At 66.9% G+C, this 112,263-nt stretch carries 103 protein-coding genes, 3 tRNA genes and 1 pseudogene (1 of these 107 only partly in view); 54 read left to right on the top strand and 53 right to left on the bottom strand.

Features of this window, described 5'->3' with window-relative positions:
• From N7I30_RS10330 to N7I30_RS10320, 3 genes are all read left to right on the top strand, one after another.
• On the top strand, window positions 1–853 hold the 3' portion of the coding sequence (locus tag N7I30_RS10330) for an O-succinylhomoserine sulfhydrylase (RefSeq protein ID WP_498638627.1). It extends 344 nt beyond the left edge of the window; the window shows 853 of its 1,197 coding nt (coding positions 345–1,197); the start codon falls outside the window, past its left edge; it ends in the stop codon at window positions 851–853.
• Window positions 854–966: 113 nt separating this feature from the next.
• Complete coding sequence (locus N7I30_RS10325; RefSeq protein WP_230785654.1) at window positions 967–1,236, top strand: type II toxin-antitoxin system Phd/YefM family antitoxin; 270 nt, start codon at window positions 967–969, stop codon at window positions 1,234–1,236.
• Window positions 1,233–1,499 carry a Txe/YoeB family addiction module toxin gene (locus N7I30_RS10320; protein ID WP_277025139.1) on the top strand — a complete coding sequence of 89 codons (267 nt, stop codon included), beginning with the start codon at window positions 1,233–1,235 and terminating at the stop codon, window positions 1,497–1,499. The genes N7I30_RS10325 and N7I30_RS10320 overlap by 4 nt, the downstream gene beginning before the upstream one ends.
• Before the next feature lie 30 nt (window positions 1,500–1,529).
• Here N7I30_RS10320 and N7I30_RS10315 read toward each other — a convergent pair whose 3' ends face one another.
• Window positions 1,530–2,135, bottom strand: a complete 606-nt coding sequence (locus N7I30_RS10315) for a CDP-alcohol phosphatidyltransferase family protein (RefSeq protein ID WP_498638623.1) — start codon at window positions 2,133–2,135, stop codon at window positions 1,530–1,532.
• A 94-nt stretch (window positions 2,136–2,229) separates the two neighbouring features.
• On the opposite strand from N7I30_RS10315, the gene apaG reads away from it, so the two are divergent.
• Entirely contained in the window at window positions 2,230–2,622 is a 393-nt protein-coding gene (apaG, locus tag N7I30_RS10310; RefSeq protein ID WP_498638620.1) for a Co2+/Mg2+ efflux facilitator ApaG/CorD, read from the top strand.
• Between the two features lie 73 nt (window positions 2,623–2,695).
• Here apaG and N7I30_RS10305 read toward each other — a convergent pair whose 3' ends face one another.
• The 3 genes from N7I30_RS10305 to N7I30_RS10295 are packed head-to-tail and all read right to left on the bottom strand — an operon-like array spanning window position 2,696 to window position 5,893.
• The gene (locus tag N7I30_RS10305) at window positions 2,696–3,724 is read right to left on the bottom strand and encodes an Hsp33 family molecular chaperone (protein ID WP_230785650.1); all 1,029 of its coding nucleotides are present in this window, start codon (window positions 3,722–3,724) and stop codon (window positions 2,696–2,698) included.
• Window positions 3,717–4,670 (bottom strand): ornithine carbamoyltransferase, encoded by a 954-nt coding sequence (argF, locus tag N7I30_RS10300; protein ID WP_491389963.1) that lies wholly within the window; start codon window positions 4,668–4,670, stop codon window positions 3,717–3,719. The genes N7I30_RS10305 and argF overlap by 8 nt, the downstream gene beginning before the upstream one ends.
• Window positions 4,671–4,678: 8 nt before the next feature.
• Window positions 4,679–5,893, bottom strand: a complete 1,215-nt coding sequence (locus N7I30_RS10295; protein WP_498638618.1) for an aspartate aminotransferase family protein — start codon at window positions 5,891–5,893, stop codon at window positions 4,679–4,681.
• A gap of 449 nt (window positions 5,894–6,342) precedes the next feature.
• Here N7I30_RS10295 and N7I30_RS10290 point away from each other — a divergent pair, with 449 nt between their 5' ends.
• Window positions 6,343–6,906, top strand: a complete 564-nt coding sequence (locus N7I30_RS10290; protein ID WP_024348873.1) for a GcrA family cell cycle regulator — start codon at window positions 6,343–6,345, stop codon at window positions 6,904–6,906.
• 105 nt (window positions 6,907–7,011) lie between these two features.
• On the opposite strand, the gene phoB is transcribed toward N7I30_RS10290, so the two are convergent.
• From phoB to pstC, 5 genes are read right to left on the bottom strand one after another with little or no spacing between them, the layout of a single operon-like run.
• Window positions 7,012–7,755: a phosphate regulon transcriptional regulator PhoB gene (gene phoB / locus N7I30_RS10285; RefSeq protein WP_024348874.1), complete on the bottom strand. Its 744-nt coding sequence runs from the start codon at window positions 7,753–7,755 to the stop codon at window positions 7,012–7,014.
• 5 nt (window positions 7,756–7,760) lie between these two features.
• The gene (gene phoU / locus N7I30_RS10280) at window positions 7,761–8,507 is read right to left on the bottom strand and encodes a phosphate signaling complex protein PhoU (protein WP_188077650.1); all 747 of its coding nucleotides are present in this window, start codon (window positions 8,505–8,507) and stop codon (window positions 7,761–7,763) included.
• Between the two features lie 19 nt (window positions 8,508–8,526).
• Complete coding sequence (gene pstB / locus N7I30_RS10275) at window positions 8,527–9,336, bottom strand: phosphate ABC transporter ATP-binding protein PstB (RefSeq protein WP_498639079.1); 810 nt, start codon at window positions 9,334–9,336, stop codon at window positions 8,527–8,529.
• Window positions 9,337–9,359: 23 nt separating this feature from the next.
• Complete coding sequence (pstA, locus tag N7I30_RS10270) at window positions 9,360–10,679, bottom strand: phosphate ABC transporter permease PstA (RefSeq protein ID WP_498638614.1); 1,320 nt, start codon at window positions 10,677–10,679, stop codon at window positions 9,360–9,362.
• On the bottom strand, window positions 10,676–12,166 hold the full coding sequence (gene pstC / locus N7I30_RS10265; RefSeq protein WP_498638612.1) for a phosphate ABC transporter permease subunit PstC: 1,491 nt from the start codon (window positions 12,164–12,166) through the stop codon (window positions 10,676–10,678). Before pstC ends, pstA begins: the two co-directional genes overlap by 4 nt.
• A gap of 2 nt (window positions 12,167–12,168) precedes the next feature.
• On the opposite strand from pstC, the gene N7I30_RS10260 reads away from it, so the two are divergent.
• Window positions 12,169–12,297 (top strand): hypothetical protein, encoded by a 129-nt coding sequence (locus tag N7I30_RS10260; protein ID WP_276324886.1) that lies wholly within the window; start codon window positions 12,169–12,171, stop codon window positions 12,295–12,297.
• 52 nt (window positions 12,298–12,349) lie between these two features.
• On the opposite strand, the gene N7I30_RS10255 is transcribed toward N7I30_RS10260, so the two are convergent.
• The 3 genes from N7I30_RS10255 to N7I30_RS10245 form a co-directional block, all read right to left on the bottom strand.
• Entirely contained in the window at window positions 12,350–13,360 is a 1,011-nt protein-coding gene (locus tag N7I30_RS10255; RefSeq protein ID WP_498639078.1) for a PstS family phosphate ABC transporter substrate-binding protein, read from the bottom strand.
• A gap of 192 nt (window positions 13,361–13,552) precedes the next feature.
• Window positions 13,553–14,860, bottom strand: a complete 1,308-nt coding sequence (locus tag N7I30_RS10250; RefSeq protein WP_498638610.1) for an ATP-binding protein — start codon at window positions 14,858–14,860, stop codon at window positions 13,553–13,555.
• 132 nt (window positions 14,861–14,992) lie between these two features.
• Window positions 14,993–16,219, bottom strand: coding sequence for a hypothetical protein (locus N7I30_RS10245; RefSeq protein ID WP_498638608.1), 1,227 nt, complete (start codon window positions 16,217–16,219; stop codon window positions 14,993–14,995).
• A 250-nt stretch (window positions 16,220–16,469) separates the two neighbouring features.
• On the opposite strand from N7I30_RS10245, the gene N7I30_RS10240 reads away from it, so the two are divergent.
• Window positions 16,470–17,261: an SDR family NAD(P)-dependent oxidoreductase gene (locus N7I30_RS10240; RefSeq protein WP_498638606.1), complete on the top strand. Its 792-nt coding sequence runs from the start codon at window positions 16,470–16,472 to the stop codon at window positions 17,259–17,261.
• Window positions 17,262–17,387: 126 nt separating this feature from the next.
• On the opposite strand, the gene N7I30_RS10235 is transcribed toward N7I30_RS10240, so the two are convergent.
• Window positions 17,388–18,089, bottom strand: a complete 702-nt coding sequence (locus N7I30_RS10235) for a DUF1013 domain-containing protein (RefSeq protein ID WP_187390217.1) — start codon at window positions 18,087–18,089, stop codon at window positions 17,388–17,390.
• Between the two features lie 158 nt (window positions 18,090–18,247).
• A complete protein-coding gene (locus N7I30_RS10230; RefSeq protein ID WP_498638604.1) occupies window positions 18,248–19,255 on the bottom strand; it encodes an NAD(P)H-quinone oxidoreductase in 1,008 nt (335 codons plus the stop codon).
• 388 nt (window positions 19,256–19,643) lie between these two features.
• Between N7I30_RS10230 and rcdA the strand changes: the two genes are divergently transcribed.
• From rcdA to N7I30_RS10195, 7 genes are all read left to right on the top strand, one after another.
• Window positions 19,644–20,195 (top strand): protease adaptor protein RcdA, encoded by a 552-nt coding sequence (gene rcdA, locus N7I30_RS10225; protein WP_228240260.1) that lies wholly within the window; start codon window positions 19,644–19,646, stop codon window positions 20,193–20,195.
• 159 nt (window positions 20,196–20,354) lie between these two features.
• A complete protein-coding gene (locus N7I30_RS10220; RefSeq protein ID WP_498638600.1) occupies window positions 20,355–21,362 on the top strand; it encodes a zinc-dependent alcohol dehydrogenase family protein in 1,008 nt (335 codons plus the stop codon).
• A 429-nt stretch (window positions 21,363–21,791) separates the two neighbouring features.
• Complete coding sequence (locus N7I30_RS10215) at window positions 21,792–22,952, top strand: TRAP transporter substrate-binding protein (protein WP_024348887.1); 1,161 nt, start codon at window positions 21,792–21,794, stop codon at window positions 22,950–22,952.
• 74 nt (window positions 22,953–23,026) lie between these two features.
• A complete protein-coding gene (locus tag N7I30_RS10210) occupies window positions 23,027–23,611 on the top strand; it encodes a TRAP transporter small permease subunit (RefSeq protein ID WP_024348888.1) in 585 nt (194 codons plus the stop codon).
• The gene (locus N7I30_RS10205) at window positions 23,608–25,026 is read left to right on the top strand and encodes a TRAP transporter large permease (RefSeq protein ID WP_024348889.1); all 1,419 of its coding nucleotides are present in this window, start codon (window positions 23,608–23,610) and stop codon (window positions 25,024–25,026) included. Before N7I30_RS10210 ends, N7I30_RS10205 begins: the two co-directional genes overlap by 4 nt.
• Complete coding sequence (locus N7I30_RS10200) at window positions 25,016–26,350, top strand: amidase (RefSeq protein WP_498638597.1); 1,335 nt, start codon at window positions 25,016–25,018, stop codon at window positions 26,348–26,350. The genes N7I30_RS10205 and N7I30_RS10200 overlap by 11 nt, the downstream gene beginning before the upstream one ends.
• A 1-nt stretch (window position 26,351) precedes the next feature.
• Window positions 26,352–26,519: a hypothetical protein gene (locus N7I30_RS10195; RefSeq protein ID WP_169513613.1), complete on the top strand. Its 168-nt coding sequence runs from the start codon at window positions 26,352–26,354 to the stop codon at window positions 26,517–26,519.
• A gap of 128 nt (window positions 26,520–26,647) precedes the next feature.
• On the opposite strand, the gene rpmE is transcribed toward N7I30_RS10195, so the two are convergent.
• Entirely contained in the window at window positions 26,648–26,869 is a 222-nt protein-coding gene (gene rpmE, locus N7I30_RS10190) for a 50S ribosomal protein L31 (RefSeq protein ID WP_024348891.1), read from the bottom strand.
• Window positions 26,870–27,099: 230 nt separating this feature from the next.
• Here rpmE and N7I30_RS10185 point away from each other — a divergent pair, with 230 nt between their 5' ends.
• A complete protein-coding gene (locus N7I30_RS10185) occupies window positions 27,100–28,905 on the top strand; it encodes an ABC transporter transmembrane domain-containing protein (RefSeq protein WP_498639076.1) in 1,806 nt (601 codons plus the stop codon).
• 98 nt (window positions 28,906–29,003) lie between these two features.
• On the opposite strand, the gene N7I30_RS10180 is transcribed toward N7I30_RS10185, so the two are convergent.
• The 8 genes from N7I30_RS10180 to N7I30_RS10145 all read right to left on the bottom strand — a co-directional run bounded on the left by N7I30_RS10180 (window position 29,004) and on the right by N7I30_RS10145 (window position 36,467).
• Window positions 29,004–29,339, bottom strand: a complete 336-nt coding sequence (locus N7I30_RS10180; protein WP_498638594.1) for a c-type cytochrome — start codon at window positions 29,337–29,339, stop codon at window positions 29,004–29,006.
• A gap of 71 nt (window positions 29,340–29,410) precedes the next feature.
• Window positions 29,411–30,667, bottom strand: coding sequence for a PQQ-dependent sugar dehydrogenase (locus N7I30_RS10175; protein ID WP_277022101.1), 1,257 nt, complete (start codon window positions 30,665–30,667; stop codon window positions 29,411–29,413).
• A gap of 170 nt (window positions 30,668–30,837) precedes the next feature.
• Window positions 30,838–31,866, bottom strand: a complete 1,029-nt coding sequence (locus tag N7I30_RS10170) for a peptidoglycan -binding protein (RefSeq protein WP_491373544.1) — start codon at window positions 31,864–31,866, stop codon at window positions 30,838–30,840.
• Between the two features lie 2 nt (window positions 31,867–31,868).
• Entirely contained in the window at window positions 31,869–32,918 is a 1,050-nt protein-coding gene (locus N7I30_RS10165; RefSeq protein WP_498638591.1) for a flagellar motor protein MotA, read from the bottom strand.
• Window positions 32,919–33,091: 173 nt separating this feature from the next.
• On the bottom strand, window positions 33,092–33,913 hold the full coding sequence (locus N7I30_RS10160) for an inositol monophosphatase family protein (RefSeq protein WP_024348897.1): 822 nt from the start codon (window positions 33,911–33,913) through the stop codon (window positions 33,092–33,094).
• Window positions 33,914–33,983: 70 nt separating this feature from the next.
• Entirely contained in the window at window positions 33,984–34,547 is a 564-nt protein-coding gene (gene efp / locus N7I30_RS10155) for an elongation factor P (RefSeq protein ID WP_009208693.1), read from the bottom strand.
• 205 nt (window positions 34,548–34,752) lie between these two features.
• On the bottom strand, window positions 34,753–35,817 hold the full coding sequence (locus tag N7I30_RS10150) for a tetratricopeptide repeat protein (RefSeq protein ID WP_498638588.1): 1,065 nt from the start codon (window positions 35,815–35,817) through the stop codon (window positions 34,753–34,755).
• Window positions 35,814–36,467 (bottom strand): thiamine phosphate synthase, encoded by a 654-nt coding sequence (locus N7I30_RS10145; RefSeq protein ID WP_498638586.1) that lies wholly within the window; start codon window positions 36,465–36,467, stop codon window positions 35,814–35,816. Before N7I30_RS10145 ends, N7I30_RS10150 begins: the two co-directional genes overlap by 4 nt.
• Window positions 36,468–36,703: 236 nt before the next feature.
• On the opposite strand from N7I30_RS10145, the gene N7I30_RS10140 reads away from it, so the two are divergent.
• Window positions 36,704–37,462, top strand: coding sequence for a sulfite exporter TauE/SafE family protein (locus N7I30_RS10140; RefSeq protein WP_024348900.1), 759 nt, complete (start codon window positions 36,704–36,706; stop codon window positions 37,460–37,462).
• Window positions 37,463–37,555: 93 nt separating this feature from the next.
• Window positions 37,556–39,187 (top strand): acyl-CoA synthetase, encoded by a 1,632-nt coding sequence (locus N7I30_RS10135; RefSeq protein ID WP_498638583.1) that lies wholly within the window; start codon window positions 37,556–37,558, stop codon window positions 39,185–39,187.
• 87 nt (window positions 39,188–39,274) lie between these two features.
• On the opposite strand, the gene N7I30_RS10130 is transcribed toward N7I30_RS10135, so the two are convergent.
• Window positions 39,275–39,451: a YdcH family protein gene (locus tag N7I30_RS10130; RefSeq protein ID WP_035694417.1), complete on the bottom strand. Its 177-nt coding sequence runs from the start codon at window positions 39,449–39,451 to the stop codon at window positions 39,275–39,277.
• A gap of 208 nt (window positions 39,452–39,659) precedes the next feature.
• Between N7I30_RS10130 and N7I30_RS10125 the strand changes: the two genes are divergently transcribed.
• The 5 genes from N7I30_RS10125 (at window position 39,660) to N7I30_RS10105 (ending at window position 42,605) form a co-directional block, all read left to right on the top strand.
• Window positions 39,660–39,863 carry a YdcH family protein gene (locus N7I30_RS10125; RefSeq protein ID WP_024348902.1) on the top strand — a complete coding sequence of 68 codons (204 nt, stop codon included), beginning with the start codon at window positions 39,660–39,662 and terminating at the stop codon, window positions 39,861–39,863.
• Window positions 39,860–40,363, top strand: a complete 504-nt coding sequence (gene purE, locus N7I30_RS10120; protein WP_498638581.1) for a 5-(carboxyamino)imidazole ribonucleotide mutase — start codon at window positions 39,860–39,862, stop codon at window positions 40,361–40,363. The genes N7I30_RS10125 and purE overlap by 4 nt, the downstream gene beginning before the upstream one ends.
• Before the next feature lie 41 nt (window positions 40,364–40,404).
• A complete protein-coding gene (locus tag N7I30_RS10115) occupies window positions 40,405–41,460 on the top strand; it encodes a 5-(carboxyamino)imidazole ribonucleotide synthase (RefSeq protein WP_498639074.1) in 1,056 nt (351 codons plus the stop codon).
• A 174-nt stretch (window positions 41,461–41,634) separates the two neighbouring features.
• The gene (ykgO, locus tag N7I30_RS10110) at window positions 41,635–41,760 is read left to right on the top strand and encodes a type B 50S ribosomal protein L36 (protein ID WP_024348905.1); all 126 of its coding nucleotides are present in this window, start codon (window positions 41,635–41,637) and stop codon (window positions 41,758–41,760) included.
• An 89-nt stretch (window positions 41,761–41,849) separates the two neighbouring features.
• A complete protein-coding gene (locus tag N7I30_RS10105) occupies window positions 41,850–42,605 on the top strand; it encodes a hypothetical protein (RefSeq protein ID WP_498638578.1) in 756 nt (251 codons plus the stop codon).
• Between the two features lie 41 nt (window positions 42,606–42,646).
• Here N7I30_RS10105 and pyk read toward each other — a convergent pair whose 3' ends face one another.
• Window positions 42,647–44,083 carry a pyruvate kinase gene (pyk, locus tag N7I30_RS10100; RefSeq protein ID WP_024348907.1) on the bottom strand — a complete coding sequence of 479 codons (1,437 nt, stop codon included), beginning with the start codon at window positions 44,081–44,083 and terminating at the stop codon, window positions 42,647–42,649.
• Window positions 44,080–44,499 (bottom strand): DUF1036 domain-containing protein, encoded by a 420-nt coding sequence (locus tag N7I30_RS10095; RefSeq protein ID WP_029702587.1) that lies wholly within the window; start codon window positions 44,497–44,499, stop codon window positions 44,080–44,082. Before N7I30_RS10095 ends, pyk begins: the two co-directional genes overlap by 4 nt.
• Window positions 44,500–44,794: 295 nt before the next feature.
• Here N7I30_RS10095 and N7I30_RS10090 point away from each other — a divergent pair, with 295 nt between their 5' ends.
• Together N7I30_RS10090 and N7I30_RS10085 are read left to right on the top strand one after the other, a co-directional pair.
• Window positions 44,795–45,100 (top strand): DUF1244 domain-containing protein, encoded by a 306-nt coding sequence (locus N7I30_RS10090; RefSeq protein WP_188077630.1) that lies wholly within the window; start codon window positions 44,795–44,797, stop codon window positions 45,098–45,100.
• A 132-nt stretch (window positions 45,101–45,232) separates the two neighbouring features.
• Window positions 45,233–45,496 carry a DUF2312 domain-containing protein gene (locus N7I30_RS10085; RefSeq protein WP_024348909.1) on the top strand — a complete coding sequence of 88 codons (264 nt, stop codon included), beginning with the start codon at window positions 45,233–45,235 and terminating at the stop codon, window positions 45,494–45,496.
• A gap of 179 nt (window positions 45,497–45,675) precedes the next feature.
• On the opposite strand, the gene N7I30_RS10080 is transcribed toward N7I30_RS10085, so the two are convergent.
• Together N7I30_RS10080 and N7I30_RS10075 are read right to left on the bottom strand one after the other, a co-directional pair.
• Entirely contained in the window at window positions 45,676–46,107 is a 432-nt protein-coding gene (locus N7I30_RS10080) for a Ros/MucR family transcriptional regulator (RefSeq protein ID WP_024348910.1), read from the bottom strand.
• Between the two features lie 740 nt (window positions 46,108–46,847).
• Window positions 46,848–48,536, bottom strand: coding sequence for a peptidoglycan L,D-endopeptidase MepK (locus N7I30_RS10075; protein ID WP_498638575.1), 1,689 nt, complete (start codon window positions 48,534–48,536; stop codon window positions 46,848–46,850).
• Window positions 48,537–48,601: 65 nt separating this feature from the next.
• Here N7I30_RS10075 and N7I30_RS10070 point away from each other — a divergent pair, with 65 nt between their 5' ends.
• On the top strand, window positions 48,602–48,787 hold the full coding sequence (locus tag N7I30_RS10070; RefSeq protein WP_498638573.1) for a hypothetical protein: 186 nt from the start codon (window positions 48,602–48,604) through the stop codon (window positions 48,785–48,787).
• Here the strand turns inward: N7I30_RS10070 and N7I30_RS10065 are convergent, their stop codons facing one another.
• The gene (locus N7I30_RS10065) at window positions 48,788–50,266 is read right to left on the bottom strand and encodes a sigma-54-dependent transcriptional regulator (RefSeq protein WP_498638571.1); all 1,479 of its coding nucleotides are present in this window, start codon (window positions 50,264–50,266) and stop codon (window positions 48,788–48,790) included.
• Between the two features lie 179 nt (window positions 50,267–50,445).
• Here N7I30_RS10065 and N7I30_RS10060 point away from each other — a divergent pair, with 179 nt between their 5' ends.
• Complete coding sequence (locus tag N7I30_RS10060) at window positions 50,446–52,272, top strand: M3 family oligoendopeptidase (RefSeq protein WP_498638569.1); 1,827 nt, start codon at window positions 50,446–50,448, stop codon at window positions 52,270–52,272.
• 43 nt (window positions 52,273–52,315) lie between these two features.
• Here the strand turns inward: N7I30_RS10060 and N7I30_RS10055 are convergent, their stop codons facing one another.
• Entirely contained in the window at window positions 52,316–52,591 is a 276-nt protein-coding gene (locus N7I30_RS10055) for a helix-turn-helix domain-containing protein (RefSeq protein ID WP_498638567.1), read from the bottom strand.
• Between the two features lie 275 nt (window positions 52,592–52,866).
• Here N7I30_RS10055 and N7I30_RS10050 point away from each other — a divergent pair, with 275 nt between their 5' ends.
• Window positions 52,867–53,364, top strand: coding sequence for a DUF2269 family protein (locus N7I30_RS10050; RefSeq protein WP_498638565.1), 498 nt, complete (start codon window positions 52,867–52,869; stop codon window positions 53,362–53,364).
• A gap of 23 nt (window positions 53,365–53,387) precedes the next feature.
• Window positions 53,388–54,698 carry an SDR family oxidoreductase gene (locus N7I30_RS10045; protein WP_498638563.1) on the top strand — a complete coding sequence of 437 codons (1,311 nt, stop codon included), beginning with the start codon at window positions 53,388–53,390 and terminating at the stop codon, window positions 54,696–54,698.
• A gap of 131 nt (window positions 54,699–54,829) precedes the next feature.
• Here N7I30_RS10045 and N7I30_RS10040 read toward each other — a convergent pair whose 3' ends face one another.
• Complete coding sequence (locus N7I30_RS10040) at window positions 54,830–55,819, bottom strand: small ribosomal subunit Rsm22 family protein (RefSeq protein WP_498638561.1); 990 nt, start codon at window positions 55,817–55,819, stop codon at window positions 54,830–54,832.
• A 201-nt stretch (window positions 55,820–56,020) separates the two neighbouring features.
• Here N7I30_RS10040 and N7I30_RS10035 point away from each other — a divergent pair, with 201 nt between their 5' ends.
• From N7I30_RS10035 to hemH, 4 genes are all read left to right on the top strand, one after another.
• The gene (locus tag N7I30_RS10035; protein ID WP_498638559.1) at window positions 56,021–57,466 is read left to right on the top strand and encodes a homospermidine synthase; all 1,446 of its coding nucleotides are present in this window, start codon (window positions 56,021–56,023) and stop codon (window positions 57,464–57,466) included.
• A 462-nt stretch (window positions 57,467–57,928) separates the two neighbouring features.
• Window positions 57,929–58,375, top strand: coding sequence for a nuclear transport factor 2 family protein (locus N7I30_RS10030; RefSeq protein WP_024348918.1), 447 nt, complete (start codon window positions 57,929–57,931; stop codon window positions 58,373–58,375).
• Between the two features lie 165 nt (window positions 58,376–58,540).
• On the top strand, window positions 58,541–58,912 hold the full coding sequence (locus N7I30_RS10025) for an Omp10 family outer membrane lipoprotein (RefSeq protein WP_024348919.1): 372 nt from the start codon (window positions 58,541–58,543) through the stop codon (window positions 58,910–58,912).
• A 157-nt stretch (window positions 58,913–59,069) separates the two neighbouring features.
• Window positions 59,070–60,131 carry a ferrochelatase gene (gene hemH, locus N7I30_RS10020; RefSeq protein ID WP_024348920.1) on the top strand — a complete coding sequence of 354 codons (1,062 nt, stop codon included), beginning with the start codon at window positions 59,070–59,072 and terminating at the stop codon, window positions 60,129–60,131.
• A 110-nt stretch (window positions 60,132–60,241) separates the two neighbouring features.
• Here the strand turns inward: hemH and N7I30_RS10015 are convergent, their stop codons facing one another.
• Entirely contained in the window at window positions 60,242–60,640 is a 399-nt protein-coding gene (locus tag N7I30_RS10015; protein WP_498638555.1) for a response regulator, read from the bottom strand.
• Between the two features lie 324 nt (window positions 60,641–60,964).
• Here N7I30_RS10015 and N7I30_RS10010 point away from each other — a divergent pair, with 324 nt between their 5' ends.
• Together N7I30_RS10010 and N7I30_RS10005 are read left to right on the top strand one after the other, a co-directional pair.
• The gene (locus N7I30_RS10010; RefSeq protein ID WP_498639073.1) at window positions 60,965–61,972 is read left to right on the top strand and encodes an SPFH domain-containing protein; all 1,008 of its coding nucleotides are present in this window, start codon (window positions 60,965–60,967) and stop codon (window positions 61,970–61,972) included.
• Window positions 61,973–61,977: 5 nt separating this feature from the next.
• Window positions 61,978–62,424 carry an NfeD family protein gene (locus N7I30_RS10005; protein ID WP_498638553.1) on the top strand — a complete coding sequence of 149 codons (447 nt, stop codon included), beginning with the start codon at window positions 61,978–61,980 and terminating at the stop codon, window positions 62,422–62,424.
• Window positions 62,425–62,439: 15 nt separating this feature from the next.
• Here N7I30_RS10005 and N7I30_RS10000 read toward each other — a convergent pair whose 3' ends face one another.
• Complete coding sequence (locus tag N7I30_RS10000; RefSeq protein ID WP_228240277.1) at window positions 62,440–63,423, bottom strand: KpsF/GutQ family sugar-phosphate isomerase; 984 nt, start codon at window positions 63,421–63,423, stop codon at window positions 62,440–62,442.
• A gap of 214 nt (window positions 63,424–63,637) precedes the next feature.
• Between N7I30_RS10000 and N7I30_RS09995 the strand changes: the two genes are divergently transcribed.
• A complete protein-coding gene (locus N7I30_RS09995) occupies window positions 63,638–65,455 on the top strand; it encodes an outer membrane beta-barrel protein (protein ID WP_498638551.1) in 1,818 nt (605 codons plus the stop codon).
• 167 nt (window positions 65,456–65,622) lie between these two features.
• On the opposite strand, the gene N7I30_RS09990 is transcribed toward N7I30_RS09995, so the two are convergent.
• Both N7I30_RS09990 and galU read right to left on the bottom strand, forming a co-directional pair.
• Window positions 65,623–65,913, bottom strand: coding sequence for a hypothetical protein (locus tag N7I30_RS09990; protein WP_498638549.1), 291 nt, complete (start codon window positions 65,911–65,913; stop codon window positions 65,623–65,625).
• Between the two features lie 256 nt (window positions 65,914–66,169).
• On the bottom strand, window positions 66,170–67,075 hold the full coding sequence (gene galU / locus N7I30_RS09985) for a UTP--glucose-1-phosphate uridylyltransferase GalU (RefSeq protein ID WP_498638547.1): 906 nt from the start codon (window positions 67,073–67,075) through the stop codon (window positions 66,170–66,172).
• A 240-nt stretch (window positions 67,076–67,315) separates the two neighbouring features.
• Here galU and N7I30_RS09980 point away from each other — a divergent pair, with 240 nt between their 5' ends.
• Both N7I30_RS09980 and N7I30_RS09975 read left to right on the top strand, forming a co-directional pair.
• A complete protein-coding gene (locus tag N7I30_RS09980; protein WP_024348928.1) occupies window positions 67,316–68,545 on the top strand; it encodes a lytic murein transglycosylase in 1,230 nt (409 codons plus the stop codon).
• Between the two features lie 37 nt (window positions 68,546–68,582).
• The gene (locus tag N7I30_RS09975; protein WP_498638545.1) at window positions 68,583–69,974 is read left to right on the top strand and encodes an SGNH/GDSL hydrolase family protein; all 1,392 of its coding nucleotides are present in this window, start codon (window positions 68,583–68,585) and stop codon (window positions 69,972–69,974) included.
• An 879-nt stretch (window positions 69,975–70,853) separates the two neighbouring features.
• Here the strand turns inward: N7I30_RS09975 and N7I30_RS09970 are convergent.
• Together N7I30_RS09970 and gltB are read right to left on the bottom strand one after the other, a co-directional pair.
• Window positions 70,854–72,308, bottom strand: a complete 1,455-nt coding sequence (locus N7I30_RS09970; protein WP_498638543.1) for a glutamate synthase subunit beta — start codon at window positions 72,306–72,308, stop codon at window positions 70,854–70,856.
• 117 nt (window positions 72,309–72,425) lie between these two features.
• Window positions 72,426–77,051 (bottom strand): annotated as a pseudogene (gene gltB, locus N7I30_RS09965) (glutamate synthase large subunit); the annotation flags it as partial.
• A gap of 609 nt (window positions 77,052–77,660) precedes the next feature.
• On the opposite strand from gltB, the gene N7I30_RS09960 reads away from it, so the two are divergent.
• From N7I30_RS09960 to N7I30_RS09950, 3 genes are all read left to right on the top strand, one after another.
• Window positions 77,661–78,710 (top strand): threonine aldolase family protein, encoded by a 1,050-nt coding sequence (locus N7I30_RS09960; protein WP_498638541.1) that lies wholly within the window; start codon window positions 77,661–77,663, stop codon window positions 78,708–78,710.
• Between the two features lie 366 nt (window positions 78,711–79,076).
• Window positions 79,077–79,301, top strand: a complete 225-nt coding sequence (locus N7I30_RS09955; protein WP_024348933.1) for a ribosome modulation factor — start codon at window positions 79,077–79,079, stop codon at window positions 79,299–79,301.
• A 324-nt stretch (window positions 79,302–79,625) separates the two neighbouring features.
• The gene (locus N7I30_RS09950; RefSeq protein ID WP_498638539.1) at window positions 79,626–82,106 is read left to right on the top strand and encodes a toll/interleukin-1 receptor domain-containing protein; all 2,481 of its coding nucleotides are present in this window, start codon (window positions 79,626–79,628) and stop codon (window positions 82,104–82,106) included.
• Window positions 82,107–82,400: 294 nt separating this feature from the next.
• Here N7I30_RS09950 and N7I30_RS09945 read toward each other — a convergent pair whose 3' ends face one another.
• Window positions 82,401–82,868: an Hsp20 family protein gene (locus N7I30_RS09945; protein ID WP_187390252.1), complete on the bottom strand. Its 468-nt coding sequence runs from the start codon at window positions 82,866–82,868 to the stop codon at window positions 82,401–82,403.
• On the opposite strand from N7I30_RS09945, the gene N7I30_RS09940 reads away from it, so the two are divergent.
• Entirely contained in the window at window positions 82,867–83,352 is a 486-nt protein-coding gene (locus N7I30_RS09940; RefSeq protein ID WP_498638536.1) for a hypothetical protein, read from the top strand. The two genes, N7I30_RS09945 and N7I30_RS09940, sit on opposite strands and share 2 nt — an antisense overlap.
• Before the next feature lie 133 nt (window positions 83,353–83,485).
• Entirely contained in the window at window positions 83,486–84,460 is a 975-nt protein-coding gene (locus N7I30_RS09935; protein ID WP_498638534.1) for an alpha/beta fold hydrolase, read from the top strand.
• A 66-nt stretch (window positions 84,461–84,526) separates the two neighbouring features.
• Here the strand turns inward: N7I30_RS09935 and hisN are convergent, their stop codons facing one another.
• Together hisN and N7I30_RS09925 are read right to left on the bottom strand one after the other, a co-directional pair.
• Window positions 84,527–85,297: a histidinol-phosphatase gene (gene hisN / locus N7I30_RS09930; RefSeq protein ID WP_024348936.1), complete on the bottom strand. Its 771-nt coding sequence runs from the start codon at window positions 85,295–85,297 to the stop codon at window positions 84,527–84,529.
• Between the two features lie 329 nt (window positions 85,298–85,626).
• Complete coding sequence (locus N7I30_RS09925) at window positions 85,627–86,511, bottom strand: N-formylglutamate amidohydrolase (RefSeq protein WP_498638532.1); 885 nt, start codon at window positions 86,509–86,511, stop codon at window positions 85,627–85,629.
• 171 nt (window positions 86,512–86,682) lie between these two features.
• Here N7I30_RS09925 and cpdR point away from each other — a divergent pair, with 171 nt between their 5' ends.
• Both cpdR and N7I30_RS09915 read left to right on the top strand, forming a co-directional pair.
• Window positions 86,683–87,048 carry a cell cycle two-component system response regulator CpdR gene (gene cpdR, locus N7I30_RS09920; protein ID WP_009208652.1) on the top strand — a complete coding sequence of 122 codons (366 nt, stop codon included), beginning with the start codon at window positions 86,683–86,685 and terminating at the stop codon, window positions 87,046–87,048.
• 318 nt (window positions 87,049–87,366) lie between these two features.
• A tRNA-Val gene (locus N7I30_RS09915) sits at window positions 87,367–87,441 on the top strand.
• Window positions 87,442–87,788: 347 nt separating this feature from the next.
• On the opposite strand, the gene N7I30_RS09910 is transcribed toward N7I30_RS09915, so the two are convergent.
• Entirely contained in the window at window positions 87,789–87,950 is a 162-nt protein-coding gene (locus tag N7I30_RS09910; RefSeq protein WP_498638529.1) for a hypothetical protein, read from the bottom strand.
• Window positions 87,951–88,321: 371 nt separating this feature from the next.
• Between N7I30_RS09910 and N7I30_RS09905 the strand changes: the two genes are divergently transcribed.
• The gene (locus N7I30_RS09905; RefSeq protein ID WP_154653357.1) at window positions 88,322–88,462 is read left to right on the top strand and encodes a hypothetical protein; all 141 of its coding nucleotides are present in this window, start codon (window positions 88,322–88,324) and stop codon (window positions 88,460–88,462) included.
• 327 nt (window positions 88,463–88,789) lie between these two features.
• On the opposite strand, the gene N7I30_RS09900 is transcribed toward N7I30_RS09905, so the two are convergent.
• From N7I30_RS09900 to N7I30_RS09890, 3 genes are all read right to left on the bottom strand, one after another.
• Window positions 88,790–89,818: a LacI family DNA-binding transcriptional regulator gene (locus N7I30_RS09900; protein WP_498638527.1), complete on the bottom strand. Its 1,029-nt coding sequence runs from the start codon at window positions 89,816–89,818 to the stop codon at window positions 88,790–88,792.
• Between the two features lie 91 nt (window positions 89,819–89,909).
• On the bottom strand, window positions 89,910–91,079 hold the full coding sequence (locus N7I30_RS09895; protein WP_498638525.1) for a Gfo/Idh/MocA family protein: 1,170 nt from the start codon (window positions 91,077–91,079) through the stop codon (window positions 89,910–89,912).
• Window positions 91,080–91,093: 14 nt separating this feature from the next.
• Entirely contained in the window at window positions 91,094–92,152 is a 1,059-nt protein-coding gene (locus N7I30_RS09890) for a sugar phosphate isomerase/epimerase family protein (protein WP_498638523.1), read from the bottom strand.
• Between the two features lie 277 nt (window positions 92,153–92,429).
• On the opposite strand from N7I30_RS09890, the gene N7I30_RS09885 reads away from it, so the two are divergent.
• Window positions 92,430–93,851: a mannose-1-phosphate guanylyltransferase/mannose-6-phosphate isomerase gene (locus N7I30_RS09885; RefSeq protein WP_498638521.1), complete on the top strand. Its 1,422-nt coding sequence runs from the start codon at window positions 92,430–92,432 to the stop codon at window positions 93,849–93,851.
• Window positions 93,852–93,995: 144 nt separating this feature from the next.
• Here N7I30_RS09885 and N7I30_RS09880 read toward each other — a convergent pair whose 3' ends face one another.
• Window positions 93,996–95,426, bottom strand: coding sequence for a phosphomannomutase (locus tag N7I30_RS09880; RefSeq protein ID WP_498638519.1), 1,431 nt, complete (start codon window positions 95,424–95,426; stop codon window positions 93,996–93,998).
• 229 nt (window positions 95,427–95,655) lie between these two features.
• Here N7I30_RS09880 and N7I30_RS09875 point away from each other — a divergent pair, with 229 nt between their 5' ends.
• Complete coding sequence (locus N7I30_RS09875; RefSeq protein WP_498638517.1) at window positions 95,656–96,819, top strand: glycosyltransferase; 1,164 nt, start codon at window positions 95,656–95,658, stop codon at window positions 96,817–96,819.
• A 12-nt stretch (window positions 96,820–96,831) separates the two neighbouring features.
• Here N7I30_RS09875 and N7I30_RS09870 read toward each other — a convergent pair.
• Window positions 96,832–96,906: transfer RNA gene (locus tag N7I30_RS09870), tRNA-Thr, on the bottom strand.
• A gap of 327 nt (window positions 96,907–97,233) precedes the next feature.
• On the opposite strand from N7I30_RS09870, the gene N7I30_RS09865 reads away from it, so the two are divergent.
• A tRNA-Phe gene (locus N7I30_RS09865) sits at window positions 97,234–97,309 on the top strand.
• Window positions 97,310–97,426: 117 nt separating this feature from the next.
• Here the strand turns inward: N7I30_RS09865 and N7I30_RS09860 are convergent.
• The 5 genes from N7I30_RS09860 to N7I30_RS09840 form a co-directional block, all read right to left on the bottom strand.
• Window positions 97,427–99,325, bottom strand: coding sequence for a putative bifunctional diguanylate cyclase/phosphodiesterase (locus tag N7I30_RS09860; RefSeq protein ID WP_498638515.1), 1,899 nt, complete (start codon window positions 99,323–99,325; stop codon window positions 97,427–97,429).
• A 6-nt stretch (window positions 99,326–99,331) separates the two neighbouring features.
• On the bottom strand, window positions 99,332–100,156 hold the full coding sequence (locus N7I30_RS09855) for a PstS family phosphate ABC transporter substrate-binding protein (RefSeq protein ID WP_498638514.1): 825 nt from the start codon (window positions 100,154–100,156) through the stop codon (window positions 99,332–99,334).
• A gap of 360 nt (window positions 100,157–100,516) precedes the next feature.
• Window positions 100,517–101,725: a 3-oxoadipyl-CoA thiolase gene (pcaF, locus tag N7I30_RS09850; RefSeq protein ID WP_498638512.1), complete on the bottom strand. Its 1,209-nt coding sequence runs from the start codon at window positions 101,723–101,725 to the stop codon at window positions 100,517–100,519.
• A gap of 128 nt (window positions 101,726–101,853) precedes the next feature.
• Complete coding sequence (locus N7I30_RS09845; RefSeq protein ID WP_024348947.1) at window positions 101,854–102,885, bottom strand: sodium:calcium antiporter; 1,032 nt, start codon at window positions 102,883–102,885, stop codon at window positions 101,854–101,856.
• 79 nt (window positions 102,886–102,964) lie between these two features.
• Complete coding sequence (locus N7I30_RS09840; RefSeq protein ID WP_498638510.1) at window positions 102,965–104,044, bottom strand: endonuclease/exonuclease/phosphatase family protein; 1,080 nt, start codon at window positions 104,042–104,044, stop codon at window positions 102,965–102,967.
• Window positions 104,045–104,402: 358 nt separating this feature from the next.
• On the opposite strand from N7I30_RS09840, the gene N7I30_RS09835 reads away from it, so the two are divergent.
• The gene (locus tag N7I30_RS09835; protein ID WP_498638508.1) at window positions 104,403–105,422 is read left to right on the top strand and encodes a PRC-barrel domain-containing protein; all 1,020 of its coding nucleotides are present in this window, start codon (window positions 104,403–104,405) and stop codon (window positions 105,420–105,422) included.
• Between the two features lie 187 nt (window positions 105,423–105,609).
• Here the strand turns inward: N7I30_RS09835 and N7I30_RS09830 are convergent, their stop codons facing one another.
• Both N7I30_RS09830 and N7I30_RS09825 read right to left on the bottom strand, forming a co-directional pair.
• Window positions 105,610–106,581: a CHAD domain-containing protein gene (locus tag N7I30_RS09830; RefSeq protein ID WP_498638506.1), complete on the bottom strand. Its 972-nt coding sequence runs from the start codon at window positions 106,579–106,581 to the stop codon at window positions 105,610–105,612.
• A gap of 100 nt (window positions 106,582–106,681) precedes the next feature.
• Entirely contained in the window at window positions 106,682–107,158 is a 477-nt protein-coding gene (locus N7I30_RS09825; protein WP_498638504.1) for a CYTH domain-containing protein, read from the bottom strand.
• 179 nt (window positions 107,159–107,337) lie between these two features.
• On the opposite strand from N7I30_RS09825, the gene N7I30_RS09820 reads away from it, so the two are divergent.
• From N7I30_RS09820 to N7I30_RS09800, 5 genes are all read left to right on the top strand, one after another.
• Window positions 107,338–107,847: a hypothetical protein gene (locus N7I30_RS09820; protein WP_498638502.1), complete on the top strand. Its 510-nt coding sequence runs from the start codon at window positions 107,338–107,340 to the stop codon at window positions 107,845–107,847.
• Window positions 107,848–107,999: 152 nt separating this feature from the next.
• Entirely contained in the window at window positions 108,000–109,811 is a 1,812-nt protein-coding gene (gene lepA, locus N7I30_RS09815; RefSeq protein ID WP_024348953.1) for a translation elongation factor 4, read from the top strand.
• A gap of 567 nt (window positions 109,812–110,378) precedes the next feature.
• A complete protein-coding gene (locus N7I30_RS09810; RefSeq protein ID WP_498638499.1) occupies window positions 110,379–110,708 on the top strand; it encodes a GIY-YIG nuclease family protein in 330 nt (109 codons plus the stop codon).
• 105 nt (window positions 110,709–110,813) lie between these two features.
• The gene (locus tag N7I30_RS09805; RefSeq protein WP_498639070.1) at window positions 110,814–111,044 is read left to right on the top strand and encodes a hypothetical protein; all 231 of its coding nucleotides are present in this window, start codon (window positions 110,814–110,816) and stop codon (window positions 111,042–111,044) included.
• A gap of 369 nt (window positions 111,045–111,413) precedes the next feature.
• Window positions 111,414–112,190: a hypothetical protein gene (locus N7I30_RS09800; protein WP_498638498.1), complete on the top strand. Its 777-nt coding sequence runs from the start codon at window positions 111,414–111,416 to the stop codon at window positions 112,188–112,190.
• Window positions 112,191–112,263: the final 73 nt, after the last annotated feature.

Here is a 112,263-nt window from a genome sequence, read left to right as displayed (position 1 = left end):
GTTCGGCTCCTGCCGCTACGTGGTCGAGACGGTGCTCGAGCGCTGCGGCGTCGCCTGCACCCTCGTCGACGGCCGCGATCTCGACGCCTGGCGCGCCGCCGTGCGGCCGGAGACCAAGGTCTTCTTCATGGAGACGCCGACCAATCCGACGCTGGAGGTGATCGACATCACCGCGGTCGCCGAGATCGCCCATGCGGCCGGCGCCACCCTTGTCGTCGACAACGTCTTCGCCACGCCGATGCTGCAGCGGCCGCTGGAGCTCGGCGCCGACGTCGTCGTCTATTCGGCCACCAAGCACATCGATGGCCAGGGCCGGTGCCTCGGCGGTATCATCCTGTCCTCCGCCGCATGGATCGACGAGAACCTCCACAACTACTTCCGCCACACCGGCCCGTCGCTGTCGCCCTTCAATGCCTGGACGCTGCTCAAGGGCCTGGAGACGCTGCCGCTGCGCGTCGCCCAGCAGACCCGCTCGGCGGCCCGCATCGCCGACACGCTGGCCGAGCACGGCAAGGTCAACAAGGTGATCTATCCGGGCCGCGCCGACCATCCGGACGCGGCGATCATCGCCCGCCAGATGACCGGCGGCTCCACCCTCCTCGCCTTCGAGGTGGCCGGCGGCAAGGAAGCGGCCTTCCGCTTCTCCAACGCCTTGGAGATCATCCTGATCTCCAACAATCTCGGCGACGCCAAGAGCCTGATCACCCATCCGGCGACCACCACCCACAAGAACCTGACGCCGGAAGCGCGCACCGAACTCGGCATCAGCGACGGCCTCCTTCGCCTCTCCATCGGCCTTGAAGACGTCGACGACCTGCTCGAGGACATCGAAAGCGCCCTGGCGGCGGTCTGAGCTCTCTTCCGGGATCACGCCTCGGACTCCGCGCCGATCATTGACATCGGACGGGTGTGTACGCATTTATGTACATATCCGTCCGATCTACTTGTGACGGCAGGAGACTTGTCATGGTGGACGTTGGCTTCACCCAGTTCCGCGCCAATCTTGCCGGCCATTTCGACGAGGTCATCCGCTCGCGAGCACCCTTGCTCGTGACGCGGCAGGGCAGTGAATCCGCCGTGCTGATCTCGGCAAGCGAATGGGAAGGCGTGCAGGAGACGCTCCACCTTCTCAGCAGCCGCAACAATGCCGAGAAGCTGTTCGGGGCGGTCGCCGAACTCGATGCCGGTCGCGGTGTCGACAACGACCCGACAATCGACGCCGAAGACGCAGGATGAAGCTCCTGTGGGCCGAACAGGCCTGGAGCGACTATCTGCATTTCCAGACGAGCGACGCGAAGATCCGGGACCGGATCAACGATCTCATCAAGGAAGCGAAGCGGACGCCATTTCAGGGGATCGGCAAGCCCGAGCCGCTCAAGGGCGACCTGAAGGGATGGTGGTCACGCCGCATCACCGGCGATCACCGCCTCGTCTACCGTGTCGCCGGCAAGGATGACGACCAGCGCCTCGAGATCGCGGCGTGTCGCTATCACTACTGAAGCCGCACGGGTGGTGCAGTCAGGCAGCCCTTATCCGAACGCCTGAAAACTCATCCGCACGCGCCAGGCAAAGGTCCAGGCCGTCATCGCCGCGAAGATATAGGCGATCACCGCGAAATGCTGCGGCAGCAGGCAGAACAGCACGAAGACCGCCAGCGTTTCCGACGCCTCCGCCAGCCCGGTGGTGAAATAGAGCGACTTGGTGCCGCGCTGCACGGTCCGGATGCCGCGCTTTTCGGCCATCACCGCATAGGCGAGGAAGCTCGCGCCATTGGCGTAGAAGCTCATCAGGAGGATCGCCGCGGCCAGCGCGTTGGCGCCCGGATCGAGGATCGCGAAGGCCAGCGGGATCGATCCGTAGAAGAGAAAATCGAAGACGATGTCGAGATAGCCGCCGAAATCGGTCGGCCGTGTCTGGCGCGCCACCGCCCCGTCCAGCCCGTCGGCGAGCCGCGACAAGAGGATCAGCACGAGGCCGGTGATCAGCGCGCCGAAGGCGATCGCGGCGGCGGCCGCCAGTCCCAACACGAGGCCGGCGACCGTCACGGTGTTGGCGCCGATCTTCAGCCGCGCCAGCCCGCCCGCCAGCCAGTCGATCGGCGGGTCGATCTGCCGTTTCAGAACACCGTCGAGCAAGGCTTTCTCCGTCCATGCGGCGACCCGCCGTTGACCCGAACCGGCCGCGCCGCGATAACGGAAGCGACGCGACACGCCATTCGGGTATGGGGCCATGTACAGGGCGACGACGCACGGCATCACGGTCACGGTGACACCGACCTATCTGGAAGACCAGTCGATGCCGGACGACGGACGCTGGATCTGGGCATATACGGTCGAGATCGAGAACGGCAGCCGGCAAACGACCCGGCTGCGATCACGATATTGGCACATCACCGACGCCAATGGTCACGTCGAGGAAGTCAGCGGCCCCGGCGTCGTCGGCGAGGAACCGCGGCTCGCGCCCGGCGACAGCTTCACCTACACCTCCGGCTGCCCGCTGGGCACGCCGTCCGGCTTCATGCGCGGCCATTACCGCATGGAGCAGGAGGACGGCACGCTGTTCCAGGTGGAGATCCCGGCCTTCTCGCTCGACGTGCCGGCCCGCCAGCGGGTGCTGAACTAGCCGCGCGAACCCGCCGGCCGCCGTCAGCGCCCCGTCCCCGCGCCCGAACCGGTCGCGCGCGAAAAGTGTGGGATCAGCTCTCGCCGTCGGGGCTCTTGTCGCTTTCGGCGTCCGTGAATTCCGACGGATCGAAGCTGTAGGACTCGCCGCAGAACTCGCAGGTCACCGCGATCTCGCCGTCCTCGACGCTCTCGGTGATCTCCTCGGCGGAGAAGTTCGACAACACGCCCTTGATCCGCTCGCGATTGCACGAGCAGTCGTCGGCGACCGGATTGGGCGGGAACACCCGCACGCCCCGCTCGTGGAACAGGCGGAAGAGCAGCCGCTCGACGCCGACATCGGGATCGGCAAGCTCCGACGCCTCGACCGTGTCGACCAGCGCCCGCACCTCGACCCAGGAATCGTCCGGCTCGAAATCGCCCAGCTCGTCCTCGACGCCCTCCGGCGCGTCGCCGCCCGGCAGGTCCGGCATGCGCATGCGCTCCGGCGATTCCGGCAGGAACTGTGCCACCAGGCCGCCGGCGCGCCAGCTTTCCACGAAGCCGTTCTCGCCGCGCTTGACGATCCGCGCCACCGCCAGCTTCACCGCGGTCGGGATCTGCTCGGACTGGCGGAAATACGCCTCGGCGACCTCCTCCATGGACGAGCCGGCCAGTTCCACGATGCCCTGGTAGCGCTGGGTGTATTCGCCCTGGTCGACGGTCAGCGCCATGATGCCGTTGCCCAGCAGCGCCTCGGACGAGGTCGCGCCGACGCTGACGGCGGCCGCCAGCTTGTCGGCGTCGAAGCGGGCATAGCCGCGCACGCTCGACGGCGTGGTGAAGTCGACGACCAGCAGGTCCACCGGACCGTCGGTCTGGGTCTGGGCAATGAACTTGCCGTCGAATTTCAGCGACGTGCCGAGCAGCACCGTCAGGACGACCATCTCCGCCAAAAGCCGTGCCACCGGTTCGGGGTAGTCGTGCCGGCCGAGGATCTGGTCGAGCATGGGGCCGAGCTGCACCGCCCGGCCACGGGCGTCGAGGCCCTCGACCGCGAACGGCACGACGGCATCGTCGCCGGCGAAGTTGAACTCGCCGAGCGCCTTCTGCGGATCAGCCACGGCTCTGCCCCGCGGATGTCTCGGTGCCGAGTGCGTCGAAGCACCAGGCCAGGATGGACTTTTGCGCGTGCAGACGGTTCTCGGCCTCGTCGAAGACCACCGATTGCGGGCCGTCCATGACGGCGTCGGTCACTTCCTCGCCGCGATGGGCAGGGAGACAATGCATGAAGAGTGCCTCGGGCTTGGCATGCGCCATCAGGCGTTCGTTGACCTGATAGGGCATGAAGACATTGTGGCCGCGTGCCTGTTCCTCGCGGCCCATGGACACCCAGGTGTCGGTGACGACGCAGTCGGCGCCGGTCACCGCTTCCACCGGGTCTTCCGTAATTAGGATCGAGGCGCCGTCTTTGCGAGCCCGTTCGACGAAGCGCATGTCCGGCCCCGACCCCGCCGGCGTGGCGATGGTCAGGTTGAAGGCGAAGCGCGCCGAGGCCTCGACGAAGGACGACAGCACGTTGTTGCCGTCGCCGGTCCAGGCGAAGGTCTTGCCGCGCACCGGGCCGCGCTTTTCCTCGAAGGTCAAAAGATCGGTCATGATCTGGCACGGATGGGTGTCGTCGGTCAGGCCGTTGATCACCGGCACCGTGGCGTATTCCGCCATTTCCGTCAGCCGGTCATGGGTGGTGGTGCGGATCATGATCGCGTCGACATAGCGCGACAGCACCCGCGCCGTGTCGGCGATGGTCTCCGAGCGGCCGAGCTGCATCTCGGTGCCCGACAGGAACAGCGTCTCGCCGCCCAGCTGCCGCATGCCGACGTCGAAGGACACCCGCGTGCGCGTCGACGGCTTGTCGAAGATCATCGCCAGCACCTTGCCGGCCAAAGGCTTCGGGCCGTCGCGGCCGAGCGCCTTGCGCCTGGCGGCGTCGTCGATGATGTCGTGCAGGTCGCGGCTCGGGACGGCGGAGATGTCGAGAAAGTGCTTGGGGCCGTTTGCCATCGTCATCATCTGCCTCACGCGCTCTTGCGCCGGTTGCCGGCCGACATGGCCGCCACCGCCGTCTCGATCCGATCCATCGCCTGCCGGACCTCGTCCGCGGTGACGTTGAGCGGCGGCAGCAGGCGCACGACATTGTCGCCCGCCGGCACCGCCAGAAGTCCTTCCTCGCGCATCTGCGCCACGAGTTCGCCGTTCGGCACCTTGGCCTTCAGCCCGATCAGCAGCCCCTCGCCGCGCACCGCCTCGATCACGTCGGGATAGCGGTCCGAGAGCGAGGCCAGCGACTGCTTGAGCTGCAGCGACATGTCGTGGACATGGTCGAGGAAGCCGTCGTCCAGCACCACGTCGAGCACCGCATTGCCGATAGCCATCGCCAGCGGACTGCCGCCATAGGTGGTGCCGTGCGAGCCCGGCGTCATGCCGCTGGCCGCCCGCTCCGTCGCCAGGCAGACGCCGAGCGGGAAGCCGCCGCCGATGCCCTTGGCCGAGGCGAGGATGTCCGGCGCGGCGCCCGAATGCTGGTAGGCGAAGAACTTGCCGGTCCGCCCGACGCCGGTCTGCACCTCGTCATAGATCAGGAGGATGCCGAGATTGTCGCACATCTCGCGCAGGCCCGTCAGGCACATGGCCGGCACGCTGCGAATGCCCCCCTCGCCCTGGATCGGCTCGATCAGGATCGCCGCGACGTCCGGCTGGGCCGCCGCCTCGCGCAGCGCGTCATGGTCGCCGAAGGGCAGCTGGTCGAAGCCCTCGACCTTCGGGCCGTAGCCCTCGAGATATTTCTTCTGCCCGCCAGCCGCGATGGTCGCCAGCGTGCGCCCGTGGAAGGCGCCCTCGAAGGTCAGGATGCGATAGCGCTCCGGCGCGCCGTTGACGTAGTGATAGCGCCGCGCGGTCTTGATCGCGCATTCCACCGCCTCGGCGCCCGAATTGGCGAAGAAGGCGCGGTCGGCGAAGGTCGCCGCCGTCAGCCGTTCGGCCATCCGCGTCTGGTCCGGGATCTCGTAGAGATTGGAGACGTGCCACAGCTTCTCGGCCTGCGCCTTCATCGTCTCGACGAGATGCGGATGGGCATGGCCGAGGCAGTTCACCGCGATGCCGCCGCCAAAGTCCATGAAACGTCGGCCGTCGCGCGTCTCCAGCCAGACGCCGCTGCCGCGCTCGAAGGCGAGCGGCGCGCGTGCATAGGTCTCGAAGAGCGGCGAGGAATGGTCCGTCGTGTCAGCCATGGCCTTTGACTTTGCTGGATCGTGAGGGTCGGATCCGGTTGTTGTTGCGGGATCGGTCCGGCGCGCGAACCGCTGGGGCGGGATGCTTGAAACGCCAAAGCCTGCCGATGGGGCAGGCTTTCCAGCGTTTTCCGAGACTTCGGAGCTTCCGCTATACCATGGCGAGCCGACGCGGTGTCAATCGAACCGCATTTTCGCCCTGCTTGTCCGTCATAGGCTTGACGAACGTCACGGGCGGCAACAAAGGCTGGGGAAAAGCCCCAAACGATTCCCCTGCGTCCCCGACGAGCCTTGTCAGCGAGTCCGCGGCTGGGCTATCTTGCCGTCAAGATACTAGATTTCGTGCGGCGGACCTAGTTCCTCAATATATCTTGTGCGTTCTGGCGCGGTCAGCCGTCGCGCTTGTGGAGGGATTCCAGCCGTCGCGACTATGCCGAAAGGAGCTTGCCATGGGCTGGACTGACGAACGCGTGGAGCTGCTCAAGCAGCTCTGGACCGAAGGCCTGAGCGCCAGCCAGATCGCCGACCGCCTGGGCGGCGTCAGCCGCAATGCCGTGATCGGCAAGGTGCACCGCCTGAAACTCGAATCGCGGGCCCGCCAGCCGAATGTCGCGCAGCCGGTCGCCGTCGAGCGCCCTGCCCCGCGCCGCACGGCCGAGGTCGAGACCGTCGAGATGGTGGTGCCGGCCCGTCTGGTCGCCGCCTCGCAGCAGCAGGCCCCGAGCCGCTCCATGCCGCGCACCATGGGCGCCACCGCGCTGAAGATGGAGCCGGAGGAAGAGCTTGAGGTGATGGATCAGCCGCAGGAGCGCGAGAGCGCCGAAGTGGTGCCGATCGCCCGCAAGCTCAGCCTCGTCGAGCTGACCGAGACCACCTGCAAATGGCCGGTCGGCGACCCGATGAAGCCGGACTTCCATTTCTGCGGCAACAACGCCCGCGATGCCTCGCCCTATTGCGCCTATCACGCCAAGCTGGCCTTCCAGCCCTTCTCGGATCGCCGCCGCGCCCGCTAGGCGCCACAGACCGTACCAAACGCAAACACCCCGCGTGGCCAGGCCGCGCGGGGTGTATGCGTTTCAGGCTCGTGAAGCAGCCGCCCGGCGCCGGGCGGAGACCCGTCAGGCGCCGGCGCTCAGCCGCGTGCGGGCCGGCGCGGCCGGGGACCTGGCGGCGCTGAACTGCTCGTCCAGCGCATAGCCGGCGCCACGGACGGTGCGGATCGGGTCGCGCTCACGGCCGCGATTGATCGCCTTGCGCAGCCGGCCGACATGCACGTCCACCGTGCGCTCGTCGACATAGATGTCGCGGCCCCAGACGCCGTCGAGCAGCTGCTCGCGGGAGAACACCCGGCCCGGCGACTGCATGAAGAATTCCATCAGCTTGAACTCGGTCGGTCCGAGCTTGAGCTCGCGTCCGGCGCGCCGAACCCGATGGGTCTCGCGGTCGAGATCGATGTCGCCGGCGACGAGTTGGCTGGAGATCTTCTCGGGCTTGGAGCGGCGCAGCATGGCCCGCACCCGGGCGATCAGCTCCGGCGTCGAGAACGGCTTGACGACATAGTCGTCCGCGCCGACCGAAAGGCCGCGCACCCGCTCGCTCTCCTCGCCGCGTGCCGTCAGCATCAGGATCGGCAAGCGTTCGGTCTCCTCGCGCTGGCGCAGCCGCCGGCACAGCTCGACGCCCGACAGGCCCGGCAGCATCCAGTCGAGGATCAGGAGGTCGGGCACCTCCTCCTTCAGCCGGATGTCGGCCTCGTCGCCGCGGTCGATGACGTCGACGACGTAGCCCTCGGCCTCGAGATTGTACCGCAGGAGAATGCCGAGGGCTTCCTCGTCCTCGACGACGACGATCCGTGCGCTCATCGCTGTCAGCCCTCGTCAGCCTGGCTCGGCGGGTCGTTCGGCACCGGCTGGGTCATCGTCGCCGTGTTGTCGCCCTTCGGCCGCTCGTTTTCGAGCTGCTTGCCGGTCTGGATATAATAGACCGTTTCGGCGATGTTGGTGGCGTGATCGCCGATCCGCTCGATGTTCTTGGCCGAGAACAGGAGATGCGTGCAGGAGGTGATGTTGCGCGGATCCTCCATCATGTAGGTCAGGAGTTCGCGGAAGATCGATGTGTACATCGCATCGATCTGCTCGTCGTTCTCGCGCATGGCGAGCGCGCGCTCGTAGTCCCGCTCGCCATAGGCGTCGAGCACTTCCTTGAGCTGCTCCAGCGCCATTTCCGACAGATGCTCGATGCCGCGCACCAGCTGCACCGGATGGGCGTGGTCGTGGACCGCGATCACCCGCTTGGCGATGTTCTTGGCCAGGTCGCCGATCCGCTCCAGGTCGTTGGAAATGCGGATGGCGCCGACGATCTCGCGCAGGTCGACGGCCATCGGCTGGCGCTTGGCGATGGTCATGATCGCCCGCTCGTCGAGCGCCCGCTGGGCATCGTCCAGCAGCAGGTCGTCGGCGACCACCGACTGGGCCAGCCCCCAGTCGCTGCGCATCAGCGCGGCGACCGACTGCTCGACCATCCGCTCGGCCATCCCGCCCATTTCCGAGATCCGGCGGACGATCAGCTTCAGCTCGTCTTCGTAGGACGTGACTGTATGTTCGGTCATGGGCATGACGCTTCCTTGCCTTCGTTCAGCCGAAGCGGCCGGTGATGTAGTCCTGGGTGCGCTTGTCGTCCGGGTTGGAGAACATCTTCTCCGTCGGGCCGACCTCCACCAGATAGCCGAGATGGAACATCGCCGTGCGCTGCGAGACGCGCGCCGCCTGCTGCATCGAATGGGTGACGATGACGATGGTGTAGTTCTGCTTCAGCTCGTCGATGAGTTCCTCGACCTTGGCGGTCGCGATCGGATCGAGCGCCGAACAGGGCTCGTCCATCAGGATCACCTCGGGCGACACCGCGATGGCGCGGGCGATGCACAGGCGCTGCTGCTGGCCGCCCGACAGGCCGGTGCCCGGCTCCGCGAGCCGGTCCTTGACCTCTTCGTAGAGGCCGGCCTTGCGCAGGCTAGTGACGACGATCTCCTCGAGCTCGGCCTTGGTCGAGGCGAGACCGTGGATCTTCGGACCGTAGGCGACATTGTCGAAGATCGACTTCGGAAACGGGTTGGGCTTCTGGAAGACCATGCCGACCCGCGCCCGCAACTCGACCACGTCGATCGCCGGATCGTAGACGTCCTCGCCGTCCAGCGTGATCTTGCCGCCCACCTTGGCGATGTCGATCGTGTCGTTCATCCGGTTCAGGCAGCGCAGGAAGGTCGACTTGCCGCAGCCCGACGGTCCGATGAGCGCCGTCACCTGGTTCTCCTCGACATCGAGATCGATGTCGTAGAGCGCCTGCTTGGGACCGTAATGGACGGTCACCTTCTCGGATCGCATCTTGATCGGACGTCTGGGTTGCACGACAGGCCCTTTCGCTAACGTCACCTGGATATTTTCCATCATGGAGGTCTCCTGTCGCATGTCTACCAGCGCCTCTCAAAGCGGCGTCGCAGAAGGATCGCCGTGATGTTCATGACCGCCAGGAACGCCAGGAGGATCATGATTGCCCCCGACGTCCGTTCGACGAAGGCGCGCTCGGCCTCGTTGGCCCACATGAAGATCTGCACCGGCAGCGCCGTGGACGCGTCCATCGGCGAGGACGGATAGTCCGCCACGAAGGCGACCATGCCGATCAGCAGCAGCGGCGCCGTCTCGCCCAGCGCCTGGGCCAGCCCGATGATCGTGCCCGTGAGGATGCCCGGCATGGCCAGCGGCAGGACGTGCTGGAACACCATCTGCATCTTCGAAGCGCCGAGCCCCAGCGCCGCCGAGCGGATCGACGGCGGCACCGCCTTCAGCGCAGCGCGCGTCGCGATAATGATCGTCGGCAGGGTCATCAGCGTCAGCACCAGGCCGCCGACCAGCGCCGCCGAACGCGGCAGGCCGAACCAGTTGATGAACACCGCCAGGCCCAGAAGGCCGAACACGATCGAGGGCACCGCCGCCAGATTGTTGATGTTCACCTCGATCAGGTCGGTGAAGCGGTTCTTCGGCGCGAACTCTTCCAGATAGATCGAGGCCGCCACGCCGATCGGCAACGCCAGCACGAGCACGATGCCCATCATGTAGAGCGAGCCGACGATTGCCACGCCAACGCCGGCCGTCTCGGCCCGGCTCGACGCACCGAAGGTGAACAGGCCCCAGTTGAAGCGCTTCTCGATCGCGCCGCTCTCCTGCAACCTATCGATCCAGCCGAGCTGCCGGTCGCTGATCGGACGGCGTCCCTCCGCCACGGTGAGATCGTACTGGCCCTTCAGCGCGCTATCGAGTTCCGAGCCGGCATAGAGCCAGATGTCCTGCGTCGTGCCGATGATCGACGGATCGTTCAGCACCATGTCGCGCAGCTGCACCCGGACGCCCGAGGAGATCAGCTTGCCGACCTCCTTGACCGCGGCCCGGTCCTCGGCGTCGACGCCCAGCATCTGCACCAGCCCGTCGCGGGCCAGCGTCGGATAATTGGCCATCATCAGCTTGGTCGGATTGTCGAGCGCGTCCTGACGGCTGCCGATCACCTCCTCGGAGAAGGTCACGGGCACCTGGATCTCGGTCTGCCAGAAGGCGGTGTAGCCCTTCGACACGACGCTCCACAGCAGCGCGACCAGGAAGAACAGGCCGATGGCGATGGCCACGATGCCATAGATCTTGAAGCGGCGTTCGGCACGGTAGCGGCGCTTGATGCCGATGTCGCGGCGTCCGGGCGCGGCGGCGCCGTCGCGCACGCCGTTGGCTGTCGCGTCGGTCATTCGTACTGCTCCCGGTACTTGCGGACGATGTAGAGGGCAAAGATGTTGAGGCACAGGGTGATGACGAACAGCGTCATGCCCAGAGCGAAGGCGACCAGCGTCTGCGGCGAGGTGAATTCCAGATCGCCGGTCAGCTGGTTGACGATCTTGACGGTGACGGTGGTCATCGCCTCGAACGGATCGAGCGTGAGATTGGCGGCAACGCCCGCCGCCAGCACCACGATCATCGTCTCGCCGATGGCCCGCGAGGCGGTCAGGAGCAGCGCCGAGACAATGCCCGGCAGCGCGGCGGGCATGATCACCCGCTTGACCGTCTCCGAGCGGGTCGCGCCGAGGCCGAGCGAGCCGTCACGCAGGCTGCGCGGCACCGAGGTGATGATGTCGTCCGACAGCGAGGAGACGAAGGGGATGAGCATGATGCCCATCACCAGGCCGGCCGTCAGCACGCTCTGGGCCTGGATGAAGCTCGTATACTCGCCGGTCACCAGCCCCGCCAGCTGGCCGGACAGGTCGCGCAGGAACGGGCCCACCGTGACGAGGGCGAAGAAGCCGTAGACGATGGTAGGGATGCCGGCCAGCACCTCCAGCAGCGGCTTGACCACCGAGCGTGTCGTGCGGGTGGCGTATTCGGCCATGTAGATCGCGGCATAAAGGCCGATCGGCACCGCCACTGCCATCGCCACGCCGGCGATGTAGAGCGTGCCGGCCAGAAGCGGAATCAGGCCGAACTGGCCTTCCGCCCCGCCGGACCCTGCCGCCGCGAAGCGCGGCTCCCAGACCGTGCCGAAGAAGAAATTCGCCGGCGACACCCGCGAGAAGAAGTCGATCGTCTCGAACAGCATCGAGAAGACGATGCCGGCGGTGGTGAGGATGGCGATGGAGGAGCAGATGATCAGGCCGTTGCGGACCACCGCCTCGACCCCGTTGCGGGCCCGCAGGCGCACCGCGATCGAGCAGTAGGCCCAGGCGGCGCCGGCCAGTGCCAGCACCAGCACGACGACCGTCATCGCCGTATGGCTGATCGTCTCCAGGCGATTGCGCTGAATCGCCAGCGGGATCATGAAGTCGGCGCTCGACGAGGCGACCGGCATGCCGCGCGCTTCCAGAAGCGGCTTCAGCGTCGCGATCTGCGAGCTTGCCGAAATCGTCGCGCGCTCGTCATCGGGCAGAAGACGCAGGCCGGCGCCGATGGATTCGACCATGCCGTAGGCCAGATCCTCGGTCAGTCCCGTCTCGGCCAGCACGCCCTCGGGAAACTCGCTGCGGATCTCCGTCGCGATCAGAACGGGCGCGGCGAGCAGCCAGGCGGCGAGGACGAACAGCGACGGCACCAGCGTCCAGGAAAGAGCGTAGGAGCCGTGATAGACCGGGCGCGAATGGAGCTTGCGTCCCGCCTCCGCGGCCAGCGACTTCGACCGCCGGTATCCGAGATAGAAGGCGGCTGCGCCGATCAGCAGCAGGATCAGGACGAGGGTGGAGGTCGGCATGCATGTCTCCCGCCAGTGACGGCTGCGCCGCCGATGAGGTCGGCGTCGAGGTGAAGGCTGCGAAGCGCGGCGCGAACCGGGCGGTCTCGTCGGTGGCCGTCTCGGACCGGATGAAGCCGCCGGTGCCGTAGAGGACCGGCGGCTTCGATGCTGTCATGCGCCGCGGCGCACGGGGCGGCGGTATCAGCCTTCGACGCTCATCGTGTCGCCGGCTTCGAACGTCGAGCGCTGCTCCTCGCGCTCGGCCTCCGGCGCCGGAACCAGGCCGTACTCGACCAGCGGGCTGTCCGGGCCGGTCATCTGGTCGGACAGGAAGAACTGCACGTACTCGCTGAGGCCCGGCACGACGCCGATATGAGCCTTCTTGACGTAGAAGTAGAGCGGCCGGGAGACCGGGTACTCGCCCGAGGCGATGGCGTCGGCGGACGGCACGATGTCGTTGATCGTGGCGACCTTCAGCTTGTCCTGGTTCTGCTCGTAGAAGGCGAGACCGAACACGCCGATGGCCTGCTTGTCGGCGTCGATGCGCGACAGGGTCTCGGTGTAGTCGCCCGAGATCTCGGAGACGGTGTTGTCGTTGCGGATCTGGAGGCACTGGTCCTCGGCCGCATCCTCGTCCATGCCGGACGCGGTGAAGGCCTCGATGGCGCCGGAGGCTTCGCAGCCGGCCGCCAGGACCTTCTCCTCGAAGACTTCACGGGTGCCGTGGTTCGACGCCGGGATGAAGGCGGTGATCTTCTGGTCCGGCAGCGAGGCGTCGATCTCCGACCAGTTGCCGTACGGGTTGTCGACGACCTTGCCGTCCTGGACGATTTTGGCGGCCATCGCCTTGAAGACCGCTTCCGGGGTCAGGGCGAAGTCAGGGCCGGCGGCGTCCGAGGCGAAGACGATGCCGTCATAGCCGAACTTGACCTCCTGCACGTCCGTCACGCCGGCGTCGGCGCAGGCCTTAAGCTCGGCGGGGCGGATCGCCCGCGAGGCGTTGGCGATGTCGATGGTGTCGGGGCCGACGCCCTGGCAGAACTGCTTCAGGCCGGCCGAGGAACCGCCGGACTCGACGATCGGGGTCGGGAAATCGGGGAAGACCTCGCCGAAATTCTCGGCGACGATCTGGGCGTAGGGAAGAACCGTGGAGGAACCGGCGACCTGGACCTGTTCGTTCGACTGGGCAGCGGCCTGGCCGGTCAGTGCCATGGCGGTACCGAGCGCGAGGCTGGCGATGAACTTGTTGTTCACGGGTGCGTCTCCTTGAGGAGTTTGTTTCGAACCGAGCACTGTTGGGCCGCCCTGTCTGGCGGCTGCTGCTCGCCGACACGTCTAGCGGCGCTGGAAGAAGTCTATATGACAGTCGGATTGCACCTTTATGACAGTCCAAGCCGCTGTTTCTTATAGCGCTTTCTCCGTAGTGTCAGAATCGGGCCGCGGCAGCGGTAACCTGGCCGTGAACACGGAGCCTTTTCCGATGGTCGATTCCACCAGGAGTCGCCCGCGATGGCGCAAGAGGATGTTGCGGGTGATCGACAGGCCGAGGCCGGTGCCCCGCTTGGCCCGCGAGCGGCCGGGATCGACGCGGTAGAAGCGTTCGGTCAGCCGCGGCACGTGCTCGGCCGGAATGCCGGGCCCGAAATCGCGCACCGCCGCGTCGACGAAACTGCCGCCGGCCTCGACCGTCCGGGTCAGTCTGATCTCCACGCGCTTGCCGGTCTCGCCGTATTTGCAGGCGTTCTCCACCAGGTTGGAGAAGACCTGCATCAGCTCGTCCTCGTCGCCGGGGATCGCCACCGGCTCCTCGGGCAGGTCCAGCGCCAGTTCGACGTCCAGCTGCTCGGCCAGCGGCTCCAGCTGGCTCTCCACCTTGCGCAGGATCGCCCCGAGATCGACACGGGTCGAGATCGGCACATGCCGCTTCATCTCGATCCGCGACAGCGACAGGAGGTCGTCGATCAGCCGCGACATGCGGGTCGCCTGCTCGCGCATGATGCCGAGGAATTTCTCGCGCGCCGCCGGGTCGTCCTTAGCCGGCCCCAGCAGCGTCTCGATGAAGCCCGACAGCGAGGCCAGCGGCGTGCGCAATTCGTGGCTGGCATTGGCGACGAAATCGGTCCGCATGCGTTCGATGCGCAGCTCGGCGGTCCGGTCGCTGAACCTTATCAGGAAGAAATGCGGCCGCTCGCCCTGATAGGGCGGGATCGGCAGGATCTCGATCTGCCAGACCCGCTCGACCGGACGCCGCTCCTCGATCGTCACCCTGCCCGGCTGGTTGTCGCGCAGCACCGCCTCGACCGCCGCCAGGAATTCCGGCGAGCGGAAGCGCAGCGACAGCGCGTCGCCCAGCGCCATGTTGCCGAAGCCGACCAGCGAGGCGGGATTGCGGTAGCGCAGCAGCATCTGGCGGTCGATGATGAAGCTCGGCTGCTGCAGCGCCTCCACCACCGCCTTGACGCCGCGGCTCGGCCAGGTCGTGTCGGCGCGTTCGCTGGCCGCCACCGCCTGCCGGCGCCGGTCGACCCGCTGCGGCACGTAGAGCACCGCCAGAAGAAACAGGAAGACGGCCACGCATCCGGGGGCGGCCTCGGGCACGAACCAGCCCAGCCCGCCGAGCCCGATCAGCGCCGCGAGCGCCACGGACCGGGCCCGCACGCCGGAGCGGCCGGCGGGCACGATCTCCGGCTCGCCGGGCTCGGGCGGGCTCAAGCGGACACCTGTGGGGCGGGAATCGGACGGCGGCAGGACGAATGCGACATCCGTCCTTCCTAGCGCAGAATTGTCGAAGATCGATGACGCCGGTTGGCGCCCGGCGCGGTTCGCGAGCCGGCGGCGCCGGTGCTAGTCGATGGCCTGGACACGGAAACCATAGACGTTCAGGTCGCCCGCCCCGGTTCCGATCTGCGGATCGATGACCAGCTGCGCGGCACCCATGGCGCCTTCCGGCACGGCCATGTCGAAGACGAAGGTCTCCTCCGCGGCGCTCACCTGGAAGCGCTGGCGCCCGCAGACCGTTTCGCCGGCGAACAGGCAGCTCACGCTGAACTCGCGACCCTGGTCGTCCGGCGATCCGACGGCGAGTTCGCCGCGGGCCCGGCTGCCGGCGATCTGCTCGACGATCCCGGCGCCGATGACCAGGCTGACCTCCGACCCGTCGCCATCGGCCGGCGCGGCGATCTGCACGGCCATCCGGCCGCCCGATCCCGCCACGCCACTGGCGCGTGCGCCGCCCTCGGCCGCGATCTTCTCCAGATCGGTGCCGGCGAAGACGTCGATCCAGTTGTCCGGCGAGGGTCCGCCGGTCAGCGCCGGGTCCTCGCCGGCCGACTGGATCGTCTCGGCGATGGTCGGCCCATCCTCGCTGGCGACCGGTGCCGGCGCGGTGGAGAACAGCGGCAGCACGACCCAGACCGCCGCGGCGATCAGCAGCAGCAACAGGACGACGATGACCGCGCCGACCAGCTTGTTGCTGGCCTCGCTGAACGGACGGCCGCGCTTCGGCTTGTGGTCGGGCGACCAGCGGTCGCGCACCGGCTTGGTGGATGTCGCGGCGCCCGGCTTGGCGGTCGCGGCTTTCGCATCGCCCTTGGCCGCGGGCATCTTGGCGGACGGCGTCTTCGCGGGCGGCGTCTTTGCGGCGGGCGTCGGTGACATGGGCGTCGCCTCGGCGGTGCGCGTCGCACCAGCCGCCGGCGCAGCGGTGTCAGGCGTATCTGCTGCCTGCGTCTCGTCGGCGGTGGCCGGCATCGCCTCCGGCGTCTCCGCCGGGATCGGCGGCGTCGCGGGCGCGGCGACGTCCGGCTCGACTGATGCCGTCGCGTCGCCGTCCTCGGACACGGCATCGTCCCCATAGCCGCCCGGCGCCGGATATTCCGCCTCGATCGCCTCGATCGCGCTGATCAGCGCCTGGCGCTTGCGATCGGCTTCCGCCTCGTCGCTCTGCTGCGCCGACTGCACGCGGAGAATGGCGCGCTCGGCCGCTTCGTAGACCACGAGGCGAAAATCCGGATCGGCGGCATTCCCCTTCTGCAGCGCGCGTCTGACGCTCTGTTCGATCGCGCTGGCCAAGGACGGTCACTCCACTTGCAAAGAGCCCCTCGGCGCCTTGCGCGCGATGGGAAGAGACAGGGCGACACTAATCGGCGCCCCTGCGGCGTTCAATCCCGTGCCCTGCCGGCAGCATAAGCATCGCCGTCTGGACCGAGGCTGACGCGGCGGCCGGCGAACCGGTCCGGCGCCCCTGCCCTTGCCCGCCCATTCTGGTATGGAGAGCGCGTTGCCGCGTTCGGCGCGGCTGAGATGTCAAAGGAGAAGCGCCATGTCACTCGAAGGCAAGGTCGCGATCGTCACCGGTGGCGCCAAGGGGATCGGTCAGGCCATCGCCCGCCGCTTCCTAGAGGACGGCGCCCGGGTGATCATCGCCGATGTCGACGAGCGGGCCGGCCTCGCTGCCGCGGCCGAACTGAAGGAACTGGGCGAGATCCGCTCGGTGGTCTGCAACGTCGCCGACCGGCTGCATGTCCACAATCTCGTGGCGACCGCCCTCGACGATTTCGGCGACGTGGACATCCTCGTCAACAATGCCGGCATCGTCCACAAGGCCGACTTCCTCGACCTGGAAGAGGAAGCCTTCGACAAGGTGCTGAACGTCAATCTGAAGGGCGCCTTCCTGTGCGGCCAGGCGGTGGCGCGGCATCTGGTGCAGAAGGTCAAGGATGGCGGCGAGCCGGGATCGATCGTCAACATGTCGTCGGTCAACGCCGTCTTCGCCCTGCCTGACCAGGTCGGCTATTCGGTCTCCAAGGGCGGCATGAACCAGCTCACCAAGGTGATGGCCCAGTCGCTGGCGCCCTACGGCATCCGCGTCAACGCCATCGGACCGGGCTCGATCATGACCGACATGCTGCGCTCGGTCGTCGCCGACAAGGACGCCACGGCGCGCATCCTGTCGCGCACCCCGATGGGCCGCATCGGCGAGCCGTCGGAGATCGCCGCGCTGGCGGCCTTCCTCGCCTCCGCCGAGGCCAGCTACGTCACCGGTCAGACGCTCTATGCCGATGGCGGCCGCCTCGGCCTCAACTACACCGTCGCGACGCCCGAGCCCGACTGATTGCTCCGCGGCAGGCCGCCCCGGCCGCCGTCCCGCATCGAAGGACATTCCCACAAACGAAAGCGGCGCCGGATCACTCCGGCGCCGCTTTGGCATGTCCCGGGGCCGTTGCGGCCGCGGGCGATCTCAGTTCTGGTTGCCGTCGTCTTCGTCGGTGTCCGTGCTCTGCATCGAGGAGAGCTTGGCGAACACCGCCGCCGCGTCGAGCTCGCCCTCTTCGCGGTCTTCGCGCGAACGGTCCCAGTTCTGTGTCTGCGAGGCCGACAGCAGGCGCTCTTCCTCGGCGATCTCCTCGGGGCGGACGATGCCGCGCGAGGCCTTCTCGACTTCCAGGTCGAGATTGATCTGCGTGCACAGGCCCAGCGTCACCGGGTCCATCGGCTGCAGATTGGCCGAGTTCCAGTGGCTGCGGTCGCGGATCTGCTGGATCGTGTTCTTGGTCGTGCCGACCAGGTTCGAGATCTGCGAATCCTTCAGCTCCGGATGGTTGCGCACCAGCCAGAGAATCGCGTTCGGGCGGTCCTGGCGCTTCGACACCGGCGTGTAGCGCGGCGCCTTGCGCTTGGCCTCGGGCACCCGCACCTTCGGCGCGGCGAGCTTCAGCTTGCGGTTCGGATCCTTCTCCGCCGCCTCGATCTCATCGCGCGACAGCTGGCCGGTCATGATCGGGTCGAGACCCTTGATGCCCTGGGCCGATTCGCCGTCGGCGATCGCCTTCACCTCGAGATGGTGCAGCGTGCAGAAATCCGCGATCTGTTCGAAGGACAGCGAAGTGTTGTCGACCAGCCAGACGGCGGTCGCTTTTGGCATCAATAATTGCTGTGCCACGATACAATCCTCCTAAGTGCCTGCCCCGGAAGGGCCGGCCGTGGATACTCACCACATGTACGGGAATTCGGGCGCCCTTATAGGCCGTTAGCCATATTGGTGCAAGGAAATCGCCGGATTTCCCGTGCGGCGACCCGGCAGGGGCCGCCGCTACGCGCTCAGCTCTCCAGATGGCGCGTCGTCAGGATGATCTTGCCGATGTGATCCTCGTCCATGTGGCGATGCGCGTCGGCGGCCTTCTCCAGCGGATAGACCTCGTCGATCAGCGGCTTCACCGTGCCCGCTTCCAGCAGCGGCACCACCTGATCGGTCAGTTCGGACGCGATCACCGCCTTGAAGCTGACCGGCCGGTTGCGCAGGGTCGAGCCGGTGAAGGTCAGCCGCTTGCGCATCAGCGGCGTCAGGTCGATCTGCGCCTTCGGCCCCTTCAGGAAGGCGATCTGCACGATCCGCCCGTCCTCGGCGGCCAGCTGCAGGTTGCGCGGCGTGTACTCGCCGCCGACCATGTCGAGGATCACGTCGACGCCCTTGCCGTCGGTCTTCTCGCGCAGCGCCTCGACGAAATCCTGCGTGCGGTAGTTGATGCAGGCCTCGGCGCCGAGGGATTCGGCCGCCCGGCACTTGTCGTCGCTGCCCGCCGTCGCGAACACCCGCGCCCCGAAATGCTTCGCCAGCTGGATCGCCGTCGTACCGATGCCCGACGTGCCGCCATGGACGAGGAAGCTCTCGCCCGCCGTCAGCTTGGCCCGCTGGAAGACGTTGTGCCAGACGGTGAAATAGGTTTCCGGCACGCCGGCCGCCTCGATCATCGACAGCGACTCCGGCACCGGGATCGCGTTCACTTCGGCGACGGTCGCGTATTCGGCATAGCCGCCACCCGGCACCAGCGCCATCACCCGGTCGCCGACGGCAAAGCGGCTGGCGCCCTCGCCCAGCGCCACGACGATGCCGGCGATCTCCAGGCCCGGCCAGTCCGGCGCGTCGGCCGGAGCCGGATACATCCCCTGGCGCTGCATCACGTCCGGGCGGTTCACCCCGGCCGCGGCCACCGCCACCAGCACCTCGCCGGCGGCCGGCTTCGGCACCGGCCGCGTGCCGGGCTTCAGCACCTCGGGTCCGCCGAATCCGTCGAGAAGGGCTGCCTGCATGTCCTGGGGTATCGTCATGGTCTGCGTGATCTCCGTGTTGGCCGTCGTCACGAAACGTAGAGAAATTCCTACGAAAGCGAACCACCGTTAAGCCCTGAGTAAGGTTTCCGGGGTTTAACTGAGATCAGTCCAGATTGAAGGAACGCCGGATTGATGGATAGACGGAGCGGTTTCCGCCCCGTTTGACGCCTCCCTGTTGAAAACTCCTGAAGGGCCGCTCACGCGGCCCCTTTTTTTGACAGACCGGCGGAACCGTCCCGCCCCTGCCGCGCTTGCTTAACAGCAATTAACCTTGTCCGGCGCCCTCGCTTGCAAAGCCTTGGTAACGGACGCACCCTGTTCTCGTTCGACGATCGCGCCCTGTTCGCGGTCCGACCGATTCTGGCAGTGCGAAAAGGTGTCCGCGATGGGGAGTGAATTCGGCTCGATGACGATCCAATCCAACGGCACATCGGACGGCGACCGCACGATCCGGCTCGCCGAGCATCTGGCCTTCTCGCGCTCCTTCCAGCCGCTGTTCAACCAGGGCATGGCCCTGGTCGACGAGACGGCGATCTATCTCGACGGCGCCGGCCGGGTCGAGGCGAAGGCGCTGTCCAAACACGGCACCACGCTCTACGCCGCCGAATCCATGCGCCTGACCACCCGGCTGATGCAGGTCGCTTCCTGGCTGCTGCTCCAGCGCGCCGCCAATCAGGGCGACATGTCGCGCGCCCAGGTCGAGGCCGAGAAGGTCAAGGTCCGTCTCGAAGGCCTCGGCAGCGCCAAGGATTCGCCGAATTACGGCGAACTGCCGGAAGCCTTCCGCGATCTCGTCGAACGCGCCCTCATGCTGGAGCGCCGCATCGCCATGTTGGATCGCGAGATCTATGGCGAGAACGCCGCCGAGCCGGAGCACGCCGCGCGCAATCCGGTCGGCGAACAGATCGACCTTCTGAAGACCGCCTTCCACGGCTGATTGGCGCCGCGGTCGGCAAACGCCGATCGCCTCATCCTGCGGGTTCATCGCCCGCCCGTGAGCGACGCAGGCGACGGTGTGTTCGCCGCCAAGCCGCAACCGCCCTCCGCCTCCTTGCGTTCGCTCCCCACCCTTCCAGCGAACCCAGGAGACGACGCGATGCGCGTGATCCAGCTCAGCAAGCCCGGCGGCCTCGACCAGTTACAGCTCGTCGAGCGCGACGCACCGGGCGCGCCCGGCCCCGGTGAAATCCGCGTCCGGATTCGCGCCAGCTCCCTCAATTTCCACGATTATGGCGTCGTCAGTGGCCGTATGCCGACCGAGGACGGTCGCATCCCCATGTCCGACGGCGCCGGCACCGTCGAGGCCGTCGGCGACGGCGTCGGCGAGTTCAGCGTCGGCGACCATGTCGTCTCGACCTTCTTCCCGCTCTGGCTCGACGGCGAACCGCCGGTGGCCGACTTCAGGACAACGCCCGGCGACGGCGTCGACGGCTATGCCCGCGAGGAGGTCGTGCGTCCCGCCACCTGGTTCACCCATGCGCCCAAGGGTTTCAGCCACGCCGAAGCCGCCACCCTGACCACCGCCGGCCTCACTGCCTGGCGCGCCCTCGTCGTCGATGGCGGCATCAAGGCCGGCGACACCGTGCTGGTGCTGGGCACCGGCGGCGTCTCGATCTTCGCCCTGCAATTCGCCCGGCTGATGGGCGCCCGCGTCATCGCCACCTCCTCCTCCGACGACAAGCTGCAGCGGCTGCGGGAGATGGGCGCCGACCACACCATCAACTACAAACGCGACGAAAACTGGGGACAGACCGTCCTCGACCTGACCGACGGCCGCGGCGTCGACCACGTCATCGAGGTCGGCGGCCCGGGCACATTGCCGCAGTCGATCACCGCCTGTCGCATCGGCGGCCACATCGCCCTCATCGGCGTCCTCACCGGGCGCGCCGGCGAGGTGCCGACCGCCGCCCTGATGGCCAAGCACCAGCGCCTGCAGGGTCTCATCGTCGGCAGCCGACGGCACCAGATGGACATGGTCCGCGCCATCGAAGCCATCGGCCTGAAGCCGATCATCGACCGCAGTTTCGCGCTGGAAGGCATCGCCGACGCCTTCCGCCACGAGGAATCGGGGGCGCATTTCGGCAAGATCTGCCTGGAATTCTAGGCGCCGAGCACCACCGCCGGGCGGCGCGTTTTGCACCGCCCGGCGCGTTAGACTTTGGTCTCATCTTGCGACCCGGCGCGGCCGGTGCAGCGTTTCCCGCCATCGTGATCGCAGCCCGCAACGGCGCGCGCAGGCCCCGCCGGACCCGCGCCCCGGCGCGCCCGGACCTGCCTCTTCCGTAAACGTAAATCGCACGCAAGCCCTTGCAAACCATCGGCTTGTGACTGCTCCACCTGCTGCAGCGCCGTTGCGCCTTGCCGCCACCCCGCGATCGGCGAGCCCCGCCCGGTGCGCGGCCCTCCTCACATGAGCGGCTGCTCAAGGCGGCTGGCTTCCGCCTTGATTGACGTGGAGTTTTTAATCGGCAATCTTGCACGCGCTGGGAGGCAACAGGTCATTCCGAGTGAATTCATAAGGGAGGAGTAGATAATGCTGCGCCGCAATAACAACGTTGAGAGCCTGTCCAAGTCGAATGACGGCGTTTCTCGCCGCAAGTTCCTGAGGGGTGGCGTCGTTGCTGCGGGAGCGGCTGCCGGCACTCTCGCTGCGCCGGCCGTGCTGGCCCAGTCGCCGCTGGTCGTGAAGATGCAGACGTCCTGGCCGGCCTCGGACATCTGGATGGATTTCGCCCGGCAATATGTCGAGCGCGTCGAGACCATGTCCGGCGGCCGCCTCAAGATCGATCTCCTGCCGGCCGGCGCCGTCGTCGCCGCCTTCCAGGTGATGGACGCGGTCAATGACGGCGTCATCGATGCCGCCCATTCGGTGTCGGCCTACTGGTACGGCAAGAACAAGGCCGCCTCGCTGTTCGGCACCGGCCCGGTCTTCGGCGGCAACCCGACCACCATGCTGTCGTGGTTCTACCAGGGCGGCGGCAGCGAGCTCTACAAGGAGCTGACCCAGGACGTCATGGGCCTGAACGTCATCGGCATGATGGGTTTCCCGATGCCGGCACAGCCCTTCGGCTGGTTCAAGGAGCCGGTCAACTCGGTCGCCGACATCGAGGGCTTCAAGTACCGCACCGTCGGTCTGGCCGCCGATCTGATGCAGTCCATGGGCATGAGCGTCGCCCAGCTTCCGGGCGGTGAAATCGTCCCGGCGATGGAGCGCGGCGTCATCGACGCCTTCGAGTTCAACAACCCCTCCTCCGACCGTCGCTTCGGTGCGCAGGACGTGGCCAAGAACTACTATCTCGGCTCCTACCACCAGGCGAGCGAGGCCTTCGAGTTCCTGTTCAACAAGGACTTCATGGAGGATCTCGACGACGACCTGCGGGCCATCATGGAATACAGCGTCGAGGCGGCCTCCACGGCCAACACGGCGCTCGCCCTCAACGAATATTCCAAGGACCTGCAGGAACTGCAGGACGTCGACGGGGTGACGGTCCGCCAGACCCCGCCGGAGATCCTGGAAGCCCAGCTGGAAGCCTGGAAGCAGCTGATCGTCGGGCTCGAGGAAGACACCTTCTTCAAGAAGATCCTCGACAGCCAGCGCGAATGGGTCGAGCGCGTCTCCTATTACGAGCTGCTCAACTCGCCGGATTACCGGCTGGCCTACAACTTCTTCTTCCCGGGCAAGCTGCCGAGCTGACGCCGGCTGCGTCGAAGAACGGAATGTCCGGCGGCTGATACCGCCGGACATTTCTGTACGAGGATCGGGAGTCCATGATCGCATTCATTCGTTTTGCCGACGCCCTGTCGGCAGCTTTCGGCAAGGCCTTTGCCTGGCTGATCATTCTCATGACGTTCGGGACGAGCTACGAGGTCTTCGTGCGATACGTCCTCGGATCGCCGACCCCCTGGGCCCTCGACGTCTCCTTCATCATGTACGGCACGCTCTTCATGATGGGCGGTGCCTATACGTTGTCGCGCAGCGGTCATGTCCGCGGCGACTTCCTCTACCGGATGTGGAAGCCCCGCACCCAGGCCATGGTCGACCTGGTGCTCTACGTCTTCTTCTTCTTTCCCGGCGTCACGGCGCTGATCCTGGCCGGCTGGAAATACGCCGCGCGCTCCTGGCGCTACGGCGAGGTCAGCGTCAACAGCCCGGCCGGCATTCCGATCTACCAGTTCAAGACCGTCATCGTCGCCGCCGGCATCCTCCTCTTCATCCAGGGCATTGCCGAGATGATGCGCTGCATCCAGTGCATCCGTGGCGGTGAATGGATCCGGCCCGAGGAAGACGTTCAGGAAACCGAGGACACCGTCCTCAACAAGGCGACCGCGGCCGAGAGAGATGCCCATCCATGAGTGACCCGCAACTCGCCCTGTTGATGCTGGGGCTGTTTATCTTCCTCGTCTTCCTCGGCTTTCCGATCGCCTTCACCCTCATGGCGATGGGTATCGGCTTCGGCTACTACGCCTATTTCGACCCCAACCGCATGTGGCGCAGCTACAATCGGCTCGACGAGCTGGCCTCGAGCTGGGACAGTTTCACGCTCTGGATAGACGGGTTCTTCAGCAACACGGTCTTCGACCTGTTCATCAACCAGACCTATACGGTGATGGCGAACGAGGTGCTGACGGCTGTCCCGCTGTTCCTGTTCATGGGCTACATCGTCGAACGCGCCAACATCGTCGACCGCCTGTTCACCACGCTCAACATCGCGTCCAAGAACATGCCGGGCTCGATGGGCGTCGCGGCGCTGATCACCTGCGCCCTCTTCGCCACCGCCACCGGCATCGTCGGCGCCGTCGTCACGCTGATGGGCCTGCTCGCCCTGCCGGCGATGCTGAACGCGCGTTACGACAAGTCCTTCGCCTCGGGCATCATCTGCGCCGGCGGCACGCTCGGCATCCTGATCCCGCCTTCGATCATGCTGATCGTCTATGCGGCGGCCTCCGGCGTCTCCATCGTGCGGCTCTATGCCGGCGCGCTGCTGCCGGGCCTGATCCTCGTCGGCCTCTACCTCGTCTACATCATTGGCCGGTCCGTCCTGCAGCCGAGCGCCGCCCCGCGCCCGACCAAGGACGAGGTGCCGGACGTGCCGTTCCTGCGGCTGACCTTCATGATCCTGACGTCGTTCCTGCCGCTGGCCTTCCTGATCCTCGCCGTTCTCGGCTCGATCCTGTTCGGCCTCGCCACGCCGACCGAGGCGGCGGCGATCGGTGCCCTCGGCGGCATCCTGCTGGCCGTCGGCTACCGGGCCCTCACCTTCCAGCGGCTGCGCGAATCCGTCTATCTGACGGTCCGCACCACGGCGATGGTCTGCTGGCTCTTCGTCGGCTCCTACATCTTCTCCTCGGTCTTCTCCTATCTCGGCGGCGAGCAGGTGATCTCCGAGTTCGTCCGTGGCCTCGACCTGACGCCGCTGCAGTTCCTGCTCTTAGCCCAGCTGATCATCTTCCTGCTCGGCTGGCCGCTGGAATGGTCGGAGATCATCATCATCTTCGTGCCGATCTTCCTGCCGCTCCTGGAAATGTTCGGCATCGATCCGCTGTTCTTCGGCATCCTGGTCGCCCTGAACCTGCAGACCTCGTTCCTGACGCCGCCCATGGCCATGTCGGCCTATTACCTGAAGGGCATCGCGCCGCCGGACGTGAAGCTGACCGACATCTTCAAGGGCGTCCTGCCCTTCCTGATGATGGTGTTCCTGGCGATGGCGGTCGTCTATCTCGTCCCGCAGTCGGTCTACTACCTCCCGGAAGTCTTCTATGGCCGCTAGGAGTTCGTTGATCGACCTGCCGCCGCTCGACCTACGCGAGCGGCTGGCAGGGGGCGCAGCGCGCGCGGGGGAGGTCGCCGACGCCGCCGCCGCCCGGGTGGAGAGCGATCCGGCGGCGGCCGCCGCCTTCGCCTGGTTCGATGCCGATTTCGCCCGTCGCCAGGGCGTCCATCTCGACACCCAGCGGGGGCGCCTGCGCTCCATCGGCGCGCTGCACGGCCTGCCGGTCGCCGTCGACGACATGATCGACGCCGCGCGCATGCCGGCCATCGCCGGCTTCGCCCCCTTTGCCGGCCGGGTGCCGGAAGCCGATTCCGCCATCGTCGAGCGCCTGCGCTCGGCCGGTGCGCTGATCGCCGGCAAGACGGCAGTGCGCGAACTCGGCATCGGCCCCGCTGTCACGTCGACCGACACAGATGCGCCGGCCACCGGCATCGATGGCTGCGTCACGGCGGTCGCCCGCGGCGCCGCCTCGCTCGGCGTCGGCATGGCCGGCGACGGCGCGCTCATCCGCTCCGCCTCGGCCAGCGGCATCACCGGCTATACCCCGACCTTCGGCGCCATCCCGCGCCGCGGCGTCCGCGACGTGGCCCCCAGCCTCGACGCCCCGGGCGTCTGCGCCCGCAGCATCTCCGGCGTCGCGCTCCTGGCCGAATGCCTGTTCGGCAACGATCTGGCCGATCCCTCGACCGAGGCGACGCCGCATCCGCAGCTCCTTGCCCAGGCAGGCATGACGCCGCCCGTCGTGCCGACGCTGGCGATCGTGCGCACGCCCTGGTGGGACCGCGCCGATCCACTCACCCAGGAAGGCATCGGCGAAGTCGCGAGCGAGCTCGGCGAACGCTGCTTCGACGCCGATCTGCCGGAGATCTTCGCCGATGGGCTGATCCATGCCGAGCGGGTCCGGCTGGCCGAGGCCGCCAAGAACCTCTACGGCACGCGCCAGCGCTATCCCGGCGCCGTCTCGCCCGGGCTGACGGCCCTCCTGGAACAGGGCGACGCCATCCTCGCCCGCGACTACCTCGCCGCCCTCGACTGGCGCGCCGTGCTCTATGCGGGGCTGGAAGCGGTGCTGTCGCGCTGCGACGCCATTCTCACGCCCGCCGCCATCGGCCCGTCCCGGCCCGGCGTGGCACCGGAGGGCGAGAACGTGTTCAATGCCCTGTGGACGTTCCTCGGGGTGCCCTGCGTGACGCTGCCGCTGCTGGAGACCCCCGATGGCCAGCCCATCGGCGTCCAGCTCGTTGGCCGGCGCGGCGAGGATGGCCGGCTTCTGCGCACCGCGCACTGGCTCGAAACGCAACTGACCAACGGGAGCGCCTGACATGACACTGGAACGCAAGCTGTCGCTGGTGGCCTACGCCGTCCTGTGCGCCTTCCTGCTGATTCTCATCGTCCACGTGCCGTCGCCGGATCTCGGCCTGGTGCTCCTGGCGACCGTGCTGCTGGCCGGCTACGACCTGTTCTTCCACGATCCGACGCCGAAGCCCTGACGGGCGTCGCGCGCGGCGACCTCTGCACGCGACCGCGCGGCCCCGCCGCTCGTCGCTTCCGGACCCCAAACAGCAAAAAGCCCGGCACGATGGCCGGGCTTTTTTCATGTCGACGCCGTGTCGGCGTCTTACATGCCGAGGCCTTCGTACCGCTTCTTGAAGCGCGACACGCGACCGCCGCGGTCCAGCAGCTGCTGGTTGCCGCCGGTCCAGGCCGGATGGCTGGTCGGATCGATGTCGAGATTCATCTTGTCGCCGTCAGAACCCCAGGTCGACCGGGTCTGATACTCGGTGCCATTGGTCATCACGACGGTGATCGTGTGGTAGTCCGGGTGGATTTTGTCTTTCATCGCCTTCGATCCTTGGGTCTGGCCGGATCCCCGCCAAACCGACACAGCTGCGGACAGGGCCGCCTGCAGGTCTCGATGTCGCGGAGTTGGAAAGCGCGATCGCTTTCAAATTCGAGGACGAGCCTATACATGAGGGCACCTGTCGGCACAAGAGCCGGAGGCCATCCCCGTCGCGGTACGCGCGGTGGGTCCATGAACTGCGAGAATGACTGGAGGCGGGCTTGCGCCAGATGACAGCCGGCGAGCGCGAAGCCGAACGCAAGCGCCGCGACCTGAAGCCCCTCGCCCGGCTGATTCCCTATCTGAAGCGCTACAAGGGCAAGGTCGCCGGCGCGATCTTCTTCCTGTCGCTGGCGGCCCTCACCACGCTCTCCCTGCCGCTGGCCGTGCGCCGGGTGATCGACAAGGGCTTCGACGCCCCCAGCACCGCCTTCATCGACACCTATTTCGCCATGCTGGTGGTCCTGGCCGCCGTCCTCGCAATCGCCAGCGCCGGCCGCTACTATTTCGTCATCACGCTGGGCGAGCGCGTCGTGGCGGATCTGCGCAAGGATGTCTTCGCGCGGGTCACGCGGCTGTCGCCGGGCTTCTACGACAAGGCGCTGACCGGCGAGATCGTCTCGCGCCTGACCGCCGACACCACCCAGATCAAGTCCGTCGTCGGCGCCACCGCGTCGCTGGCCCTGCGCAACGCCATCCTGTTCATCGGCGCCGTCGTCATGATGGTGATCACCAGCCCCGGCCTGTCGCTGATCGTCATCGCCGCGATTCCCGTCATCATCGTGCCGCTGGTCGCCTTTGGCCGTTCCGTGCGCCGCCGCTCGCGCTACGCCCAGGACACGCTGGCCGACGCCACCGCCTATGCCACCGAGGCGATCGGCGCCGTGCGCACCGTCCAGGCCTTCACCAGCGAGACCGCCACCGGCAACCGCTTCGCCGCCGCCGTCGACCGCGCCTTCCAGGCGGCCCGCGCCTCGGTCAGCGCCCGCGCGTTTCTGACCGCCTTCGCCATCTTCCTGATCTTCTCCTCGATCATCGCCGTCCTGTGGATCGGCGCCCAGCAGGTCACCGAGGGCTCGATGAGCGGCGGCACGCTCGGCCAGTTCCTGCTTTACGCCGTCTTCGCCGCGGGCGCTGTGGGCCAGCTCTCGGAGGTCTGGGGCGAGATCGCCCAGGCCGCCGGCGCCGCCGAGCGCCTGTCCGAGCTCCTGGCCGAGGAACCGGCCATCCGCTCGCCCGAAGATCCCGTCGCCCTGCCCCGCCCGGCGCGCGGCGAGGTCGTCTTCGACCGGGTCAGCTTCGCCTATCCGACGAGGCCCGACGTCTCGACCGTCCACGAACTCTCTTTCACCGTGAAGCATGGCGAGACCGTCGCCATCGTCGGCCCGTCCGGCGCCGGCAAGTCGACCATCTTCTCGCTGATCGAGCGCTTCTACGATGCCGATGCGGGACGTGTCCTGATCGACGGCGTCGACGTGCGCGCGGCCGATCTCGAGGAGCTGCGCAGCCGCATCGCCCTCGTCCCCCAGGACGTGACCATCTTCGCCGCGACCGCGGCCGAGAACATCGGCTTCGGCGATCCGGACGCCTCGCGCCCGCAGGTCGTCTCGGCGGCCCGCTCGGCGCTGGCCGAAGGCTTCATCGAGGCCATGCAGGACGGCTACGACACGGTCATCGGCGAGCGCGGCATCACCCTGTCGGGCGGCCAGCGCCAGCGCGTGGCGATCGCCCGGGCGATCCTGCGCGACGCGCCGATCCTGCTCCTGGACGAGGCGACCTCCGCCCTCGACGCCGAAAGCGAGATCCTCGTCCAGCGGGCGCTGGAAAAGCTGATGGAGGGCCGCACCACGCTGGTCATCGCCCATCGCCTCGCCACGGTGCTGAAGGCAGACCGCATCCTCGTCCTCGATGGCGGCCAGATCGTCGAGGAAGGCACCCACGCCTCGCTCATCGCCAGGGACGGCATCTATGCCCGTCTCGCCCGCCTGCAGTTCGAGGCCGGCCGCACCGACGCAATGCTCGGCGCCGCCGAATAGCACCGCGAACGCGGCGTCCCGCAGCGCGCCGCGTCGCGTCCAAGTGATCCCTCGTGCCCTTGCAGCGGCCCCTGCGTCCGCGAAGCCCGGCGTCCCGGCTAATCCACCTCGGGCATGGTCGCCGTCACGTCGATCGCCGCATACCAGGCGGCCAGATCGGCGATGTCATCGTCTTCCAGCCCCTGCGCGATGATCGACATCTGCTGGTGCTGGCGGGCGCCGGAGCGGAACGCCTTGAGCTGTTCGGCGAGATAGAAGGCGCTGTCGCCGGCGATGTTCGGCGCGTCGGGCGCCGTCGCCACGCCGTCGAGGCCGTGGCAGGTGGCGCACATGGCGGCCTTCTCCTTGCCGGCCGCCAGATCCGCGGCCATGGCGGCGGGCGAGGCGAGAAGAAGCAGCGCCGCGGCGAGGCCGCGCGGCAGGAACTGGGTCATGGGGGTCATCCGTCTGGAGGGTGGCGGGCCGCGCCGGTCTCACGGCGCGGCCCTGTCGGCGTCAAGAACGCCTATTTGGTGTAGGCGATCCGGTAGATCGCGCCCGCCAGATCGTCGGAGACCAGCAGCGAGCCGTCCTTCAGCGTCGCCACGTCCACCGGGCGGCCGATATATTCGCCGCTGTCCGACAGCCAGCCGTCGGCGAAGACTTCCGTCTCCTTGGCCGAGCCATCCTCGTTGAGCGAGGTGAACATCACCCGCGCGCCGATCGGGTCGGTCCGGTTCCACGAGCCGTGCTGGGCCGAGAAGATGCCGCCGCGATATTTCCGCGGGAAGCTGTCGCCGTCATAGAAGGTCATGCCCAGATCGGCCGCATGGGCGTCCATCTCGACTTCCGGCATCACCACATCGGCGGGGATCTCGGCGTTCTTGTACTCGTTGGTGCGCACGCTGCCGCCGCCATACCAGGGGAAGCCGAAATCCTGGCCGGCCGCGGTCGCCCGGTTCAGTTCGCCCGGCGGGATGTCGTCGCCCATGCCGTCGACCTGGTTGTCGGTGAACCACAACTCGCCATTGTCGGGGTTGAAGTCCATGCCGACCGAATTGCGCACGCCGGTGGCGTAGACCTCGCGGCCGCTGCCATCGCGCTCCATGCGCACGATGCCGCCGATGCCCTCGCGCTTGTAGAGGTCGCTCTTCTCCTCGGGCGGCACGTTGTAGGGCTGGCCGAGCGAGACATAGAGCTTGTTGTCCGGCCCGATCCGGCAGACGCGGGCGGTGTGGTTGAAGGATTCCTCGGCGGCCGGAATCAGCTCGCCCTTGTCCACCACCACGCCGACGGCCACGTCCGGGCTCTCGTAAAAGAACTCGGCGGCCGGCAGCACCAGCACCCGGTTCTGCTCGGCGATGAACAGGAAGCCGTCATCGGAGAAACAGACGCCGTTGGGGATGGTGAAGTCGATCGACGGGGCGAACTGCTTCACCTCGTCGGCCACCCGGTTGCGGTCGCGGTCGGTGATCGCCCAGACGGTCTGCTTGCGGGTGCCCACGAAGGTGGCGACGCCCTGCGGCCCGACGGCGATGTGGCGGGCGTCCGGAACCACCGCGTAGAGCGAGATCTCGAAGCCGTCCGGCAGCGTGATCGCTTCCAGGTTCTTGCGCAGCTGGTCGGCATAGCCGCCGGTCTGGTCGATGGTCTGGAAGTCCATCGAGGTGCCGGTCGACTGCATGCCCTGCAGCTTCTTCATGTTGTCGTCGGATTGCGCCGCCGCCGGCGACACCGCCATGAGTGCGAACACGGCGACCGTGCTCATCAGGATCCTGTGCATGTTTCCTCCCCTGCCGCGCTGGGCGCGATCGTTGTGGAGGGGGTGCCCTTCCCCTCGGGCAAGATGCTGGCATGGGGGTCGCGACAAGGTCAATCACGCAGCGCGGCAGTTCGCTCCGCCGCAGCGCGCCGCAAGGTCGCAGGCTTTGCGGCGGCGCGCGGGGCGCCGGCTCAGCGTTCGGTCAGCTTGAACTCGATGCGCCGGTTGCGGGCGCGGGCCTCGGGCGTGTTCTCGGGATCGATCGGCTGGTATTCGCCGAAGCCGGTCGCCGCCAGCCGCTCGGGCGGCACGCCCTGGCTGATCAGATACTTGACCACCGCGCCGGCGCGCTCGGTCGACAGCTCCCAATTGTCCTCGAACCGGCCGCCGGAGATCGGCACGTTGTCGGTGTGCCCGTCGACCCGGATGATCCAGTTGATGTCCGACGGGATCTCGCGGTTGAGCGCGACGATCGCCTCGGCGAGCTTGGCCATCTCGTCGGTGCCTGCCTCCTGCAGGACGTCCGATCCCGAGGGGAACAGCACTTCCGACTGGAAGACGAAGCGGTCGCCGACAATGCGGATGTTCTCGCGATCCGACAGGATCTCGCGCAGCCGGCCGAAGAAGTCCGAGCGATAGCGCGACAGCTCCTGCACCCTTTGAGCGAGCGCCACGTTCAGGCGGCGGCCGAGATCGGCGATCTTGGTCTGGCTTTCCGCGTCGCGGCTCTCGGACACCTCCAGCGCCCGCTCCAGCGCGCCGATCTGCTGGCGCAGGGCCGCAAGCTGCTGGTTCAGAAGCTCCACCTGCGAGCGGGCCCGCTGCGACAGCTCCTGCTCCTCGCTGAGCGCCGTCTGCAGGCCCTCGACCCGGGCCGAGGCGGCGGCGGCCGAGCCCGATCCCGACTCCAGCGCCTCCTGCAGGCGCGAACGCTCCTCCTCGATGCCGGCGAGCGAGGCCCGCAGATTGGCGATCTGGTCCTCGTTGTCCTGGGTGGTCGAGCGCTCCAGCGCCAGGAGCTGGGTCAGCTCGTTGATCTGGCTGTTCAGCCGGTCGAGCACCTCGTCCTTGCCGGTGATCTCGCGGCTGAGCAGAAACTGCGCCAGCACGAACACCGACAGCAGGAACATGATCGCCAGCAGCAGCGTCGACAGCGCATCGACGAAGCCCGGCCAGTAATCGACCGACCGATCGCTCCTGCGGTTGCGCGACAGCGCCATGGCTAGGGTTCCTTGCGCTTGTCGCCGAGACTGCCGGCGAGCCGGTCCAGCACCTGCCGCAACTCGCGCTGCTCACCGGCCTGGGTCTCCACGAAGTCGCGCAGCATCTGCTGCTCGCTGCGCATATGGGTGACGAGGCCCTGGATGCTCTCGGCCAGATTGGCCATGGCGGCGCTGGTGCGCGGTGTCGTGGTCTGGTCCTTGGCGATCTTGTCGATCTGCTCGGACAATTGCCGCAACTGCTCCGAACCGCCGGCGGCGACCTGCGACCCCTCGCCCGTCGGCGGCAGCACCATGTCGGAGCCGACATCGGTCACCGAGGACAGCCAGTTTTCCAGCTCGGTATAGAACCGGTTCTGCGCCCGCCCGACCTGCAGGTCGAGAAAGCCGAGCACCAGCGAACCGGACAGGCCGAACAGCGACGAGGAAAACGCCGTGCCCATGCCCGACAGCGGCGCGGCGAGGCCCGCCTTCAGGGCGTCGAGGACGCTGGCGGTATCGCCGGCGGCCGGATCGAGACCCTGGATGGTCGCGCCGATCGAGCCGATCGTACGCAACAGGCCCCAGAACGTGCCGAGCAGACCGAGAAAGACCAGGAGGCCGATCAGGTAGCGGGCAATGTCACGGGTCTCGTCGAGGCGCGTGGCGATCGAATCGAGGATCGAGCGCATCGAATGGGTCGACAGCGAGATCGAGCGGCGACGGCCGATCAGGCCGCGCATCGGCGCCAGCAGCACCGGATCCTTCAGCCGGTCGAAGTCCGAGGAGCCCTCGCGGAAGGCGTTGACCCAGCGGACCTCGCGCGACAGCCGCAGCACCTGCAGGAAGGCCAGCAGGATGCCGACGGCCAGAACGCCGATGATCAGGCCGTTCAGCCCGGGATTGGTGGCGAAGGCGGTGGAGATCTGCCGGCCGAGGATTGCCGCCACGAAGGAGGCCAGCGCCAGGAACACCAGCATCGACCACAGGAAGACCATGGGGCTCGACAGCCGGTTCGGATCGAAATCATCCGGCCGCCCGGTGTTGTCCGTAGACGATCTGAAGACCTGCATCGCGTTCCAATCAACTCCGCCGGTTCGGGTCCACGGCACGGACCCCGCTGCCCGCGTTCACTCGAACCATAAGGCAAGGTAAGGAATAATGCGGCTCTTTTAAACGCCCGTTACGTCGCCCCGCCAGCCGTCCCCTGCCGTCTGCCGCGGCCGACGATGCGGCCGCGGTCGTCTCAGCCGTTCTGGGCGGCGGCCGTGCGCTTGCGCTCGGCCAGGGCGATCTGGTCGCTCAGCGCCTTGCGCATGAACTCGTTGCCGCAGACCACGTCGCCGATCTCGTGGTCGAACTTGGCGCCGTTCATGCCGCTGATGAAGCCGCCCGCCTCGCGCACCAGGATCGAACCGGCGGCCACGTCCCAGGGCTTCAGCTTGCGCTCCCAGAAGCCGTCGAGCCGGCCGGCCGCCACATAGGCCATGTCCAGCGAGGCCGCGCCCATGCGGCGCACGCCCGAGGTCTCGCCCATGATCTGGCGCAATTCGTACAGATAGCCGGCATGGTCGCCATGGCCGAGGAACGGCGTGCCGGTGCCGAACAGCGCTTCCGCCAGGGACTTGCGGGCCGCGACCCGAAGGCGCCGGTCGTTGACGAAGGCGCCGCCGCCCTTCTCCGCCGTGTAGAGCTCGTCCATCGCCGGGTTGAACACCACGCCGGCGACGATCTGGCCGTCACGCTCAAGGCCGATCGAGATGGCGAATTGCGGAATGCCGTGCAGGAAGTTGGTGGTGCCGTCCAGGGGATCGACGATCCAGCGGTGCTGCGGGTCGTTGCCCTCGACGACGCCGCGCTCCTCCATCAGGAAGCCCCAGTCCGGGCGCGCCCGCGACAGTTCCTGGTGGACGATCTCCTCGGCCCGCCGGTCGGCATTGGACACGAAATCCGCCGGTCCCTTCATCGAGACCTGCAGGTTCTGCACCTCGCCGAAGTCGCGGATCAGGGAACGGCCGGCCTTCATGGCGGCCTGCGTCATCACATGGAGAAGCGCGGATCGGGCCATCGTCTGCTTTCGTCGAATAGGAGAGGGCCGCCCGGATGGCGGCCGCCGTCAGGAAATCTCGGGCTCAGCCTCAGTCGGCGCGGCGCAGATAGGTGATCTCGTTGGTGTCGACGAGAATGCGCTCGCCGGTCTCGATGAACGGCGGCACCATCACGCGCATGCCGTTCTCCATCACCGCCGGCTTGTAGGACGAGGCCGCGGTCTGGCCCTTGACCACCGGGTCGGCCTCGACGATCGCCAGCACCACCTGGTCGGGCAGCTTGATGCCGATCGGCTTGTCCTCGTGGCTTTCCACCGTAACCATCATGCCGTCCTGCAGGAAGGCGGCGCGCTCGCCGACGAAGTCCTTCTGGAGCTCCAGCTGCTCGTAGGTCTCGGTGTCCATGAACACCAGCATCTCGCCCTCGGCGTAGAGGAACTGGTAGTCCTTCTGCTCCAGGCGGACGCGCTCGACGGTCTCGGAGGCGCGGAAGCGCTCGTTCAGCTTGGTGCCGTCGATCAGGTTCTTCAGCTCGACCTGGGCGAAGGCGCCGCCCTTGCCGGGCTTCACATGGGCGGTCTTCACCGCCGCCCACAGGCCGCCATTGTGCTCGATGACGTTGCCAGGGCGAATTTCGTTTCCGTTGATCTTCATCGATGCTCTCGAAGGGTTCTCGCGTCGGCGACGATCCGGTCGCACGGCTGCGGCAGCGTTATTGATCGGCAGGCTCGCTCGCCGGAAGGGGGCGGCCGGCCGGTGCCGGGCTCCATGCCTTCGTCTGACGATCTCTGCGGGTCGGGGCTCAAGACCATAATTTACCCCGCCATTCAAGCCTCGTGGCGGGTTTCGGCTGTGCTGCTCAGCGCGAACGGAACCGGTTGGCCGCCTCCAGGGCCGACTTCTGGGTCTGCGGATCGAGCCCGCGGAAGAAGTCGTCGAGGGTCGGGTCGGAGTTTTCCACCCGCTTGGCGAGCACTGCCCATTTCGCCGCCTGCAGGCGATCCGGCGCGGTTCCCACGCCATCCTTGTAGAGATGCGCCACCCGGTTGATGGCGATGGGATTGCCCCGGTCGGCCGCTCGCTTGAGGAAGCGGAAGCCGTCCTCGAGCTGCGGCGGACCGCCCTTGCCGTTGATCAGCCAGATGCCGAATTCCACCTGCGCCGCGCCGAGACCGTTGATCGCCGCCGCGCGCAGCCATTTGCGCGCCACGGCGCTGTCGGCCTGCACGCCGCGGCCATACTCATAGAGCTGCGACATAGCATATTGGGCATCGGCGACGCCGGCATTGGCGGCCTTCTGGAAATATCCGAAGGCCTCCTCGAAGCCGCCCGAGGGCGAGGCCTGGACGATCATCTGGGCGTAATTGTACTGGGCCAGCGGCAGGCCCTGCTCGGCCGCCGCCGCCATCAGGTCACGCGCCTTGGCGATGTCCGAGGCGACCACGGTGCCGTCGAGCAGCATCAGCGCGAAGCGGAACTGCCCCTCGGCGCTGCCGGCCTTGGCCGCCGCCTCGTACCAGTGCGCCGCCTTCTGCAGATCCTGCGGCACGCCGAGCGCCCGCGAATAGATCTCGCCCAGCAGCGTCTGCGCCGCCGGATCGCCGAGATTGGCGATCGGCTCGGCCAGCTTCAGCGCCGTCAGGTAGAAGCCGCGCTGATAGGCGCCGTAGGCGAGATCGCTGGGGGACGGCTGCTGGCCTTCCGCCGGCGGCGTTTCGGGCGCGACCTCCGCGGGCACCGGCAGCGCCTCGCCCTGCGCGCCCTCGGTCAGCGTTCCCTGATCCAGCGCCGCCGGATCGGCCGCCGCGGCCGCAGCCGGCGCATCCGCGCTCTGGGCCCAGGCCGGACCGGCGCCGATGATCAGCGCCGCCAGCCCCGCTAGAAGGACAAGCCGCCCGCCGGCCGCTCGTTCGGGCGCTCTCATGCGGCCGCGCTTTCGAACCAGGCGTCGATCAGGGCATTGGCCCGCGCCACCATCTTGCCTGCCGCATCCGGCTGCGCGAAGACGGCCGCCGACAGGGCGATGAACTCGGCCCGCGTCGCCGCGGCCTCCACCACGCTCTCGATGTCGCCGCCCGCCAGGACGATGCAGGGCAGTTCGACGATCTCGGCCCACCATTCGCCCATGGCGATGCTCTTGGGATGCGGGTTCGGGTCGACGTCGCCGCCGAACCGCCCGAACAGCAGGTAGTCGGGGCGCAATTCGCCGGCTTCCAGCGCGTCGTGGCGCGTCTCGAAGCCCGAGGCGCCGACGATCAGCTTCGGCGCGAAGCGCTCCATGGTCTCGCCGAGCTCCGCCGGATCGCCCGACGTCATGTGAATGCCGTCGGCCTGGACGCGGCCGGCGCAGCGTGTGTCGTCGGCGACGATCGCCGCGGCACCCGCCGCCTGGATGATCGGCACCAGTTTCTCGGCAAGGTTCTGGAAGGAGACGGCGTCGCGGCCGGCCGGGTCGAGAATGACCGAGGCGACGTCGCCGCCGGCAAGCGCGGCCTGCACGGCCGTCACGGCATCCGCGTCGCCGAGCGGCGTGGTCAGGAGTACGAGCCGGGGACGGATGTATTCGGTGTCCATCGAAAATGTTGACCTTGCATGTCGGGCGCCGATCGTCGTGTCGGCCGTTTCGCGAAAGGCTTTAGCAAATCACTCGCCGGGTGGGAAACATCCGCCGTGCCGCGGCCGCGCTCACGGCCCAATGCCCCGGCGCATTCCGCCGGATGCCGCCATGGCCCGCAGTTGCCATGGCGGTGCGACGGTTCTACTCCTGCGGCACCTTCGTTTGCCGACTCCGACCGGAAGCCGCTCGCCGCGTGATCACCGACCCGCTGTTCTATCTCGTCGCGATCCCCGCGGTGCTTCTCGTGGGCCTGGCCAAGGGCGGCTTCGGCGGCGCGCTGACGCTGGTCGGCGTCCCGCTGATGGCCGTCGTCATCTCGCCGGTCACCGCCGCGGCGATCATGCTGCCCGTGCTGGTGGCCATGGACATCGTCGGCCTCGTCGCCTGGCGCGGCACCTTCGACCGCCGCGTCATCGCCATCATGCTGCCGGCCTCCTTCGGCGGCGTCCTTCTCGGCTATCTCACCGCCACCATGGTCTCCGCCGACGGCATCCGCCTCGTCATCGGCCTTTTGGCACTGTGGTTCGCCGCCGAATGGTTTTGGCGCTCGCGCCATCAGCTCGAGCCACGGCCGCGCAACACCGCCAAGAGCCTGAGCTGGGGCGCCATTGCCGGCTTTTCCAGCTTCGTCAGCCATGCCGGCGGCCCGCCCTTCCAGGTCGCGGTCATGCCGCTGCGCCTGCCGCCGCCGGTCTATGCCGGCACCTCGGTGCTGTTCTTCGCCTCCACCAATGCCGTCAAGCTGATCCCGTATTTCCTGCTCGGCCAGTTCTCGGCCGACAATCTGGCGACCTCGGCGGTGCTCATGCCGCTGGCGCCCGTCGCGACCCTTGCCGGCGTCTGGCTGGTGCGCCGCGTCGACCCTAAGGCCTTCTACTGGATCGCCTACATGGTGCTGGTGCCGGTCGGCCTGAAGCTCATCGTCGACGGTGCCCGGGCGCTGTTCTTCTAGGGCCCTCTGCCGGCGTTCGGCGCAATCCGCCGTGACGCGCGCCTCCCGATCTTCTATAGAACAGCCCCAAACGGGGGAGTTCGGGACGGACACATGGGCATCTACGACGAGCATCTCGATCGCAACGCGGCCAATTACCAGCCGCTGACGCCGCTGCGCCATCTGGCCCGCGCGGCGCTGGTGCATCCGGACCGGGTCGCCATCATCCACGGCGCCCTGCGCCGCACCTATGCCGAGTTCTACGCGCGCTCGCGCCGCCTCGGCTCGGCGCTGGAACGGCGCGGCATTGCGCGCGGCGACACCGTCGCGGTGATGCTGTCCAACACCCCGGCCATGCTCGAGGCCCATCACGGCGTGCCCATGACCGGGGCCGTGCTCCTGTCCATCAACACCCGTCTCGACGCCGACATCATCGCCTTCCAGCTCGACCATGCCGAAGCCAAAGTCGTGCTCGTCGATCGCGAATTCTCCGGCGTCATGGCCGAAGCGCTGAAGAAGGCCAGGGCCACGCCCCTCGTCGTCGATTGCGACGATCCGGATTTTCCCGCCGACGCCCCGGTCGCCAAGGGACCGGCCATCGGCAGCCTGGAATACGAGGCGCTCGTCGCCGAGGGCGACCCGGACTATGCCTGGCACATGCCCAACGACGAGTGGGACGCGATCTCGCTGAACTACACCTCCGGCACCACCGGCAACCCGAAGGGCGTCGTCTACCACCATCGCGGCGCCGCGCTGATGGGCTACGCCAACGTCATCGCCTCCGGCATGGGCCGCTATCCGGTCTATCTGTGGACGCTGCCGATGTTCCACTGCAACGGCTGGTGCTTCCCCTGGACCCTCGCCGTCCAGGCCGGCACCCATGTCTGCCTGCGCTGGGTCCGGGCCAAGGCTATGTTCGACGCCCTCGCCGATCACGGCGTCACCCATCTGTGCGGCGCGCCGGTGGTCATGGCGACGCTGATCAACGCCGATCCCGGCGACAAGCGCGACTTCGACCAGACCGTCACCTTCAACACCGCCGCGGCCCCGCCGCCGCAATCGGTGCTGTCGGGCATGCGCGACGCCGGCTTCGAGGTCACCCATCTCTACGGCCTGACCGAGACCTACGGCCCCGCCGTGGTCAACGAGTGGAAGGACGAGTGGAACGCCCTCGACGGCCCGGCCCGCGCCGCCCAGACGGCGCGCCAGGGCGTGCGCTATCCGGCGCTGGAGGATCTGGCGGTGATGCATTCCGAGACGATGGAAAAGACCCCGGCCGACGGCGAGACCATCGGCGAGGTCATGTTCCGCGGCAACATCGTCATGCGCGGCTATCTGAAGAACCCCGAGGCGTCCGCCGAGGCGTTTCGCGGCGGCTGGTTCCATTCCGGCGATCTCGGCGTCCTGCACGAGGACGGCTATATCGAGCTGAAGGACCGCGCCAAGGACATCATCATCTCGGGCGGCGAGAACATCTCCTCCATCGAGGTCGAGGACGCGCTCTACCAGCACCCGGATGTCGCGACCGCCGCGGTGGTCGCCAAGCCGGACGAGAAATGGGGCGAGACGCCGCTGGCCTTCGTCGAGCTCAAGCCCGGCCGCAGCGTCACCGAGGCCGATCTCATCGCTCATTGCCGCGAGCGGCTGGCCCGCTTCAAATGCCCCAAGGAGATCCGCTTCCAGGAGGTCCCGAAGACCTCAACCGGCAAGATCCAGAAATACGTGCTGCGCAAGGCGATCGGCTGAGAATGGCGGCGCGGCGCCCGGGCCCGGACGAAAAACGCCCCGACACCGTTGCCGGTGCCGGGGCGGAATGGCTTGGGAGGTCTGAGATCAGCCGGCAGGCTGGCGCAGCCGCTCGATCTCGTCCTTCAGTTGGAGCTTCTTTCGCTTCATCTCCCGGAGTTCCGAATCCCTCATCGCCGGTTTCGATACCAGCGCAGCTGAAATCTCGTGGTCGAGCGCCGAGTGGCGTTGTTCCAGCGTAGCGAGATGGGTATCCAAGGACATGGCTTCTCCCTTCGTGAGTTAGGTCGCGGTCCGCAATGCGAACCGGAGCCAGCAACCAGTCGACGGTGTCACAAGAGTGTCGCACTGTCGATTGGTCCGGCGGTCGCTATCGTCCGATGGGCGGTTTTGCTAATCGTCCGTCACGACTGTCTGGACAATTGTCGAGACCCCGGTTCGGTTGCACGCGGCGGTGCCTGAAAGGAACAGAATGGCGGATCAGGAACAGGCGGCCTTGAGGCTGCAGGTGGCGCGTCTGCGGCAGGAACATGCCGATTTCGACGCGGCCGTGAACGCGATGGTCGCAACCGGCTGCGACCGGCTGCAGGTCCAGCGGATGAAGAAGAAGAAGCTGACCATCCGGGACCGCCTGCAGGATCTGGAGGATCAGATCATTCCGGACATCAGCGCATGAGCGACGCCGCCCTCTCCCCGCCCGTCGCCATCATCATGGGCAGCCAGTCCGACTGGTCGGTGATGAAGAACGCCGCCGACACGCTCGACGCGCTGGCCATCGGCTATGACGCGCAGATCGTCTCGGCCCACCGCACGCCCGAGCGCCTCTACGATTTTGCCCGCGGCGCCAAGGCCGCCGGCTTCAAGGTCGTCATCGCCGGGGCCGGCGGCGCCGCCCATCTGCCCGGCATGACCGCGGCGATGACGCCGCTGCCGGTGTTCGGCGTCCCGGTCGAAAGCCGTGCCCTGTCCGGCCAGGACAGCCTCCTTTCCATCGTCCAGATGCCCGCCGGCGTGCCCGTCGGAACCCTCGCCATCGGCCGCGCCGGCGCCGTCAACGCCGCCCTCCTCGCCGCCAGCGTGCTCGCTTTGTCCGACGACGCCCTTGCCGGTCGCCTCGATGCCTGGCGCAAGGCCCAGACCGAGGCGGTCGCCGCCGCCCCCGTGGACACCCCGTGAGCACGACGCCGCCCGCCCCCGGCGCCGAAGCGCGCTTCGCCATGCCGGAAACCGCCATCGGCATCGTCGGCGGCGGCCAGCTCGGCCGCATGCTGGCCATGGCCGCGGCCCGTCTCGGCTACCGGGTGATCGTGCTCGATCCCGACGCCGGCTGCCCCGCCGCGCAGGTCGCCAACGCGCAGATCGTCGCCGCCTATGACGACGTCGCCGCCCTGCGCGACCTCGCCGCCCGCACCAGCGTCGTCACCTATGAATTCGAGAATGTGCCGGTCGAGCAGATCCGCGCCGCCGTCACCACCGTGCCGCTCTATCCGCCGGCCGAGGCGCTGGAAGTCGCCCAGGACCGCGTCGTGGAGAAGGCGTTTCTCAACGGCATCGGCGTCGCCACCGCCGAATGGCGCGCCATCGACAGCGTCGCCGAGCTCGGCCACGCCCTCGTCGAGCTCGACGGCGACTGCATCCTGAAGACCCGCCGCTTCGGCTATGACGGCAAGGGCCAGGCCTCGATCCGCAAGGGCGGGCCCCATGCCGACGTCTTCGAGAGCCTCGGCAGCGTGCCGGCGATTCTCGAGAAGAAGGTGCCCTTCGCCTACGAATGCTCGATCATCGCGGCGCGCGGCATCGACGGCAGCGTCGTCGCCTACGATCCGGCCGAGAACGTCCACCGGCTCGGCATCCTGCATACCTCCACCGTCCCCGGCCGCGTCTCGCCGCAGGTCGGCGAAGCGGCGAAGGCCGTCGCGGCCAGCATCCTCGCCAAGCTCGGCTATGTCGGCGTCATCGGCGTCGAGTTCTTCGTGCAGGGCGACGACACCATCCTCGTCAACGAGCTCGCCCCGCGGGTGCACAATTCCGGCCACTGGACCGAGGCGGCCTGCGTCGTCTCGCAGTTCGAGCAGCATGTGCGGGCGATCGCCGGCCTTAAGCTCGGCTCCGCCGCGCGGCACTCGGACTGCGTCATGGAGAATCTCATCGGCGACGACGTGAAGCGGGTCGATGCGATTCTCGCCGAGCCCGCCACCCTCCTCCATCTCTACGGCAAGCCGGAAGCAAGGCCCGGCCGCAAGATGGGCCATCTGACCCGGCTGACGGACTGAATCCGCGCAAATCGGGCGTCACAGGGCGGTCGCAATGGCGCCGGGAGCGTTGACAAAAGCTGCCGGCAAAGCTATTTCGGCACCAATCTTTCCGGGCGTGCCGCTGCGGCGCGCCCATCATTTTGCGGCGGAACGGCCAGCCCCGATCCTCGCGTCTAACATTCCGGTGTTGTCATGAAGATCAAGAACTCGCTCAAGTCCCTCGCGACCCGTCACCGCGCCAACCGCATGGTGCGCCGCAAGGGCCGCGTCTACATCATCAACAAGGTGGCACCGCGCTTCAAGGCGCGCCAGGGCTGATGCCCCTGGGGACCGGCCTCGCCCGTCCCCGCCCCTTCGATCACGAAGTTTCTGATTGACGCTGCGCTGCGGAGAATTAACCTCTCCGCATGCGCGGCGTTTTTCATTGTCTCACCCTTGGTGTCTGCTTTCTCGCCCCGGGCCTCGTCCCGGCGCTGGCACAGGACGGCCCCCCGCCGTCGCTGATCGAGCCCGATCGTCCGCCCGAGGCCGCGCCGCTCCCCGGCCCGGACGATTCGCAATCGCCGCCCATGGTGATTCCGCCGCCCGATGAAGGCGTGACCGACAATCCCGACGCATTCGGCAGCGCTCCCGTCGCCGAGGACGAGGCCACCGACGAGCCCCAGGTCGCCGACGAGACGCCGGATCAGGAACTCGACCGCCTCTTCGCCGAGCTGCGCAAACAGGCCGACGAACGCGCCGCCCGCCGCATTGCCGGCCGCATCGAGCGCCACTGGCGCCGCAGCGGCAGCGCCACCATCGATCTCCTGATGCAGCGTGCCGCCCTCGCCATGACCCGCGAGGACAACGCCGCCGCGCTCGACCTGCTCGATCAGGCGCTGGTCATCGCGCCGCATTATCCGGAGGCGTGGAACCGCCGGGCGACGCTGAATTTCTCGATGAACAGGCTGGGCAAGTCGCTGGTCGACATCGAGCAGACCCTGCTGCGCGAGCCGCGGCACTGGGGCGCCCTGATGGGCCTTGCGATGATTCTCGAACAGACCGGCCGCAAGGAACAGGCGCTGGAGACCTATCTGCGGGTCCTCGCCGTCTACCCGGCGCTGGATTCGGCGCAGGACGCCGCCGGGCGCCTGTCCGAGGAACTGCTCGGCCCGGCGATCTGAGACAGACCGCCGGGCCGTTGCACGTTGATTGAACGGCCGCGTCAGACCGCGCTGAGGCCGTCCGAGCCGATATAGGCGATGCGCAGCATGTTGGTGGCGCCCGGCGTGCGCAGCGGCACGCCGGCCGTCACGATCATCCGCTCGCCCGACTTGGCATAGCCCTGCTCCACCGCGATGCGGCAGGCCCGGTCGACCATGTCGTCGAGATCCTGGGCGTCTTCCGTCACCACGCAGTGCAGGCCCCAGACCAGCGACAGGCGCCGTGCGGTGGCCAGCACCGGCGACAGCGCCAGGATCGGCGTCTGCGGCCGCTCGCGGGCGGCCCGCAGGCCGGTGGTGCCCGTCGCCGTATAGGTCACGATCACCGACACGCCGAGCGTCTCGGAAATCTGCCGGGCCGCCAGCGACACGGCGTCGGCGCCGGTCGCCTCGGGCGGCGTGCGCTGGCCCGAGATGATGCCCGGATAGAGCGGGTCGAGTTCGACGCGCTGGCAGATCCGGTCCATCGTCGACACCGCCTCGACCGGATACTCGCCGGCCGCCGATTCGGCCGACAGCATCACCGCGTCGGCGCCCTCATAGACGGCGATCGACACGTCCGAGACCTCGGCGCGGGTCGGCACCGGGGCCGAGATCATCGATTCCAGCATCTGCGTGGCGACGACCACCGGCTTGCCGGCCTTGCGGGCGGCACGGGTGATCCGCTTCTGGATGCCTGGCACCGCTTCCAGCGGCATCTCGACGCCCAGGTCGCCGCGCGCGACCATGATCGCGTCGGACAGTTCGATGATCTCGTCGAGCCGTTCCACCGCCTGCGGCTTCTCGATCTTCGACAGGAGGAACGCGCGACCGCGCGACACCTTGCGCGCTTCGGCGAGGTCTTCCGGACGCTGGATGAAGGACAGCGCCACCCAGTCGACATTCTCGGCCAGCACCGCGTCGAGATCGCGGCGGTCCTTGTCGGTCAGCGCCCCGGTGGTCAGGGTCGTGTCCGGCAGGCTGACGCCCTTGCGGTCGGAAATCTTGTTGCCGGCGACGACGCGGCACTTGATCGAGTGCTTGTCGGTCTCGGTGCAGACGAGCTGCAGCCGGCCGTCGTCGATCAGCAGCCGGTGCCCAACCTCCACCGCTTCCAGGATTTCCGGATGCGGGAGATAGACGCGCGTCGTGTCGCCCGGCTCGGGATTGTCGTCGAGGGTGAAATCATCGCCGACCGTCAGCTGGACGCTGCCCTCGGCGAATTTTGCCACCCGCAGCTTCGGGCCCTGCAGATCGGCCAGAATGCCGATCGGCCGGCCCACGGCGGACTCGACCCGGCGGATGCGCGCGACGAGCTCGCGCATCAGATCGTGGTCGGAATGGCTCATATTGATGCGAAAGACATCCGCACCGGCTTCATGCAGCTTGCGGATCATCTCCTCGGAGGACGATGCCGGCCCGAGGGTGGCAAGGATCTTGACCTTGCGATGGCGTCTCATTGGCTATCCGTTGTTTCGCGGGGCGCTTCGGTCAGCTGGACCATCCAGCTGGCCTGCTCGCCTGTGTCGTATTCGCGGAACCCCATTTTCTGGTAGCCCCGTTTGAAACAGTCCTTGACCCCGGCGATCTTGAACTCGTTCTCGGCGATGCAGAGATTCACCGGCCCGGCCCAGCGGCCCTGGCCATCGGAGTCCTCGGCATACACGTAATAGTACCGCGACGACAGGGGACCCTCGATGATCGCCTTGCAGGTCGTCGCCGGGATCCGCCACCAGCCTTCGGTGGTCCAGCCGGCTTCGGCCCGGTAGCCGATGGCCACGCCGACCAGCGACTGGGTGCCGTTGCACACCCGGAAATCGGCGCGGGCGGCGTCCGCCGTCAGCGGCGCCGAGACGAGGAACAGTCCGGCGGCCATCAGCCCGAGAGCAAATCCGTGGCGCAGCCGGCGAAACGGGTTGGGTATCATCACGCTTTCCCCGAAAGAGAGAGTGTCCGCACGAGAGGCAGCTTTCGCATAGCGGTCGAACCTGTCAACGACATGACCACGCTGCGCTGCCGCCGTCCTAGATCATCCGCCGGCCGGTTGCGAGCCCGAACCGGCCGGCCGGCCCCCTGCCCGCCGCCTCGCGCCACCGCACCCTTGATGCGAAGACGCTTCGGCTCGATATCGGGGCAAGGCGCCGCGAGGCGGACGGACACAGGAGAGCGACATGGACCCGATCGACGACCAGAAGCGCATCGAGCTCGAAGCGGCGGCGTTCCGGCGCCTGCGCGATCATCTGCGCGAACGCACCGACGTGCAGAACATCGACCTGATGAACCTCGCCGGCTTCTGCCGCAACTGCCTGTCCAACTGGTACCGCGACGCCGCCGAGGCCGACGGCATCGCCATGACCAAGGACGAATCCCGCGAGATCGTCTACGGCATGCCCTACGGCGAATGGCGCGACCGCTACCAGCGCGAGGCGAGCCCCGAGACCGCGCAGCGCTTCGAGCAGACGCGCCCGAGCGAGTAACGTTTTCGCGCGCGGACCCCGCATCGGGCGGTCGCCACGTGCCATAGCGGCACAACGGGCTTTCCCCGAATCACCCCGGTCTGGTAGTTCCCGGCCAATTCATTGCGCGAAAGTGCCAGACGGAGACCCACCATGTCCGACGTGAACGATGTCGCCCAGGATCAGCTGCGATCCTTTGTCGAGCGGATCGAACGGCTCGAGGAAGAGAAGAAGACGATCAGCGACGACATCAAGGACGTCTATGCCGAGGCCAAGGGCAACGGTTTCGACACCAAGGTGCTGCGCCGCGTGATCTCGCTGCGCAAGCAGGACCAGAACGAGCGCCAGGAGCAGGAAGCGATCCTCGATCTCTACCTGCAGGCCCTCGGCATGGCCCCGGACCTGCCACGCGAATAGGCGCCAGCGGCGCCGCGCCGGCGACCACGCGTCGCCGGTCGCCGGTCCATGGATCCGGCGCGGCTCGCATCCACGCCGGCGCCCCCCCTCACCCGAGGCTGTCACCCGAACACGAAAAAGCCCGCCGGATCGCTCCGGCGGGCTTTTTCTGTTGCTGCCGCAGCGATGCGGCGGCCGGCTCAGCGTGCCGCGGCGCGGCGACGCTTGTGGCCGAGGCCCATCTGCTTGGCGAGGCGCGAACGCGCCGCGGCGTAGTTCGGCGCGACCATCGGATAGTCGGGCGCCAGGTCCCACTTCTCGCGGTACTCTTCCGGCGAGAGATTGTAGTGGGTCATCAGGTGGCGCTTCAGCGACTTGAACTTCTTTCCGTCCTCGAGACAGATGATGTAGTCGTCGGTCACCGACTTCTTCACCGGCACCGCCGGCTTCGGCTTCTCGGCCTGCACCGCCTGCGGCGCACTGTTCGTGCGACCGAGGGCGCCGTAGATGTCCGAGATGAGTGCAGGCAGTTCGGAAACCGGCAGCGAGTTGTTGCTGACATAAGCCGCCACCACTTCCGCGGTGAGCTCCATCAGCATTTCGTTGTTTTCGACGTTTTCGATCTGGTCCATTTTTACCCCGTGCTGCGCGAAGTTGTGGCGATTGCGCCTGTTGAATCAGGCGCCTCTGCGCGCCTCGTGCAGTTTGTTTATTGCGAAACGGTGGCCTCGCCTCTGGGCAATCCACCATCCATGTTTGGTATTTATGTGGCGTTACTTAATGTCAAGTGGATTATCCGCAACCCCTAAGTCCCGACAATTTTGTCCACACTTGCCGGGGCGAATAAGCAGCCGCAGAATATCGAATGTCTGCCTTATTATAGAACAACTCTAAATGATGCGCGTACATCAAGAGGCCGCAACCGGCACAACCATGCGGCGAAACTGTCCGGCATTGTTCAATGAGCCGCAAAAACCGGAAATGCTTTGCGTCTTATCGCACTGCTTCGGTGGTAAGACCAGCGAACGATATATCGGTGAAGTTGCGACCGCCGACTGCGGTGAAAAAACCGGCCCAAGCCGTTGCGAAGATACGCGGATATCGCACTGCTTCGGCACTGCAGCGAAGTCGAGAGCGCTCGCACGACGTGCATTCCTCGTCCCCATACAAGGCTTCGACGGACTTTTACGTATCGGTCAACTGGCGCCGCGCCCCGGTCTTCTCCGCAACACCACCGCGCGTTCGGCCGTGCAGGCCGCAGCGGCGCGTTGCCGGTCCCGCCACTCCACGCCCGAACGAAAACGGCCGCCCGGTGGCAACACCGGACGGCCGTCGACGATCTTGATCGTGCGCGGATGGCGGAGCGGCGGCCTTACTGGCCGACCTTCACCATCGGCAGGAAGTTGACGGCCGAGCCCGAGAAGCGGTCGCTCTTGCCGGCATTGGCCGCCGGGGCGAAGCCCGAGGCGAACAGCGTGCTCGGCAAATTGCCGACCAGCCGCCCGGCATCCGGCTTGGCCGTCGCCAGGCGCGCGGCCCGGCTGTCGGTGTCGGAGACGAGCGCCGCAATCTTGAAGCGCGAGGCGATGGCCTCCTGCGGATCGAGCACCTTCGGCTTCGGCGTGTCCTGCACCACGGCGTTGAGGACGCGGCCGCCCTTGCCCGAAGTCGCTGCTGCGGCAACCGCCGCATCGGCCGGCTGCGGCCGGGGCTTCGGCGCGCTGGATGCCGCTGCGGTCATCAGCGCCGGCACCGGCTTGGTGGCCTGCGGGTCGATCTGCGGACGCGGGCTCGGCGCCCTGGCGGCCATCTCCACGGCCTTCATCGTCTCTTTGGCAGGCGCCGCCTTGGCGATCGCCGTCGCGGCGGTTGCCGGCTTGTCCTGCAACACGCTCTCGAATTGCGGGCGGTTGCCCGGCGTGGGAACCGCATAGGCCATCTGGCCGCTCGCCACGGTCTCGCTGGCCTGCTCCTCGAGCGCGGCAACGAGGGTCGACACCGCATCCTCGCGGGCCGCCGGGGCGTCGGAGGCGTCGGCCGGCACGGCGCGGCTCGGCGCCCAGGTCGGTACCGGGATCTGTGCATTGATCAGGGCCGCGACCTCGGTCTGCGCGGGGGCGGCAGCCGAGGCCGGCGCACCCGTATCGAAGCGGTCGCCGACCGGCACCGCGACACCGCCCGGCAGATCCCGGCTTGGGCGCGCCTGCGGCACGACCGAAGCGACCTCGACCTTCGGCGCGGCCGCGGTCTTCACCGGAGCCCGCGGCGTCGGCGCGCTCTGCACCTCGTCCTCCCCCTCGTCGCCATCGCCGAACAGCATGGCCAGCAGCGTCTTGCCGCCGCCCGAAGAGCCCGAGCCGGCATTGGCGACCTGGATCGACGAGCCGCCGCGGCGCTGCTTGTAGGACGCCAGCGCCTGCTGGTAGCCCGGCAGCGGCTTGCCGTCGGAGGGCACATGCACCGTGTTCCCGTTCGGGAAGACCGCCATCAGCTGCTTGCGGTTCATACGCGGCCAGTGGCGGGCGTTGCCGACATCGAAATGCACGAAGGGCGAGCCGGACTTGGGATAATAGCCGACGCCGCCGACCTGCATCTTCAGGCCGATCTCGCGCAGCTTGGCCAGCGGCACGTCCGGAATGTAGAAGTCGAGCGCCTTGCCCAGCGTGTGCTGGCTCTTCTTGGCGACGCCCGAGCTGCGCGAGCGCAGCATCGAATTGGTGGCCGGCGAGCGATAGCTGGAGACGACATTGATGAGGGCGTTGGAGCCGCTCTGGCGATACGCCTCCCAGATCAGGTCCAGGAGCCGCGGGTCGATCTGGGTCTGCTCGCCCTTGCGCCAGTCGCGCAGGAACCAGTTGATCTTCTTGAGCTCGCCGCTGTTGTAGCGGCCGTTGCTCTTGTAGGAGAAGCTGCCCTTCTCCTTGGTATGCAGATTGTAGAACTTCAGGACGCGGGTCTCGGCCTTCGCCGCGGTGACCGTGCCGCCGATCAGCAGAGCCAGGGCAGCGAACGTCGCGAGGCGCCAGGCCGAGCGGCCGGCGCGAGCGGTATGTCCGAACATGCGGTCTCTTCCCCTCAAAACACTTGCCTGCCCGTCGGACGCATCCGCCGGTATGGGCAACCCCGATGACCGTTCTCGTCGCCTGTCCAATTTTTCCGAAACTGCGGCATGAAGATGACAGTCAGCGAACTTTCTCCCGATTCTGCAAGAAAAGCGTTAAGGCCCAATTAAGCTTACTCGCCGGGATAGTGGTGTTTCGGCGTGAAATCAACGCCTTGCCGGATGGGAAGATCTTGACCGGCGCAAGCTGATCAATCGGCGTCGATCTTGTATTCCCGCATCTTGCGGTACAGCGTCGACCGCCCGATTCCCAGCCGCCGGGCGATTTCGCTCATGCGGCCATGATACTGGGCATGGGCCAGCCGGATCAGATCCGCCTCCACCTCCTCGACCCGCCGCACTTCGCCATTCTGGTCGCGCACCGCGAAATCTGCGGGCTCGGTGCGACCGTGGCCGTTGGATATCGGCGCCGGGTCGCCCGGCGCCCCGGCGCCGTGGCCGGCATGGGCCGCCGCATGGGGGTCCGCCTCCGCCTCTGTCTCTGCGGGCCCGGCCGCGATCAGCGCCGCGATCTGCGGGAAGTCCACCGCCGTCAGGCTTTCGCTCTCGCCCAGCACCACCGCGCGGTGGATGGCGTTCTCCAGCTGCCGGATATTGCCCGGCCAGTCGTAGCGCTGCAGGAGCGCGATCGCGTCGGCCGCCAGGTGCCGGACCGGCGATTGCGGCTCCATCGCCACGTAGCGGTCGACGAAGCGGCGGGCCAGCTTGGCGATCTCGCTGCGCCGCTCGCGCAGCGGCGGCACGGTCAGCTCGAAGGCGTTCAGCCGGTAATAGAGGTCCTCGCGGAACCGGCCCGCAGTCACCCCGGCCGCCAGGTCCCGGTTGGTCGCCGAGATGATCCGCACATCGGTCTTCACCGCCTGGCGCCCGCCCACCGGGTCGATGACGCCGTCCTGCAGCACCCGCAGCAGCTTCACCTGCGCCGAGGCCGACAATTCGCCGACCTCGTCGAGCAGCAGCGTGCCGCCATTGGCCTCCGCGAACTTGCCCTCATGCGGCTGGCCGGCATCGGTGAAGGCGCCCTTGGCGTGCCCGAACAGGATGCTCTCCACCAGGTCGCCGGGCAGCGCCCCGCAATTGACCTTGACGAAGGGCGCCTTGGCGCGGTCGCCGCCGGCCTGGATCGCGCTCGCCAGCCATTCCTTGCCGACCCCGGTCTCGCCGGAGATCAGCACCGGAATGCCCGAGCGCGCCGCCTTGGCCGCCGCCGCCAGCACCGGCCGCAGCGCCGGCGAGGCGTCGCCCTGGTCGAGCCGCACGGTGCGCGCCTTCGACGTGGTCCGCCGCGTCGCCGCACCGCGCATCTTCAGCGCGCTGTCGATCACCGATTTCAGCTTGTCCGGCGACACCGGCTTGACGACGAAGTCGAAGGCGCCGGCCCGCATCGCCTCGACGACGGTGTCGATCGAACCCTTGCCGGTCTGCACGATCACCGGAATGTCGAGATTGCGCCGCCGCATCTCGGCCATCACCTCGCTGCCGCCCTTGTCGGGCATCATCAGGTCGAGGATGACGGCGGAGATTTCGCCCGGCTGGTGCGCGTCGAGCGCCCGCAACGCCGCGAGGCCGCCGTCGCAGGTCAGCGGACGCAGGCCCATCCGGCCGATCTGGGCTTCCACCAGACGCCGTTGAATGGGGTCGTCGTCAACGATAAGTACTACGCGGTTCATGTCAGCCTCCAGTCTCGTCTTGACGCGAGAACGACCCAAATTGACACGCACCGCTAAAAAGCGACTGAACGAGAATGGGCAAAAAAGTCCCAGCAATTTCAGTCGAATTTGATCCTTTCCGACGGCCGTCCGGCGACCCGCGCCGGCCGGTATTCCCGCCAAGCCATGAGATTGTCCCGATGACGCATTCTGTCCGACCGACCTTTTCCGCCGCCGAGACGGCGGTCGACGCCACCGGCGCCCTGCCGGAATGGAATCTGTCGGATCTCTACCCGGCCATGGACAGTCCCGAACTGACACGCGACGTCGAGCGCGCCCGCGCCGATGCCGAGGCGTTCCAGGAGCGCTGGCGCGGCCGGCTCGAGGAAGCCGCCAGGGCCGAGGACGGCAATCTCGCCGCCGCCGTCGCCAGCTTCGAGGCGCTGGAGGAGCTTCTCGGGCGGATCATCTCCTATGCCGGGCTGGTCTATTCCGGCAACACCTCCGACCCGGCGCGCGCCAAGTTCTACGGCGACATCCAGTCGGTGGTCACCGACATCTCGTCGCGCCTCCTGTTCTTCCCGCTGGAGCTGAACCGCATCGAGGATGCCGACATGGACGCGGCAATGGACCGCGATCCGGCGCTCGCCCATTACCGGCCGTGGCTCGTCGATCTGCGCCTCGACAAGCCCTACCAGCTGGAGGATCGCGTCGAGGAGCTGTTCCACGAAAAGGCGATCACCGGCCGCGGCGCCTTCAACCGGCTGTTCGACGAGACGCTGACCTCGCTGCGCTTCACCGTCGACGGCGACGATCTGGCGCTGGAGGCGACCCTCAACATCCTGCAGGATCCGGACCGCGAGAAGCGCCGCAAGGCGGCGAGCGCCCTGACCAACGTGTTCAGCGAGAACCTGCGCACCTTCACGCTGATCACCAACACGCTGGCCAAGGACAAGGAGATCTCCGACCGCTGGCGCGGCTTCGAGGACGTCGCCGATTCCCGCCATCTGGCCAACCGGGTCGAGCGCAATGTCGTCGACGCCCTGTCGCAGGCCGTCACCGACGCCTATCCGTCGATCTCCCACCGCTATTACGCCATGAAGGCGAAATGGCTCGGCCAGGACGTCATCGACTACTGGGACCGCAACGCGCCGCTGCCCGATTCCACCCGCCGCGACATCTCCTGGGACGAGGCCCGGCACACGGTGCTGTCGGCCTATTCGGGCTTCGCGCCGGAAATGGCCTCGATCGCCGAGCGCTTCTTCACCAATGACTGGATCGACGCGGCAATCCGGCCGGGCAAGTCGCCGGGCGCCTTCGCCCATCCCACCGTGCCGAGCGTCCACCCCTATGTGCTGCTCAACTACATGGGCAAGCCGCGCGACGTGATGACCCTCGCCCACGAGCTCGGCCACGGCGTCCACCAGGTGCTGGCCGGCCGCCAGGGCGCGCTGATGGCGGCGACCCCGCTGACGCTCGCCGAGACCGCCTCGGTCTTCGGCGAGATGCTGACCTTCCGCTCGCTGCTCGACCAGGCGACGACCAAGGCGGAGCGCAAGACGCTGCTCGCCTCCAAGGTCGAGGACATGATCAACACGGTGGTCCGGCAGATCGCCTTCTACCAGTTCGAGCGCGCCCTGCACGAGGAGCGCCGCGGCGGCGAACTGACCACCGAGCGGATCGGCGAGATCTGGATGGACATCCAGAAGCGCAGTCTCGGACCCGCTCTGCGCCTCGGCGACGGCTACGAGACCTACTGGACCTACGTGCCGCACTTCATCCACTCGCCGTTCTACGTCTATGCCTATGCCTTCGGCGACTGCCTGGTGAACTCGCTCTATGCGGTCTACGAGAACTCCGAGGCCGGCTTCCAGGAGAAGTATTTCGAGATGCTCAAGGCCGGCGGCACCAAGCACCATTCGGAGCTCCTGCAGCCCTTCGGCCTCGACGCCTCCGACCCCGCCTTCTGGTCCCGCGGCCTCGCCATGATCTCCGGCTTCATCGACGAACTGGAAGCCATGGACTGAGCCACCGGACAACGACCGCAAACCAGCGCCGCCGGGTGTCAGCTCAGGCGGCGCTGTCGCGTTCCAGACGCTGGCGCATGCCTTCGGGATCGTCGTGGATCACGTCGATGACGTGCCGCACGAAGCTGTCCGGCGCGGTCCGCCCCTGCTCCCAGTTCTGCAGCGTCGAGCGCGGGATCCGCAACAGGGCGGCGAAGGCCGACTGGCTGAGGCGCAGCCGTGCCCGGATCGCCTGCAGCTTCAGCGCACTGTCCAGCGGCGCCACGACGGCCTCGCTCCAGTCGGGATTGTCGTCACGGGTCATTGGATCGTCGGCCAAATCGCTTCTGCTTCTCGGCATCTCAAACGAGAGATTATCAGCGCACCCTGGCGGACGGCAGGCCCCTTCAATCCGGCATGGGGTAGTAGAGGCCACTTACGCCCGGCAGCTTTCGACCCATTGCGGACGGCTGGCCCAGCCCAATGCTTTCCTGAAAGCTGACGCCCCTGCACTTCGTTAGTCTCGTCGGGACAGTCGCGATCGGTACTTCCTGGCCTTACGCGCCTCCTTTACGACTTGTTGAGTCGTGCATCGGCATCGTCTCGTCCGGGGACATGGTCCGCAGACCAGTCAGCGGAGTTCGTTTGGACTATCTTCTGCTCAAATATCTGCATGTGATCGGCGCGATCGTCCTTCTCGGGACCGGAACAGGGATCGCCTTCTTCATGCTGATGGCGCACCGCTCGAAGGACGCGGCCTTCGTTGCGCGCACGGCGGGTGTCGTCGTCACAGCCGACATGGTGTTTACCGCTACCGCGGTGATTGCCCAACCGGTCACCGGATACGGTCTCGCCGAGATGACGGGGGTTCCCCTCTGGGAGGGCTGGCTGGGGCTGGCACTCATTCTCTACGGCGTGGCCGGTGTCTTCTGGCTGCCGGTGGTCTGGATACAGGCGCGGATGCGAGATCTAGCACTGGATGCGGCACGCGCCGGACGGGAGCTTCCGCCGGCCTATCACCGCCTCTACCGTATCTGGTTTGTCCTAGGCATTCCGGGCTTCGGCTCTGTCCTGACGATCCTGTGGCTGATGATCGCGAGGCCGGCGCTGTGACCCTCGAGGCGCGCAGACCCATCGTGGCCGTACTCGGCGCTTCGGGTCTCATCGGCGAAGCGCTCTGCACGTTTCTGATGTCGCAGGACCACGAGGTCATCCCGGTGGCGCGACGCTTCACGCCCGTTCAAGTAGCCGCGTGGGGCGGACGATTGATGCGCTTCTCGCTGGTCGACGCGGATACAGCAGGCCTGCGCGCCTATCTCGCGGCGACGGGGGCGGACGTCTTCGTGAACTGCGTCGGGGTCCTTCAAGACGCGCCGGGTTCGCCCGCCGCGACCGCCAATCTCGATTTCGTCGCACGCCTCGTCGACGCTCTTCAAACGCAGGACGGGCGTTTGCCGCTTCTCATCCACGTCTCGATCCCCGGCTCGCCGGAGGATGATCGGACGGAGTTCAGCCTGGGCAAGCGGGCGGCAGAGGCGACGATCGGCAGTTCCGGCCTTTCCCATGTGATCCTGCGTCCGGGCTTCGTCGTCGCCGATGCGGCCTATGGGGGCAGTGCCCTCATGCGATCCCTCGCCGTTCTTCCCTTCGACCTGCCAGAGAATCTTGCCGAACGCCCCTTCGCGGTGACCGCTGTCGGCGACATCGGACGCACCGTCGACTTCCTTCTGGACCAATGGTGCGCGGGACGCTGGAGTTGGCAGGCGCGCTGGGATGTGATGGACGACGAGCCGACGACCGTGGGCGATGTACTGGCTGGGCTCGCGGCGCGTTTTGCCGGGCCGCGGCGCCGGGTCAGAGTTCCGAGTTGGCTGCTGACAACGGCGGCGCTCGCCGGCGACGTCGTTTCGCTATGGGGCTGGCGCCCTCCGGTTCGCTCCACCGCTCTCGCCGAGCTGCGCCGCGGCGTGACAGGCGACGCGACGAGATGGCGCGAGGCGACCGGTCTTGCTCCCTTGTCTGGTCCGGCCACTCTCGGCGCGATTTCGGCGACGGTACAGGAACGCTGGTACGCACGCCTCTACTTGCTGAAAGCCCTTATCGTCGGCATCCTCGCTTTGTTCTGGATCGCGTCCGGCGGCATCGCAATCTCCGTCGCCTTCGATCCGGCGGTGAAGATCCTGACCGACCATGGCTTCGGTTCTTTACCTGCGACCGTCGTCACGGGGGCGACGAGCCTGATGGATCTCTCGATCGGCATCCTGATCGGCAACAGGCGGACCTGCCGCATTGGCTTGCTGGCAGGGATAGGCCTGTCCCTGTTCTACATGATCGGTGCGGCCGTCCTGACGCCGGACATGTGGATCGAACCCCTGGGCGCGCTCGTGAAGACGGGGCCGGCGATCGTTTTGATGATGGTGGGGCTGGCGGTGATTGAGGACCGTTGAGCGGCAGCTTCTTTCATCGAAAGGCGCAAGAGCCGACCGTCGCTCTCCACCCAAAGCAGCCGCTTGCTTCCCGTCCCGAACCAGGCCCGGCGGTTGGCGCGATCGGTGGCCTTTGCCGCCGCCTGCCCCCCTCACTCCAGCGCATCGCCCCAGTCGAGGCGGCGGGCGGTGCGGAACAGGTGGCCCTCGCGCTTGGTGACCAGCCGGTCGCGCAGCGAGCCGTCGTCGTTGCAGAGCTTGAGGGTTATCTTGCCGCTGCCCTTGCGGGCTGGCGCCAGCACCCGGGCCGCAGGCGGTGCGGCCGGCGTGCGGGCCACCGCCAGATAGGCGTATTTCTCGTCCTCGAAGGGCACCGTGGCGCTCTTGGCCAGACGGTGGGTGCGCGTGCGCTCCACCCGCTCGGCGAAATGGCACCAGTCCGGCACCCTCACCGGACAGGCCCTGGCATGCGGACACGGCGCGACGATCTCCGCCCCCGCCTCCAGCAGCGCATCGCGTGCCAAGAGGATGCGCTGCCAACCCGCCGGCGTGCCCGGTTCGACGATCAGCAGTACCCCCGCCGTCAGCCGCCAGAGCGCGGCCATCAGCGGTGCCAGCTGCGCCGGTGCCAGTTCGTCCAGCACATAGCCGAGCGTCACCAGATCGGCCGGCGCACGCGCGCCCAGCGCCGTGGCGAGATCGCCGCGCACCCAGTCGACATGCAGGGCATCGCCCGCGTCCGCCGTGTCGGCAAAACCGTCCCGCGTCAGCGCCTCGCCGACCGCCATGGCCGGCGCGCTCGCCTCCACCAGCGTCGCCCGGGTCAGGCCGGGATAGGCGTCGCGGGCGGCAAACAGCGCCGTGCCGGGCCCCGCCCCCACGTCGAGCAGCGACACCGGCGCGAAATCCGGCCGCCGCCCGGCCACCGCCTCGAGGCTCGCGCGGATTGCCGCGAAGGTCGCCGGCATGCGCGCCGCCAGATAGGCCAGCACCGCCGCCTCGCCGTCCAGATGCTGGCGTCCGTCGCGGGTCTCGGCCCGGTAGCGCTGGCTCAGCCGCGAACCGGCGAGGCGCAGATCGTCGAAGGATTCCGCGTCCAGGCGGTCCGCCAGCGCCGCGCGCAGGGTCGGGGGAAGCTGCATGGGGCTGTCCTGCCTCCGCAAGAATGTCGTATCGGCTGCGCCATGAAACCGACAAGCCCGTCCCCGATAGGTCCGGCTTGCCCGCCGGCGCCCGCTTCCGCGGCGCTGCGCACTTTCAATTGTCACGGAAACGTTCTAGCGGCTTGCCCGAACACTCCGTGACGATGACCGGCTCCGAGTTGAACCGAAGGAATTTCGCAAATGGCCCAAGAGAACCATCCGATCCACGCCAAGATCACCGGTCCGGTGGTGATGATCGGTTTCGGCTCGATCGGCAAGGGCACCCTGCCGCTGATCGAACGCCATTTCGACTACGACAAGAGCCGCTTCACGGTCATCGACCCCAACGATGCCGACAAGCAGATGCTCGACGAGCGCGGCATCCGCTTCGTCAACGAGGCGGTGACCCGCAAGAACTACGAGGAACTGCTGACGCCGCTGCTCACCGAGGGTGAAGGCCAGGGCTTCTGCGTCAACCTGTCGGTCGACACCGGTTCGCTCGATCTCATCAAGCTGTGCCGCAAGCTCGGCGTCCTCTACATCGACACCGTCGTCGAGCCGTGGCTCGGCTTCTATTTCGACGAGAGCCTGTCGAACGCCGACCGCACCAATTACGCGCTGCGCGAGACCGTCCGCAAGGAGAAGCGCAAGAACCCCGGCGGCACCACCGCCGTCTCCTGCTGCGGCGCCAATCCGGGCATGGTCTCCTGGTTCGTCAAGCAGGCCCTCGTCGACGTCGCCACCAAGGTCGGCCTGGAATTCACCGAACCCACCTTCGACGACCGCGAGGGCTGGGCCAAGCTGATGAAGAAGGCCGGCGTCAAGGGCATCCACATCGCCGAGCGCGACACCCAGCGCACCAAGAACCCGAAGCCGATGAACGTCTTCTGGAACACCTGGTCGGTGGAAGGCTTCCTGTCGGAAGGCGTGCAGCCGTCGGAGCTGGGCTGGGGCACCCACGAGAAGTGGATGCCGAAGAACGCCCGCACCCACAAGAAGGGCAACCAGGCGGCGATCTATCTCGAGCAGCCGGGCGGCAACACCCGCGTGCGCACCTGGTGCCCGACGCCGGGCGCCCAGTACGGCTTCCTCGTCACCCACAACGAGTCGATCTCGATCGCCGACTTCTTCACCCACCGCAACAAGGATGACGAGGTCACCTACCGGCCGACCTGCCACTACGCCTACCATCCCTGCAACGACGCGGTGCTGTCGCTGCACGAGGTGTTCGGCGCCGCCGGCAAGTTCCAGCCGGTCCACCACGTCCTCGACGAGAACGAGCTGGTCGACGGCGTCGACGAGCTCGGCGTGCTGCTCTACGGCCACGACGCCAACGCCTACTGGTACGGCTCGCAGCTCTCGCTGGAAGAGACCCGCAAGCTGGCGCCCTACCAGAACGCCACCGGCCTGCAGGTGACCTCGGCAGTCATGGCCGGCATGGTCTGGGCGCTGGAGAACCCGGAAGCCGGCATCGTGGAGTCCGACGAGATGGACTACAAGCGCTGCCTGGAAGTGCAGTCGCCCTATCTCGGCCCGGTCAAGGGCTACTACACCGACTGGACCCCGCTGACCGATCGTCCGGGCCTCTTCCCCGAGGACCTCGACGAGAAGGACCCCTGGCAGTTCCGCAACATCCTGGTGCGCTGACCTCCGCCACCACGCATCATCATGTTCAACCGCCGGCAGTCATCTGCCGGCGGTTTTTCTTTGTGCGCGCCCAATGTCAGAGCGCGGAGTGGCAGGCGAATCGCCCGCCCGGCGGCGCGTTTCACGCCATGATCCACCGAAACAACGCGTCAGCCGCCGGCAAGCCGTTCTTTCGCCTGCCTTATCCACAATTATATTCCCATAGGGAAACTTCTCGGACGCGATCGGCGAAATGTCGCGAAACCGGCGATTTCCACCGCTTTTTCGCAACCTCGCCGCGAAATCGTCGCAGCGATCATGTCGCTTGAACAAACTTCACCACGCGGATGCCGCAGAACGAGACGCCCGGTACTTGCTTTTCCGCTTGAATATCCAAGGTTTGACCGTCCGGGTGGGAGTTTGTTGCGTCACCCGACGAAAATCGGAAGAGCGGCCCGGGCCGTTCTCCGCTCGGAGCAGTTCATGGTCGACACGGCAGTCACGCGTAAGATCGTCGAGGAAGTGATGGAAGCGGTGATGGCGGGAGCCGCGGGCTCCATCGCCCGTCACTTCGTACCCGGCGCCATGGTGTCCCAGCGCAGCAATGCCGCCATGTCGGACGCGCCGTGGTTCGGCCGCATGGAGGGCGAGTTCCGGCTGCAGGGCGAGGAGGAGGCGCGCGCCTTCTTCGACGAGATGCTGAAGCGCACCACCTACATCTCCTATGATCTGCGCGGCATCGTCTGCGAGGACGACAACGCCGCCAGCCGCTGCGACTGGACGCGCCGCGACGAGAAGACCGGCACGCTGATCACCGGCACCACCATGTACTGGTTCGCCTTCACCTCCGACGCGCGGATCCGCTCCATCGAGACCATCGGCTCGATCCATTCGGTCATTCCCCTGCGCAAGGCCGAGAAGGTCGACTGAACCGTCCCCGTGCCCGTGCTTGCCGTCATGACAGCCGTTTCAAATTGGGATAGCGTGGCACGCGTCTCAAAGCGTTGCGGCGGCGCGGTGCCGTCCCCACGCGAACATTGTTGCCTTAGCGGATCGGCGGTCGCCGGAGTGCCGCATCAGTATCGAGGTCGTATCATGCGCCGTATCGCCGTCACCCTCAGCCTCGCCGCGTTTGCCCTGGGCGCCTGCCAGAGCGAGCGGGCCCAGATGTCGCGGCCGCTGCCGCAGGCCGCCGCCTATCAGGGCGTCGAGGGCCGCTGGGCCTCGACCGGTGGCCCGATCGCCTACACCGCGGTGTTCCAGAACGGCCGCTTCACCTCGGCCGAGCGCGATACCAACGGCCTCCTGGCCGAGGGCAACTACACCTCGAGCGGCGCCTCGCGCATCCAGCTCAACTTCACCTCGGTCGCCCGCGGCGTCCAGATCGCGGCCAACTGCAACCATGGCGGCGGCACGATGGTCTGCACCTCCTCGGACGGTTCGACCTTCCGTCTCGCCCGCGCCTGAAAATCGGTCGCACCCTGATCGCATCGCCGGCGGTTCCAGCCGCCGGCAATCCTCCCTATATGGCCTTGCACGAGGTCGGTCCGGGCGCCCAGCGCCGCCCGGCGTGTTCTGCCGTGGACACGAGCGACCGCCCGCCACACGACGCAAGGACCTGCCGATGAATGCCCTGACCAAGACCATCGCCGAACGCTCGATCGGCCCCCTCCCCGAGGGTCATCCGCCGGTGAAGCAGCCCAAGGTCGGCGTTCTCCTGGTCAATCTCGGCACGCCCGACGGCACCGACTTCAAGCCGATGCGCCGCTATCTGAAGGAGTTCCTCTCCGACAAGCGCGTCATCGAATGGCCGCGCGCCGCCTGGTATCCGATCCTCTACGGCATCGTCCTCAACACCCGTCCCAAGAAGTCCGGCGCGGCCTATGCCGAGATCTGGAACAAGGAGCGCAACGAGTCCCCCTTGCGCACCTTCACCCGGGCCCAGGGCGAAAAGCTTGCCGCCCGCATGGCCGGCGATGCCGGCGTCGTCGTCGACTGGGCCATGCGCTACGGCAAGCCCTCCATCGCCGAGCGCACCGACGCGTTGATGGAACAGGGCTGCGAGCGCATCCTCGTCTACCCGCTCTATCCCCAATACGCCGCCTCGACGACCGCCACGGTCAACGACAAGTTCTTCGAGCACATGATGGGCAAGCGCTGGATGCCGGCCGTGCGCACCGTGCCCGCCTATCACGACGAGCCGGTCTATATCGACGCCCTCGCCCGCTCGATCGAGACGCATCTGGCGACGCTCGACTTCGAGCCGGAGCGGGTGATCTGCTCCTATCACGGCATTCCGCAGAGCTATTTCCGCAAGGGCGACCCCTATCACTGCCATTGCCAGAAGACCTCGCGGCTTCTCGAAGAGCGGCTCGGTTGGCCCAAGGGCCGGCTGATGACCACCTTCCAGTCGCGCTTCGGCCCGGAGGAATGGCTGCAGCCCTATACCGACAAGACCGTCGAGAAGCTGGCGCAGGAGGGCATCAAGGACATCGCCGTCCTCAACCCCGGCTTCGTGTCGGATTGCCTGGAGACGCTGGAGGAGATCGCCGGCGAGGCGGGCGAGATCTTCCACGAGGCCGGCGGCCGGAACTTCGCCCATATCCCCTGCCTCAACGACAGCGAGCCGGGCATGGACGTCATCGAGGCGATGGTCCGCCGCGAACTGCGCGGCTGGATCGACTAGTCGCCGACGCGCAAACGGCCCCGTTCGGCAAGCGAGCGGGGTCGCGCATCTGGCGCGGTCTCCAGTGATGTTCGAAGAGGAATGCGGCCCTCACGGCTGCCGCGGCCGGGCTAGATGCTGAGGCCTTCGCTCTGCATCTGCGTCGCCGCGTTCAGCGGCCCGATCAGCCAGGTCTCGGCATAGGGCTTGTCCACGAAGCCGATCGGCCGAGCCGCCAGCGCCTCGGTCACCATCGCGTCGCCGATGCCGGCGCTGACGAAGAGCGAGGGAATGTCGTGCTCCTCGCGCAGCCATTTCGCCACCGCCACGCCGTTCGGTCCGCGCCGCAGCCGGACATCCACCACGGCGACATCCACCGCGCCGGCGGCGATCTCGTCCATGACCTCGAAGAAGTCCTTGGCAATGCCGACGACCTCGTAGCCATTGTCCTCGAGCATGACCCTCAGATCGATGGCGATCAGAAGCTCGTCTTCGACGATGAGAACCCGGGGTCGTGCCAGTCGCGCCATGCCATTCCCTTTCGTCAACCGGGAAAGGAAGCGCAGATCCCCGGATCGGTTCCCTCCCGTTCCGGCATTATGTGTATTTTTATGGAACAGTTGGCGAACGTCGGCAGGCTTTGCACAGATTTCGGCAAAACCGCCACGCGAAGACCATCACATGACACGTATGACGTGTCGGCCAACGCCGTTTATACTAAGCAAAACTGACATCCCAGATGCGCCTTGCGTTCCGCTTCCGTCTCCCCTGATATGCGGCCATTGCCGGATGCGGCCCAGCAGGATGCGGGACGGTCACGGCAGCGGAGGTTTTTCATGTTCGCAGGCGATTTCCTGTCGGGAACGGGCATCCTTGTCCTCGTCGTGCTGTTCGTCGCGGTGCTCGTCCTCCTGTCGACGATCAAGATCGTCCCGCAGGGCTACAATTACACGGTCGAGAATTTCGGCCGCTACACCCGCACGCTCACCCCCGGCCTCAACATCATCGTGCCCTTCATCGAGCGCGTCGGGCGCAAGCTCAACATGATGGAGCAGGTGCTGGACGTGCCGACCCAGGAGGTCATCACCCGCGACAACGCCTCGGTCGCCGCCGACGGCGTCGCCTTCTACCAGGTGCTGGACGCCGCCGCGGCCGCCTACGAGGTGTCCGGGCTGGAGAACGCCATCCTCAATCTGGTGATGACCAATCTGCGTTCGGTCATGGGCTCGATGGATCTCGACGATCTCCTGTCCAACCGCGATGCGATCTCCGAGAAGATCCTGCGCGTCGTCGACCAGGCCGCCAACAGCTGGGGCATCAAGATCACCCGCATCGAGATCAAGGACATCAACCCGCCCAAGAACCTCGTCGATTCCATGGCCCGGCAGATGATGGCCGAGCGCGAGAAGCGGGCCGAGATCCTCGAGGCCGAAGGCTCGCGCAACGCCGCGATCCTGCGTGCCGAGGGGGAGAAGCAGTCGCAGATCCTGCAGGCCGAGGGCCGCCGCGACGCCGCCTATCGCGAGGCCGAGGGCCGCGAGCGCCTGGCCGAGGCCGAGGCCACCGCCACCCGCCTGGTCTCCGACGCCATCGCCGCCGGCGACGTCCAGGCGATCAACTACTTCGTCGCCCAGAAATACACCGAGGCGCTGGGCAAGCTCGCCTCCGCGCCCAACCAGCGCGTCGTGCTGATGCCGCTGGAGGCCTCGTCGCTGATCGGCTCGATCGCCGGCATCGGCGAACTTGCCCGGGCGACCTTCGGCGACGACGCCACGGCCGGGGCGCGGCCCCAGGCCGGCCCCACCGCCGGCAAGTCGCGCACGCGGGTTCCCACTGCGCCCTCTGGCGGCAGTGAGGGCTGACCGCCATGCCTGAGGTTCTGATCGATTACGGCTGGTGGATCCTCGGCCTCGTGCTGCTCGCCCTCGAAGTCGCCGCGCCCGGCGTCTACCTGTTGTTCTTCGGCATTGCCGCGCTGATCGTCGGGATGAACGTCTTCTTCCTCGGCACCGGCTGGTTCGGCTGGGAGCAGCAGATCATCGCCTTCGTCATCCTGTCCGTCGCCGCGGCGCTGCTCGGCCGCCGCTGGTACGGCAACAAGAGCGTCGCCGGCGATGGCGAACGGCTTAACAGGCGCACGGCCCGGCTGGTCGGCCGTCAGGCCGTCCTGACCGAGCCGATCGTCGACGGCCGTGGCCGGATCGCGATCGAGGACAGCTGGTGGAGCGTCACCGGGCCGGACATGCCGGCCGGCGCCCATGTCCGGATCACCGGTGCGGACGGCTCGGTGCTGGTCGTCGAACCCGCGCCCTGAGGACGGGCAGGATCGTCAGGCGACGCCGATCCGCAGGAGGTCGTGCATGTGAACGATGCCGACCGGACGCCGGTCGCGCACCACCATCAGCGCGGTGATGTTGGACGAATTGACGATCTCCAGCGCCTTGGCGGCCAGGGTCTCCGGCGTGATCGTCTTGGGGTTGGCGGTCATCACCGTGTCCACGGTCTCGGCCAGGAGGTCCGGGCCGAGGTGGCGGCGCAGATCGCCGTCGGTGACGATGCCGATCAGGCAGCCGCCCGCATCGACCACCGCCGCACAGCCGAAGCTCTTGCGCGACATCACGATGATCGCCTCGGCCATGGTCGTGCCGGACGCCACCAGCGGCAGCGCCTCGCCGACATGCATCAGGTCGCCGACATGGACGAGGCTCGCGCCCAGCTGCCCGCCGGGATGGAAGACGTGGAAGTCGCCCGGCGTGAAGCCCCGGCGTTCCAGCAGCGCCACCGCCAGCGCGTCGCCGAGCGCCGCCTGCAGCGTCGTCGAGGAGGTCGGCGCCAGGCCGTGCGGACAGGCTTCGGCCACCCGCGGCAGGAGCAGCGCCACATCCGCCTCGCGCGCCAGCGTCGAGCCCGGCCGCGAGGTCATGGCGATCAGCGGCAGCTTGAAGCGCCGCGTATAGGCGACGATGCCCTTCAGCTCCGTCGTCTCGCCGGACCACGACATGGCCAGCACCGCGTCGTCACGGCCGATCATGCCGAGATCGCCGTGATTGGCTTCGGACGGATGCACGAAGAAGGCCGGCGTGCCGGTCGAGGCGAAGGTCGCCGCGATCTTCGCGCCGATATGGCCGCTCTTGCCGACGCCGGTGATGATCAGCCGGCCGGTGATGCCGGCGATCAGGTCCAGCACCCGCTCGAACGGCTCGGCCATCTCGGCCTCGAGCAGCGCCGCCAGCGCGCGCAGGCCGTCCGCCTCGGTGGTGACGGTGCGAACCGCCGACTGCGAACCGGGTTTCGGGGCGGTGGGCTGGGGCATGGATTGGGCGATCACGACGCGGGGAATCACTGTTTTGTTGCAAGATGTGGCGACCAATGACCAGTTCGGTCCGGCCAAAACAAGGCATGTGACGCGCAAACCCCGGTGTTGCGGGGCCCCGCGGAAAATATCAACGAATCCTTAACCATGAAAATTTACGCTTTCGCAACCGGCGCAGAGAAGGCGCGGGCAATGAGAGCGCAGGCAAACCGAGATGCCGACCATCCCCCGTCGATCCGCACGCATGATCGCCGCCACCGCCCTTCTGGGCGCGGCCGGCATCGGCGTCGGCCTGCCGGGTCTGCCGATCGCCCGTCCCGCTTTTGCCCAGTCGGCGCAGCAACCGCTGTTCCCGCAGCTGCGCACCGACGACGCCCGCCCGGCCGCGCCGCAAGCCTACGATCCCTATGATCTGAGGGCCGCGCCGCTGACCCGCGGCACCCGGCTCGATCCGTCCCTCATCGACCGGCTGGAGCAGTCCGGCGGCACGCCGGGCGACGATCGCCGCGATCCGGGCGGGGCCGATGCCGGCATCCTGCCGCCCGATCCGCGCGACGCCACTGAGACCGACGGCGCGACGTCACAGGAGTTCGATCTCTTCAGCGGCCCTGCCGCCGCGCCGCAAGGCCGCGCCGCCACCAGCCGCCCGGCGGCGCCCGTCCAGGCCTTCGATTCCGAGCCCGAGGCGGCCGATATTGCGGACGAGACCCTCGCCGAAGACCCGCGCGACGCACCGGCCTTCTCGGCCCGGCCCCGCGCCGGCGGACCGGCGGGCGCGGTCCGCGCCGTCGCGCCCCGCAATCCACCGCTGGCCGCCGGCATCGCCGACGAGGCGCCCGCCGTCGACAGCCCGCTGCGCACCAGCCGGACCGTCATCACTCCCGAGCGCGCGCCGGTCGTCGCCAGCGACGCCGAACCCTTCGCCCCGCTCGGCGTGCGCGCCGGCCGCTTCATGCTCTATCCCGAGCTGATCCAGACCCTCGGCGCCTCGACCAATATCGACGACGCGGTCGATGGCGAAAGCGGCATTTTCTCGGAAACGACGATCTCGGCCCGGCTCCTGTCCGACTGGTCCCGCCACGAAGCCGAGCTCAACGGCAGCCTCACCTATCGTCGCAACTTCGCCGGCGACACGCCGGAAGATCCCCGCGCCGCCCTCGACGGTCGCCTGCGCCTCGATCTCGACCGCATGACCACCGCCACGCTGCGTGGCGCCATCGACTATGCCCGCGAGGACACCGTCGACATTTCCGACAGCTTCGTCGGCACCGACCAGGCCGACCGCCTGCAGGGCTCGCTCTCCGGTCAGCTCGAACGCCGCTTCGGCCGCCTCGTCGTCAGCGGCACGGGCACGCTCGCGCGCACCGCCTATGCCGACCTGCCGGCCGGCGCCATCGACCAGGACTACACCACCCTCACCGCGACCTTGCGCACCGGCTACGAGATCTCGCCCGCCGTCACGCCCTTCGTCGAGGCAAGCCTCGGCCGCCGGCTGTTCGATGTGCCCGGCGAGGAAGCCGACGGCGCCTTCGACCGCGACGCCCTGCTGCCGGCGCTGCGCGGCGGCGTCGCCCTCGATGTCACCGAGAAGCTGCGCGGCGAGATCGCCCTCGGCTATGCCTGGAACCGTCCCGACGACGATCGCGGCGAGGCGACCAGCGCGCCGACGCTGGACGCCAGCCTCGTCTGGTCGCCGCAGCGCGGCACCGAAGTGACCACCGCCCTGCGGACCCGCTTCGAGCCCGAGACCTCCGGCCGCTCCACCATCGTCGCCTATGAGGGCTCGCTGGGCTTGCGCCATGCCCTCGACACGCGCACCGAACTGACCGCGACGGCGCTGGCGGAATTCAGCAATTCCACCATTCCCGGCGACGACGAGACGCTGCTGACCGGCGAGGCCGGCTTCACCTACTGGCTGCACCGCGGCTTCGCCGTCACCGGCCTCTACACCCACCGCCAGCTCTACACCGACGACGGCACCGGCGATTACGGCTCCGACACCCTCCGCATCGGCATGAAACTGCAGCGGTAGGGGTGAGGGCATGCGCGGAGCGGGGTGGGGGACGGACGGTGTCGAGTCAACTTGACCAAGCCCTTCACCGCCCTCCAGCGTTACCCCGAGAGCGCACCCTCGTTCTGTGAAACAGAATGCGATGATCCTGTTTCACAGCTTGGGGAAGTACGGACGCGCTTCTCGTCTCAGACCAGCTGTTTTACGTCCGACTCTGCGGTTTTGATAAGCTCATCGACAGCACTAAGACCCGTAGCATGCTGAAAATCGATCCTCGTTGCAAGCTCAACCGTATAAATGAGGCTCGCTTTGTATTTGTCAGGGTATATTATGACAACAGGAGCACCATTTTCATACACCTGTATTCGAACTTCGTCCGGTTTTGCGGGCTCTATAAAAGCAAGAACTTCATAGTCGACCCCCTTGTGTGAAAAACTATGCTTTTTAAAAACGTTAGCATTAGAGCTAGGCATCGCCATCTTCTCCTAATTTTGTTGCCATGTGGAACAGAATTGTCAATTCTAGTTCAAGATTCCCTGAACATGAAGTCCGCCTACGTACTAGCTCGACTGACCTGCCGTTCCGCGTTCCACCCATGTCGGCCCTACGGTTTCCACCAGATGCTGTAGGTCGCCCCCCGGGGCACCGCTGTCGAGTCCAGCCCCACACAAAAAACGCCGGCGGCCACCCCTCAGGGCAACGCCGCCGGCGCGTTCTACCGTCTTTGCAGCGCCGCTATTCGGCGGCCTTCGCCGCATCCTTCGGCTTCACCGTGTCCATCAGCCGCTCCATGTTGCCGATCACCTTGTCGCGGATGTCCGGGCGCCACAGGGCGAAGGCGACGTTCGCCTCGATAAAGCCTTCCTTCGAGCCGCAGTCGAAGGTGCGGCCGTGGAACGGATAGGCGTAGAAATCCTGCTGGTCGGCCAGCTTCAGCATGCCGTCGGTCAGCTGGATCTCGTTGCCGGCACCCTTCTCCTGGGTCTCCAGAATGTCGAAGATCTGCGGCTGCAGGATGTAGCGGCCCGAGATGTAGTAGTTCGACGGCGCGTCGGCCGGCTTCGGCTTCTCCACCATGCCGTCGAGGCGGAAGCCCGAGCCCACGTCTTCGCCGCGCCCGACGATGCCGTATTTGTCGGTCTCCTGCGGGTCGCACTGCTCCACCGAGATGACGTTGCCGCCGGTCTCCTCGTAGAGCCGTACCATCTCGGCAAGGCAGCCCTTCTCGGCCTGCATGATCATGTCCGGCAGGAGCAGCGCGAAGGGCTCGTCGCCGACGAGATCGCGCGCGCACCACACCGCGTGGCCGAGGCCGAGCGGCGCCTGCTGGCGGGTGAAGCTGGCCGTACCGGGCTTCGGCTGCAGCCGGTCGAGGAGGTCGAGTTCGGCCGTCTTGCCGCGCTCCGCCAGGGTGTTCGACAGTTCCACCTGGATGTCGAAATAATCCTCGATGACGCCCTTGTTGCGTCCCGTGACGAAGATCAGATGCTCGATGCCGGCTTCCCGCGCCTCGTCGACCACATACTGGATCACCGGCCGGTCGACGACCGTCAGCATCTCCTTGGGGATCGCCTTCGTCGCCGGCAGGAACCGCGTGCCGAGACCGGCCACCGGAAACACCGCTTTTCTGACTTTCTTCATCCTTGCACCGTCCTCATCAAACTGGATTTCTGACGCTATCACGCGCGTGCTCACCGTCCTGTGACAGTCGGCACATTGCCGCCATTTCGCCCCGAAATAGCGGCATAAGTCGGTTCGGCCAGATCGCCCGGCCCGGCGTATCGAGATCGGCTGCCCATGCGCCGTCTTGGTGAACGATCGCTTAACGAGATGCTTCTAGTCTGCCGCTTCACACAGCGACCCTATCTGAGGAGAAGACATATGCAACGAGCGTCCGCAATCCGGCAGAGCTGGCTGGGCTCGGTCATCATGGCCCTGTTGCTGTCGTTCCTTGCGGCAGCGCCGGCCTCCGCCGATGCCGGTTTCCAGCGCTGGATCGCCGATTTCGAGTCCGTCGCCGCCTCCAACGGCGTCAGCCGCAACGTCTACCGGGCCGCCTTCAAGGGCGTCACCTCCCCCGACCCCGACGTCATCGAGAAGGCCCGCTACCAGCCCGAATTCCGCTCCACCGTCTGGGACTATCTCGACAACCGCGTCAATGACGAGCAGGTCGCCAAGGGGCGCCAGATGGCGGCCAAATACAAGGACTGGCTCGACCGGATCGAGAAGCGCTTCGGCGTCGATCGCAACATTCTTCTGGCGATCTGGTCGATGGAGACCAATTACGGCGCCATCCTGGCCCGCGACGACGTCATGAAGAACCTGCCGCGCTCGCTGGCCACCCTTGCCTATCTCGACAAGCGCCGGGCCAAGTTCGCCCGCCAGCAGCTCATCGCGGCGCTGAAGATCGTCCAGGCCGGCCATATCGCGCCGGGCGACCTCACCAGCTCCTGGGCCGGCGCCATGGGCCACACCCAGTTCATCCCGACCAGCTACCTCGCCTATGCGGCGGACATCGACGGCGACGGCCATCCCAACATCTGGGGCTCGATCCCGGACGCGCTGGCCACCGCGGCCAACCTCCTGCGCAAGAATGGCTGGCAGACCGGCAAGACCTGGGGCTACGAGGTCGAGGTGCCGAGCCAGTATCGCGGCAAGCTGGAGCGCGACAATCGCAGCCTGTCCCAGTGGCAGGGCCTCGGTTTCTCGCGGCCCAATGGCAGCGGCTTCGCCTATCCGTCCGACCGCGCCAACCTGGTCCGGCTGGCCGGCGACAGCGGCCCGGCCTTCCTGATGTCGAAGAACTTCTTCGTCCTCAAGAACTACAACAATTCCGACAAATACGCCCTCGCCGTCGGCCTCCTCGCCGACCAGATCGCCGGCTATCACGGCCTCTATCGCGACTGGCCGCGCGGCTACACGCCGCTCTCCACCAACGAGCGTTACGAGCTGCAGAAGCACCTCGCCTCGCGCGGGCTGTATGACGGCAAGATCGATGGTAAGATCGGCGACGGATCGAAATCGGCGATCATGGCGTTGCAGGGTCGGGCCGGTCTCGCCCAGGATGGCAACGCCTCCAAGGCGCTGCTCGACTTCCTGCGGCGCAACTGACGGGCCGCGGCGCAAACGAGAGAGAACGGAGACCCCGATGGCGGGAGCTCGACACGGCAGCAGCCCCGCAAGGGGCTGGCTCGCCAGGATGATGGTCGCCGCGCTGGCGGCCATTGCCGTTTTCGTCACGGCGGTCGTGCCGCAATCGGCGGCCTACGCCCAGCAGCGTCCGCGCACCGTCCTGGAAATGCTGTTCGGCAACCAGACCCGGGAGGCCGCGCCGCCGCGCCGCGTCATTCGCAAGCGTGCCGCCCCGCGCAAGCAGCGCACCCGCCGCTCGCGCTCCTCCTCCTCCTCCAAGCGCACGAGCCCGTCGCGTGTGCCCGCCGCAGCAGCTGCCGCCGCGCCGGACAAGAACGACACCGCCCAGACCGTCCTCGTCGTCGGCGACTTCATGGCCGACAGCCTCGCCAAGGGCCTGTCCGACGTCTATGCCGACAATGCCGACGTCAAGGTGAAGGCCCGCGCCAACGGCTCCTCCGGCCTCGTGCGCGAGGATTACTACAACTGGCGGACCAGTCTCGGTCCGATCATGGAGGAGGAGAAGCCGGCCGTCGTCGTCGTGATGATCGGCTCCAACGACCGCCAGCAGATCGACACCGGCAGCGGCAGCGCGTCGCTGCGTTCCGACGCCTGGGTCGCCGAGTACCAGAAGCGGATCGCCGCCATTGCCGGCACGGTCAAGGAGAAGGGCGTGCCCCTCGTCTGGGTCGGCGTGCCGTCCTTCAAGTTCGATCGCATGAGCGAGGACATGATCTTCCTCAACGATCTCTACAGCAAGGGCGTGGCCAGCGTCTCCGGCGAGTTCGTCGATGTCTGGGACGGCTTCGTCGACGCCAATGGCGGCTTCGTCTATTCCGGCCCTGGCGTCAGCGGCCAGAAGGTGCAGCTGCGCGGCTCCGACGGCATCACCATGACCGGCGACGGCGCCGACAAGCTGGCTTTCTTCGCCGAGCGCGCCATCACCAAGCGCCTGCGCAACCCGGCGGCGCCCGGCACCGCCTTCTCGCTCAGCGAGGAACAGCTGCCCAACATGCAGCTGCCGCCGATCAGCAATGCCGCCAATGCCGTCAACGCCGCGCCGGTCGCCCTCGACGATCCCTCCCTCGACGGCGCCGACCGGCTGCTGGGTGCCGGCGCCGTCCAGGGCTTCTCGCTGGAGCCCTCGCCGCGCGACCGGCTCGTCCTCAACGGCAACAGCACCGGCAACATCGCCGGCCGCGCCGACGACTTCGCCTGGAACGAGAAACGCGCCGCCGTCTCGCCGGGCGGCCCGCCCATCGCCTATCGCGGCTCCCTCGATCTCAACAAGCTGCGCGAAAACGAAGGCATCGAGCCGCCGGAGGAAATGCCCTCCATCCTCGACGCCATCATCGAGGACTGGTCCCGCTCCAACGACGCCGCCAGCGGAACAACGCCGCAGGGATAGGCGATCGCGGCGACCGCCACCGGAGGCCAGCCGAAGCGCGGGCATGCGCCCGCCGGCAGAGCCACGCCCGACGACAAGCCGCCCCCGTCAAACAAGGTCGTCATCCTCGGGCCCCGACCCGAGGACCTATGCCTCGCCCTATGCGCCGTCCGCTCCGCCAACGACAAGCCACCCGGCGCGCCCCGTGCAGCTAACCACCACCGCCCAGGTCATCCCAACGATTTGGCATGGGTCCTCGGGTCAAGCCCGAGGATGACGCGCGGAGGAGGCAGCACGCCAACTTGCAGCGTCGCATCGGCAGGGAGGCAGCGTGACGTGGACGCGCGGATGGGGCCTGTGGACGCGCAGAGGGCGTGACACTCCGTCAGCGAGGGCGTCCCCTCCAGCGAACGCGTCGCGCGGATAGCAGGTGTGAGCCGCGCCGCTCTCGCCTGCCGCATCCGCAGCAGCACGACGGCCGGCGATGAGTGACGCCTCTCATCAAGGTCGTCATCCTCGGGCTCCGACCCGAGGACCCATGCCGCGCCACCCGCGCTATCCACTCCGCCAACGGTTAACCACTCAACGCCCTGCCGCAGCCAACCGCCACCGCCCAGGTCATCCCAACGATTTGGCATGGGTCCTCGGGTCAGGCCCGAGGATGACGCGCGGAGGAGGCAGCACGCCAACTTGCAGCGTCGCGTCGGCAGGGAGGCAGGGATGTTGACGCGCGCGTCTATGCGGCGATCGCGCGGCACCACGCCGGCGACAAGCCGCCCCCGCCCAACAAGGTCGTCATCCTCGGGCTCCGACCCGAGGACCCATGCCTCGCCCTCGGCCCCGTCCGCTCCTTCATGCACCATCCGCCGAGCGACGTGGCGTCGCCGCCCGCAGCCGCCCCTACCGCGGCAGGGTCGTGGCGCCCATCAGGTCGAGATCGATGGCGCGGGCCGCCTGGCGGCCTTCGCGGATCGCCCAGACCACCAGCGACTGGCCGCGGCGGCTGTCGCCGGCAGCGTACAGCTTGTCGACCGAGGTCAGGTAGCCGAGATCGTCGGCGGCGATGGAGACATTGCCGCGGCGGTCGGTGTTGGTGCGCAGCGCCTCGCCGACATCGCTCATGAAGCCGGTCTCGGACGGGCCGGCAAAGCCGATAGCAATGAAGGCGAGATCGGCCTTGATGACGAATTCCGTGCCGGCGATCGGCTTGCGGGCCTCGTCCACCTGGGCGCATTTCACGCCGGTCAGGACGCCGTCCTCGCCGACGAATTCGAGCGTCGCGATCTGGAACTCGCGGATCGCGCCCTCGGCCTGGCTCGACGAGGTGCGCATCTTGGTCGCCCAGTAGGGCCAGACTTCCAGCTTGTTCTCGGTCTTGGGCGGCTGCGGCCGGATGTCGAGCTGGGTCACCTTGACGGCGCCCTGGCGGAAGGCGGTGCCGACGCAGTCCGAGGCGGTGTCGCCGCCGCCGACCACGACGACATGCTTGCCCCCGGCCCAGATCTCTTCGCACGGCCAGCCGACGCTCTCGACCGGCTCGCTGCCGACCCGGCGGTTCTGCTGCACCAGGTACGGCATGGCGTCGTAGACGCCGGACAGGCCGTCATGCGGGATGCCGCTGTCGCGCGGCCGCTCCGAGCCGCCGCAGAACAGGACGGCGTCGTAGGTTGCGCGCAGTTCCTCGACGGTCTTGTCGACGCCGACATTGACGCCGCAGAAGAAGGTGACGCCCTCCCCTTCCATTTGCTCGACGCGGCGGTCGATCCAGTGCTTTTCCATCTTGAAGTCGGGAATGCCGTAGCGCAGCAGGCCGCCGGGGCGGGTCTCGCGCTCATAGACATGCACCGCATGGCCGGCGCGGCCGAGCTGCTGGGCGGCGGCCATGCCCGCCGGGCCCGAGCCGATCACCGCCACCGTCTTGCCGGTCTGCTGCTTGGCCGGCTGCGGCCGGATCAGGCCCAGCGCGTAGGCCTTGTCGGCGATCGCCTGCTCGACGGTCTTGATGGCGACCGGCGTGTCTTCCAGGTTCAGCGTACAGGCTTCCTCGCAGGGCGCGGGGCAGATGCGGCCGGTGAACTCCGGGAAGTTGTTGGTCGAATGCAGGTTGCGGGCGGCCGTCTCCCAGTCGCCGGAATAGACCAGATCGTTCCAGTCCGGGATCTGGTTGTGCACCGGGCAGCCCGTCGGCCCGTGGCAATAGGGGATGCCGCAATCCATGCAGCGTGCCGCCTGCTTGCCGACTTCCGCGTCGGACATCGGCAGGGTGAACTCGCGAAAATGGCGGATTCGATCGGATGCCGGCTGATACTTCTGCGTCTGCCGATCGATCTCGAGAAATCCGGTGACCTTACCCATACCCACTCCAACAGTCTCTTGTGCGGGCTTCAGTGCCGCACCCAATGCTCGACGTCCAGCCCAAAGGGCCCACCCGGCGCCGCGCGGCACATCAGCCACGCGGCGCATCGCGGTGGATCACTCGGCGGCGACGCCGAGCCGCATGCGCTCCATCTCCTGCAGCGCGCGGCGGTATTCGACCGGCATGACCTTGACGAATTTCGGCCGGTGCTCCTCCCAGTTCTCCAGCATCTCCGCCGCCCGGCGCGAGCCGGTATAGTGGTGATGGTTGGAGATCAGCTGGAACAGCCGCTCGCCGTCGTGGCTGGTCATGTCCGAGGACAGGTCGACCCGGCCCTTGTACTGGAGGTCGCCGCCATGGTGGTGCAGCTTCTCCATGATGTCGTCCTCTTCGGGAACCGGCTCCAGATCGACCATGGCCATGTTGCAGCGCTCGGCGAAGTCGCCGACCGCGTCATAGACATAGGCGACGCCGCCCGACATGCCGGCCGCGAAGTTGCGGCCGGTCTCGCCGAGAATGACGACGACACCGCCGGTCATGTACTCGCAGCCATGGTCGCCGACGCCCTCGACCACCGCCACGGCGCCCGAATTGCGCACGGCGAAGCGCTCGCCGGCGACGCCGCGGAAATAGCACTCGCCCGAGATCGCCCCGTAGAGCACCGTGTTGCCGATGATGATCGACTCCTCCGGCACGATGCGGGTGTCCTCGCGCGGGCGCACCACGATGCGGCCGCCCGACAGGCCCTTGCCGACATAGTCGTTGCCGTCGCCGGTCAGCTCGAAGGTGATGCCGCGGGCGAGGAACGCGCCGAAGCTCTGGCCGGCGGTGCCGGTCAGCTTCACCGTGATGGTGTCGTCGCGCAGGCCCTTCAGCCCGTAGCGCTTGGCCACCTCGCCCGACAGCATCGCGCCGGTCGAGCGGTCGACGTTGGAGATCGGCGTCTCGATGGTCACCGGCTGGCGCGCCGACAGGGCGGGCTCGGCCTCGGCGATCAGCTTGCGGTCGAGAATGTCGACGATCGGGTGCTCCTGCAGCTTCGTCCAGCGCACCGCCTCGGGCGCCGCATCGGGCTTGTAGAACACCTTGGAGAAGTCGAGACCGCGCGCCTTCCAGTGCTCGATCATCGGCTTCTTCTCGAGCAGCTGCGACTGGCCGACCAGTTCGGCCATGGTCCGCACGCCCATCTCGGCCATGATCATGCGCACCTCTTCCGCGACATAGAAGAAGTAGTTGATCACGTGCTCCGGGGCGCCCTTGAAGCGCTTGCGCAGCACCGGGTCCTGGGTGGCGACGCCGACCGGGCAGGTGTTCAGATGGCACTTGCGCATCATGATGCAGCCGGCGGCGATCAGCGGCGCCGTCGAGAAGCCGAACTCGTCGGCGCCCAGCAGCGCCCCGACGATGACGTCGCGGCCGGTCCGCAGGCCGCCGTCCACCTGCAGGCAGACGCGGTCGCGCAGGCCGTTCATCACCAGCGTCTGCTGGGTCTCGGCGAGGCCCATCTCCCACGGGCTGCCGGCATGCTTGATCGAGGTCATCGGCGAAGCGCCGGTGCCGCCGTCATAGCCCGACACGATGATGTGGTCGGCGCGCGCCTTGGCGACACCCGCCGCGACCGTGCCGACGCCGACTTCCGACACCAGCTTGACCGAGATGTCGGCCGCCGGATTGACGTTCTTCAGGTCGTAGATGAGCTGCGCCAGATCCTCGATCGAATAGATGTCGTGATGCGGCGGCGGCGAGATCAGGCCGACGCCCGGCGTCGAATGCCGGGTCTTGGCGATGGTCGCGTCGACCTTGTGGCCGGGCAGCTGGCCGCCCTCGCCGGGCTTGGCGCCCTGCGCGACCTTGATCTGCAGCATGTCGGCATTGACGAGATATTCCGTCGTCACGCCGAAACGGCCCGACGCGATCTGCTTGATCGCCGAACGCTCGGGGTTGGGCGTGCCGTCGCTCAGCGGCAGGAAGCGGTCCGATTCCTCGCCGCCCTCGCCGGTGTTCGACTTGCCGCCGATCTGGTTCATCGCCCGCGCCAGCGTCGTATGCGCCTCGCGCGAGATCGAGCCGAAGGACATGGCGCCGGTGCAGAAGCGCTTGACGATGTCCTTGGCCGACTCGACCTCGTCCAGCGGCACCGGCGTGCGGCCGGCTTCCTCGGCCATCTTGATGTGGAACAGGCCGCGAATGGTCGAGCTCTCGACCGCCGCCTCGTTCACCATCTTGGCGTAGTCCTGGTACTTCTCCCAGGAATCGGTGCGCACGGCGTGCTGCAGCGTCGCCACTGCATCCGGCGACCACATGTGGGTCTCGCCGCGCATGCGGTAGACATATTCGCCGCCGATATCGAGCGAGCGCTGCAGGATCGGGTCGTCGGAGAAGGCGCGGGCATGGCGCTCGGCCGTCTCGCGGGCGACCTCTTCCAGGCCGACGCCCTCGATGGTCGTCGCCGTGCCGGTGAAGTAGCGCTCGACGAATTCCGACTGCAGGCCGACCGCGTCGAAGATCTGCGCGCCGCAATAGGACTGGTAGGTCGAGATGCCCATCTTGGACATGACCTTCAAAAGGCCCTTGCCCACCGACTTGATGTAGCGGGTCACCACCTCGTTGGCGTCGACCTCCGGCGGGAATTCCTTGCGCCGGTGCATGTCGAGCAGCGTGTCGAAGGCCAGATACGGGTTGATCGCCTCGGCGCCGTAGCCGGCGAGACAGGCGAAGTGATGCACCTCGCGCGGCTCGCCCGATTCCACCACCAGGCCGGCGGCGGTGCGCAGGCCCTTGCGGATCAGGTGATGATGCACGGCCGCGCAGGCCAGCAGCGCCGGGATCGGGATGCGATCCGGGCCGACCTGCCGGTCCGACAGGATGATGATGTTGTAGCCGCCGGCGACCGCCGCCTCGGCGCGCTCGCACAGGCGCTCCACCGCACCCGCCATGCCCGCCGCGCCGGCTTCCGCCGCATAGGTCATGTCGATGGTCTTGGTGTCGAACCGGTCCTCGGTGTGGCCGATGTTGCGGATCTTCTCCAGATCGCCATTGGTCAGGATCGGCTGGCGCACCTCCAGCCGCTTGCGGCGCGAGGAGCCCTCCAGGTCGAAGATGTTCGGCCGCGGCCCGATGAAGGAGACGAGGCTCATCACCAGCTCCTCGCGGATCGGGTCGATCGGCGGGTTGGTGACCTGGGCGAAGTTCTGCTTGAAATAGGTGTAGAGCAGCTTCGACGACGACGACATCGCCGAGATCGGCGTGTCGGTGCCCATCGAGCCGATCGCTTCCTGGCCGGTGGTGGCCATCGGCGCCATCAGCGTGCGGGTGTCCTCCAGCGTGTAGCCGAAGGCCTGCTCGCGATCGAGCAGCGAGACGTCCGAGCGCGAGGCGCGCGGCGCCACCGGCTTCAGGTTCTCCAGGATGATCTGGGTGTTCTTCAGCCACTCGCCATAGGGGTTGGCCGACGCCGTCTCGCGCTTGATGTCTTCGTCGGAGACGATGCCACCCTTCTCCAGGTCGATCAGCAGCATGCGGCCGGGCTGCAGCCGCCACTTCTTGACGATGCGCGCCTCGTCCACCGGCAGCGTGCCGGCTTCCGACGCCAGGATCACCAGATCGTCGTCGGTGACGATGTAGCGGGCCGGGCGCAGGCCGTTGCGGTCCAGCGTCGCGCCGATCTGGCGACCGTCGGTGAAGGCGACGGCGGCGGGGCCGTCCCACGGCTCCATCAGCGCGGCGTGATACTCGTAGAACGCCTGGGTGTCCTTCGGCATCTGCTTGTTGCCGGCCCAGGCTTCCGGGATCAGCATCATCATGGCGTGGGACAGCGGATAGCCGCCCTCGGTCAGGAATTCGAGCGCGTTGTCGAAGCAGGCGGTGTCGGACTGGCCCTCGTAGGAGATCGGCCACAGCTTGGAGATGTCGTTGCCGAACAGCTCCGAATCGACCGAGGCCTGGCGCGCCGCCATCCAGTTGACGTTGCCGCGCAGCGTGTTGATCTCGCCGTTATGGGCGACCATCCGGTAGGGATGGGCGAGCTTCCAGGACGGGAAGGTGTTGGTCGAGAAGCGCTGATGCACCAGGGCCAGCGCGCTCTCGAAGCGCGGATCGGTCAGGTCGGCGTAATAGGCGCCGAGCTGGTAGGCCAGGAACATGCCCTTGTAGACGATGGTGCGGGCCGACAGCGACACGACATAGAAGCCGATGTCGCGGCCTTCCGTCTCCACATGGACGCGGTTCGATACGACCTTGCGCAGGATGAACAGCCGGCGCTCGAACTCGTCGTCGCTGGTCAGCGTCGGGGCCCGGCCGATGAAGACCTGACGGTGCACCGGCTCGGTCGCCAGGATCTCCGGCGCCTTCGACAGCTGGGAATTGTCCACCGGCACGTCGCGCCAGCCGAGGATCGTCTGGCCCTCCTCGCGCACGACCTCCTCGAACACCGCCTCGATATGGCGGCGCTTCTCGGCGTCCTGCGGCATGAAGACGTGGCCGACGCCGTACTGGCCGGCGGCCGGCAGCTCGACGCCCTGGCCGGCCATCTCCTCGCGGTAGAGCCGGTCCGGGATCTGCACCAGCATGCCGGCGCCGTCGCCCATCAGCGGATCGGCGCCCACGGCGCCGCGATGGGTCAAGTTTTCGAGGATCTGCAGGCCCTTCTCGACGATCGAGTGGGACTTCTGGTTCTTCATATGCGCGATGAAGCCGACCCCGCAGGCATCGTGCTCGTTGCGCGGATCGTAGAGGCCGATCTTCTCCGGCATGGTGCGCGGCTTGATCGCGGCACCGATGGTCGCGGCGGCGGTGTCGTTCGAGATCGTGGTCCCGAAGGTCCCGGCGTTGGATGGCGTCAGCTTCGTCATCGCGTCGTCTCCCGTCGTCGCGCCGCCGTTTCCGGCCGCGCATCTTGTCGCGCCGTTTCAGGCGCAACCTTGGCTCCGGTCCCGCGCCGTCCGCCTGTTGCGGGAGAAGCTCCCTCAGGCGTCCGGGCCGAACCCGAGCGACAATGTCTCGTTTCCGCCGGCTTTTCGCATGACCGCTGGCGTCAGGATAGAACCCGGGCGCGTCTTTTCCGCGCGCCATCGTGCCAGATCGCGCTTTTTCACCAGCCGATTTATGGCAGCATCACTGTCCTATCGGCCGTAATATGACAGAAGCGGTGCCACGCCACAAGGCCACCCCCGGCAGCGCCCCTCGCGGACCCACGCGGATTCGCCATGCGCCGGGCCGCGCACTGCCCCCTGAACAACCCACCTCGACCGCGAAGATCGCACCCGGCAACCGCCCCCGCATGCCCGCAGCGCATGGGAGATCCGCGCCGCGTCCGGCTTGCCCTTGGCTGCGGCGCATTATAACTGCCCGCCATGATCTTTGCTTCCGATAACTGGTCCGGCGCCCATCCGGCGATCAATGCAGCCCTCACCGCCCACGGCGCCGGCATGGCCGCCGCCTATGGCGCGAGCGATCTCGACAAGCGCGTCGAGCGCCGCTTCGACGAATTGTTCGAGCGCGAGGTCGCGGTGTTCTTCGTGGGCACCGGCACCGCCGCCAACTCCCTCGCCTTCGCCGCGGTCAACCGGCCGGGCGGCGTCGTCCTGTGCCACCGCGAGGCCCACGTCATCGAGGACGAGTGCGGCGCGCCGGAATTCTTCACCCATGGCGCCCGCATGGCGCCGATCGACGGCCCCGACGGCAAGATCGACCCGGACAATCTGAAGCGCGAGATTTCCCGCTTCAAGCCGGATTTCGTCCATGCCGGCCAGCCCATGGCCGTGACCATCAGCCAGCCCGGCGAGGCCGGCACGCTCTACAGCGGCGACGAGATCGAGACGTTCGCGAAGATCGCCCATGACCGCAATCTCGCCCTCCACATGGACGGCGCGCGCTTTGCCAACGGTCTCGCCGCCACCGGCATGACGCCGGCCGAGATGACCTGGAAGCGCGGCGTCGACATCCTGTCCTTCGGCGCCACCAAGAACGGCTGCTGGTGTGCCGAGGCCGTGGTCTTCTTCGACCCCGCCAAGGCCAGCCAGTTCCCCTATATCCGCAAGCGCGGCGCCCAGCTCTTCTCCAAGACCCGTTTCGTGGCGGCCCAGTTCATGGCCTATCTGGAAAACGATCTCTGGCTCGAGCTCGGCAGCCATGCCAACCGCATGGCCGACCGCCTGCGCGCCGGCCTCGACGCCAGCAACCAGGCCCGCCAGGCCTGGCCCACCCACACCAATGAGAGCTTCGCCATCCTCAAGGCCGACCGGGCCGAGGCGCTGCGGGCCCGCGGCGCGGTCTTCTACGACTGGAACCCGCCGCACGGCTTCCACGACATCGTCGGCGACGACGAGCATCTGGTGCGCCTCGTCACCAGCTGGTCGACGACCCCCGACGAGGTCGACCGCTTCTGCGAACTCCTGGCCTGATCCACCCCCCCGATCGGTCGCCCGAGCGACGGCCGATCGGCGTCCGATGAAGTCCCAACTGACTCCCGTCAGCCGCAAATCGGCCCTTCGACAGACAGGGAACCGACTTGCCTTCGACGCCCCCCCTGACTGGCCCCTGACCAGCCTTCGACAGAGCCCCTGACCGGCCTGCAACGGTCGCCCGGGACTGGCCCTCGACCAGCCCCTCGACGGACCCCTGACTGGTCTTAACCGGCCTTTGCCGACCCTCTGGCCGGCCGGGGCGCGCTCGCCCCGGACCGATCGGGCCGATGGACATCTTTCTTCGGAACGGTTGACCGCGCACGGGATTTCCGTAGCGTAGGTTCACAGCCAGAGGAGAACGTCATGTCCACAGACGCGTTTCATCAGGGCGAACTCGCTTTCCGCAACAATTTCCCGATGTCGTCCTGCGAATATCCGGCCGGCTCATCCCTGCGCGCCGCGTGGATGGAGGGCTGGACCACGGCCCGCAACGCGGCGCCGACGGGCACCGGCCAGCATGCCGGCATGATGAAGGACGCCCGCACCGCCACCAATCTCGGCCGCCACGACGCCCCCCACGAATCCTGACGCGGTGGGGCTAAGACCAAGCGAGCGCGCGACGGCCCCGGCCGTCGCGCTTTTTGTGCGTGGGTAGGAAGGCATGGAGGGCGGGTTTCGACCGTAACAGCCGCTCACGCCAATGATCGGTTCCGGCCACTCCGCAAGCAAGCCAGTTTTTTCGAAAAGGGACACCCGGCTATACGGCCAGATAGCCATAAACTAAGGTGGGTATAGGCATTCAGCGTTCGCCGGTTCTCCCGCACTTACAGTACCAAGGGCTGCGTTCGGAATTGTGAAACACAGTCGCGAATGCTACTTCTGGCGAAAATACAACGTAGATAAAGGCTTGAGATGCACTGCTTTTCATCCCACAGCAGCACTGACAAAAATGGCTATGTGGCGGTCCTCGCGGACAAATTTGGTGACCGGGCGATATATGACGCCTACACATTTGAAGCAGGAATGCGGACGATTGATGAAATCCTTAAAGGTCTAAATATTACCGATCTCTTCGTCTTGCTTATCTCAGACGCCGCTCTTAATTCTAAATGGGTCAAAGACGAAATTACCAATTCGAAACGACTTCTAGATGCTGGCCAAATCAAGCAGTTTTTGCCTATAATCATAGATCCTGCAATTACGTACAGAGATAGCCGGATCCCCGAGTGGATTCGCGAGGCGTATAACCTACGCGTTATACCCAAGCCAAATGCTGCGTACCGAGTGATTAATTCTGCATTTAGCCGCCTTTCAATCAATAGCAACCCGAAGTCTCTTAGAGCGCGGCGTCTTTTTGTAGGCCGCAATGACCAGTTAAAAGAGCTTGAGGCGCGGCTAGACGACTACGAAAAGCCACTGCCGGCAGCTATAGTCGCGTCAGGGATGAGAGAAATCGGACGCAAGAAGTACCTTCTTCACGCTCTTCGTAAAGCTAACCGGATCGACGACCACCATTTGCCGATTTCTACCACCCTTCATTACGAGGACGGAATTGACGGATTTCTTAGTAAACTATTGGATTTCGGTTTTTCTGCAAAGTTCGATTCGCTAATCGACCTTTCTTCCATTTCTCAGACTGATAAGATTGACATCATCGTTGAGTTGTTCACCGAGCTCGGGAAGCAAAATGAAATACTTTCCATTGACGACTGGCGATGTATCGTTCAGTTTGGCGGTCAATATGCTGATTGGTTTGTAAGCGTCTGCGCTCGCCTGCCCGCAAACAGGCTTTATATGTGTATCGCCTCCGGATCGAGCCCCAAGGCTAGCCTCTATAGAAACAATAACACTATATTCCATATTCGCTTGCCTGAACTAGATACGACGGAGCGACTTGGTTTGCTCGTTCGCTATCTTCGTGATGTGGAAGGCATACAAGACCTTGATCTATTGAAACTCTCGGCCTTCAGGAACATTTTGAATGGATACCCCGAGCAGGCAATCTACGCGGGGGAGTCTGTTATGGAGAATGGCATTGACGGCGCCCTCTACCGTTCGGCAGAGATTGTCGATTTCGCACGACTAAAGGCAAGCGTATATGTCGAGAAATACAGGGATGATAAAACAACATTTGATCTTCTGACATTTTTGAGTTGGTTTGAGTTCGCCTCCATAGATCTTCTTGCGAAGCTATCTGTCGAGATGTCGGAAGATCTGATGCCCATAGTAAACGAATTTATCGAAGCCGGCATCTGCCAATCGCTGGGCTCTCTCGGAGAATACATCAGACTAAATGACGTAATTCGCGATTATGTGGCGCGGGGCAGTATCAGTATCCCACCAAAATTCTCCGAAGCCATCGCCCAAGTGTCCAAAGACATATTAGTCTCCTCAGACAATGCAGATGATTTTGATTACTCAGAACGTGCGGTTTCAATACGTGTTGCTTTACTAGAGGGCCGCGAAGTGCCTGAGAAAATGCTTATCCCGGCGCATTTTCTCAAGGCGATTTCCCAAAATTACAAGAACAAGCGATACAAGAATGTAATCGCTCTTTGTACCAGAGTGTTATCGCGGGATAACTATGAGGTCTATATACGAAGACAGGTATTACACTTCTACTGCATGGCTTTAGCTAGACGGCGGGATCCGATCTTCTTATCCGAGGTCCAGAAGATTGACGGCCGGGAGCACGACTACGTTCTCGGTTTTTACTACAGAATTTCAGGAAGGTATAAGGATACCATCCCGCGATTTGAATCTGCAATGAAGGAGCAGAGATGGGAAGAAAATTCCAAAAGAGAACTAGTACTGATTTACAACATCATAGAAGACTATGATAGTGCTTTTGCCTTGGCCAGGAAAAGCTACTATGACTTCCCATCGAATCCGATAAGCGTGCTAGCCTACTTCGAAGTTCTATTGAACAAGTACAAGAGCGACCAAAATTCTGATGAGGATTTCGTATCTGAAATGGAAGCTACGTTGCTCTCGATATCTAGGGTCTCAAGTGAGAAGGCTCAGGAAGTTGAATCCGGAATGAAAGCCCGGTACGAGTATTATGTTAAAAACGATGAAATCACGGCTCTACAGATTGTTGATGACGCGATTGATCGGTTTGGTGGCTCTCCATATCCGTTGCTGGTGAAAATGGAAATAGGGATCGCCCTCAGGTCGTCCGAACACATCTCAAACGCTTTGAGGATTTTCGCGAGTAAAAATTTCGACCACAATCAGGGCGCCACACAGCGGAAGAAAGCTGAGCTATTTCTTATGGCACTCGGGGGGCAATCCTCGAAGGCGATCGGCTTAGTCGATCGAGACCTGCGTTATTTAAATGAAGTTGCGAGGGAGCGCTTCAAGCAGAGGCTCTCCCTGAAGAACTTGCAGTAAGCGATATTGGTGTCGGCCGCAGATAGGAGGATAGCTACTGAGCTTTCCGGTAATTTGGTGTTTTTACATTTTGGACTTCAAGGAAGACGAAACGCCCAAAATGAAGATTTTATATTGCGGGATCAATAACCGCTTACGGTCCCAGCTTTACTAAAGTGAGACCGTCCGCTTTCCCAAGTTTCCTCACTAAAGCTGTCCGCCCGCAGCCCGTCATATCGGCTACGCAGTCACTTCCCCACAAACAAAAGCGGCGCCGTTTCCGGCGCCGCTCTCTTCCCGTTCCGAGTCTGCTGATCAGGCGGCGTTCGCCTCGATCTGCTTCTCGTTGACATTGTCGGCCGTGGTGATGGCGATCCGGCGCGGCTTCATCGCCTCCGGGATCACCCGCACGAGGTCGATATGCAGGAGGCCGTTCTTCAGGGCGGCGCCCTTCACCTCGACATATTCGGCCAGTTGGAAGCGGCGCTCGAAGGCGCGGCCGGCAATGCCGCGATAGAGCGTCTCGTACTGGTCGCTCTCCTGGCTCTCGGCCTTCTCGCCCTTGACCGTCAGCACGTTCTCGCGCGCCTCGATCGACAGTTCCTCGTCACCGAAGCCGGCGACGGCGAGCGTCACGCGATAGGCGTTCTCGCCGGTGCGCTCGATGTTGTAGGGCGGATAGGTCTGGCCGTTGTCGGCGAGCGTCTGGCTGTCGAGCAGCGAGAACAGACGGTCGAAACCGACGGTGGAACGATAGAGGGGGGCAAAATCGACATGACGCATGATGTTCTCCATTCAGAAGCAACGAGGTTTGCGTAAGGCGCCCGGCACGCATCCCGAATTGGCGATGCAGCCCGGCGTGCGGCCCCGTCTCGGCGACCGCATGACAAAAATAATGGCGCGATTTTTGCCGTTCAAGAGCGCCCGCAAGCCGGCCGTGCAGATTTTTCTCAGGTCCGCCCTTCCCGCGCGCGCGTCGCAGGCGTGCCGTCCCAACAGACTGATCATGCATGGTTTTCCGGCGGGCCTGCCTGAACCGCAGATGAATGCCGCCTTCCGCGACCGTTCATCTGCCCTGGTGCAATGTGGCGTCAGATTTCAGCCGCCCACCACACATCGGGCGGCCCGCCAAACGGTCGCAGCGTCCCGTCCCTTCCGCTGTGGCCGCTCCGGCCGGAAGCCTGTCAAAGGGCTTCCGGTCGATCCCCTTCCCACCCCTGTCCCGCTGCCTCGCCGCCAGCTTCGTGCCCAGGCTTGCCGCGTCTGACGCCGCCGCCGCCCCGGCCGGCCGCCGGCGCGGAAGGCTTTGACCCGCCCGGCCCCGGCCACTAAAAGCGCGCAACGGCCATGGCCGCCGGATTGCCAGCAGAACGGCGGGTCCCGGGCGAAGCGGATACGACATGAACGAAGCCTTCAATCCGGACGAACTCGTCGTCACCGAGACCAATCCGGCGCCTGCCGGCATCACCGCCTCGACTTTCCGCGCCCCCGACGGCAAGCGCCTGCGCTATGCGGTCTCGCCCTCGGCGCTGGAGCGCACCCGCGGCACCGTCATCCTGCTGCAGGGCCGCAACGAGAATATCGAGAAATATTTCGAGACCATCGGCGAGCTCAACCGCCGCGGCTACATGGTCGCCACCTTCGATTGGCGCGGCCAGGGCGGCTCGGAACGCATGCTGCGCGATCGCCGCCGCGGCTATGTCCGCCGCTTCGGCGCCTATGTGAACGACCTGGAAGCCTTCATCCAGGACGTCGCCCTGCCCGACTGCCGCGGCCCCTTCGTCATCCTCGCCCATTCCATGGGCGGCCTCGTCGCGCTCACCGCGGCGCCGCGCCTGGTCAACAGCATCGAGCGCATGGTGCTCAGCGCGCCGCTCGTCGCCTTCCCGGCGAACCGCGCCATCGGCACAAGGGGCCTGCATCGTCTCGCCCGGCTCGGGCGCTGGCTCGGCCTCGGCCGTCTGCCGGTCGCCCCGTCGCTGCTGCCCGGCCGGCGCGTCCGCGCCGCCAGCCCCGCCCTCAGCAGCGATCCCAGGCGCCTGGCCCGCAACGCCGCGCTCGCCGAGGCGGCGCCCTGGCTGTTCTTGGGCAAGCCGACCGTCTCGTGGCTGGCGGCGGTCACCGGCGCCATGCGGCGGCTGGAGGATTCCGACAATATCGCCCGGCTGGGCGTGCCCACCCTCATCGTCACCGCCGGCCAGGACGCCGTCGTCGACAGCCGCGCCGCCGAGCGGCTGGCCTGGCGTATGCGCTCGGGCTCCAGCCTGAACATCCCCTTCGCCCGGCACGAATTGCTGCAGGAGGCCGACCGCTTCCGCGCCCCCTTCATGGAGGCGTTCGAATCCTTCACCGCCGGCGCCCTACCCCTCGACTAACGCAGAGGACGCCGCCCCCGCAGCTCGGCGCCCGGCCGCACGACCACCGCCAAATGTCAGCCACCGTCAGCGGTTGAGCATCGCCAGTGCCGCCGCGTGCAGCTCCGGCGTTCCCGCCGCGACGATGTCGCCGCCCGATTCCGGTCGCCCGCCGTCGAGCCGCGTGATGATGCCGCCGGCCTGCTCGATGATCGGCACCAGCGCGACGATGTCGTAGGGCTTCAGCCCGGTCTCCACCACCAGATCCACCTGCCCCGCCGCCAGCATGCAGAAGGCGTAGCAATCGGTGCCGAAGCGCGTCAGCCGCGCCTTGGCCTCCAGCGCCTCGAAGGGCGGCGTACCCTTCGGCTCGAACAGCCGCGGCGAGGTGGTGAACAGGGTCGCCTCCTCCAGCCGGCGCACGTCCCGCACGGCAAGCCGCGTGCGCGTCCCGCGATGCAGGCCCCACGACGCCTCGCCATCGGCAACGAAGCGCTCGCCGGTGAAGGGCTGCGACATGATGCCGACCCGCGCCCGGCCCGATTCGCAATAGCCGATCAGCGTGCCCCACACCGGCACGCCGGAGATGAAGGCGCGGGTGCCGTCGATCGGATCGATCACCCACAGCCGGTCGCTGGTGCCGCTGGCGCCGAATTCCTCGCCGAGCACCGCATGGTCCGGATAGCGCGCCGCGATCGCCGACAGGATCGCCCGTTCGGCCGCCCGGTCGGCTTCGGTCACCGGGTCGAAATCCGCGGCGCGCTTGTTGTCCACGGCCGTACCGGCGCGAAACCGCGGCAGCGTCTCGGCATCCGCCGCATCGGCGAGTTCGAACAGGAAGGAGACGTCGGGGAGAATCATGCGCGCGAAGAATCCACTGAGATCACGAGGATTCCGATCCTAGCGGATCGCCAAGGGCCGGGCGACCGGTGAATGCGCGCCACGCGGCGATTCCCCCGCGCCCTCCGGCCATCGGCGGGCGCCGCACATGCCTCAATATGTGGCGGCAAACTTTTCTGCACGATTTCCATGCAGATTCCGCTTGCGCTCTGTCGCAGTGCAGTATATCTTGATGTTGCGGTGCTGATGTACCGCGGCCCTTACGGGCGTTTCCTCCCTAGACTCAGACCGCGCTGCCCTCCCGCAGTGCGGTTTTTTTTCGCGTCGCCCCGCAGGATCCGGCAGGCCTATTCCGCCGCCGCCGGCAGCCCGTAATCGGCGTCCACATCCTCCGCGAAGCCCGCGACGAAGGCCGCCAGCCGCTCCGCCAGCACCTCGAAGCCGGCATGGGGGCGATAGATGCGCTCGTCGGCGTAGAGCCCGCGATTGATTTCGATCTGGATCGCGTGCTGGCCGATCGCCGGCCGGCCGTAGCGCTCGGTAATGTAGCCGCCGGCATAGGGCTTGTTCCGCGCCACGTCGTAGCCCAGCCGCGTCAGCCGGCCGGTGGCGATGGCCACGAGCCGGGCGCCGGCGCTGGTGCCGTAGCGGTCGCCCAGCACCATGTCCGGCCGCCGGCCGCCCGGCAGCGCCCGCACGCTCGACGGCATCGAGTGGCAGTCCACCAGGATCGCCATGCCGAATCGCTCTTTCGTGCGCCGCAGCCGCTCCTCGACAGCCGCGTGGAATGGCTTGTAGATCGTCCCGATCCGGCCGATCGCCTCGGCGAGCGACAACCGCTTGCGGTAGATCTCCTCGTTTTCAGCCACGATCCGCGGGATCGTGCCGAGCCCGCCCGTCACCCGCACCGAACCGACATTGACGTAGTCCGGCAGTGGCTCGGAAAACATCTGCGGATCGAGCTCGTAGGGTTCGCGATTGACGTCGAGAAACGCCCGCGGGAACCGCGCCCGGATCAGCGGCGCGCCGAGTCTCGGCACGCATTCGAACAGCTGATCGACGAACAGATCCTCCGACCGGCGGATCGAATCGCCCGGCAGCCGCGTCGCCGCCAGGAAATCGGCGGGATAGTCGCGACCGCTGTGGGGAGAGCAGAAGACGAAGGGGATGGTCGGCTCGGCCGGTTCGACGACTTCGAAGGCGGGAACCGCCCCGCCGGCCGTCGTGATCATGGGTATGTTCGCCAAACTGTCCCCTTCCGGTTGGATGGCGCACCGAAAAATCCGCCGTCCACCGCCGGATCCTGATTCCTTTTAGAAAAAGTTCCGGCATTCTGCTATGGAATTGCGACCTCAATGAACAGCCGCCGGCATCGTTGCGCCCGGCGTATCCGGATAACGTGAATGTCAAAGATTCTACTCGCCGAAGACGACAACGATATGCGCCGTTTCCTCGCCAAGGCGCTGGAGCGGGCCGGCTACGAAGTCGTGAGCTACGACAATGGCGGCAGCGCCTATGAGCGCCTGCGCGAGGAGCCGTTCTCGCTGCTCCTGACCGACATCGTCATGCCGGAGATGGACGGCATCGAGCTGGCGCGCCGCGCCACCGAGCTCGATCCCGACCTCAAGGTGATGTTCATCACCGGCTTTGCCGCCGTCGCGCTCAACCCCGATTCCAAGGCTCCCAAGGACGCCAAGATCCTGTCGAAGCCCTTCCATCTGCGCGAGCTGGTCGACGAGGTCGCCCGCATGCTCGAGGACGCCGCCTGACCGGCTGAACCTCGCTCGGCTTGCACGGACGCGCAATCGCGTCTTTCGACGCCCCCGGCCCTGCACAGATGCAGGCCGGGCGCCGGCGCGCCGATCCCCTGCCCCGCAGGATCGCCGCCCGCCGCGGCTCCTCCGTCCGGCGCGGCGCGCGCGCCGGGCGCAAGCCGCCTACCCGGATCGCAGCATTCCCGGTGCCTATCCGCCCGCGGCGCAGCGGCTCCGGCGACCGCCGGACCGGCCATCGAATTCTCCGCGAAAATGCCCGCAAGACCCTATTGACGACCGCTTTGGTCTGTGGTCAAAGCCGCCTCGTCGGATGGGCGTGTAGCTCAGCGGGAGAGCACTTCGTTGACATCGAAGGGGTCACAGGTTCAATCCCTGTCACGCCCACCATCCGAACCTTCCCGAAAAAAACGTCTGCCTCGTCGCTAGAATCGAACGTCATGTTCGATGCGCGACACAGCCGCGGCGTCTCTGCGCCCACAGGCCGTTTCTCAACCTGACGCCGTTCACCGCACCGCCATGCCAAGCGCCCTGCGCAAGTCAGCGGCTGCGATGGCCCGAGCCCGATTCGAATGTCGGTGCGGACTCGCGCTCGGCCGATGCAACCTCTCGCCTCCCCTCCCGTGGAGAGGACAGGGTACCGCAGCTTCGTTTCTGATGGAGGAAGGGATCGTCTGGACGGCTCAGGGGCATCTGGACCCAGCCTCGGATCGCTCGATGCCTGCAGCCGGCAAAAGTTACCAGGTCTGCGTATCGACGAGTTCGTCTTCGATTTCGCGGTCGGTCTTGTTATAGGGCCGCGTTTCCCAGCGATTGCCGGCCCACCGCGCTTCGATATAGTCGAAGGGGTAGAGATATCGCTTCTGCCAGTTCTCGTCGCCGGGCCTGCGACGAAGCATGATCCTGAGATACGCTTGCCATGGACCGAGAAAACCTAGACGATACAACAACGCTTGACGCATATACCTCTCCCCAGCGGGAATGATTATATGCAGCGCGCTGACTTAGCAACCAGAACGATATTTGCCCGCCTAACACAACTCCTTTGCGACCCGGGCGTGCATAAGTGCAGGGCTCCCAGCCTCGGCACGCAAGCGCGCCGGTCTTCCTTGACGGACGCTTAACGCCGCCCCGCTCGCCCATGCATTCACCGCATGGCTCACCTGCAAGCATCCCGATACCGCAGCGCAGCAAGACCGCCTATATCTCGCTCATCGGAACGACGCGCCGAACACGCTGGCGCCGCCCCGGACAACATTGGAGAGAGATCATGGCCACCACCCGCCCCAGCACGATGCGCCGCATGTACAACGCCTTCGTCGACGCCCGCTTCCGCTCCGTCGAGCGCGAGATCGCCCGCGTCCGCATCTATCATCTGGAAGACAGCGCCCGTTCGAAGCTCGAAGGCTGAACAGGCATCCGGGGGGCAGCCTGCCCCTTGTGAGACGATCAGGCCGGTTGCCGACCGCGTGTCGGCCCCGGCCCGCCATCCGGCCCGCGCGCCATGTGTCCGACTGCCCAACCGGTCCCTGACCGGCAGCGGCGGCCCGGCACGTTGGGAGCGCACCGAGCCGCCTCGTATCTTCCCTTCCGAGATTGCCCACCCCCGGGGAAGACGACACACGCTATCCTAAGCTTACCAGACGTCAATCCGTCGCTGCCTGCAAATTGTGCAGAACGCGTCGTCGCGACCCGATCGCCCTCGGTCCCATGACCGGGGCTGCACCGGCGCGCCGCGCTACGGCAGATTGTCCCGCATGAAGATGTCGATGCGGATCTGTTCCTGCGCTTCCAGCACCGGCCGGTCGTCGATCAGCGCCTTCAGGATGCGCACGGCGCTGCGCGCCTCGTGCCCGGCATCCTGGTTGATCACCGCGTCGAAGATCCCGTCGTGCAGCGCCGCGCGCGCATGCGGGCTGACCTCGTGCGCCACCACGCGCACCCGGCCGGCAAGCCCGGCCCGTTCCAGCGCCGTCACCACCCCGCGATTGCCCGCGCCGAGGCTGTAGAGCCCGGCGATCTCGCCGTCTTGCGCCAGCAGATCGCCCAGAAGCGACGCCACCCGCTCGGCATCGTCCAGCCCTTCCAGCGAGGGCAGCACGGTCAGATGCGGATAATATTCCCGCATCACCGTCTCGAATCCCTGCCGCCGCTCGACATGGTCGCGCAGCAGCATCGACCCGGCGACCACGGCGATCCGCCCCGGCGCGCCGCCGCAGAAGCGGCCGAGCAGACCGGCGGCCGTGCGGCCCGCCACGACATTGTCGATCCCCACGAAGCGGTCGCGGCTGGAACCGGGCAGGTCGCTGACCAGCGTCACCACCCGCACGCCCTCGCCGGTCAGCCGGCCGATCGCGTCGCGCACCTCCGCCGCGTCCGTCGCCACCACCGCCACGCCGTCCGTTGCCGTGCGATCAATGGCGTCGAGCGCTCGAGCCAAGGCCGGCCCATCGAAGGCCGGCACCATGGTGACGGTCACCTCGGCGCGCTCCAGCGACGAGTGCCGCGAGGTCGCCTGCACCGCCGCCGCCAGCCCGCGCATGAAGCTGTTGTCGCCGTCAGGCAAAAGGAAGCTCAGCCGGTAGCGGCGCTTCTTCGACAGATTCGCCGCGGTGATGTCGCGGGTGAAGTCGAGGCGCTGCATCGCCTCCTCGACCTTGGCGACGGTCTTCGCCCGCACGCCGGCCCGCCGGTTCAGAACCCGGTCCACCGTGGCGAGACTCACCCCCGCCGCACGGGCGACGTCCCGGATCGTCGGTCGCGACATCACGCCTCGTCCATGTCGTCAGTTCCCATCGGGTCCCGCCCGCCGGTCGCCCGGAAAAGCCCGTACAGGCGGGCGCAGGGCAACCAGCGCGTCAAAGCGCCGTCCACGCCCCGTCATTCTGCGACGACGCCACGCAGGCCTCGATGAAGGCGAGGCCGTCGATCCCGTCCGCCAGGGTCGGCAGCGCCAGCCCGTCCGGCGGCGCCTGGCCGGCGTCCGATGCGTGGATCAGCTCCGCCGCCTCGGCATAGATCGTGGCAAACCCTTCCAGATAGCCTTCCGGATGGCCGGCCGGGATGCGCGAGACCGCCGCGGCCGCCGCGTTCGCCCCGGCCCCGCCGCGGGTCAGGAGCCGCTTCGGCTCGCCCAGCGGCGTGAACCACAGCCGGTTCGGCTCCTCCTGGCGCCATTCCAGCCCGCCCTTGTCGCCATAGACCCGCAGCGACAGCCCGTTCTCGTTGCCGACCGCCACCTGGCTCGCCCACAACATGCCCTTCGCCCCACCGGCAAAGCGCAAGAGCATGTTCGCATTGTCGTCGAGCTCGCGCCCTTCCACGAAGGACGACAGATCCGCCGACAGACGCTCCACCTTCAGCCCGGTGACGAAGCAGGCAAGGTTGTGGGCATGCGTGCCGATGTCGCCGATCGAGCCGCCGGCGCCGGCCTTCGCCGGATCGACGCGCCAGCCCGCCTGCTTGGAGCCGGTATCCTCGGCCCGGTCGGCCAGCCAGTCCTGGATATATTCGGCATGGACCATCCGAATCTTTCCCAGATCCCCGGCCGCCACCATCGCCCGCGCCTGCCGGATCATCGGATAGCCGGTGTAATTGTGGGTCAGCACGAAGATCTTGCCCGAGGCCGCGGCGATCTCCGCCAGCTCCTGCGCCTCGGCGAGCGTCGTCGTCATCGGCTTATCGCAGATGACGTGGATGCCGACCTCCAGAAACGTCTTGGCGACCGGAAAATGCATGTGGTTCGGCGTGACGATCGCCACCGCCTCGATGCCGTCCTCGCGTTCCGCTTCCGTCGCCGCCATCTCCACATAGGAGCCGTAGCTGCGTTCGGGATCGAGGCCGATCTCGGCCGCCGACGCCAGCGCCTTTTCCGGCGTCGAGGACAGCGCCCCGGCGACCAGCTCGAACCGGTCGTCGATGCGCGCCGCGATCCGGTGGACGCCGCCGATGAAGGCGCCCTGCCCGCCGCCGACCATACCCAGCCGTATGCGACGTGGCCGCTCTGTGTCCTGTTCCTCGCTCGTCATGATGCGTCCTCCCCTCAGCCCTCGATGCCCAGCATGCGCCGGTTCGCCGCCGCGTCCGTGCCGCCCGCCGCGAAATCGTCGAAGGCCTTGTCGGTCACCTCGATGATGTGGCTGGCGATGAACGGCGCGCCCTCGGCCGCCCCCTGCTCGGGGCTCTTCAGGCAGCACTCCCATTCCAGCACCGCCCAGGAATCATAGTCGTATTCGGCGAGCTTGGAGAAGATCCCGGCGAAATCCACCTGCCCGTCGCCCAGCGAGCGGAACCGCCCGGCCCGCTTGGTCCAGGGCTGGTAACCCGAATAGACGCCCTGCCGGCCGGTCGGGTTGAACTCGGCGTCCTTCACGTGGAAGGCGCAGATCCGCTCGTGATAGATGTCGATGAACTCAAGGTAGTCGAGCTGCTGCAAGAGGAAGTGCGACGGGTCGTAATTGATCTGGCAGCGCGGATGGTCGCCGCAGGCCTCGAGGAACATCTCGAAGGTCGCGCCGTCGAAGACGTCCTCGCCCGGATGGATCTCGTAGCCGACGTCGCAGCCCGCCGCGTCGAAGGCGTCGAGGATCGGCACCCAGCGTTTCGCCAGTTCCTCGAAGGCCGTGTCGACCAGCCCCGCCGGCCGCTGCGGCCAGGGATAGAGGAACGGCCAGGCGAGCGCGCCCGGAAAGGTGACGTGGCTCTTGAAGCCGAAATGCGCCGAAGCCTTCGCCGCCAGCTTCATCTGCTCCACCGCCCAGGCCTGTCGTGCCTTCGGATTGCCCCGTACCTGCGGCACCGCGAAGCCGTCGAAGGCCTCGTCGAAGGCCGGGTGCACGGCGACGAGCTGGCCCTGCAGATGGGTCGACAGATCGGTGATCTCGACGCCGGCCTCGCGGCAGATGCCGGTGATCTCGTCGCAATAATCCTTCGAGCCGGCCGCCTTCTCCAGATCGATCAGCCGTGTGTCCCAGGTCGGCAGCTGCACGCCCTTGTAGCCATGCCCCGCCGCCCAGCCGGCGATGGACTTCAGATCGTCGAACGGCGCCGAATCGCCGAGAAACTGCGCCAGGAAAATCCCCGGCCCCTGCATCGTCTTCATCGAAAGCCTCCCCCTTCCCGGCGCCTCCCCGCGCCGCCGGCCCCGTCTCGGAGCCCGTCAGGGGCGCATAGAAGCCGCTTGAGGTACGCCTGTCAAAACGCCGAGCCACCCGCGCGCTTCGCCGCGTACGAAGCACGGCATCAACCATCCCGCGCGGCTTTCGCCCCCTCGCTTGCTCTGCCATGGTAGCTAAGGGCAGTGTTCCGGCAGATCACCGGCACATGCAGCCGTCATGCATCTGTGCGATGCCGGACGTTCAAATACGACGAGGAAAGCCATGGAACAGCGCGATCAGGTCCTGCCGATCATCATGGCCGGCGGCGCCGGAACCCGGCTCTGGCCGATCTCCCGCGACACCATGCCCAAGCAGTTCATCGCGCTTCTTGAGGATGGCGTCTCGCCCTTCCAGGCGACGGTCCGCCGGGTCGCCGGCGACGGCTTTACCCGGCCGATCGTCGTCACCAACAACGATTTCCGCTTCATCTGCGCCGAGCAGCTCGCCGCGGTCGGCATCGCCGCCGACATCGTGCTGGAGCCCGAGCGCCGCGACAGCGCCCCGGCCGTGGCGATCGGCGCGCTGATGGCCGAGCGCCGCGCCCCCGGCACCACCTGCCTCGTGCTCGCCTCCGACCATGTCATCCGCGACGAGCCCGGCTTCCTCGCCGCCGTCGCCACCGCCGCCCAGCTCGCCGCCGGCGGGCGCATCATGACGCTGGGCATCACCCCGGACCATCCCTCCACCGCCTATGGCTACATCCGTCCGGGCACCGAGACCCTCGGCCACGGCGCCCATGTCCTCGACAAATTCGTCGAAAAGCCCGACCGCGCCACGGCCGAGACCTATCTCGCCGACGGCTTCGTCTGGAACAGCGGCAATTTCGCCTTCCGCTCCAACATCATGCTCGACGAGCTGCGCGCCCATGCGCCCGATGTCCTGGTCGCGGCCGAAGGCGCCCTCGACGCCGCGGTCACCGATCTCGACTTCATCCGCCTCGACGCCGACGCCTTCAACCGCTCGCCGTCCCTGTCCATCGACTACGCCGTCATGGAAACCACCCGCCTCGGCGGCGTGCTGGCGGCCGATTTCGGCTGGTCCGACATCGGCTCGTGGGATTCGCTCCATGCGATCAAGGACAAGGATGCCGACGGCAACGTCTTCGAGGGCAATGTCGCGGCCATCGACACGACCAACAGCTTCGTGCGCAGCGACGACGTGCTGACCACCGTTCTCGGCCTCGACAATGTCGTGGTCGTCACCACCGACGACGCCGTGCTGGTCGCCGCCAAGGATGCCGCGCCCGACGTCAAGCGCATGGTCGCCAAGCTGCGCAAGGCCGGCCGCAGCGAGGCCAGCGAGCATCTGCGCATCCATCGCCCCTGGGGCTGGTACCAGCGCATCGACATCGGCGACCGTTTCCAGGTGAAGCACATCTGCGTCAAACCGGGCGGCCGCCTCAGCCTGCAGCGCCACCACCACCGCGCCGAGCACTGGGTCGTCGTCCACGGCACCGCCGAAGTGACCATCGACGACGAGGTCCGCCTCTATCACGAGAACGAGGCCGCCTATCTGCCGATCGGCTGCGTCCACCGCCTGCACAATCCCGGCAAGATCGACCTGAAGCTCATCGAGGTGCAGGTCGGCAGCTATACCGGCGAGGACGACATCGTGCGCATCGAGGACATCTACGCCCGCGGCTGAGCAACGGGCGGACCCTCCCGGCCCCTCCGCACCTGAACGGGTCACCGGCAGCCCCGGTCACCCGGCCGGCGCGCTCGTCAGGCACATGGGTTCAGCGACGTCGCGATGCCGCAGACCGTCGCGCCGCGATGCGGCTCGGGAGCCTCAGCCCCGCACCTCGGCCTCCGCCGCCGCCAGTCCCCAGGCCAGCAGCTCCGCCGCCTTCGCCTCAGACCCGGCCTCCACATAGCAGCGCAGCTCCGGCGCGTTGCCCGAGGCGCGAAAATGCACCACCGGCCCGGCGTCGAGGATCACCCGCACGCCGTCCAGCGCATCGACCGACGCCACCGTGCCCGCCGGCGCGAAGAAGCCGGCGCGAAACTCCGAATCCTCGGCCAGCCGCGCCAGGAATTTGCCGCTCGCCGCCTGCGGCACATCCTGCAGCCGGTGCGCCGCCGCATGACCGGCGTCGAGCTCCGCCACCAGCGCCGCCAGGTCCATGCCGCGCCGCCGGGCCATGGCCAGCGTGGCGAGGATCGGCAGCACGCTGTCGCGGGTCGGCAGTGCCGGCAGGCTGCGCCCGTCGCAGGTCACCGCCGAGCCGAGCAGCAGGCCGCCATTCGCCTCGAAGCCGACAATGCCTTCGGCGCCGGCCTGGGCCGCCTCGGCCATGCCGGCGATGACGAAGGGCGAGCCGACCTTCGTGCGCACCACCTTTTTCGCAATGCCGGACGTCTCCACCGCCGAGCTCGATGTCACCGGGGTGACGATCGTCGTCAGCCCCAGCGCCCGGCTGGTCAGGAGCCCCAGAACGTCGCCGCGCAGGATCGTGCCCTTGGCGTCCGCCACCAGCGGCCGGTCGCCATCGCCGTCGGTGGAGACGATCGCATCGAAGCGGCCCTTTGCCGCCCAGTCGCGGATCTGCTTCACGTCTTGCGGCCGGTGCGCTTCCGTATCCACCGGCACGAAGGCGTCGGAGCGCCCGAGCGCCACTGCCGTGCCGCCGAGGGCCGCCACGAGATCCGCCAGCAGGTCCCGCGCCACCGAGCTGTGCTGGAACACGCCGATGGTCAGCCCCGCCAGCGCATCGGGCGCGAAGAAATCGGTATAGCGCCGGGCGAAGACCGCCAGCGCGTCGCGTTCCGCCGCCTGTCCGCCGGCCTCCGGCCCGGGCCGCGGATCGCCCCCGGCGATGGCCGCGAACTCGGCCGCGATGCCGGTCTCGTCGGCCTTGGTGATCTCGCCGCCGCGGCCGTAGAATTTCAGCCCGTTGCGGTCATCGGGAATGTGGCTGCCGGTGATCATCACCGCCGGGCAGCCCTGGTGCATCGCCGCCAGCGCCAGCGCCGGGGTCGGCACCGCGCCGCAATCCACCGCCCGGAAGCCGGCGGCATGCGCCGCCGCGATGCAGGACTCGAGGATCTCCGGACTGCTCGCCCGCAGATCGCGGCCGAAAAACACCATCTGCTCCGCGCCCGCCGGATCGCCCGCCCGCACATGGCGCAGAAAGGCCAGCGTGTAGCCGAAGCTCGGCCAGCCGACGAGATCGCTCACCAGTCCGCGCAGCCCGCTCGTTCCGAATTTCAGCGAATCCATCCGCGTCTCCCGCTTGTCCGTCCCGCGCCGCCAGCCGTAACGACCGGATCGCACAGCCATCGCGCACCACCCTGTCCCGGCGCCGGCCCCACGGCCTTCGATCGCGCCCCCAGCCCGTGCCCTCGCCACCGGCGTTTGCCCGGACCGCCGCTCTGATCTAAGGGCGAGACCCGCGGCCCCGGCCCGCACATCCTGCCGCCCAGCGGCGATAGCACGAGAAGGCCGTTTCGTGGAGAGACCCGCCGACACCACAAAGACCCCGGCCCGTCCCAAGGTGGTGTTCATCATCACCGAGGACTGGTTCTTCGTCTCGCATTTCCTGCCCATGGCGCGGGCCGCGCGCGATGCTGGCTTCGAGACGGTGGTCGTCACCAGGGTCCGCAACCATGCCGGCCCTATCGAAGCGGTCGGCGCCCGCATCGTGCCGCTCGAGGCCGAACGCCGCGAGGTCGGCATCAAGGCCGTCGCCTCGGCGCTCTGGCGCATGACCGCGATTCTGAAGCGTGAGAAGCCGGCGATCGTCCATTGCATCGCCCTGCGCTCGATTCTCGTCGGCGGCGCCGCGGCCCGCCTCGCCGGCATCTCCCGCCGGATCTACGCCGTCACAGGCCTCGGCTATCTCGGCGCCCGCAGCGATGCGACCGGCCGCGCCATCCGCGCCGCCATCGCCGCCACCATCCGCGTCGCCCTCATCGGAAAGCGCACACGATTCCTGCTGGAGAACACCGGCGATGCCGGCTTCCTCCGCCTGCCCGCCGATTCGCCGCGCATCCTCGTCGTCGGCGGTGCCGGCATCGATCCCGCCGCCTATCCGCAGGCACCGCTGCCGCCGGCCCCGCCCCTGAAGGTCGCCGTCGTCGCGCGCATGCTGTGGTCCAAGGGCATCGACACCATCGTCGAGGCGGTGCGCCTCGCCAGGAGCCGCGGCGTCGACGTCACCCTGTCGCTCTACGGCACGCCCGACCCGTCCAATCCGCGCGCCTTTTCCGCCGAGACGCTCGCGGAATGGTCGGCCGAGCCCTTCATCGACTGGCATGGCCGCACCGAGGATGTCGCCGCGGTCTGGGCCGCCCATCACGTCGCCTGCCTGCCATCGCGCGGCGGCGAGGGCCTGCCGCGCACGCTCCTCGAAGCGGCGGCCTGCGGCCGCCCGCTCCTGACCACGAATGTGCCCGGCTGCGGCGATTTCGTGCGCGACGGCGAGGACGGCATCGTCCTGCCGGCCGGCGATTCGCAGGGCTTTGCCGCCGCGCTCGCCCGCTTCGCAAGCGAGCCGGAGCTTGCCGCCCGCATGGGCGCCTCGGCCCGCGCCCGCGTCGCCAGCGGCTACACGACGAACGACGTCGAACAGGCCGTGGCAAAGCTTTACCGCGACCTGGCCCAGACAATGTGATTTTTGAAGAAATGGTGCTGCCGCGGGGATTTGAACCCCGGGCCTCTCCCTTACCAAGGGAGTGCTCTACCCCTGAGCTACGGCAGCGATGGGCGCTGTTTCCTTGATTTCGCCGCGCGCGTCAACCGTCATTTCGGCTCTTCCCGACGGATTTTGCACTGCAACGTCTCCCGCTCCCATCGACACCGCGCGCCAAAACCGGCGCGACCGTCGTCCCGCTGTCACGAAACCCTGTTCTCCTCGGACCGAACGCCCTCTCCGCGCCCTGTCGCTCAAGGGCCGGACGCCGGTTCGCAACGCCCCGCCAGACTTTTTCGCATTTGCGATGACAGAGCGCTGGACAGGGGCCGGGAGCTTTTCTATAAGGCCCGAGCTTTCGCCGGACGCCTCACGAGGCCGTCGCGGGTGGCAGGCGCCCAGGTAGCTCAGTTGGTAGAGCATGCGACTGAAAATCGCAGTGTCGGCGGTTCGACTCCGTCCCTGGGCACCACTTTCCCCGAAGCCATGATCTGAACGTCGCCCGCTGGTTCTCGTCGCGTCCGCGTGCGTTGCGCGCAGCGCGCGTCCGCCCTGGGCAGAGACGCCGGGCGCACCGCCTGGTTCGGCGTCAGCTCGCTTGCGTCAGCTCGGGCGCGCACCGCGCGAAGGGCTGGACCACGGTCTCCGGGGCGGCAGACTGCAGTTCGGCCACCTTGGTCTTCCAGTCCGCCAAGAGCTGCGCGATCGAGGCCGAGGGTACCGGGCGGCTGTAGAGGAAGCCCTGCACCTCGTTGCAGCCCTGGGCGCGCAGCAATTCCGCCTGCTCGAGGGTTTCGACACCCTCCGCGTTCGAGACCATGCCCATCGCCGCGCCCAGATTGATCACCGCCGCCACGATGCTGTCGGCATCGAAACAGGTGCCGAGGTCGGAGGTGAACGAGCGGTCGATCTTGATCTTGTCGAAGGGGAACCGGCGCAGATAGCTCAGGCTGGAATAGCCGGTGCCGAAATCGTCCATGGCGATCCGCACCCCCATCGCCTGCAGCGCCCGCAGTGTCTCGATGGTCTCGTCCGTATGAGTGAGGAGCACGCTTTCGGTGATCTCGATCTCCAGCCGGTGCGGTTCGACGCCCGCCTCCGCCAGCGCGCTGCGCACGGTCTCGACCAGATTGCCGTGGCGAAACTGCACCGGCGAGACATTCACCGCGAAGGTCAGCTCCGGCCAGTCGCCGGCCTGCCGGCAGGCTTCGCGGATGACCCATTCGCCGATCGGGATGATCAGGCCGGTCTCCTCGGCGAGCTGGATGAAGTCGTTCGGCTGGACGATCCCGTCCTCGCCCCGATACCAGCGGATCAGCGCCTCGACGCCCTTCACGCTGTTGGTCTTCATGTCGATCTGCGGCTGGTAGTGCAGATGCAATTCGTTGCGGGCGATGGCGTGGCGCAGCGCCAGCTCCAGCGTCTTGCGGGCCACCAGCCGGTCGTTCATCGCCTCTTCGAAATAGCGGAACGTGCCGCGCCCGTCGTTCTTGGCGCGGTACATCGCCATGTCCGCCTGGCGCAGCAGGTCCTGCCCGTCGCGGTCTTCGGGGTCGCGGCGCAGCGCCACGCCGACGCTGACGCCGATCATCACCTCGTTGCCCAACAGGTCGAAGGGCTTCGACAGCTCCTCGATCAGGCGTTCGGCGAGGCGCGCCGAGCCGGCCGGCTGCGCGAAATGCTTCTGGATGATGGCGAATTCGTCGCCGCCCAGCCGCGCCAGGACGTCGTTGCGCCGCAGGGTCGCCGTCATCCGTTCGGTGACCTGCCGCAGCAATTCGTCGCCGGCCGCGTGGCCGAGGAGATCGTTGACCTCCTTGAAATGGTCGAGGTCGAGGCACAGCACCGCCATGCTGCCGTCCTGCCGGTCGACGTCGGCCACCGATCGCACCAGCCATTCGTTGAACAGCGAGCGGTTCGGCAGCTGGGTCAGCGGATCGTGGCTGGCCAGGAACGAGGCGCGGTCCGCCGCCCGCCTGAGGAGCCGCAGCGGCAGCGTGCGCAGGGCGAAGAACACCCCCAGCGCACCGGCCGCGCAGACGAGGAACAGCAGGGCCGAGGTCTTGGCCAGCGCGAAAAGGCTCTGGGTGATCAGGATGCGGCCGGCCACCGCTCCGGAATCATAGACCGGGTGGGCGGTCGTGACCGTCGGCCATGGCAGCGCCGCGGCGCCCATGCGGGTCACCTCCCCGCCCTCGGCATTCAGGAGGGTCTTGGTCATGGTCGCGTCGGTAAAGGCGATCATCTCGTCGATCCGCAGCGTCTCGAACTGCCACATCTGCGGATTGCGCCCGACGATCTGCGACACCAGCCGCGAGTTCAGCCGGGCTTCGGCGGCGAGGCTCCCCTCGGCATAATGCAGGCCGTAGTAGAAATGCAGCGCCGGCGGCACCACGGCGACGAGCACCGACACGACCAGCGCGAGCATCGTCGTGAAGCGCAGCATCGACGGCGCGATCACGTTCCGTTCGGTGGGCTGCGACATCATCGGCGGCTACTCGGCGGGCGTGTGGTCGTTCGCCGCCAGGATGGCCCGGCCCTCCGGCGAGAAGACGAAGTCGAGGAACGCCTCGGCGGCCGGCGCGGTCTGCGCGGTGCTGACGATATAGAGGCTCTTGATCAGCCGCTGGCTGCGCGCGTCGGTGGCGCCCGGCGTCGGTCGGATGCCGTCGAGCTCCAGCACCTTCAGCTTGCGGCCTTCCGTGGCGATCTGGCCGAGCGCGATGACGCCGACCGAACCGGGCAGGCGCTCCAGCGTCTCGGCATTTTCCTGGTCGTTGGTGGCGCTGACGAGGCCCGGCCGTTTCAGCGCATCGTCGACCGCCGCGGCCATGTCGTCGGACAGGCCGCGCAGGATCTGCGTGTCGGATTCCGATTCCGGCCGCAGCACCACCCGGATCGCCTCGCCCGACGGCCATTCGCGCAGCGTGCCGGCATAGATCTTCGCGAGGTCCGGCGTCGTCACCGCCTCAGCATCGGTTCCGGTCGAGGTCACGACCGCCAGCGGGGTCGTCGCATAGAGCCGCGCGATGGCGCCCTGTTCCGTCTCGGCGTCCTTGAGCGCCCGCGAACTGACCGACAGGTCGATGGCCCCGGCCAGGAGCGCCTTGACGCCGCCGCTGCTGCCCAGGCTCGGCAAGACCTCGATCTCGCTGTCGGGATGCGCCGCTTCGAAGGCCTCGGCGAGCAGGCTCATCCCGCCCAGCGCGACGCCGGTGCCGCCGATGCGCAAGCTGTCCGCCGAGGCCGCGGGGCCGAAGGCCACAAGGCCCAGCACGACCGACAGGCTGCGGATTCCGGCTTTCGTCACGTACTGCATCGGGCGCTCCCCTGCGGCCATACTAAGGACGACTGAGTAATCGGGGAATCTCACCACGCAGAATTGCATGCACCTGCAACCAACGACATAGTAATACTATGATATGATTGCGCCCTGAACATCGTCGCAAGGACCAGTTGCGCGGAAATCTGTTAAAAAACCTGCGCATGGACCGGGCGAATCTTTGTCGATCCGGCCGGTTTGATCCATGACGCTGCGCCGGGAGCACAGCCCGGCAATGGCCGCCAACATGCGGCCGCTGCGGCGGCCACCATCCGCGACGACCCGCCCCATGGGCTCCGGACATTGCCGCCGCGGGCGGAGTGCGACGGCGCGTGCGCCGCCGTCGCTGTCGTACGGTCAGACCCGCTCGAGGCCGATGGCGATGCCCTGGCCGACGCCGATGCACATGGTCGCCAGGGCGCGGCGGGCGCCGGTCAGCGACAGCTCCAGCGCCGCCGTGCCGGTGATCCGCGCCCCCGAGGCGCCGAGCGGATGGCCGATGGCGATGGCGCCGCCATTCGGGTTCACATGCTCGGACTCCTCGGAAATCCCCAGTTCCCGCAGCACCGCGATGCCCTGGCTGGCGAAGGCCTCGTTCAATTCGATCACGTCGAAATCGGTCGGGTTGAGCCCCAGCCGGGCGCAGAGCTTCTGCGAGGCCGGCGCCGGCCCCATGCCCATGACCCGCGGCGAGACGCCGGCCGTCGCCCCGCCGAGAATGCGCGCGATGGGCTTCAGCCCGTAGCGGCGCGCCGCCGGACCCGAGGCGATGATCAGCGCCGCGGCGCCGTCATTGACGCCCGAGGCGTTGCCGGCGGTCACCGTGCCGCCCTCCTTGCGGAACGGCGTCGGCAGCCTGGCCAGCTTCTCCACCGTGGTGTCGCCGCGCGGATGCTCGTCGGTGTCGACCACCACCGGGTCGCCCTTGCGCTGCGGGATCGTCACCGGCGTGATCTCGCGGGCGAGCCGCCCCGAGGCCTGCGCCGCCGCGGCCTTGTGCTGCGAGCGCACGGCGAAGGCGTCCTGGGCTTCGCGGGTGACGCCGTAATCCGCGGCCACGTTCTCGCCGGTCTCCGGCATCGAATCGACGCCGTATTGCGCCTTCATCAGCGGATTGACGAAGCGCCAGCCGATGGTCGTGTCGTAGATCGCCGCATTGCGCGAGAAGGCCGTCTCGGCCTTGGGCATGACGAAGGGCGCGCGCGACATGGATTCGACGCCGCCGGCAATGGCGATCTCCATCTCGCCGGAGCGGATCGCCCGCGCCGCGGTGATCACCGCGTCCATGCCCGAGCCGCAGAGCCGGTTCAGCGTCACGCCCGGCAGGCTGGTGGGCAGCCCGGCCAGCAGCAGCGACATGCGCGCCACGTTGCGGTTGTCCTCGCCGGCCTGGTTGGCGCAGCCATAGAACACGTCGTCCACCGCCTCCCAGTCGACGCCGCCATTGCGCTCCATCAGCGCCGCCATCGGCACCGCCCCCAGATCGTCGGCGCGAACCCCCGACAGGGCGCCGCCGAAGCGGCCGAAGGGGGTACGGATATAGTCGCAGATGAAGGCGTCGATCATGTCATGGGCTCCCAGTGTCGTTCGGCCGCTTTATGCCGGCTAAGCGCCGCCGAGGAAATGCCCCCGCCGGCACCCCGCCGGACGCCGCCCTCCGGCGGCCGGTCCGAACGCGCGCCCCAGGCCAGCGATCACAGGAAGATCAGCACCACCGAGCCGGCATAGAGCAGCAGCACCAGCACGCTCTCGAAGCCGATCCCCGCCGGGCCGGTGCGCTCGCGCCGCAGCATCCCGAGCAGCAGGACGCCGGTCATCAGCATGGCGATGATCGCCGTGGTCCGGTCCTGCGGCTCCATCGCCGCATAGATCGAGCCGTCATAGAAGAAGTCGGCGGCGCTCAGGAACATCACCTCGAAGGCATTGCCGCCGATCACGTCGCCCACCGCAAGGCTCACCGCGCCGATCCGCACCGCGGCGATCGCCGTGACCAGTTCCGGCAGCGAATTGGCGACGGCCGAGAAGATCGTGCCGACCGCCGATTGCGACAGGCCGGTGATGTCGACGAGCGCAAGGCTCGCCTCGCCGATGACGTAGCCGGCCACCGCGGTGATCCCGGCATAGAGCGCGAAGCGGCCCCACAGCGAGCGCCCGGATTCGCGATCCTCGCCCTCCTCCGGGTCGGACAGCGATTCCCGGGTTTCCGATGTCTGGACCGGTTTCCACATCGGGTCGTCCTTGATGTCGGAGAGCAGCTTCAGGCCGAAGGCATAGCTGATCAGGATCACCACCGAGGCCGGATGCACGCCCCAGATCGTCACCGGCGGCTCCGCCGAGGCGATCAGCGGAATGGTCAGCAGCACCACCAGAAGGACGCCCTGCGCCAGCCCGGTCACGCTGGCGGCGGCATGTTCGAGATTGGCCCGGCGATAGAACAGGTCGGCGATGGCGATGAAGGCCGTCTGGGCGGTCAGCCCGCCCAGCGCGTTGCCGACGGCGAGGCCCGGTGCGTCCTGCATGGCGGTGGAGATCGAGGTGATCGCCCCCGGTAGCGACGTCGCCGCGCCGACGAACAGCGCGCCGGCCACCACCTCGCCCATCCCCGTCCGGTCGGCCAGCGTGTCGGCCACATAGGACAGCCGGAACCCGGCAAAGCCGATGGCCACGGCCGCGGCGAGAAAGGCGCCGCCCACGAGCCAGATCGATGCATCCTGCAAGCCCAGCATGGGGCCTCCTTTCATCGTGCCTCACCGGGCAGGCCCCGTGCGCCGGGGCCCCTCCGCGATGGCGGCCCCGCTGAGCGGCCTACATCTGCGCCGCGCGGTCGTGCGCGGCCTCGATCGTCCGGCGCAGTTCCTCCCGATCGCCGTCCTCTTCGGCGGGGGCGCCCTGCCGGGCCGCCATGTCGGGCGCCAGGCACAATTCGGCCATCACCGGGTAATGGTCGGAATCGACATTGGGCAGCGACGAAAAGCCGAGCAGGCCGATCGCGTCCTGGAACAGGATATGGTCGAGCGGCCAGGCGAGGATCGGGCTTTCCGCATCATAGGTCGCGACATAGCCGCGCCCGACCCGCGGATCGAGCAGCCCGCCCACCCGCAGCATGCGGCGGAAGGTGCGCTCCCAGGGCACGGCGTTGAAATCGCCGGCCAGGATCGTCGGCATGGTCGAGTCGGCCGCCGCAAGGGCGGCCTGCGCCATCGTGCCGTCACGCAGGGCGGTGGAATGCTCGAAGGATTGCGGCGGCCGCGGATGAATGCCGATGAAGCGGACCGTGCCGGCCGGCAGCGTGATATCGGCGGTCACGCTCGGCGTGCCGGTCTCGAACCAGAATTCCACCGCCGGATCGACCAGCGGATATTTGGAAAACAGATGCAGGCCGTAATATTCGACGGCCTGCGGCACGCTCTCGATACTGGTCCGGTAGCGGTCCTGCAGGGCTGCCAGCTGGGTGTCCCACCACTGGTCCGTTTCCAGGACCAGCAGGATGTCCGGGTCGGCGTCGGTGACCACGTCGCGGAAGGCCGCGAAGTCGCGGTTGCCCTTCTTGACGTTCGCTACCATCACCGAAAGCCCCGAGCCCGACGGACAGGTGGGGGAAGCGGGGGCCATGGGCGCCACGACCGGCATATAGACATGCAGCTTGGCGAGATGCAGCGCCGCCAGCACCCCGCAGATAGCCATGATCGCCGCCCCCGTTCGCCACCGCCAGGCCCTGGTGGCGCCGAGGAGGGCGATCAGCACGAGCAGCGCACCCCCGACATACAGGCGAACGAAATCGAGGTAGCGCACCCACCACGCATTGGTTTCCAGAAGCGGCAGCAGGGTCATCACGCCGAGCGCCAAAGTCAGGGCAACGGCAATGGTCAGACCGGTCTGTCTCATGGCGCGCCTTTCCCTTCGCCTCGGTTTCGCGGCCATTCCAGCTAGGACACGACCGAGGATCGGCGACCCTGTCCCTCAGAATCGGCCCGGCCCGCTCGCCTCTGTCCGGCGCCGGTTCGTCGCTCGGGTCGGACGGTCGGTCGCGGCGCTGTCCGCAGCACGGGACGGCCGCTCCGGCCGCGCCCTCCCCGGACAGGTCGCCACGGGTCAGCGACGCCATTTTCACGTCGCGGCTACAAAAACCGAAAAACGAATAACGGAACAGACTGGTCCTGCCCCCGTTTTGCCATCATCCAGCAAGCGGGATCTCAATCGGAGATTTCGTTATGTTACCAATCGAATAGAAAGGTAATATTACATGCGTAATATTTTCGTCGTCACTCTTCTTGCAGGCTCGGCACTGACCGGCACCGCTTTCGCTCAGGACAACAACAGCGAGAACGCAAATTCCACCGCTGACGTTGTTGTCCAGCCGGATGCCCCCGCGGTGAAGGTCGACGTTCCGGAGCCCGACGTCCAGGTCAACCAGGCCGATCCCAACGTCTCGGTTTCGCAGCCGCAGCCGACCATCACGGTGAACCAGCCGGCGCCGACGATCAGCGTCGACATTCCGCAGCCGACCATCACCGTCCGCATGCCCGACCCGAATGTCGATGTCGAGATGGCGCAGCCGGAAGTCTCGGTCAGCCAGGGCGAGCCGCGGGTCTCCGTCGATGATTCCGGCAATGCCGCGGTCGAGACCTCGGACGATGGCGACGAGCAGGCCAATGTCACGGTCGACCAGGCCAACGCCAATGTTCAGGTCCGCCAGTCCGAGCAGCGCCCGCAGATCCGCTATCAGAGCGACGACGCCAAGGTCTCCGTCAACCAGGAGAAGGGTGAGCCGAAGATCATCTATCAGAACGCCGATGGTTCGCCGATGGACGGCTCGGACGACACCGCTGCGGATCGCCAGCAGCAGGGCAACGCCGCCAGCCAGGACCGCCAGGAGCGCGTGACCTCCGAGGAGACGGCAGGCGAGCGCTCGGCGACCGACAACGAGACCATGGCGATCAATCCGGGCTCTTCGAGCGAGCGTGAGATGACCGTCGAGGAAGTCACCGACTACGACATTATCGGCGCCAATGGCGAAGTCCTCGGCGACATCCAGGAGATCGTGAAGGTCGACAACCGTCTCTTCGCCGTCATCGGCTCGGGCGGCTTCCTCGGCCTCGGCGAGAAGGAAGTGGCGATCCCGCTGTCCTCGCTCATGGCGACCGACCGCGGCATGATCGCGCCGAACGTCACCGAGAGCCAGATCGATGCGCTGAGCGAGTTCGACGACGATCAGTATCCCGAGCTCGAAGACGAGACGCGGATCACCGTCGGCCAGCAGTAAGCCTCGACGCTCCCGCATGAACGAAGGGCCGCCGGTTGATCCGGCGGCCCTTTTTGCGTCGGGCACGGATCGCCTGATCGGGCATTGTCCTTCGAACCGCGCCGCCACATCTGCGAAACCGGGCGCCGCCTGACACCCAGCCGCTACCGCGCAATGACGTCCGTCGGCCTCCTGCCCCTTGCTGCGATCACTCCGCCTGACGCAGGACCTCCAGCGGCGAGGCGACCGGCGCGCCGGGATCGCTCGCCCCTCGAACTGGCCCGGCCCGGTACAGCCGCTTCACCCGCCTCCTTACGCCATCCGGATCGTCGGCGAGGAGCCGCCGCGCCGTATCGAGCGCAGCGACGCGCAATTCCGCCTGCCGGCGATCGATCAGCGCCGCCAGCACGGCCAGTTCGCGCGGCGTGCCGAAGGCCTCAGGCGTCGCCGCGATCTCCTGGCGCATCACGGAATAATCATGGTCGAGGCCGAGCCCGTCGGCGATCGCCTTGGCGGCTTTGGTCAGCGGGGCGATCGCGTCCGGCCACAGCGGTGCGATCAGCCGCAGATGCATCCAGTGATATTTGACCCGCTTGCGCAGCTCGTGAAGGGCCTCGTCGTCGCCCTCCTTGCGCGCCGTCGCCAGCGCCGACCGCGCACGGTCATGGGTGCGGGCAAAACCCTCGGCGATGATCGTCGCCGCGTCGCCCGCCCTGTCCTTGGGGGCGATGACGAAGCCGTCGAGCTTGTGGCGGGCCGCCCCGAGGCTGCGCGCCGCCGCCTCGATCGCCGAGCCGAGATCGCGCGTCGTCGCCGCCTCGCGCCGCGCCATCAGTTCGCTGCGCACATGCTCGAAGACCGCCGGCGCCACCTCCGCCCCGTAATGATCCGCAAGCCGGTCGAGCGCCTCCACCAGCGCGCCGCTGTCGCGCGCCCCCGACAGGCTCCGCGCCAGGTCGCGGTAGCGGGCATTCTCCTTCGCATGGAAGGCCGGCCGCGCATCGCGGACCAGCCGCGTCAGCCCGCGCAGCTTCTTCAACCGCTTGCGGGCCTCGTGCACGGCGGCATTCGGGTCGCCGTCTGCCGCCACCAGCACCCGCTCCGCCCGGCGTAGCTGCTCGCCGGCGATGCGCCGGAACTCGGCATCGAGCGGCGCGGCGGGGTCGAGCTTGTAGGCCATGGCATCTGCACCTTCGAATGGGATCTGCGGCGCGCCGACCACGCCGGACGCGCCTTGGCCAAGATGGCGCCGGGCCGCCGTCTGCCAAGCCGGCCCGGCGTCAATCCGGCGCCGGCGGCATTCCCTCCAGCGCCAGCTGCGAGTTGAAATAGCGCGCATCGCCCGTCACCTCGCGGCCGAGAAAATCCGGCAGCGGCGGCGCGTCGTCCGCCGTCTTCAGCTCGATCTCGGCCATCACCAGCCCGTCCAGCGCACCGGCGAAGACGTCCACCTCCACCTGCCAGCCGCCCGCCAGCGGCACGATATGGCGGGTCTTTTCCACCAGCTTGCCGATCCGGCTCTCGCGCAGCTCCACCGCGTCCTGCAGCGGGATGTCGTATTCGAACTCGCCGCGCGACAGCCCGTCCCGCCCGATCTTGATCGTCAGCCGCGCCCGCGCCCCGTCGCTGATCCGCACCCGCACCGACGCGCCCTCCCGGCTGAACAGGTAGAATTGCTCGAGCTGCGCCGACCCCGTGGCGAGCGCCCGCCAGCCGGCATGCGCCACCAGGAACTTGCGCTCGATCTCCTGCGCCATCAGCCGCCGCCCGCACGGCGCGGAACGCCGCAATTGCCGGCGCGACGGCCCAGAATCGACGCTCCGCCACACAACATCGCAGCAATCACTGACATTCCCCTGCGGAATAAAATGCCACCGCCGCGAGCATATCCGTCAGAATATGACATTTTTGACTGGACCATATCTCTCATACATCTATGTTTTCCTTCTGGCAGGGCTGCCCGGCCGACCGGATTGCCGCACCGGTCATGCTCGAAGCCGGCAGCGCGGCGCCATGCGGCGTCGACTTGGAGGACAGCATGCAATGGATGTTTTGGAAATACGGAGCCGGACGGCGTGATGCCGGGCCACCCGATGAGGACACCGTCGAGCCGTCGCGCCGCCGGTTCCTGATCGGTCTCGGCGTGGCCGGCGGTCTGGCGCTCGTCGCCCCGACGGTCATTCTGACGGCCCCGGCCGATGCGGCGGAGCCCGATCCGGATCCGGACCTGCCCGACGGGGAGGACGATGGCAGCTACGAGGTCGCCCAGCGCCGCGACGATCGGCGTCGCAGGCGTCGGCGGCGGCGTCGGCGGCGGCGGAACCGGCGCGAACGCCGGCGGGACCTGCGCAGGCGGCGGCGGCGCGAGCGGCGCAGGCGGCGTCGGCGGCGGCGGGATCGCCGCAGGGGCTGCGTCGATGTCGGCCCGGTCACCATCTGCGACTAGGCGGAACGCCCCATCCTGAGCTTGGCGGCGGCGGCACTCTCGGTGTCCGCCGCCGCGCCTTCGTGGCCACATCCGCCCGCCCGCTGGCCGTCCATGCGAAACGGCGCTTCCAAGAACCGTTACAAATCTCTATATCGCGCGACATGAGCACCATGCCCGCGAATACGCCCCTCGACCACATCCGCAATTTCTCGATCGTCGCCCATATCGACCACGGGAAATCGACCCTTGCCGACCGGCTGATCCAGTCCACCGGCGGGCTGGAACTGCGCGACATGAAGGCCCAGGTCCTCGACTCGATGGATATCGAGCGCGAGCGCGGCATCACGATCAAGGCCCAGACCGTCCGCCTGCACTACACGGCGAAGAACGGCGAGACCTACGTCCTCAACCTCATCGACACGCCCGGCCATGTCGACTTCGCCTACGAGGTGTCGCGCTCGCTGGCCGCCTGCGAGGGCGCGCTGCTGGTGGTCGACGCGGCGCAGGGCGTCGAGGCGCAGACGCTGGCCAATGTCTATCTCGCCCTCGACGCCAATCTCGAGATCGTCCCGGTCCTCAACAAGATCGACCTGCCGGCCGCCGAGCCCGACAAGGTCAAGGAGCAGATCGAGGAGGTCATCGGCCTCGACGCCTCCGACGCGGTGATGATCTCGGCGAAATCCGGCCTCGGCATCGAGGACGTGCTGGAGGCCATCGTCCACCGCCTGCCCGCCCCCACCGAGGGCGACCGCAAGGCGCCGCTCAAGGCGATGCTGGTCGACAGCTGGTACGACGCCTATCTCGGCGTCATCGTCCTCGTGCGCATCATCGACGGCGAGCTGAAGAAGGGCCAGACCATCCGCATGATGGGCACCGATGCCCGCTACCCGGTCGACCGGGTCGGCGTCTTCACCCCCGCCATGGTCCAGGTCGAGGCGCTCGGCCCCGGCGAGCTCGGCTTCATCACCGCCTCGATCAAGGAAGTCGCCGACACCCGCGTCGGCGACACCATCACCGACGACAAGCGCCAGACGACGTCCATGCTGCCGGGCTTCAAGCCGGCGCAGCCCGTCGTCTTCTGCGGCCTGTTCCCGGTCGACGCCTCTGATTTCGACGAGCTGCGCGCCGCCATGGGCAAGCTGCGGCTCAACGACGCCAGCTTCTCCTACGAGATGGAATCCTCGGCCGCATTGGGCTTCGGCTTCCGCTGCGGCTTCCTCGGCCTGCTGCATCTGGAGATCGTCCAGGAGCGCCTCAGCCGAGAGTTCGACCTCGATCTCATCGCCACCGCGCCCTCGGTGGTCTACGACATCAAGCTCACCGACGGCTCGACCATCCAGCTGCACAATCCGGCCGACATGCCGGATGTGATGAAGGTCGCCGAGATCCACGAGCCCTGGATCAAGGCCACGATCCTCACGCCCGACGACTATCTCGGCAACATCCTGCAGCTGTGCCAGGAGCGGCGCGGCAACCAGACCGACCTCTCCTATGTCGGCAAGCGCGCCATGGTCTCCTACGAGCTGCCGCTCAACGAGGTGGTCTTCGACTTCTACGACCGGCTGAAATCCATCTCCAAGGGCTACGCCTCCTTCGACTACCACATGGCCGACTACCGCGAGGGCGACCTCGTCAAGATGTCGATCATGGTCAATGGCGAGCCGGTCGACGCGCTCTCCATGCTGGTCCACCGCAGTCAGGCCGAGCGCCGCGGCCGCGGCATGTGCGAGAAGCTGAAGGAGCTGATCCCCAACCACCTCTTCAAGATCCCGATCCAGGCGGCGATCGGCGGCAAGGTGATCGCCCGCGAGACCATCTCGGCCCTGCGCAAGGACGTCACCGCCAAATGCTACGGCGGCGACGCCTCCCGCAAGCGCAAGCTCCTCGACAAGCAGAAAGAGGGCAAGAAGCGCATGCGTCAGTTCGGCAAGGTCGACATCCCCCAGGAAGCCTTCATCGCCGCTTTGAAGATGGACAGCTGAGGCGCCGGGCACCCCTCGTGGTTCGACAGGCTCACCATGAGGGGTTCCGAAACCGTCGCGCCTAGCTGACAGGTGCTGCCACACACGGAACGATCCCGCGGACCGCGATTGCTTGGCGTAATTGCATGCAGGTCAACGCTGGCGACCTTTCAGCAATGCGGTCGGCCGCAGTGCGGTCCGCAGCAGCACACTTGGCAGCGCAAGTAGACCTCAGCAGGCTCACGCCGCCCATTGAAACGAAGCGGCGACGTTCGGTTACGTCGGGCTCCCGGGCTCCCGGGCTCCCGGGCATGCTGGCACGCTGGCACGCTGGCAGCGCCCTCGGCCTTCCCCGCCCCTCGTCTATCGTCCAGACGCGAACCGCGCAGGCCGCCAGAGCCGGCACACCGTCCCCTTCACCCTCATGGTGAGCCTGTCGAACCACGAGGGTGACGCACCACCGTCCAGATCCCGATTGCCTCGCCCCGCCAGATCCCTCATCCTGAGCTTGTCGAAGGATGAGCTTGTCGAAGGATCAACGCCGAAGCGCTCCCCCGAGCGCCCCCGCCACCAGACCGGGACCAGCCCATGCCGCTCGAAGCCACGGTCTACATCCTGCGCTGCGCCGACGGCTCCTACTACACCGGCCTCACGAAGCAGCCGGTCGAAGCCCGGCTGTGGGAGCACAAGGAGGGCCTCTACGATGGCTACACGCGCAAACGCCGCCCCGTCGTCCTAGTCTTCACCGAAACCTACGATCGCATGCTCGACGCCATCGCCCGCGAGCGGCAGATCAAGGGCTGGACCCGCGCCAAGAAGGAAGCGCTGATCGCCCGGCGCTACCACCGCCTCCCCGCCCTCGCCGCCACTCGCACCTGCCCGGACCTCCGCCGACAGCCACCCGCCACGCTTGACTGACGCAACCATCCGCCGCCCCCTGCACCCTCATGGTGAGCCTGTCGAACCATGGCGACAACCCACCAGCCTGCCGGCCAGCGATGAGGATACCCAACCGTGTTCGACATGATCGGCGACGTCGTCGGCTACACCACCGCCCGATACCTCCTGCCCGCCCTGAGTTTCGGCAAGCTCAGGGTTCAGACGCTCCGCAGCAGCGAGGGCGGCTTCAACTGGTTCGGCTTCCGACGCGAAACCGATGGCAGCATCCTGGTCGAGTCCAACATGGCAGGCTGGCTCGGACTGTTCGTCTGGATCGCCGCACTCGTCGTGCTGATCATCTTTGTTGGGGAATGAGTTCCCGGATCTGGTAGCAGAACCACAGAATGAACCGGGCCTTCAGTGCATGGAAAGAGCTGAATCTGGTGGACCGCGGAATCTTCGGTGTCGCGCAAATGGTATGGCGAAGCTGCCTCTTGCAGGCTAACTCTAACTTAAACAGAATTGGCAATTCTGTTTCGGACGAAGCCGCTTGCAAACTGGGGAAGCTATAGGGGGTGCATCCTAATACACGGCCCAAACGAAAAAGCCCGCTACACGAGCGGGCTTTTCCTTCAGTAGGCGGGGGGTCCGTAACTGCCGAAGCAGAACTGCCGACCTGATCCCCAGCCTTTCGAGGGTGAAGATAGGCAAAGATGGGTGGCTTGTCAAGGGGATAAGGATCATATGGATATTGTCGATTTCATTTCGCGAGAACGTTTAAAAACCTACGAGGATCTGACCGACCGAAAAGAACGTGCCATCGCACTCCATAATCAGACATTGCAGCTTGGCTCCTCCCTCATGTCGATGATCGCGCTGTTCGAGTTGGCTCTACGCAACAGCATTGATACGCAGATTGCAGCAACGTTTGGCGACAAGGAATGGCTTGTATCAGGACTTGCGAAGGTGCCTCTCCTCCCAAGAGAAACTGACGCCATCGGAGGCGCAATTCGGCATGCACAGAAGGCCGACTATGCTAAACTAAGTTATGATGATAAACGCGCTCTCGATGTAGTAGCCTTTCCGAAGGGAGTGCCTGCTGATATTACTCATGCGACTCGAGCGAAGTCTCGTCAGAAGACATTCCGTGTGACCCACGGACAAGTAATGTCGCAAACAACATTTAATCTGTGGAAAAGGCTATTCTCCTCCGATTACGCTAATTTACTATGGAAACCCTGTATTAAAAAGGTTTTCCCAAACAAAAACCTAGATAGATCTGATGTTTCATTAGCTCTTGAGAAGGTTTACACTGTCAGAAATCGCGTAGCTCATCACGAGCCGGTATACGGCAACCGGTTACACTCCGTAATAGAAGCGCTGGATTTCCTCAGGGACAATATAGGCGCAAAGGCAAACGATAAGAATACACAGTTCCAAAAATTTTCTCGACTACAACATCTTCGATTACGCATGGACTACGAAAATTTTATGGAGGCGTGGGAAACCTTGGCTGTCTAGAGCAGATCCGGCCTATTCCGGTTCATAGCCGGCAGCGGCGAAATAGTTGGCGCATTCGTCTGGCTTGAAGAGC

The sequence above is a fragment of the Aurantimonas litoralis genome (assembly GCF_026153195.1).
Classification (GTDB): Bacteria; Pseudomonadota; Alphaproteobacteria; order Rhizobiales; family Rhizobiaceae; genus Aurantimonas; species Aurantimonas coralicida.
Note: the sequence above shows the minus strand (reverse complement) of the source record. Positions and strands in the feature narration are given on the sequence as shown.

Bases quoted from the DNA above. Each gene is read 5' to 3' on its own strand.
- N7I30_RS10325 (WP_230785654.1), top strand. From the start codon at position 967: ATGGTGGACGTTGGCTTCACCCAGTTCCGCGCCAATCTTGCCGGCCAT.
- N7I30_RS10320 (WP_277025139.1), top strand. From the start codon at position 1,233: ATGAAGCTCCTGTGGGCCGAACAGGCCTGGAGCGACTATCTGCATTTC.
- apaG (WP_498638620.1), top strand. From the start codon at position 2,230: ATGTACAGGGCGACGACGCACGGCATCACGGTCACGGTGACACCGACC.
- argF (WP_491389963.1), bottom strand. From the start codon at position 4,670: ATGACGATGGCAAACGGCCCCAAGCACTTTCTCGACATCTCCGCCGTC.
- N7I30_RS10295 (WP_498638618.1), bottom strand. From the start codon at position 5,893: ATGGCTGACACGACGGACCATTCCTCGCCGCTCTTCGAGACCTATGCA.
- N7I30_RS10290 (WP_024348873.1), top strand. From the start codon at position 6,343: ATGGGCTGGACTGACGAACGCGTGGAGCTGCTCAAGCAGCTCTGGACC.
- phoB (WP_024348874.1), bottom strand. From the start codon at position 7,755: ATGAGCGCACGGATCGTCGTCGTCGAGGACGAGGAAGCCCTCGGCATT.
- phoU (WP_188077650.1), bottom strand. From the start codon at position 8,507: ATGCCCATGACCGAACATACAGTCACGTCCTACGAAGACGAGCTGAAG.
- pstB (WP_498639079.1), bottom strand. From the start codon at position 9,336: ATGGAAAATATCCAGGTGACGTTAGCGAAAGGGCCTGTCGTGCAACCC.
- pstA (WP_498638614.1), bottom strand. From the start codon at position 10,679: ATGACCGACGCGACAGCCAACGGCGTGCGCGACGGCGCCGCCGCGCCC.
- pstC (WP_498638612.1), bottom strand. From the start codon at position 12,166: ATGCCGACCTCCACCCTCGTCCTGATCCTGCTGCTGATCGGCGCAGCC.
- N7I30_RS10260 (WP_276324886.1), top strand. From the start codon at position 12,169: ATGTCTCCCGCCAGTGACGGCTGCGCCGCCGATGAGGTCGGCGTCGAG.
- N7I30_RS10255 (WP_498639078.1), bottom strand. From the start codon at position 13,360: ATGGCACTGACCGGCCAGGCCGCTGCCCAGTCGAACGAACAGGTCCAG.
- N7I30_RS10240 (WP_498638606.1), top strand. From the start codon at position 16,470: ATGTCACTCGAAGGCAAGGTCGCGATCGTCACCGGTGGCGCCAAGGGG.
- N7I30_RS10230 (WP_498638604.1), bottom strand. From the start codon at position 19,255: ATGACGATACCCCAGGACATGCAGGCAGCCCTTCTCGACGGATTCGGC.
- rcdA (WP_228240260.1), top strand. From the start codon at position 19,644: ATGGGGAGTGAATTCGGCTCGATGACGATCCAATCCAACGGCACATCG.
- N7I30_RS10220 (WP_498638600.1), top strand. From the start codon at position 20,355: ATGCGCGTGATCCAGCTCAGCAAGCCCGGCGGCCTCGACCAGTTACAG.
- N7I30_RS10215 (WP_024348887.1), top strand. From the start codon at position 21,792: ATGCTGCGCCGCAATAACAACGTTGAGAGCCTGTCCAAGTCGAATGAC.
- N7I30_RS10210 (WP_024348888.1), top strand. From the start codon at position 23,027: ATGATCGCATTCATTCGTTTTGCCGACGCCCTGTCGGCAGCTTTCGGC.
- N7I30_RS10205 (WP_024348889.1), top strand. From the start codon at position 23,608: ATGAGTGACCCGCAACTCGCCCTGTTGATGCTGGGGCTGTTTATCTTC.
- N7I30_RS10200 (WP_498638597.1), top strand. From the start codon at position 25,016: ATGGCCGCTAGGAGTTCGTTGATCGACCTGCCGCCGCTCGACCTACGC.
- N7I30_RS10195 (WP_169513613.1), top strand. From the start codon at position 26,352: ATGACACTGGAACGCAAGCTGTCGCTGGTGGCCTACGCCGTCCTGTGC.
- rpmE (WP_024348891.1), bottom strand. From the start codon at position 26,869: ATGAAAGACAAAATCCACCCGGACTACCACACGATCACCGTCGTGATG.
- N7I30_RS10185 (WP_498639076.1), top strand. From the start codon at position 27,100: ATGACAGCCGGCGAGCGCGAAGCCGAACGCAAGCGCCGCGACCTGAAG.
- N7I30_RS10180 (WP_498638594.1), bottom strand. From the start codon at position 29,339: ATGACCCAGTTCCTGCCGCGCGGCCTCGCCGCGGCGCTGCTTCTTCTC.
- N7I30_RS10175 (WP_277022101.1), bottom strand. From the start codon at position 30,667: ATGCACAGGATCCTGATGAGCACGGTCGCCGTGTTCGCACTCATGGCG.
- N7I30_RS10170 (WP_491373544.1), bottom strand. From the start codon at position 31,866: ATGGCGCTGTCGCGCAACCGCAGGAGCGATCGGTCGGTCGATTACTGG.
- N7I30_RS10165 (WP_498638591.1), bottom strand. From the start codon at position 32,918: ATGCAGGTCTTCAGATCGTCTACGGACAACACCGGGCGGCCGGATGAT.
- N7I30_RS10160 (WP_024348897.1), bottom strand. From the start codon at position 33,913: ATGGCCCGATCCGCGCTTCTCCATGTGATGACGCAGGCCGCCATGAAG.
- efp (WP_009208693.1), bottom strand. From the start codon at position 34,547: ATGAAGATCAACGGAAACGAAATTCGCCCTGGCAACGTCATCGAGCAC.
- N7I30_RS10150 (WP_498638588.1), bottom strand. From the start codon at position 35,817: ATGAGAGCGCCCGAACGAGCGGCCGGCGGGCGGCTTGTCCTTCTAGCG.
- N7I30_RS10145 (WP_498638586.1), bottom strand. From the start codon at position 36,467: ATGGACACCGAATACATCCGTCCCCGGCTCGTACTCCTGACCACGCCG.
- N7I30_RS10135 (WP_498638583.1), top strand. From the start codon at position 37,556: ATGGGCATCTACGACGAGCATCTCGATCGCAACGCGGCCAATTACCAG.
- N7I30_RS10130 (WP_035694417.1), bottom strand. From the start codon at position 39,451: ATGTCCTTGGATACCCATCTCGCTACGCTGGAACAACGCCACTCGGCG.
- N7I30_RS10125 (WP_024348902.1), top strand. From the start codon at position 39,660: ATGGCGGATCAGGAACAGGCGGCCTTGAGGCTGCAGGTGGCGCGTCTG.
- purE (WP_498638581.1), top strand. From the start codon at position 39,860: ATGAGCGACGCCGCCCTCTCCCCGCCCGTCGCCATCATCATGGGCAGC.
- N7I30_RS10115 (WP_498639074.1), top strand. From the start codon at position 40,405: ATGCCGGAAACCGCCATCGGCATCGTCGGCGGCGGCCAGCTCGGCCGC.
- ykgO (WP_024348905.1), top strand. From the start codon at position 41,635: ATGAAGATCAAGAACTCGCTCAAGTCCCTCGCGACCCGTCACCGCGCC.
- N7I30_RS10105 (WP_498638578.1), top strand. From the start codon at position 41,850: ATGCGCGGCGTTTTTCATTGTCTCACCCTTGGTGTCTGCTTTCTCGCC.
- pyk (WP_024348907.1), bottom strand. From the start codon at position 44,083: ATGAGACGCCATCGCAAGGTCAAGATCCTTGCCACCCTCGGGCCGGCA.
- N7I30_RS10095 (WP_029702587.1), bottom strand. From the start codon at position 44,499: ATGGCCGCCGGACTGTTCCTCGTCTCGGCGCCGCTGACGGCGGACGCC.
- N7I30_RS10090 (WP_188077630.1), top strand. From the start codon at position 44,795: ATGGACCCGATCGACGACCAGAAGCGCATCGAGCTCGAAGCGGCGGCG.
- N7I30_RS10085 (WP_024348909.1), top strand. From the start codon at position 45,233: ATGTCCGACGTGAACGATGTCGCCCAGGATCAGCTGCGATCCTTTGTC.
- N7I30_RS10080 (WP_024348910.1), bottom strand. From the start codon at position 46,107: ATGGACCAGATCGAAAACGTCGAAAACAACGAAATGCTGATGGAGCTC.
- N7I30_RS10075 (WP_498638575.1), bottom strand. From the start codon at position 48,536: ATGTTCGGACATACCGCTCGCGCCGGCCGCTCGGCCTGGCGCCTCGCG.
- N7I30_RS10070 (WP_498638573.1), top strand. From the start codon at position 48,602: ATGACCGTTCTCGTCGCCTGTCCAATTTTTCCGAAACTGCGGCATGAA.
- N7I30_RS10065 (WP_498638571.1), bottom strand. From the start codon at position 50,266: ATGAACCGCGTAGTACTTATCGTTGACGACGACCCCATTCAACGGCGT.
- N7I30_RS10060 (WP_498638569.1), top strand. From the start codon at position 50,446: ATGACGCATTCTGTCCGACCGACCTTTTCCGCCGCCGAGACGGCGGTC.
- N7I30_RS10050 (WP_498638565.1), top strand. From the start codon at position 52,867: ATGGTCCGCAGACCAGTCAGCGGAGTTCGTTTGGACTATCTTCTGCTC.
- N7I30_RS10040 (WP_498638561.1), bottom strand. From the start codon at position 55,819: ATGCAGCTTCCCCCGACCCTGCGCGCGGCGCTGGCGGACCGCCTGGAC.
- N7I30_RS10035 (WP_498638559.1), top strand. From the start codon at position 56,021: ATGGCCCAAGAGAACCATCCGATCCACGCCAAGATCACCGGTCCGGTG.
- N7I30_RS10030 (WP_024348918.1), top strand. From the start codon at position 57,929: ATGGTCGACACGGCAGTCACGCGTAAGATCGTCGAGGAAGTGATGGAA.
- N7I30_RS10025 (WP_024348919.1), top strand. From the start codon at position 58,541: ATGCGCCGTATCGCCGTCACCCTCAGCCTCGCCGCGTTTGCCCTGGGC.
- hemH (WP_024348920.1), top strand. From the start codon at position 59,070: ATGAATGCCCTGACCAAGACCATCGCCGAACGCTCGATCGGCCCCCTC.
- N7I30_RS10015 (WP_498638555.1), bottom strand. From the start codon at position 60,640: ATGGCGCGACTGGCACGACCCCGGGTTCTCATCGTCGAAGACGAGCTT.
- N7I30_RS10005 (WP_498638553.1), top strand. From the start codon at position 61,978: ATGCCTGAGGTTCTGATCGATTACGGCTGGTGGATCCTCGGCCTCGTG.
- N7I30_RS10000 (WP_228240277.1), bottom strand. From the start codon at position 63,423: ATGCCCCAGCCCACCGCCCCGAAACCCGGTTCGCAGTCGGCGGTTCGC.
- N7I30_RS09995 (WP_498638551.1), top strand. From the start codon at position 63,638: ATGCCGACCATCCCCCGTCGATCCGCACGCATGATCGCCGCCACCGCC.
- N7I30_RS09990 (WP_498638549.1), bottom strand. From the start codon at position 65,913: ATGGCGATGCCTAGCTCTAATGCTAACGTTTTTAAAAAGCATAGTTTT.
- galU (WP_498638547.1), bottom strand. From the start codon at position 67,075: ATGAAGAAAGTCAGAAAAGCGGTGTTTCCGGTGGCCGGTCTCGGCACG.
- N7I30_RS09980 (WP_024348928.1), top strand. From the start codon at position 67,316: ATGCAACGAGCGTCCGCAATCCGGCAGAGCTGGCTGGGCTCGGTCATC.
- N7I30_RS09975 (WP_498638545.1), top strand. From the start codon at position 68,583: ATGGCGGGAGCTCGACACGGCAGCAGCCCCGCAAGGGGCTGGCTCGCC.
- N7I30_RS09970 (WP_498638543.1), bottom strand. From the start codon at position 72,308: ATGGGTAAGGTCACCGGATTTCTCGAGATCGATCGGCAGACGCAGAAG.
- N7I30_RS09960 (WP_498638541.1), top strand. From the start codon at position 77,661: ATGATCTTTGCTTCCGATAACTGGTCCGGCGCCCATCCGGCGATCAAT.
- N7I30_RS09955 (WP_024348933.1), top strand. From the start codon at position 79,077: ATGTCCACAGACGCGTTTCATCAGGGCGAACTCGCTTTCCGCAACAAT.
- N7I30_RS09950 (WP_498638539.1), top strand. From the start codon at position 79,626: ATGCACTGCTTTTCATCCCACAGCAGCACTGACAAAAATGGCTATGTG.
- N7I30_RS09940 (WP_498638536.1), top strand. From the start codon at position 82,867: ATGATGTTCTCCATTCAGAAGCAACGAGGTTTGCGTAAGGCGCCCGGC.
- N7I30_RS09945 (WP_187390252.1), bottom strand. From the start codon at position 82,868: ATGCGTCATGTCGATTTTGCCCCCCTCTATCGTTCCACCGTCGGTTTC.
- N7I30_RS09935 (WP_498638534.1), top strand. From the start codon at position 83,486: ATGAACGAAGCCTTCAATCCGGACGAACTCGTCGTCACCGAGACCAAT.
- N7I30_RS09925 (WP_498638532.1), bottom strand. From the start codon at position 86,511: ATGATCACGACGGCCGGCGGGGCGGTTCCCGCCTTCGAAGTCGTCGAA.
- cpdR (WP_009208652.1), top strand. From the start codon at position 86,683: ATGTCAAAGATTCTACTCGCCGAAGACGACAACGATATGCGCCGTTTC.
- N7I30_RS09910 (WP_498638529.1), bottom strand. From the start codon at position 87,950: ATGCTTCGTCGCAGGCCCGGCGACGAGAACTGGCAGAAGCGATATCTC.
- N7I30_RS09905 (WP_154653357.1), top strand. From the start codon at position 88,322: ATGGCCACCACCCGCCCCAGCACGATGCGCCGCATGTACAACGCCTTC.
- N7I30_RS09900 (WP_498638527.1), bottom strand. From the start codon at position 89,818: ATGTCGCGACCGACGATCCGGGACGTCGCCCGTGCGGCGGGGGTGAGT.
- N7I30_RS09895 (WP_498638525.1), bottom strand. From the start codon at position 91,079: ATGACGAGCGAGGAACAGGACACAGAGCGGCCACGTCGCATACGGCTG.
- N7I30_RS09890 (WP_498638523.1), bottom strand. From the start codon at position 92,152: ATGAAGACGATGCAGGGGCCGGGGATTTTCCTGGCGCAGTTTCTCGGC.
- N7I30_RS09885 (WP_498638521.1), top strand. From the start codon at position 92,430: ATGGAACAGCGCGATCAGGTCCTGCCGATCATCATGGCCGGCGGCGCC.
- N7I30_RS09880 (WP_498638519.1), bottom strand. From the start codon at position 95,426: ATGGATTCGCTGAAATTCGGAACGAGCGGGCTGCGCGGACTGGTGAGC.
- N7I30_RS09860 (WP_498638515.1), bottom strand. From the start codon at position 99,325: ATGATGTCGCAGCCCACCGAACGGAACGTGATCGCGCCGTCGATGCTG.
- N7I30_RS09855 (WP_498638514.1), bottom strand. From the start codon at position 100,156: ATGCAGTACGTGACGAAAGCCGGAATCCGCAGCCTGTCGGTCGTGCTG.
- pcaF (WP_498638512.1), bottom strand. From the start codon at position 101,725: ATGATCGACGCCTTCATCTGCGACTATATCCGTACCCCCTTCGGCCGC.
- N7I30_RS09845 (WP_024348947.1), bottom strand. From the start codon at position 102,885: ATGCTGGGCTTGCAGGATGCATCGATCTGGCTCGTGGGCGGCGCCTTT.
- N7I30_RS09840 (WP_498638510.1), bottom strand. From the start codon at position 104,044: ATGAGACAGACCGGTCTGACCATTGCCGTTGCCCTGACTTTGGCGCTC.
- N7I30_RS09835 (WP_498638508.1), top strand. From the start codon at position 104,403: ATGCGTAATATTTTCGTCGTCACTCTTCTTGCAGGCTCGGCACTGACC.
- N7I30_RS09830 (WP_498638506.1), bottom strand. From the start codon at position 106,581: ATGGCCTACAAGCTCGACCCCGCCGCGCCGCTCGATGCCGAGTTCCGG.
- N7I30_RS09825 (WP_498638504.1), bottom strand. From the start codon at position 107,158: ATGGCGCAGGAGATCGAGCGCAAGTTCCTGGTGGCGCATGCCGGCTGG.
- N7I30_RS09820 (WP_498638502.1), top strand. From the start codon at position 107,338: ATGTTTTCCTTCTGGCAGGGCTGCCCGGCCGACCGGATTGCCGCACCG.
- lepA (WP_024348953.1), top strand. From the start codon at position 108,000: ATGCCCGCGAATACGCCCCTCGACCACATCCGCAATTTCTCGATCGTC.
- N7I30_RS09810 (WP_498638499.1), top strand. From the start codon at position 110,379: ATGCCGCTCGAAGCCACGGTCTACATCCTGCGCTGCGCCGACGGCTCC.
- N7I30_RS09805 (WP_498639070.1), top strand. From the start codon at position 110,814: ATGATCGGCGACGTCGTCGGCTACACCACCGCCCGATACCTCCTGCCC.
- N7I30_RS09800 (WP_498638498.1), top strand. From the start codon at position 111,414: ATGGATATTGTCGATTTCATTTCGCGAGAACGTTTAAAAACCTACGAG.